We start from the raw sequence: 112,766 nt of genomic DNA on the forward strand, positions 1-112,766 counted from the left end.
CGCACCTCGTACCCGGTCATGGGTCCTCTTCCCTCGCGGCGACGTCTCCCTGCGAGTCTGGCACCCACCGGCGCGGGCGGCCACACGTCAGCCGGCCGCCCCACCGAGCAGGCCGTCGACGAGGTCGCGGGGCAGCCCGTGGGTGTCGTGCAACCAGTGGTAGTCGCGTTCGGTCAGCGGGCCCCGCGCGCGCACCCGGTCGACCAGCGGCCGGCCCCGTCGCAGCAGCCCCCGGAAGCGGTGTTCCTCGTCCGCCAGCGCCTGCCGCAGCGGGCCGGGGTCGACGTGCTGACGGAACCGGCGCGACGTGTCCGCGTGCAGCGTCGCGGGCAGCTCGTCCAGGCTCCGCTCCGGGTCGTCGCGCCACAGCACGGTCAGCGCGCGGCGCAGCAGCCGACGCAGCACGTACCCCCGGCCGGTGTTGCTCGGCCGGACCCCGTCGCCGAGCACGACCACCGCGCAGCGCAGGTGGTCCGCGACCACCCGCAGGTCCGTGCCGCGCAGGTCCCACCGGTCGCGGACCGTCTCCACCCACGGGCGCAGCCCGTCGCCGGTGAACACCGACCGGTCGCCGCGCAGCACCATCTCCAGCCGCTCCAACCCCATGCCGGTGTCGATGCTGACCAGCGGCAGCGGGGTGAGCCGGCCGTCGGGGTGGCGGTGGTAGCGCATCTGGACGTGGTTCCACACCTCCACCCAGCGCTCGTCGCCGCTCGGGGTGCCGGTGGGCGGCCCGTCGCCGGTCCACACGAAGATCTCCGAGTCCGGTCCACAGGGGCCGGTCGGGCCGTTGGACCACCAGTTGTCCTCGCCGAGCGCCTCGACCGGCACGCCGAGCCCGCTCCAGGTGTCCCGCGCGGTCTCGTCCGGGCCGACGCCGTCCGTGGGGCTCCCCGCGTGGACGGTCGCGTGCAGCCGGCCCGCCGGGATGCCGTACCCGCCGGTGAGCAGCTCGTAGCCCCAGCGCAGGCTGGTCGCGATGTCGTAGTCGCCGAGCGACCACGAGCCGAGCATCTGGAACACGGTCAGGTGAGTGCGGTCACCCACCTCGTCCAGGTCCGTGGTGCGCAGGCACCGCTGCACGTCGACCAGGCGGCGTCCGCCCGGGTGCGGGCGCCCCAGCAGGTACGGCGTGAGCGGGTGCATGCCGGACGTGGTGAACAGCACCGGGTCGCCGGGCGGCGGGACCAGCGAACTCTCCGGCGCGTCCCGATGGCCGTGCCGGTGGTAGTGGTCGTGGAAGATCCGGGTGATCTCGTCGGGGGTCATGGCGGGTGCCTTCCGGGTACGGGCGTCCGGACGGTCCGCGCAACCATGGCGTGACACGACGACGCCGGCGGACCGTTTCCGGTCGCCGGCGATGAATGGGCAGGTCAGGCGGCGGCAACCGGCGAGCGGGAAGCTCGCGCGGCGGCGGCGGTGACAATGCGCCTGCTCTGCATCCGTCCACGCTATCCCGCCCACCCGTCCCCGCCCACCCCTTTTCCCCGCCCCTTCTCCCCGTCCCCTTCTCCCCGTCCCCCTACCCGTCCCCCTGCCCCTGCCCCTGCCCCTGCCTCTGCCTCTGCCTCTGCCTCTGCCCCTGCCCGTTGATCATGAGGTTGGCGGCACTCCTTGGGCGTTTTGTTCCGGTCAACCTCATGATCGACGTGGCCAGTGCCGGAAATGCGGGAAGTTGCGGTGCGCTGCGCACACGCCGAGATCCGGACCGGCCGTGGGTGGAACGCCATGGGTGTGAAATCGGGCCGGAGACACCCATGGTGTTCCACCCGGGTGGGCGGCGTTCGGTGGTGAGAGGTGCCGGCGCGCGGGGTGGGTCCACCACCGGGTGTGGCCGGTCCAGCGCCGGGCACCGAGCACCGGGCCAACGGGCACCGAGCAACGGGCACCGAGCAACGGGCACCGGGACAACGGGCACCGAGCAACGGGCATCGAGCACCGGACCAACGGGCACTGAGCACCGAGCACCGCAACCGCACAACCGGCCAACGGACCAGGCAGCCGGACAACCGGCCAGGCCCCGGCCAGCCACCAGCAGGCCCGTCAGCCGACGGCCTGGCGCCACTTCGGCGGGGTGGCGGGGTCGCGGGCGACCGGAGACCGCCACCTCGGCGAGGTTGCGCCGATCTTGGGGGTTCGGCGCGGCGACGCCAGGGGGACGGGACCGGACGGGATGTCAGGGGGTGGGGGCGGTCGCGGGGGTGAGTAGGCGGCGGTAGAGCGCGTCGAGGCGTTCGGCCTGCGCCTCCCAGGTCCATCCGGGCAGCGGTGAGTCCGGTCGGTCGTAGACGGCGCGGTAGCGCCCCGGGTCGGCGAGCACCGCCCGGACCGCGCGGGCCAGGTCGGCGGCGTCCCGGGCCCGGAACACCTCGCCCTGGCCGGTGGCCCGGACCGTGTCGGCCATGGTGCGTACGTCGCTGACCACGATCGGCAGCCGAGCGTGCGCGTACTCGAAGAACTTGGTGATCAGCGCGATCTCGTGGTTGGGCCAGTGGTGCAGCGGGATGAGCCCGACGTCGGCGGCGGCGAGGAACGCGACGAGCTGCCGGTGCGGCACGTACGGCAGCACGTGCACCCGGTCGTCGACGCCGTGCCGGGCGGCGCGGGCCACGACCTGGCGGACGTACCCGGCGGCGGGGTCGCCGACGACCAGCGCCAGGTGCACGCCGGGCAGCCGGGGCAGCGCCTCGACGACGGTGTCGACGCCCCGCTGCGGGGCCATCGCGCCGCTGTAGACCAGCAGCGGGGTGTCGGCGGCCAGGCCGCAGCGCGCCCTCAGGTCGGGTGCGCCCCCGGCGTCCACCGCGGCGGCGACCGGCCCAGCGCCGACCACGGATCCACCGACCGGCGCAGCGAGCACCACGGATCCGCCGACCGGCGTCGGTACGGCCGCCGGTTCGGCCGTCGCGACCGGGGCGTTGAGCACGACGGTCGGGCGCTGCGGCAGGTCGTGGTCGCGGACCAGCAGGTCGGCGAGGGTGTCGGAGACGGTGACGACGGCGTCGGCGTGGCCGACGTACTCGCGGACGTAGCCGAGGTGGGCGGGCAGCCAGCGGGCGTTGTCGCGGCGGGGCCGGGCGCCGGGCAGCCACTCGTGCGCGTCCCAGACCAGCTTGACGTCGCGTCCCTGCGCGCGGGCGCGCTCCACGGCGCGGGCGGCCACGCCGAGCATCCGGAAGTCGTGCGCGTGGATCAGGTCGGGGCGCACCGCGTCGACGACCGGGCCGGCGAGCCGCTCGTACCCCCAGAGCCCGGGCTCCAGCCGGCGCCAGGCCCGGTCGCCGAGCCGCGCCCGCCAGTAGCGGACCTGGGCGTGCTCGACGGGCCGGCGGGCCAGCCGGGCGGCCCGCAGCGGCAGCCCGCCCCGGGCCACCAGACGCCGCCGCAGCCCGGCCACGCCGCCTGGGGACCCGGACGCGCCGGGCGGGGCGGGACGGGGGGCGTCGAGCGGCAGGACACGCACCTCGGCGTCGCCGAGCCGCCAGCGGCGCTCGGCGTCGACGTGGGCGCAACCGAGCAGGGTCACGTCCCACCCGGCGTCGGCAGCGGACCGGGCGGCCTTCTGCACCCGCGAGTCACCCTCGACGGCGTTGTCGACCAGCATCACCACCCGGCGGCCGGCGCGCGGCGTCGCGGCGTCGCGGTCCATCGGCGACCACACCCCTTCAGCTCGTCGGCCGGACTGGGCGCGAGTGTACGGGGAGCGCGACGCCGCCAGGACCGCAGTGGAAGCGCCCTGAGCTGCGAAGACACCGAGTGTGCAGGTGCCGGCGGGCGAACGTTCACCCGCCGTGCACGGGTCGGTCAGACGGCGCCGGAGGCGACCAGCGGGCCCGGGGCGGCCGGCTGCCGACGGTCGCGCCGGTTGGGCAGCGACAGCCGGATGACCTTCCACCAGGCGGAGGCGACCTGCTTGGGCAGCGGGCCGGTGGTGTAGCGCAGGCCGTACCGGTCGAACAGCGCCCGCACCTGCGGGGCGATCTCCTGGTAGCGGTTGCTGGGCAGGTCGGGGAAGAGGTGGTGCTCGATCTGGAACGACAGGTTGCCGGTCATGAGGTGCAGCAGGCGGGGGCCGCTGATGTTGGCCGAGCCGAGCATCTGCCGCAGGTACCACTCGCCGCGCGTCTCGCCCTCGATGGAGGTCTTCTCGAACGTCTCCACGCCGTTCGGGAAGTGCCCGCACATGATCACCGAGTGGCTCCACACGTTGCGCAGCAGGTTCGCGGTGAACGTGGCGGCGAGCGTGGACAGGAACGAGGGGCCGGAGAGCAGCGGGTGCACCACGTAGTCCTTCAGCACCTGGCGGCGGATCTTGCGGCCGACCGCCCTGGCCTTGGCCCGGAACGCCGGGTCCTTGAGTCGCTTCTGCTTGAGGTGGTCGCCCAGCTCCATGTCGTACGCGGCGATGCCGTACTCGAAGAAGCACGCGTTGAGCAGGTTCCACACCGGCTGGCCCAGGTGCATCGGGTGCCAGGGCTGATCCTCGTCGACGCGCATGATGCCGTACCCGAGGTCGTTGTCCTTGCCGACCACGTTGGTGAAGCGGTGGTGCAGCTCGTTGTGCGACTGCTTCCACTGGTCGGCCGGGGAGACGTGGTCCCACTCCCAGGTGGTGGAGTGGATCTTCGGGTCACGCATCCAGTCCCACTGGCCGTGCAGGACGTTGTGCCCGATCTCCATGTTGTCGAGGATCTTGGCGACCGTGAGGCCGGCCGTGCCGACGATCCAGGCCGGCGGGAACAGCGAGAAGAGCAGCACCGCCCGACTGCTGATCTCCAGCGTCCGCTGGGTCTTGATCACCTTGCGGATGTAGCGGGCGTCCCGCTCCCCCCGGTCGGCGAGGACCCGGTCCCGGATCGCGTCCAGTTCCTTGCCGATGATCTCGATGTCCTCGGCGCTCAGGTGGGCGATCGGGTTGTCGGCCTTCTTCTGGATCACGGTCACGTCGGTGGCTCCTTCAGAGATCAATGTCGCAGGTACCGGCGGCCGCCGACACGCAGGTCTGGATGGCGACGCCGTCACCCGGCACAGCCGTGGTGACGTCGCCGTTGCGCAGGTCGCGTACGGCGCCCTGGCGCAACGGCACGACGCAGCCGAAGCAGATCCCCATCCGGCAGCCCGAGGGCATGAGCACCCCCGCGTTCTCCCCCGCGTCGAGCAGGGTGGTGGCGCCGTCGGCCTCGACGGTCACCCCCGCCCCGGTGAAGGTCACCGTGCCGCCCTCGCCCGGTGTGATCACCGTGGGACGGAACCGCTCGGTGTGCAACAGTTCTGCGGCGGCGCGCGCCGCCCAGTGCGTCTCGGCCGCGTCGAGCAGGCCGACCGGGCCGCAGGCCCAGGTGTGTCGCTGCGCGTGATCGGGTACGAGGTCGTCCAGCTCGGCCACGTCGAGCAGGCCGGAGGTGTCGGTGTGCCGCTCGACCAGCCGTACCGTACCGCGCTCGGCCAGCGCCCGCAGTTCGGCGCCGAAGATGACGTCGTCGCGGGTGGGTGCCGAGTGCACCAGCACCACGTCGGCCCGTTCCAGGAGCCCGGACCGGAGCATGCCCATGACCGGCGTGACGCCGCTGCCGGCGGTGAGGAACAGGACCCGCTCGGGCACGGCCGCGGGCAGCACGAAGTCGCCCTGGGCCTGGTCGAGCTGGACGATCGTGCCCGGCCGGATCCGGCGGACCAGGTGGTTGCTGACCTTGCCGTCGGGGATGGCCTTCACCGTGACGCTGATCCGGCCGTCGGCCGCGCCCGGCGCCGAGGTGACCGAGTACGCCCGCCACTGCCGGACCCCGTCGACGTCGACGCCGAGTCGCACGTACTGCCCGGGCTGGTGGCCCCGCCAGCCCCGACCAGGTTGGATCACCAGCGTGGCCGCGTCCCGCGTCTCCGGGCGGACGGCGACGACGCGCCCGCGCAGCGGCGCGCCCGCGCGCAGCGGCGCGACCATGTCGAGGTAGTCGTCCGGGAGCAGCGGCGTGGTGACCGTGCCGGCCAGCCGCAGCAGCCTGTCCCGGAAGGAGACCTTCTGGGGGCGGCGGTGGGCAGTTGTGGTCATATGACCAGCGTGGCCGCACAATCGCATAACATCTTGACCGGCAAAGGTGAAACGGTCCCAGGTTTTTGTTCGAGGAGAACAACATGACGCAGGAGGCCGGGACGGGCCAGCGGGCAGCCCATCTCGATCTCGACGCCGGCGTGGCGGCGACGCTGCGCGAACGGCTGCCCATGGTCGCCGAGCGGACGGTCACCGCGATCACCGCCGAGGTTCCGGACTACTCGGGCGCGCTGACCGGGGCCATGCGGGAGAAGATCGAGAACGCGGTACGCATCGCGCTCGGCACGTTCCTCCAGCTCATCGAGGGTACCCAGACGGCCGACCCGAGCACGCCCCTGGCCCCCGCGCTGGAGGCCGCCTACGCGCTGGGCAGCGGCGAGGCCCGCTCGGGGCGGAGCATGGACGCGTTGCTGGCCGCGTACCGGGTGGGGGCCCGGGTGGCCTGGCGGGAGGTCTCCACCACCACGGTCCGCAGCGGGTCGGCCGCCGAGACGGTGGCCGAGTTCGCCGAGCTGATGTTCGCGTACATCGACGAGCTGTCGGCGGCCAGCGTGGCCGGGCACGCCGACGAGCTGGCCAGCGCCGGCCGGGTGCGCCGCCGCAGCCTGGAACGGCTCACCCAGCAGCTGCTCGCCGGGGAGCCGGAGGAGTCGCTACGGGCCAGCGCCGAACGGGCCGACTGGCCGCTGCCGCAGACCCTGACCGTGGTGCTGCTGCCCCGCCGGCACCTGCGCGCGGTGCTCGCCCTGCTCAACCCGCACACGCTGGAGAGCGGCGAGGACCTGCCCGGGATGAGTCCGGCCGAGGAGCTGGCGGTGCTGCTGGTGCCGGACGCGCACGGCGGCCGGCGGCGTCAGCTCACCCGACTGCTGCACGGGCACCGGGCGGTGCTCGGCCCGGCCCGGCCGTGGCACCGGGTCGCCGCGTCGTACCAGCGGGCCACCCGGGCGCTCGCGCTCGGCCTCGGCGAGCCGGACGCCGGGCCGGTCGACACCGAACGGCACCTGGCCACCCTGCTGCTCAGCATGGACCCGGAGGCCCTGGCCGACCTGCGCGCGCAGGCCCTCGCCCCGCTGGCCGCGCTGCCGCCGGCCACCGCGCACCGGCTCGCCGAGACGCTGCGGTCCTGGCTGCTGCACCAGGGGCGACGCGACGACGTGGCGGCGGACCTCTTCGTCCACCCGCAGACGGTCCGCTACCGGATGGGCAAGCTCCGGGAGCTGTTCGGCGACCGGCTGCACGACCCGGCCACCGTCCTCGACCTCACCATCGCGCTCGCCGTACCGGCGGAGCAGGGCGGGGCCCCCGCCTGACGGTCCGCCGGCCCCGGGTCACCGGGCCCGAGCGGCCGGGTCCTCCGGCCCTGTCCCCCGCCCGCGGCGGCGGGCAGGGTCGGAAGGGGACGAGCAACAAGGAGGCGCCACCATGAACCGCTCATCGACAGGTGTCCGGCAGACCCCGACGGTACGGGTGCTGGAGGCGGCGGCCCGGCAGTCCCTGCACGCCCCCTCGGTCTTCAACACCCAGCCCTGGCGCTGGCGGGTCACCCCGGACGCGCTGGAGCTGCGCGCCGACCCGGACCGGCAGCTCGCCCACACCGACCCGGACGCCCGGCTGCTCACGCTGAGCTGCGGGGCGGCGCTGCACCACGCCCGCGTCTCGCTGACCGCCGCCGGGTGGGCGGTCACGGTGGAACGGATGCCCGACCCGGGTGACCCGACGCTGCTGGCCCGGCTGCGCGCCACCGGCCCGGCGAACCTGGACGTCCCGGCGGGACGGCTGGTCGACGCGATCCCGCGCCGGCGCACCGACCGCCGCGCGTACGGCGACCGCCCGGTGCCCGAACCGGTCCTGGCCCGCCTCACCGACGCGGTCGAGGCCGAGGGCGCGCACCTGCACGTGGTCCGGCCGGACCAGATGCCGATGCTGGCCGTCTCCACCGGACGGGCCGCCGACGCCGAGCTGGCCGACCCGGCGTACCGGGAGGAGCTGCGGCGCTGGACCAACCGGCCGGCGGACAGCGGCGACGGCGTGCCCGCCGCCACCGCCGTGCGACCCGCGCCGAGGCGGGTGCCGGTGCGCGACTACGCGCCCGGCGGAGCTGCCGGGCTGAGCCCGGGCGCGGACTTCGACCGCGGCGCGGCGTACCTGATCCTGTTCGGTGAGCGGGACGAGCCGGCGGCCTGGCTGCGCGGCGGCGAGGCGTTGTCGGCGCTGCTGCTCACCGCGACCGCCGAGGGGCTGGCCAGCGCGCCGCTCAGCGACGCGATCGAGCTGGCCTGGCCGCGCCGGATGATGCGTGACCTGCTCGCCGGAATCGGGGCACCCTACCTGGTGGTGCGGGTCGGCTGGGGGCCTGACACCGAGCTGCCGCCGGCGCCGCGCCGCACGCCGGCCGACGTCATCGAGGTGGTCGCGCCGCCGGAGTGACCACCTCGTCGTCCCCCTCCGCCGGACGACGGAAGGCGGTCCAGAGGTTGAAGCCGAGGATCGCGACCGCGAACGTCGCCCAGAGCGCGAGCAACGCAGGTGAGTGACCGTCCCGGGCGAACCGGGGCAGGGCCACGGCCAGCAGGACCGCACCGAACAGCGCCGAGGCGACGGCCATCACCCGTCCTGCCCGCCGGGCGGGCCGCGGGCCGGGCGGACGCCGCTCGGCGGTGCGCGCGGCGAGGGCCCGGCGCAGGGTGGTCCCGACCATCGTGACCGCCACCGCCAGCCAGAGGACGGAGAACCACGAGAACGGTTCCGTGACGAGGCGCAGCACACCGTAGCCGGCCAGGACCGCGCCGAGCGTCGCGATGAAGAGGTCCCGCTGCCGTGCGCTTCCGGACATGCGTGGACGTCTACCCGGTCCGGCACCGCCGCATGCCCACGTCGACCGGGGCTCGGACGGCCGGAGCGGGCGCTAGTCTCGACGGGTGTTCGCACCGGATCCGGCCGACGCGTTCGTGGTCTTCGGCGACCAGGACTCCGGCTGTCTGTCCTTCGGCGTGCGGGCGGCGGGCCGGCGCTGGTTCGTCAAGCAGGCCCGGACGCCGCAGGCGCGGGTCTCGCTCACCCGGGCCCTCGGGCTGCACGCCGCCGTCCGGCACCCGGGCATCGTCCGGCCGGAGCTGGTGCGCGACGGCACCGACGGGCCCACTCTGATCTACCCGTGGTGCGCCGGCACCGTGCTCAACCACGCCACCGTGCACGGCTCGGACCGCGCCGGCCTGGCCCGCTTCCAGCGCCTCCCGGTCACCGAGGCGCGTGCGGCCCTGGCGGTGATCCTCGACGCCCACCTGGCCGTCGGCGCCGCCGGCTACGTCGCGGTCGACCTGTACGACGGCTGTTTCCTCTACGACTTCGACGCACACCGGATGCGGCTGATCGACCTGGACGAGTACCGGCCGGGCCCGTTCGTCCTGGACTCCGAGCGGTTGCCCGGGTCCCGCCGCTACCTCTCGCCGGAGGAGTTGACCCGGGGCTCCCTGATCGACGAGCGCACGACCGTCCACGCGTTGGGCCGTACGCTGCACCACCTGCTCGACACGCCGTCGGGCTGGCGGGGCGACGACCGCGCCGCGGCGGTCGTGGAGCGGGCCACCCGGGCCGATCCGGATGCGCGGTACGCGTCCGTGCCGGACCTGGTCGAGGCCTGGCGGAACACCTGACCGCTGACCGCCATACCCCGCTCGCGGGCCGACCTCGGCACACCGGCCGGCCGTCGACGCCGGGATGAGCGTGCCGGGCGGCGTACCGGCGTCGAGGTGGACCTCGACGGCCGCAAGCTCGGCGCGTTCGGCAGCCGGGTCCATAATGGAGAGATGTCGCAGGTCGTCGCCGTGATCGAGGTGCTCGCGCTCCTCGGTCTGGCGCCCGGCTTCGTCGGTGCGTTGGCGGCGGCGGTCCTGCGCAGGCCCCTGGACAACCTGAGCCGCCCCTTGCAACGGCTGCCCGCCGAGCAGTTCCGCAACGCCATCATGCTTCCGCTGATCTCGGTCTACGCCGGCGCGGTCGCCGGCGTGGGGACGAACCTGTTGACCACCGAGCCGGATCGCTACCTCTACGCCTTCGCCTTCATGCTCGTCGCGGCGCTCGTGGTGGTGATGATCGGCGGCCGACTCGCCGTCAAGCCGATCCGGCGGGTCGCCGGCACCGCGGTCGCCTACCGTCGCGAACTCCTCGCCGAGATGCTGCACCGCGACTGGACGAGCGCGTCACGGGAGGACCGCGCGGCCGCGACGCGGCGGGCGGCCCGCCTCGCGGCCACCGGTCTCCGGCTGGACTCCTACGCCCGGACCCGGTCCTTCGGGCAGTGGCTCCGCCGCCGGCCCCGGCTCGAGCTGGCGTGGTTCGCCACGGCCACCGCCGTCACCACGGCGGTGCTGCTGTACGTGCTGGTCGTGCGGGTCGTGACCGGTGGCGGGACGATTGGGCCCGGGTTGCTGCTGATCGTGCTGTTGCCGACCCTGGGACCGGGACAGCTCTGGCTGCGCTACCGGGAGAACCGGGCGACACTGCGTGCCTTCGGGGCCGAGCTGCACTCCGAGGCGTCCGCGGTGCTCACGGCGATCGCCGCCGCGCCACCGCCACCGTTCCGGCTCCGCCTGTTGCGGTCGCTACGGACGCTCCTCGACCTGGACCCTCCGGGTCACCGCCGTCGTCCCGACGTCTGATCGGACGGCCTCCGCCGACAGATGGTCGGCGGCCCCTGATCCGCCCCTAGCCGCCGGCCAGGACCTCGCGGAGACGGGCGGCGAACTCCTCCGGCTTGCCGCCGTAACCGAACCGGCCGTCGAGGAAGCCGCCGTGGTGGCTCGGGAAGACCGTCGCCTGCTGCGCGAGCAGTGCGGCGGTGCCCGCCGCGGTGCGCGCGGTGTAGGTGCCGGCCGACTCCTCCCCGACGGCGACCACGATGCGGGTCGACGCCGCGCCGAGCCGGCCCGCGTCGGGCCGGTAGTCGGTGACCGCCCAGGAGTTCTGCGACAGCAGCGGATCGTCGCGGCTGCCGTCGTCCTCCGTCGACAGGCCGAACGCGGCCGGGTCGGGCGACGGCTGCGCGAAGTAGGCGTCGGTGAACTCGCCCTGCCAGGACGTCATCGCGATGAAGTCGGCCATGCCCGCGCCGTTGCCCCCGGCCCGGTACGCCTCGTGGAAGCGGGCGCGCGCCCGCTCGGCCCCTGCCGCGTCGGGGAGCACCGCGTTGATCGGCGGCTCGTGCGCCACCAGCGTGACGACGTCGTCGGGGTGGGTGGCGACCAGCTCGAGGGCGGTGACCGCGCCGCCGCTGCTGGCGAAGATCTCGACCGGCCCGGCGCCGAGCGCCTCGACCAACAGGTGCAGGTCGGCGGCCTGCTGCTGCGGGGTGTGGTCGGACCGGCCGTCGGTGCGCACGCTGCGACCCAGGCCACGCGGGTCGTAGGTGACCACGGTGCGGTCGGTGAAGTGCCCGGCGAGCGCGTCGAAGCCCTCCGCCGTCATCGGCTGGCCGATCATGAGCAGCACCGGGCGGCCGTCGGCCGGCGGCAGCGGCCCACGGACGTCGTAGACCAGGTCGGCGCCGGGCACGGCGAGCGTGTGGGTCCCTGTCGTCATGGCGGTGACCCTACGACGCCGGTCCGACATCCGTCGCCGCACCGCGCCGGCCGGCGCGGGGTCAGGGCCCGGCTGCGTGCGGAGGAACGGGCCACCGAGGAGGCGGTGAGCGCGTGGCGGAACCGCCACCTGTGACCGCCCGGGCGGCGCAAACACCCGCCCGACCGGTCGGCCGGCGCATAGCGTGTGGGCAGGGAGGCGGCCTGGGCAGGAGGCGGCCTGAGCCGGAGGGGGACGCCGTGACGGAGCCGGAAGAGGAGCAGGAGAAGACCCGCAAGACCGACCAGGTGCTGTTCTCACCCGACGGCGATCCGCACCACACGTTGGCGGAGGCGCCCCAGCCGGACGAGCACCTCGACGTCACCGCCACGGTCGACGACCGGACCGAGGTCGTCGACGACGAACAGTGACGGTCGGGAGCGATACCGCCGGCGGGCCCGGGACGTTCGCCATCCCGATCGCGCGAACGAGGTCTTCGCGGTCGAGCCTCTCTCCGGCTCGGCCGCGCCCGCCCGGGCCGATGGCCTGACGGCGGGAGTCGCGCTCAGACCGGCGGGATGCCGGAGCGGCCGATCGCGGACATGTCGCCGCCACCGATCTCGGTGGTGTCGCCGGGCGGGCGCGGCGGGCCGGTGGCCTCGGTCCGGTCCTCGACGCAGGCGTCGCCCCCGCCGTGCATCAGCTCCCCGACGGCGGCCAGCGCCGACCCCTTGTCCGGGCAGGGCCGGCCGGTGGCGAGCACCTGCCCGTCGTCGCCCAGGACGGTGAACCCGACCGTGCCGTCGGGCTCGCTCTCGATGACGAACTTCACCGCGCCTCCCGTCTCGGGTCAGCTCACGCCCTGGGACTGCAACCACAGTTCCAGCAGGCCAAGTTGCCACAGCTTGTTGCTGCCGGCGGCGGCCTGGGCCCGGTCCGGCTCGGTGAGCAGCTCGTCGACGTACGCGCGGCGGAACAGGCCACGCCGGCGCGCCTCGGGCGCGTGCAGGGCCTCGACCACCAACTCTCGCACGGGACCGTCGACGTTGCGCAGCGCCGGCACCGGGAAGTAGCCCTTGGGCCGGTCGATCACCTCGGGCGGCAGCACCTCGCGGGCCACGTCCTTGAGCACCCCCTTGCCGCCCTGGGCCAGCTTGTGCTCGGGTGGACAGGCCGCGGCCAACGTCACCAGGTCCTGGTCGAGGAACGGGGTGCGCACCTCCAGCCCCCAGGCCATGCTCATGCTGTCCACCCGCTTCACCGGGTCGTCCGGAAGCATCAGGTGGGTGTCCAGGCGCAGCACCGCGTCCACCGCGGTCTGCGCGCCGGGCGCGGCCAGCTCCGCGGCGACCAGCTCGCCGCTGGCGTCCCGGTCGCAGGCGTACGCCGGGTCGACCACCCGGTTCAGCTCGGCGTGGTCCCGGTCGAAGAACGCGGCGGTGAACTCGGCGGCCGCGTCCGCCCGGGCCGCGTCGGCGAGCCGGTGGTGGTAGCCGTAGCCGGCGAAGACCTCGTCGGCGCCCTGCCCGGACTGTGCCACCTTCACGTGCCGGGCGACCTGCTCGGAGAGCAGGTGGAACGCCACCACGTCGTGGCTGCCCATCGGTTCGGTCATCGCCGTCACGGTGGCCCGTACGGCCGGGCCGAGGTCGCCGTCGGCGAGCCGGATGCGGTGGTGGTCGGTGTCGAACGTGCGGGCGACCAGGTCGGAGTAGTGGAACTCGTCGCCGGACTCGTCGCCCCGGCTGTCGAAGCCGATGCTGAACGTCTGGAGGTGGTGCTGCCCGGCCCCGTCGAGCAACGCGACGATCATGCTGGAGTCGAGCCCGCCGGAGAGGAGCACCCCGACCGGCACGTCGGCGACCAGCCGCCGGCGTACGGCGGTGCGCAGCGCGTCCCCGACCGCGGCCCGCCAGTCGCGGGCGTCCATGCCGGCGTGGGCCGGGTCGCGCCGGTACTCGGGCCGCCAGTAGACGTGCTCGCGGCTGCGCCCGTCGGACTCCACCACCCGGACGGTGGCCGGGGGCAGTTTGCGCACCCCGCGCAGGATCGTGCGCGGCGCCGGCACGATCGAGTGCCAGGACAGGTAGTGGTGCAGCGCGACCCGGTCGATGCCGGTGTCCACGTCGCCGGCGGCGAGCAGCGCCGGCAGCGTGGAGGCGAAACGCAGCCGGCCGGGTGACTCGGCGAGGTAGAGCGGCTTGATGCCCAGCCGGTCCCGGGCCAGCACCAGCCGGCGCCGCCGCCGGTCGACGAGCGCGACCGCGAACATCCCGACCAGGTGGTCGACGAACCGCTCACCCCACTGCGCGTACGCCACCAGGATCACCTCGGTGTCGCTGGTGCTGTGGAACGTGTGCCCGGCCGCCCGCAGCTCCTCGCGCAGTTCCGGGTAGTTGTAGACGCAGCCGTTGAAGACCAGGGCCAGGCCGAGGTCCTCCCGGACCATGGGTTGGCCGCCGGCCTCGGACAGGTCGATGACGGTCAGCCGGCGGTGCCCGAGGGTCACCCAGCCGTCGCTCCAGAGTCCTTCACCGTCCGGGCCGCGCGAGCGCATGGCCTCGGTCATCCGGGTCACCGCGGCCGCGTCGGGGGTGGCGCCGTCGAAGCGGGCCTCGCCGCTGATCCCGCACATCTCAGCGGCCGCCGGTCAGTCGCGGAGCACCCACCAGGCACACCTCCCGCCGCGCCGTCCCCCGGGCGGTTCGCCGGGTCCGCCGTCTACCCGGCCTGTGACGGAGGAAACCCGGGATGGGCGGTTGGCGAGCCGGAACGGGCGGACCGTCGTACGGTGGCGGTACGGGCCATGTCCCCGGGCGGTCCGGCCACGGGACGTGGCCATGATCAACAACGCCTGCCAGGAGGACGTGTGTTCGCCAATTCCGAGGAACTCCTGCGTTACCTCAGCGATGAGGACGTGAAGTTCGTCGACGTACGTTTCTGTGACCTGCCCGGCGTGATGCAGCACTTCAACCTGCCGGTCGAGTCCTTCGACGACAGCGTCTTCACCGACGGCCTCGCGTTCGACGGCTCGTCGATCCGCGGCTTCCAGTCGATCCACGAGTCGGACATGCTGCTGCTGCCGGACGTGTCGACCGCCTTCGTCGACCCGTTCCGGGCGCAGAAGACGGTCGCGTTGAACTTCTTCGTGCACGACCCGTTCACCCGGGAGGCCTACTCGCGGGACCCGCGCAACGTGGCGAAGAAGGCCGAGGCCTACCTGGCGGCCAGCGGCATCGCGGACACGGCCTACTTCGGCGCCGAGGCCGAGTTCTACATCTTCGACTCGATCCGCCACGAGACCTCCGCGCACCAGTCGTTCTACTACATCGACTCGATCGAGGGCGCCTGGAACACCGGCCGGGTCGAGGAGGGCGGCAACCGCGGCTACAAGACCGCCTACAAGGGCGGCTACTTCCCGGTCCCGCCCGTGGACCACTACGCCGACCTGCGCGACAGCATGGTCCGCCGGATGGTCGACGCCGGTTTCACGGTGGAGCGCTCGCACCACGAGGTCGGCACGGGTGGCCAGTCCGAGATCAACTACAAGTTCTCCACGCTGCTGCACTCGGCCGACCAGCTCCAACTCTTCAAGTACCTGATCAAGAACGAGGCGTGGGCGCACGGCAAGACGGCGACGTTCATGCCCAAGCCCTTGTTCGGTGACAACGGCTCCGGCATGCACACCCACCAGAGCCTCTGGCGCAACGGCGAACCGCTGTTCTACGACGAGACCGGCTACGCCGGCCTGTCCGACACCGCCCGCTGGTACATCGGCGGCCTGCTGCACCACGCGCCCTCGCTGCTGGCGTTCACCAACCCGACGATCAATTCGTACCGGCGACTGGTGCCCGGCTTCGAGGCCCCGGTCAACCTGGTCTACTCCCAGCGCAACCGCTCCGCCTGCACCCGCATCCCGGTCACCGGCAGCAACCCCAAGGCCAAGCGCGTCGAGTTCCGCGTCCCCGACCCGTCGGCCAACGTCTACCTCGCCTTCTCCGCGATGATGATGGCCGGCCTGGACGGCATCAAGAGCAAGATCGAGCCGCCGGCCCCGATCGACAAGGACCTCTACGACCTCCCGCCGGAGGAGTGGGGCGACGTCAAGCAGGTCCCCGGCTCCCTGCCGCACGCGCTGGAGGCGCTCGCCCAGGACCACGACTACCTGCTCGACGGTGGCGTGTTCACCGACGACCTGATCTCCACCTGGATCGACTGGAAGAACGCCAACGAGGTCGACCCGGTGCGCCTGCGGCCCACCCCGCACGAGTTCGCGCTCTACTTCGACTGCTGATCCCGGCCCGCCGCCCCCGCGTGTCGCACGTGGGGGCGGCGCTGCGGGGAAACCGCATCCGGCGGGCACCCGGACTCGTACCGTCGAGGCATGGCCCCGCCGCGCGACGACGCACCGACCGGACCCGCACTCCGGTGGAGCCGTCGATGAGGCGGCGGCCCGCCACCGCCACCTCCGCCCCGGCGATCCCCGCCACCCTCACCGTCGGGGTCGAGGAGGAGTTCCTGCTGCTGGACCCGGAGACCGGGGAGAGCATGCCGGTCGCCGACCGGGTCCGCGACGCGCTGTCCGGGACCGCCAGGCAGCAGAGCCGGCAGGAGTTCCGGCACAGCATGGTGGAGATGGTGACCCCGGTCAGCCCCGACCTGGCACGGCTGCGGGACCACCTGGTCGCGCTGCGCCGCGCCGCCGCCCGCGCGGCCGAGGCCGTCGGCGCGCGACTGGTCGCCGTCGGCGCCACCCCGGTCTGCGAGGCCCACCGCACCGTGCCGGACGAGCAGCGCTACCACGACATGTCCCGCCGGTTCGGTCCGGTCGCCCACGACCCGGCGGTCTGCGGCTGCCACGTCCACGTCGGCGTGCCCGACCGGGAACTCGCCGTGCAGGTCTGCAACCACCTGCGGCCGTGGCTGCCGGTGGTGCAGGCGCTCACCACGAACTCCCCGCTGCACGACGGGCGCGACACCGGACACGCGAGCTGGCGGTCGATGCAGCTGGAACGCTGGCCGAGCATCGGGCCCACGCCGCACTTCGACTCCGCCGCCGACTACGACGCCACCGTGCGGGACCTGATCACCGCCGGGATCATGCTCGACGCCGCGATGGTTTACTGGTACGCCCGGCCGTCCGCCTCCTACCCGACGGTGGAGGTCCGCGTCGGCGACGTCTGCCCGACGGTCGACGACACCGTCCTGGTCGCCGGACTGGTCCGGGCCCTGGTCGCCACGATGATCGACGAGGTGGGCGCCGGCGTGCCGGCCCCCCGCATCCGCGACTGCCTGGTCGCCGCCGCGCACTGGCGGGCCGCCCACGACGGCGTCGACGGTGAGCTGGTCGACCTGCGCACCGGCCGCCCCCGGCCGGCCTGGGACCTCGTCGACGACCTGCTCGTCGTCGTCGCGCCCGCGCTCACCCGGCACGGGGACCGGGACCTGATCCTGCGCGAGGTGGACCGGGTCCGCCGCGACGGCACCGGGGCCACCCGGCAACGACGGATCATGGCCGACACCGGCGGGGACGTCCGTGTGGTGCTCGACCACCTGGCCGCGCAGACCACCGCGGACTGACGGCGGTGGCCCGCACCGCGTCGTCAGCGCAGGCCGGCGAAGAGGTCGTCCTCCGGGGTGGACGCGCCGGTGCGGTCACGGACCCGGACGAACGTCTCCATCCCCATCAGCTCGGTGAACCGCTCCTGCCCCAGGCGCAGGAAGAAGATGTTCTCCGCCTGGCTGGCGTGCGCGGCCAGCGAGGCGAACTTCTGCCCGCCGTGGGCGCGGGTGTCCACCCAGGTGGTGATCTCGTCATCCGGCAGGCCCAGCGCCGGCATCTCGTCGGTGGCGTCCGGCTCGGGGAACTCGACCCCGATCTCCTGCATCACCTTGCCGAACTCCCGGAACGCGCTGCGCGGCACGGTGGTCCAGTAGACCTTGGCCGGGATGTCGGTGCGCTCGACCGCGGCCATCGTGATCCGGTGGGCCTGGATGTGGTCGGGGTGGCCGTAGAAGCCGTTCTCGTCGTAGGTGACCACGACGTCGGGGCGGTAGCGCCGGATCAGCTCGGCCAGCCGGTCGGCCGCCTCGTCCACCGGCGTGTTCCAGAACGCGCCGGGCGCCTCGTTCGTCGCCCAGCCCATCATCCCCGAGTCGGCGTAGTCGAGCGTCTCCAGGTGGGTCACCTTCAACGCCTCGCAACTGGCCGCCAGCTCGGCGCGGCGCATCGCCACCACGGACTGCGGGTCGTGTCCGTCCTCGCCCGGCTTGACGCCGTCGGGTCCGTCGCCGCACCGCCCGTCGGTGCACGTCACGAGCACCGTCGTGACGCCCTCCGCCGCGTAGCGGGCGAGGACGCCGCCGGTGCTGGTCGCCTCGTCGTCGGGGTGCGCGTGCACCGCCATCAGGGTCAAAGATCGCTCAGCCACCCCGTCACCATACGAGCAGGAACCGACGAACTAGCATTGCCCGGTCCGCAGACGGCGACGGAAGCGAGGCGCGATGGGTTGGCTCCGGCGGTTGCTCGGTGGCGATCGGGTCGACCTGGACCCCGGGCGTCAGCAGGCCTTGCTGCGGGACGTCCGGCACTCCTACGGCGCGCACGCGCGGGTCCGGTTCCCCGACCAGGTCGACGCGATCACCCGGTTGCTGTCCGACGACGACGGTCTGGTGGTGGCCGCAGGGATCGTGTGCGAGGCCGCCGAGGAGGCCCACGCCGACCTCCAGTTCCAGGCGCAGGAGGTGTTCCGGCGCACCGGCCGGCGGCTGCTGGTGCACCGACGCAACTACCGGCCCCTGTGGAAGGAGGCCGGTCCGGCGCTGCGCTGGCCGCTGGGCGCCCTGCCGAGCGGGCTGCACCCGTACGCGCAGGTGTCCGCCGCCGTCACGGTGGTCGGCGCCCGGGCGGACCGCCTCGACCGGGTGACCGACCCGCAGCCGTTCGTGGTGCGCCTGTTCGAGGTGCTCGACCTCACCACGGCCGGGTGGGAGTTCGGCCGGGTGCGGGTGGACACCGACAGCGTCGCCCTGGTGGAACGGCTGACGGGCACCGCCGCGCGGGTCCTCGCCGCGATGGACGACCCGCCCCGACTGCCGCCGGCGGTGCGGGAGATGATGCGCCGCAACCACACCGTCGACGTCCACGACCCGGCCGGGCCGCACGTCGTGGGCCGGATCAACCCGGGCGCGCGACTGCGCGAGACGCTGCTGGCCTGACCGCCGTCCGCCGGAGGGACGGGACGCGCCGGCCGCTGCGGTCGGCGCGTCCCGCCCCGGTCAGGTGGTGGTGACGGTCAGGGACGTCGGCGGGTCGTTGGCCCCGTTCGCCGACCCGATGAAGCCGAAGGTGGTGGACGCGCCGGCCGCCAACGCGCCGTTGTAGTCGACGTTGCGCACCGTCACGTTCGCGCCGCTCTGGCTGTGCGTGCCGCCCCAGATCTGGTTGACGACCTGGCCGTTCCGGAACGTCCAGGAGACCGTCCAGCCGCGGATCGCGGTCGCGCCGGCGGTGACGGTGACCTCGCCCTGGAAGCCACCCGACCACGAGCCGGTCACCGCGTACGTCGCCCGGGCGCCCGAGGGCGCCGGCGAACTGGTGGTCGGCGTCGGCGTCGGCGGCGTACTCGGCGTGGGGGTGAGGGTGGGCGACGGCGTCACGCCGGGACGGGTCGCGCGGTAGGTGTGGCCGGCGCGGACGGTGAGCTGGACGACGTCCGCCTCCGGCCGGGTGGTGGCCGGCGAGCTGCCGTCGGCGGCGTCGACGAGCACGAAGCTGCCGGTGAACAGCCGGGACCGCAGTCGCAGCGTCCCGTCCCGGTCGGCGCGGACGCCGATCTCGTCGGCCTGGCCGTTGCTCCAGGCGAGCCCGACGGTGTAGCCGCCCCGGCCGCGCAGGCCGGTCACCCGTCCGATGGGCCAGGCGCTCGGCAGCGCGGGCAGCAGGTGCAGCTCGCCGGTGTGGCTGTGCAGCAGCATCTCGGCGATGCCGGAGGTGGCGCCGAAGTTGCCGTCGATCTGGAACGGCGGGTGCAGGTCGAACATGTTCGGCGCCAGCCGGTCGGTGCGGACCAGGTCGCGCAGGAGCTTGTGGGCGCGGGCGCCGTCCTCCAGCCGCGCCCAAAAGTTGATCTTCCAGGCGAGGGACCAGCCCGTGCCGTCGTCACCCCTCAGTTCCAGGGTCTTCCGGGCGGCCTCGTACAACGCCGGGGTGCCCCGCCGGGTGATCTGGTTGCCGGGGTGCAGGCCGTACAGGTGGGACACGTGCCGGTGGGTCCGCTCGGTCTCCACCCAGTCGGCCAGCCATTCCTGGATGTTGCCGCGGGAGCCGACGCGGCTCGGCGGCAGCCGGTCCCGGGCGGTCCGCACCTGGGACCGGAAGGTGGCGTCGACGCCGAGGACCTCACCGGCCCGGGCCGCGGCGTCGAACAGGTCACGCAGGATCTGGTTGTCCATCGTGGGTCCCGCGCAGACGCTGGCGTTCGCGTGGTGCGGCAGCTCCGGGGAGTTCGACGGGTTCGTCACCAGGTAACTGAGCGTCGGATGGGCGACCAGGGTGTCGAGGAAGAACTGGGCGGCGCCCTTCAGGGCCGGATAGTTGGCCGAAAGGAAGCCGAGGTCGCCGGTGAACAGGTAGTGGTCCCAGATGAGGGTGCTCAGCCAGGCGCCGCCGGTCTGCCACATGCCCCACAGCGCGCCGTCGACGACGGAGGCGCCCCGCCAGGCGTCGGTGTTGTGGTGGGTGACCCAACCGCCGGCCCCGTACTGCGCCTGCGCGACCCGGGCCCCGGTGACCGCCAGGTCCCTGACCATGTCGAAGACGGGCAGGAAGCACTCGGACAGGTTCGTGGTGTCGGCCGGCCAGTAGTTCATCGGCAGGTTGGCGTTGATCGTGTATTTCGAGTCCCAGGCCGGGGCCAGCGAGTCGTTCCAGATGCCCTGGAGGTTGGCCGGCTGGGTGCCCGGGCGGGAGCAGGAGATCAGCAGATAGCGTCCGTACTGGAACAGCAGCGCGGCGAACTGCGGATCGTCGCTGGTCGCGTGCTGGGCGATCCGTACGTCGGTCGGTTGGTCGGCCGCGGCGGTGCGTCCCAGGTCGATGCTGACGCGGCGGAACAGCGCCTGGTAGTCGGCGAGGTGGCGGCTGCGCAGCTGGTCGACGGCGACGGTCCGGGCGGCGGCGAGCCGGTTGCGGGCGATGCCCTGGTAGTCCCCGTTGACGGTGCGGTAGTTGACGTAGCTGGAGCCGATCGAGATCAGCATGGTCACGCTGGTGGCGCCGGAGACCCGCAGCGTGCCGCCGGAGCTGCTGACCGTGCCACCGGTCGCGGCGGCGTGGGCCAGGGCGAGGAAACGCACCGAGCCGGTGACGCCCTCCATGGAGCCGGAGACGCCGTCGAGTCCGATGGTCGTGCCGTCCGGGCTCGACACGGTGGTCCGCTGCGGACTGTCGAACGTGGCGGAGAACGTGATCGCGTCGGCCCGGTCGGCGGTCAGCCGGACCACGATCACCTGGTCGGCCGCGCTGGCGAAGACCTCCCGCTGGTGCCGTACGCCGCCCCGCACATAGGTGGTGGTCACCGTGGCGGTGGCGAGGTCGAGGGTCCGCCGGTACTGGGTCGCCCCGTCGGCCGAGCCGAAGGCGAGCCGGAGGTTGCCCACGGTCTGGTAGGCGAGCTGGCCACCCGGGCTGCCCATCATGGTCTGGTTGATCAGGTCCTGCGCCGAGGTCCACTGGTCGGCGAAGACCCGCCGCCGGATCTCGGCCAGGTTGGCCGCGCCCCGGGTGTTGGCCGAGTCGTAGGGGCCGCCGGCCCAGACGGTGTCCTCGTTGAGCTGCAGCCGTTCGGTGTCGATGTTGCCGAACACCATCGCGCCGAGACGCCCGTTGCCGATCGGCAGCGCGCGGAGCCAGTCGGTGCCGGCCGGCTCGTCGTACCAGAGGGCCAGGTCGTCGGCGGCCAGCGCCTCCGGTGGCGCGGCCGAGCCGGCGCGGGCGGCGGCGGTCCAGGCCGCCGGCAGCAGCGCGGCGCCGCTCCCGGCCGCCGCGGCCTTGATGACGTTCCTTCGGGTCACTTCGGACATGGTCTCTCCAGGTCACGCGGATCAGAGACGGGTGGGGTCGCTGTTAGCGCTAACAGGCGTTGCCCACGCGCCCCTCACGCTCACCTGCCCGATGTCTGCGCCCGAGCTCCCGTACGCGCGCCACATCTGCTGATATGGACTGTCGTGGATGAGAACACCGGTCGTCAAGGAGCGGGAACGGGTTCTGCGAACGTTGCCGCCCCTGCCCCCGGGTCGACCCGGCGGGCCGACCGCGGCGCCGGACCGACCGGCCGGCCCACCCGGGTCACGTGCAGGATGCGCCCGGGCTCGACGTCCAGCAGCGCGCCGAGCGCGTCGCGGCTGCCGGCGACGTCGACGAGCTGGCTCAGCGGATGCGCCGCCAGCCCGGCCGCCTGCACCGTCAGCCACACCCGCAGCAGCACCCGTCCGAACTCGACCTGCCCGGCCGGGTCCAGGTCGGCCGGCGCGACCAGCGCCAGCAACGCTCCCCCACGCGCCAGCGGGTCACCGCCGGCGGCGGCGAGCGCCCGCGGCAGTCCCAGCGGCCGCAGCACCGGGTACGCGGCCAGTGCCGCCCGCAGCCCGACGGCCGCCGGCCGGGACAACCCGAGACACCTGTCGGTCAGCCCGTCCGCCCGGTAGTCCCGACGAGCCGGATCGAGGCGCAGCCACCGCCGCAGCTCCGCCACGACCGCCGGGTCCCCGTACACGTGACGGTCGGCGGCGCGCAGCAACGCGCCGACCCGCCCCCCGTCCGGGACCACGTGGACCGCGCCGCCGGACCGACGGGCGACGGCGTCCACGGCCGCGATCACGTCGGCGTCCGGCCCGTCGGTGAACCGGCCCCGGTCGGTCCGCCGGTCCCACACCTCCGGGGTGCGGAACGGCGTCCGGTACGGGTGCCGCGCCGGGCGCAGCCGGCCCACCCGCCGGTCGGCGGCGTCGAGGTCGGCGACCCAGTCCAGCCGCAGCCCCGCGTCGGCGGCGACGATCAGGCAGGTCTCCACGAACGCGCCCAGCGACAGCCGCAGGTCCCGCCCGGTCGGGTCGCCGGCCGGCAGCGCGTCGGTCGGGTCCCAGCCCACGGTAACCGCCCACCGCTCGTAGCGCAGCCGCCAGGGTTGGGTGTTGTGCGCGCTGGGGGCCCGCCAGCACAGCGGCTCCAGCGCGCGGAACACGGCGAGGTCCATGTCAGCGCTCCCGGGCGTAGAAGGTGTAACCGTGCAGCGGCCGGCCGCCGAGCCGCCGGAACTGGGCCGCCGACGCCGGGTTGTCCCGCCCGACGTAGGTGCTGCGCAGCGCCGTGTAGCCGCCGGCACGCAGGTGGTGGTGCAGATGCGCGGAGAGCAGCCGCTGGTAACCGCGCCCCTGGAACTCCGGCAGCACACCCTTGACGATCAGCACCGCCTCCCGGCGGTACCGGCGACGGGTGGCCAGCAGCCGCAGCTGGTTGACCGGGTGCAGGTCGCCGCGCACCGCGACCAGGAACTCGCTGATGTCGGGCAGGCAGAGCACGAACGCCACCGGCCGCCCGTCCCGGGTCAGGTAGAGCAACAGCGACTCGTCCAGCAGGTGGGCCAGTCCGTCGGTCTGCCGGCGCAACTGCGCCGCCGAGATCGGCGTGTAGTAGCCGAGCTGGGCGAACGAGTCGTTCAGCATCCCGCGCAGCAGGTCGAGCTGCGCGTCCAACCGCCGCACGTCCCCCCGGTGCAGGTCCAGCCGCGCGCCGTCGGGCTGCACGCCCGGCTCGGGCGGCGGCCCGTCCGGCGCCGGGACCGGACAGATCCAGGTGTCGGAGACGAACCGACGGGTGAACCCGTACGCCTCGTAGGCGGCCGGGTAGCCCGGCGGGTTCCAGGCGCTGTCCACGAACCCCCGGTCGTCGAACCCGGAGGTGATCACCCCACCGGCCTGGTTGGGCAGCAGCGCCACCGGCCCGAACAGCAGGTCCCGGTCGGCGGCGGCGTGCCCGGCGATCGCGTCGAACAGCGGCTCGGCGGCCGGCCCGGCGAACTCGGTCAGCCCGAACAGCTGGCACCGCCGGCCGAGCTTCGCGTCCAGGTCCGCGTCGGTGTGCAGGGTGGTGCGGGCGACCACCGTGCCGGTGGCGTCGCGCAACACGTACATCGGCACGCCGTCGCGCCACCAGCGGCGGATCTGCTGGCGCGGGGTCGGCACGTAGCGGGGCTCGCCCGCGTACAGCCGGTCGGTCAGGGCGACGAAGTCCCGCAGGCCACGCCGGTCGGTGACCCGCGCGAACCGGTGGCCGCTCACCGGCGTACCGCCGGCCCGGTCGTCTCCGCGCCCAGCGGCGTGAAGGTGTCGATGTGGCCCATCGCGCCGTCCTCGGCCCGCCACGCCCCGTTGGAGTAGCCGTCCGGGGAGGCGGTGTAGAGCCGGATGAACCCGGCGGTCGCGTTGCGGGTGCCGTCGGTCAGCCACGTCATCAGCCGCCGGTGGTGGCGGGTGCGGGCGAAGCGCAGCATCGCGTCCCGGTCGGTGAAGAACGCGATCGTGCCGAGCGTGAGCGGGAACTGCCAGTAGACGGTGTGCCAGCAGTAGCCGGACATCCGGCGCATGTCCCTAACCATCCGGAACCAGTCGGGGGCCAGCCGCAGCAGCACCAGCGGGTTCGCGTAGCGGGTGCCGCCGATGAACATCGCGCCGGCGCGGGCCTGCGCCGGGGCGCGGGAGAAGTCACGGGTACGCACGGGTCACCTCACCAGGTAGGCGTTCTTGAGCTTCTGCTGGCCGGCGAACGGGCCGTGGTCCGCCTCGTGCAACTCCACCCGCAGGTCCCCGGCGGCCGGATCCTCCACCAGGGACTGGGCGAAGTCCCGCGACACCGAGGCCAGGTGTCGGCGTACCCCGTCGCGGCACGCGTCGGCGAGCGCGGCGCGCTGCGCGGCGGCCAGCGGGCGGCGCAGCTCGACGTGGATCACCGGCCGGGTCTCCAGCGCCGCGTCCTCGTGCAACGCCAGGCAGAACCGGCTGATCTGGGCGGCGTGCGGGTTGCCGGTGTACAGGCCGTACTCGACGTCCTGCGGGTAGAGGTTCGCGCCCAGGTAGGACACCGTGGAGTCGGCGCGGCCGAACAGCAGCAGCACCGGCAGCGTCATCCGTTCCTCGGCCACCGCGGTGCGGAACTCGGCCCGGCGCACCGGGTCGGCCGCCGCCAGCTCGACGATCCGCCGGTACGGCACCAGCAGCGCCTCGTCGCCCACGTTGTAGCGCAGCCGGGGCTGGAGCACGTGCGGGCCGGTCACGGTGCAGACCAGCTCCCGCCGCTCGTTGGTCTCCAGCCAGGTGGCGAACGGGTTGTACTGGAACACCATCGGCAGCCGCTGCTCCCCGGGGCCGAGCAACTCCGCGCGCAGCGCGGCGTCGGTGCGCAGGCGCCGTCGCAGCCAGACCGTGAACCGGGTCTCCGCGCCGATGCCGATGGTCAGGTCCGACGCGCCGTACGCCGAGCGCACCCGCACGAACCGCTGCTCCAGGTAGTCGCGCAGCGCCTCGGTCATCCCCTCCCCGCCGCAGCTGCCGAAGATCCGGTACCGCGACCAGGGGAAGTCCTCGGCGTCCAGCCGGTCCCGCAGGTGCTTGAGGAACGGCGGGTACGCGGTGACCAGGTAGTCGAAGTCCGGGCCGAACTCCCGCAGCGTGTCGACGATCTTCCCGAGGTCCGGGCCGGTGTTCTTCACCACCGCGATCCGGGCCATCGCCGCGCCGGTCGTGGTCCCGGTCGCCCAGGCCCCCATCGAGTACGCGTTGATCACGAACGGTCGGCGCATCGGGAACGCCAGCCCGGTGTAGCCGGCGATGTCCCGGTGCACCGCCCGCAGCTCCCGCTCGCCGCGCGGCCAGTTGAACGGCCGCCCCGACGACCCGGCCGACTCGTCGACCACCACCCCCTGTCGCGGCAGTCGCCCCCGCCAGCACCGCGCGGCGGCGGCGTGCGCCACCACGTACCCGAGCTTGTCGGTCTCCGGGAAATCCCGCAGCCGGCGGCGGACGCCGGCCGGGCGGGCCCGCAGGAACGCCCGGTAGGCCGGCACCCGCCGGGCCGCCCGCACACAGGTCGCCCGCGCGTTCGCCTCGGCGAGCCCGTCGAGCAGCGGGTGGTGGTGCCGGGCCAGCCACCGCCAGCCCGCCGGACGGCGGCCGACGAGCCGGACCAGCGCCGCGACCACCCGGGCCACGAGCGACAGCGCGGCCACGGCGGGCATCGGCGTCTCGACGGTACGCAGGACGGCGGGTCGGTGCAGCGTCTCGGCCATGCCCAGCATCCTGTCGACGCCGCGTCGCCGGCGCCTGAGCCGTGCGACGGTGATCGTGCTGAGTACCCGTACCCAGCCGCCGGTCAGGTCGTCGGCGCGCCGTCGCGCCGCACCGGCGCGCCGAGCAGCTCATGCAGGTCGGCCTCGACGAGCGCGAGCAGATCCGCGCCGAAGGCGGTGTCGGGCGTCGCCGGCATCCGGCGCGCCACCCCGGCCAGGAGGTCGGCCACCTGCACCCGCGGGTCGTCCCGGGAGTCGGTCGTCACCAGGCCCGCCAGCGGCGACTCCTCGACCGGTCGTCCGGTGCCGTCGGCGAGGGCCCGCTGGAGGCGGCGCAGGCGGTCGGCGGTGAGCGCGCTCTGCTCGTCGTGGACCACCAGCACCCGCCGGCCGCCGCCGCTCCAGGACAGCACGGTCTCGGCCAGCGCCGGCAGCAGCGGTTCCAGCGGTGGCGGGATCGACCGGTCGTCGTCGTAGAGGCGGGCCTGGACGGCGGCCACCCGGGCCCGGTCGAGCCCGGTGAGGACGGCGTCGGCGGGCGCGTGCCGGGCCAGCGCGTCCCGCGCCCGCAGGAACCGGTCCACGCTGCCGTCGCCGGCCCGGTCCCGCCGCTTGGTCCGGAGCATGTCGACGAACGCGGCGAGGAAGGCGGTCCAGTCGGCGCCGGCCGCGTGTCCGGCGCGGTGCAGGGCGAGGGCGGCTTCCCGGCCCGCCGGGGCGAGGCGGGTGCCGGCCGCGTAGGACGGCTCGGCCAGCAGCAGGTCGACGACCCGGGTCGCCAGGAAGACCTGCTTGTCGACCAGGTGCACGTGCGCCCGCCCGCGCAGCGCCGCCAGGAACCAGTCCCGCGCCTCGACGGACTCCGGACGGCGGAGGAACTGCCGGGACTTGACCTCGTGCGGGGAGAACCGGAACCCGGCACGCAGGGACGTGAGCAGTGCGGTCGCCTCGACGGCGGTCAGGTCGACGCTCGCGTGGGCGATCACCGGGGTGGCGGGGTCGAGCAGGTTGGTGCCGGAGAACCCGGACTCGTCGCAGGCGATCTCCACCACGGGACCGGCGGGGGCGTCGGCCGGCGGCAGCCCACCCTGCAGCGGCAGCCTCGTCCCGGGTCCCACCCGCCCATGCTCGCCCACGCGCCCCGGATCGGTCCAGGGGATTGCCGCCCGTCCCGGGACACGACGGCCGGAACCGGGCGACGCGTTCGTGATCACACTCACCGCGTCGCGGACGTGGCCGCAACCGTTGAACGGGTACGACAGGTAACCATGACGTCGTCTACCGAGGTGCTCATGACCCACGTGCCCGGCCCCGTCGACCCGGCCCGCCTCCGGGAGGTGCTGGACGGGCCGTGGGCGGCGGTCCGCGACGCGCACCGGACGCAGCTCGACGAGCGCTTCCTCCCGGTGTACGGGGAGACCGGCGACGAGGCACGCGCGCGGATCACCCGGTTGCTCGCCGAGCTGCCGACCGGGATGGGCATGCCGTCGGCCTTCCCCGCCGAGTACGGCGGCCGGTCCGACATCGGCGGCTCGATCGTGGCCAGCGAGATGCTGGCACAGGTCGACCTGTCGCTGATGGTCAAGGCGGGCGTGCAGTGGGGGCTGTTCGGCGGCGCGGTGATGGCCCTGGGCACCGAGCGGCACCACGACGCCTATCTGCGCGACATCGTCGCCGCCCGGCTGCTGGGCTGCTTCGCGATGACCGAGACCGGTCACGGCTCCGACGTCCAGCAACTGCGCACCACCTGCGTGTACGACCCGCGGACGCAGACCTTCGACCTGCACACCCCGCACGAGGCGGCCCGCAAGGACTACATCGGCAACGCGGCCCGGGACGGCCGGATGGCGGTGGTCTTCGCCCAACTGGTCATCGAGGGGCGGCGGCACGGCGTACACGCGTGGCTGCTGCCGATCCGCGATGAGCGGGGACGGCCGCTGCCCGGCGTGACCATCGAGGACGCCGGGCCCAAGGCCGGTCTGCTCGGCGTGGACAACGGGCGGCTCAGCTTCGACCACGTCCGGGTGCCGCGGGACATGCTGCTGGACCGGTACGCCCAGGTGGCCGAGGACGGCACCTACTCCAGCCCGATCGAGAACGACTCCCGGCGCTTCTTCACCATGCTCGGCACCCTGGTCCGGGGCCGGGTCAGCGTGGGCGGCGCCGCGTCCGCGGCCACCCGCGCGGCGTTGACCATCGCGATCCGCTACGGCGACGTGCGCCGTCAGTTCGGCACCCCCGACGCCGACCGTGAGGTGCTGCTCAACGACTACCTGGCCCACCAGCGCAAGCTGCTGCCCGCGCTGGCCACCACGTACGCCCTGCACTTCGCCCAGAACGAGCTGGTCACGACGCTCACCGAGGTGCAGGGCGGCGGCGAGCCGGTCGACGAGCACCGGCAGCGGGAGCTGGAGTCCCGGGCCGCCGACCTGAAGGCCCGACAGACCTGGCACGCCACCCGGACCATCCAGATGTGCCGCGAGGCGTGCGGCGGCGCGGGCTACCTGGCCGAGAACCGGCTGCCCGGACTCAAGGCCGACACCGACGTGTTCACCACGTTCGAGGGCGACAACACGGTGCTGCTGCAACTGGTGGCCAAGGGGTTGCTCACCGGCTACCGGGACGAGTTCGGCTCCCTGGACGGGTGGGGGCGGGCCTCCTTCGTCGCCGACCAGGTCCGCGAGATGGTGCTCGAACGCACCGCCGCCCGTTCGCTCATCGAGCGACTGGTCGGTTCCGTGCCCGGCCGGGACGAGGAAGTCGCCGTCACCGACCGCGGCTGGCAGCTCAAGCTCTTCGAGGACCGTGAGAGGCACCTGCTCGACGGCGCGGTGCGGCGCCTGCGCAACGGCGCGACGACGAAGAAGGACCGGCCCTTCGACATCTTCAACGACGTCCAGGACCACGTCCTCGCGGTCGCCGCGGCGCACGTCGACCGGATCGCCCTGGAGGCGTTCGTCGCCGGCATCGAACGCACCGCGGACCCGGCCGCGCAGGCGTTGCTCTCCCGCGTCTGCGACCTGTACGTGCTCGGCGTCATCGAGGCCGACAGGGGATGGTTCCTGGAGCACGGCCGCCTCACCCCCGCGCGCTCGAAGGCGATCACCGCGGTGGTGAACGGGCTGCTCAAGGAACTGCGGCCGCACATGCGCACGCTCGTGGACGGGTTCGGGATCCCGGAGCTGTGGTTGCACTGCGCCGTGCTGCGCGAGGAGGCCGGTCGGCAGGAGGTCATGGCGGCCCGGGACGCCCGGTCCGTGTCCGACGCCGGCGACATGGGCCCGCGGCTCTGACCGGCGCGCGGTTCGCCGGAGAAGACGGGCCCGGGCGCGGCGACAGCTAGGCTCGTCCGCGTGGGCGCCCCGACCGGGGCGGTGACCCCGGAGGGGATCGGGTTGGTGGACGAGGACGTCTCGGGCGGGGCAGCCGCCGCCGGCCGGTGAACCCGTTCCACGCCCTCACCGGACTGGTCGGCCATTACGGCTATCCGGGACTCGCCCTCCTCGTCGGCGCGGAGGGCTTCGGCGTACCCACGCCAGGTCAGACCGCGATCGTCCTCGGCGCCGGATACGCGACGCACGGCCGGCTGACCGTCGTCGGGGTGGCGGTCACCGCGTTCCTGGCCGCGGTGGCCGGCGACAGCGTGGGCTACCTGATCGGTCGCTACGGCGGGCGTCGGTTGATCCTGCGCCACGGCCGCCGCGTGCGGCTCACCCCCGAGCGGTACGCGCGGATGGAGGCGGTAATGAACCGCCACGGCCCGAAACTCGTCGCGGCGGCTCGCTTCGTCGACGGCCTGCGGCAGTTCAACGGCCTCGTCGCCGGCGCCACCGGCATGCCCTGGCCCCGCTTCGTGCTCTGGAACGCGATCGGCGCCGCCGCCTGGGTCGGGCTGTGGACGACCGTCGGGTACACGGCCGGCGACCACCTGCGCGCCCTCGTCGTGGAGCTGCACCGGTTCCAGTGGTATCTGCTCGCCACCGCGGTCGTCCTCACGCTCGCGTACGTCGCGTGGTGGCTGACCCGCCGGTCGGCGCGCGACCGGCGATCGTCCTGAGGTCGAGCCCGCCGGCCCGCGGCTCCCCGACCTGCGAGGAGTGCGGCGCCCGCGGAGGGATCTGCCGGTCGCGGTCTCCGGCGGCTGCGAACCCGCCTAGCGGCGCGGCAGGTCCCGAGAAGGGTCCCGGTCGTCGGCCACGCCCGACGCCAGGCGGGAACGGTAGGCGCTGACCGCGGCGCGGTTGCCGCATCGGCCCTCGCAGTATCTCCTGGACCGGTTCTTGGACAGGTCCACCATGACGTTGTGGCACGTGGGACGGGCACACGAACGGAGCCGCCGGAACTCGCCCCGGCGGAGCAGGTCGGCGACGGCGATCGAGGTGCTGATCGCGAAGCGGGTCGCGAGCGGCGCGTCCACCGGGACGACCTCCAGGCGGTAGCCCCACGGGCCCCGGTTCACCAGCCGGGGCCGGGCGTCGAATTCGTCGAGCAGGTCGTTGACCGCGCACGCCGCGCCGTCCTCGGTCGTCTGCCAGAGTGCCCGCACCCGTGGGCGGAGGCCACGCAGTGTCCGCAGGTCGTCCGCGCCGCAGACCGGCCCCTCCCCGGTGTCCAGGAGAGGGGCCATCCGGTCGAGCGCGGCGTCGTCGGGTCGGGCGTCGTCCGCCGTGGTCGTGTTCGCCAGCGCCGCGGCGGCGACCAGAGCCACGGCCGTCTCGTCCGGGAGGACGGATCCGGTTCGCTCCGGGCGCCGGCGTGACCCGACCGGTGAGGCCGACCCGACACCCGGGGACGCCACGGCGCCGGCGAGCCCGGGGGTCACCGCGCGGTGGAGACCGGGGCCACCGGCCAGTCGATGTCCGAGGCCGACGCGCTGCTGGTGGTGCCCAGCACGGAGACGAGGACGGCAACGGCGATAACCAGGCACCTGCGCATTGTCAACTCCAGATCAGAGGGATGGGGATGTGGACAGAACCGGCGGTTGTGTCGCTCGGGTTGTCCGCCCCGCTACGCGATAACCTATCGACACCGGCCGGCTCTTGGCAAGGTGTTGCCTGACTTTGGCACGAATCAATTCACCGTTGGCAACTCGCGCACGGACGCGAGAAATCCTCGCTCGGACGTGACGTTGACCCGTCGCCCCCGGGAGCCCGCTCGGGCCACCGCCACGCACCTCCGTCGGCACCGCACCAGGGGCCGACGACTCGGGACGACCCGCTCCGACGTGCCGATTAAGCAGGGCAATTAGCCAGGTACCCGCAGAATTCGGCTTCTCCTCCGCCGCAGATCCCAGGACGAATGTGAAGCACCACGCAGATCCGACAAGGACGACAGAACCCGGGAGTCCCGCCTTGATCCGGGTCGTCGACCCGTTGCCAGGCGGTGGCAGCCGCAGGGCGGCGCTCCACGTATTCGGCACCGGTCACGCGTACCAGGAAGCGCGCTTTTGCCTACTTCATGCCAACAGTTTGCCTCGAATTTCTGCGGATCCCCTCCGCGCGCGGAACCGGGCCCCCGCCTCACGGCGACGACCCGGCTCCGGACGATTGTTGATCCGACTCGGTCAGCCCAGCACGCGCGTCAGCCAGCCGACGCGCGCCTGGTGGGCACTTCGGGACACGGTGGCGGCGGGCACCCACTCGTCGAAGCTGTGGAACGCGCCGGACCAGACGTGCAACTCCGCCTGCCCACCGGACTGCCAGATCCGGCTCGCGTACGCGATGCCCTCGTCCCGCAGCGCCTCGACCGAACCCACCTCGAGGTATGCCGGCGGCAGGCCGGACAGGTCGGCGGCCCGGGCCGGGGCGGCGTAGCAGGACACCGAGGCCGTCCCCCGGCGCGCACCGAGCAGCGCGGTCCATCCCGCCCGGTTGGACAGCCCGTCCCACAGGCCGACCCGGCCCAGCTGCCGGCAGGAGTCCGAGAGGCACCGGTCGTCCAGCATCGGGAACTGCAACAGCTGCCCCCGCGGTCGCGGGCCACCGCGGTCCCGGGAGAGCAGCGCCAGCCCGGCCGCCAGCGCGCCACCGGCGCTGTTGCCGCTCAGCACGATGCGGTCCGGGTCGAGACCGAGCGGGCCGGCGTGGTCGGCGAGCCACCGCAGCCCCGCGTAACAGTCCTCCACCGGGGCCGGATCCGGGTGCTCGGGAGCCAGCCGGTAGTCGACCGAGACCACGGCCAGGCCCAGCGCCTGCGCCCGGTCGAGCTCCCCGGCCAGCTCCGTGCTGCGGTGGCTGCCGGCCACCATCCCGCCGCCGTGCGTGTGGTAGACCACGGGAACCGGCGCCGGGACGTTCGCCGGACGACAGATCAGCAGGGGGACGTCGGGAGCGCCGGCCGGGCCGGGAACGGTCCGCTCCTCGATCTCGAACGCCCCGTCGCGGCGGATCTGCGCGTCGGTCAGCCGGCCGGCGCGGGACCGGCGCCGCCGGTCGGCGACGAGGTCCGCGGTCAGCGGCATCGGCAGCTCCGACAGGATCTCCGCCAGCGGACCGGCCAGTTCGGGGTCGAACGGCGGTGGGGCGGCGGCCACCGGGCGGGTCACGGTCCCGGTCATCAGGCCTCCTCCAGCACGGCCAGGGCGTCCACCTCGAGCAACAGGTCGGGGCGGTAGAGCGCGACCACCTGGACCACGGTGCTGGCCGGCGGCCGGGCGGTGTCGATGAACTCGTCCCGGACCGCCAGCACGGTCGGCAGGAACGCGACGTCGGTGACGAACCAGGTGAGCTTGACGACGTCGTCGAAGCCGCCGCCGGCCGCGGCCAGGCACCGGCCCATGTTGGTGAAGACCTGCCGCGCCTGCGCCTCGGGGTCGCCGGCCCCGACCAGCTCCCCCTCGGCGTCGAACGCCATCTGCCCGGCGATCGCGGCGAGCCGGCCCCGCCCGACGACGACGTGGGTGTAGCCGGAACTCGGCTGCACGCCGGCCGGCTCGCTCAGGTGTGTGATCCGTGGTGCTGGCACAGGTGTCCTCCCGAGGATGCGGTGATGGGTGGGTGTGACGGCGGCCGGTCAGCGCGCGCGCAGCCGGACCGGCAGGCTCTGCGGGCCGTTCACCGCGATCGAGGCGACCCGGCGGCCCGGACCGTCCAGCTCGATCGCGTACGCCCCGTCCAGCAGCTCGGAGAAGAGCACCCGCATCTGGGCCCGGGCCAGCGTGGCGCCGATGCAGAAGTGCTCACCGACGGCGAGGGCGATGTGCCGGTTCGGGGTCCGCGAGATGTCGAACCGGTACGGGTCGGTGAACATGTCCTCGTCCCGGTTGGCCGAGGGGAGCCAGAGCACGACCTTGTCACCGGCGGCGATGGACCGACCGTGCAGCTCGGAGGGGCGGGTGGCGGTCCGCACGCTGTGGGTGGCGCTCGACGTCCACCGCATGATCTCCTCGATCGCGCCGGGCAGCAGGCTCCGGTCCCGCGCCAGGCGACGCCACTCCCCCGGGTGTTCGAGGAGCGCCTGCACGCCGCCGATGAGGGCGAGCCGGCCGTTCTCGGTGGCCCCGATGAGGTTCTCGCAGTTGAGCACGACCTCGATCTCGGTGAGCAGCTCACCGCCCACGGTGCCGTGCAGCAGGGCGCTGACCAGGTCCCCGGTCGGTTCCTCCATCCGCCGGTACAGCAGGTCCAGGAAGTACTCGACGATGTCGGGGTGGGAGACGAGCGAGCTGTGGGCCGCGAACGCCTCGTCGGTCCACCGGTACAGCCGGTCGTGGTCGGCCTCGGGCACCCCGAGGATGTGCGCGATCACCGCCAGGGACAGCCGGCCCGCGATGTCGGTGGCGAAGTCGCAGGTCTCGCGTGCCGCCGCGTCGTCGAGGACCCGGCGGACAGCGGCCTCCACGTAGCCCTCCAGCGCGCGTACCGCGCGGGTGTTGAACCAGCCGGCCATCAGCGACCGCAACTGCTTGTGGCGGGGAGCGTCGGTGAGCGCGAGCGTCAGACCGCCGCCGGGGTCGGGGCCGACCACGGCCGGCCGCAGCAGCACCCCCTGCGCCGAGCTGAACGTGGTGCTGTCCTGGTAGACCGCGCGGATGTCGGCGTACCTGGTCAGGGACCAGAACGCCGGCAGCTCGCCCGCGTGCTGCCGGTGCACCGGGGCGTGGGCGCGCATCCACGCCCACAGCGGGTGCGGGTCGCCCTCGGCGTACAGCTCCGGGTCGGTGAGCCGGGACAGCGACGGCGCGTGCGGCCCGGCCGGATCGAAGGTGGTGGCCGGTACGGCGCTGATGGTCATGCCCGGGCTCCCGTCGCCTGGCTGTACACGTGCTCGGTGAAGTACTTGGCGAGGTCGTGCGCGGTCTTCGCGGTGACCGCGGTGGGGTGGTAGGCGATCTCCAGCCGCAGTCCGTCGCCGTCGGGCCACAGCTCGGCGTGCAGGTCCAGGGGCAGATCGAGATACGGCTGCCGGGCGAAGGTGACGCGGGCGCCGGGCAGCCGCAGCTCGGGCACGGCGTTGTCCTGGCAGGCGAACAGGGTCTGGTAGGCCGGTGGCCGTCCGGCCGGGCCGAGCAGGTGGGTTCCGGACAGGCTCTGGGCCGCGAGCCCCTGCCGGACGGCGGCGGCCACCGACCGCACGGCCGCGCCGTCGCCCGCGCACGCGGCGTCACGCAGCCGCAGGCAGAGCATGCTGATGTGGCAACCGATCGCGCGTCGCAGCGCGGGGTCGTCGCGGCGGGCCACCGGCACCCCGAAGGCGAGGTCCCGCTGACCGGTGACGTCGGCGACGCTCGCCGCCCACAGGGAGAGCAGCACGACGAAGCGGGTGACGCCGGCCGTGGTGGCGGTGGCGTCGACGGCCGCGAGCGCGTCCGCGTCCAGCCTGGCCTCCACCCGCTCGGGCGGCCGGCGGCCCCCGGCCCGCACGATCGCGCCGGTCGGCGCCGCCCCGGCGTCGGGGCCGACGCCCGGGTCGTCGCCGTCGAGGGACGGCCACCGCAGCGGCGGCACGCCGGCCAGGTCGACCCGGGTCTCGGCGAGGCGGCGTTCGGGCTCGGCCAGGCGGTCGCGGGCACGCGCGGCGCGGGCCAGGTCGGCCAGGGCCGGGCCGGTGCCGAGCGCGGCCGCGACCCGGTCGGGGCCGGCGCCGGCCAGGGCGGCCCGGTACGCCGTGCCGAGGTCCTCGGCGAGCACGGCCTCGGACCAGCCGTCGAAGGCGACGTGGTGCACCGCGCATCCGAACACGGCCGTGGCCGGCGCGGGCGCCGGCCGGTCGACGGGAACCAGGACGGTGTGCCAGATCCGGGCGTCCTGCGGCGCCAACGGCGCGGCGAGCGCCGCGCGGGCGGCGGCCCGGGCCGCGTCGACGCGGTCGTGCGACGGCAGCACGGTCAACGCGGGCGCGGGCACGTCGTCGGGGTACGCCGCCGGCTCCGGGTCGAGCAGGTACGCCGCGCGCAGCGACTCGTGCCGCAGGTGCACCGCCTCGATCGCCCGGGCCAGGGCCGCACGGTCGAGGTCGCCCTCGACGACCCAGCTGAGCAGGCAGTGCCCGGTGCGGTCGGCGGGGTTCAGCAGCTCCCGGGTGAGCTGCATGACCTGGACGGTGGTCAGCGGGGCGGCGTCGTCGTCGGAGGCCGGCGCGGCGGGCTCCGGTGCCGGGTCCGGGACGGCGATCGCGTCGGACAGCCGGCGCGCGAGACCCGCGACGGTCGGGTACTCGTAGAGCCAGGACACCGGTACGGGGGTGCCGGTGCGGGCGGTGAGACGGGCACACACCCGGCCGGCGTCGAGCGAGGTCAGGCCCAGTTCGGGGAAGGGGGTGCCCAGCCGGACCGTGCCGGCGCCGAGGACGGCGGCGACGCACTCCGCGACGTCGCGCAGCACCGGGTCGTCGAGGGTGGCCGGGTCGGCGCCGACGACCGGATCCGGGTGGGCGACCGGCGGCGCCAGCGCCAGCAGCGCCCGCTCGTCGAGCTTGCCCTGGGCGGTGAGCGGGAACGCGGCGACACCGACCACCGCGGCCGGGCGGTGGTGGGCGACGAGCGCGTCGCGGAGCCGGGGCAGGGCGTCGGTCAGCGGAGCGTCGGCGCGGTCGGGGACGCAGAACGCGATCAGCTCCCGGTCACCGCGCCCGTCGGTGCGGGCGACCACCCGGCACTGCCGCACCTGCGGAAGCAACTCCTCGATCTGGCGCTCGACCTCGGCCGGCTCCACCCGGTTGCCACGGATCTTCAGCTGCCGGTCGGTCCGGCCGGTCAGGTGCAGCAGGCCGTCGTCGGCCCAGTTGCCGAGGTCCCCGGTGCGGTAGACCCGGACGTCACGACCGTCGAGGCGGACCCGGGTGAACTTGGCGGCGGTGAGGGCGGGGTCACCGAGGTACCCGATCGCCAGCCCGTCGCCGGCCAGGCAGATCTCCCCGGTCTCGCCGACCGCGCACGGGCGCTGCCCGTCCAGCACGTACACCTGCGTGCCGGGCACCGGCCGCCCGAGCGGGATGCCGCCGGGTCGGTCGCAGTCGTCCGGGCGGATCCGGTGGGTGGTGGCGAAGATGGTGCACTCGACCGGGCCGTAGCCGTTGAGCAGGACGACGTCGGGGTGGCGCGCCAGGAAGCGGCGGACGTGCGGCACGGACAGCCGCTCCCCGCCGATCATCACCTGGCGCAGCCCCCGGAACGCGTCCGGGTCCTCGTCCACCAGCAGGTTGAACAGGCTCGCGGTGCACCACACGGTGTTCGCGCCGTGCCGGGCCGATCCCTGGCGCAGGGCCGAGGCGGAGAGGTAGGGATCGGCGACGATCAGGGAGGTGCCGCCGTTGAGCAGGGCGGACCACAGTTCGAGGGAGAAGGCGTCCCAGGCGGTGGCGGCGGCGAGGGGGGTCACCGTCGTGTGGTCGAAGCGGGCGAAGCCGCCGGGTTGCAGCAGGCGGGCGGTGGCGCCGTGCGGGCTGACCACCCCCTTGGGCCGGCCCGTGGTGCCCGAGGTGAAGAAGACGCAGCAGGCCGCGGTGGGGTCGACGGCCACCGGTCGGAAGCCGGGGGGCGCGGCGACCGGCGCGGCCGCGACCGGCCACGCCGGCGCCGGGAGGTCTCCGGCCGGCTCGTCGCCGGTGACCACGAGCGGCGGTCGCAGGTCCGCGAGCACGGCGTCGCGCCGGGGCGCGGGCCACTCCGGCGGCAGCAGGCAGTAGGCGGCGCCGGCCTTCAGCACCGCCAGCAGCGCGACGACCAGGTCGAGGCCGCGGGGCAGCAGGATCGGCACCCGGTCGCCGGGGCGTACCCCGGCGGCGACCAGCCCGGCGGCCCAGGCGTCCGCGGTGGCGTCGAGCCGTGCGTACGTGAGGGCGCGGGCGCCCTCGACGACGGCGACGCCGGCGGGCCGCGACCGTGCCTGCCGGGCCACGGTCTGGTGCAGCCCTTCGGCCGGCGCGGTGTTGGGCGCGCCGACCGTCCATCGTGGGTCTGGTTGCACGCTGCCTCTCCCCTCGTCGGTGCCCTCTCGTGGTGACCGGACGATGCGCGTCACCATGTTCGACAAGAACGTTGCCATGACCTTGCCTCGTCTGGCAACCTACTGGCAAGTCCGGGCATCGAGGCCGCATCTTCCACGCCGGACGGTGCGCCTGGTGACTGATCAAAGGTGGGTGCATGGCGCGCGACCGTTCCCTCGACATCGCCGTATCCGGCATGGCCGGGAGGTTCCCCGGCTCACCCGAGCTGACCCGGTGGTGGTCCGCTCTCACCGATGGACAGGTTCTGACCCGCCGCTACCAGCGGCACGAGCTGGCTGCCGAGGGCGTGCCCCGGCACCTGCTCGACGACCCGGACTACGTGCCGGTGCACGGACACCTCGCCGACGCCGACCGGTTCGACAACGCGCTGTTCCGGATGAGTCCCCGCGAGGCCGAGATGCTCGACCCGCAGCACCGGCTGATGCTGGAGTGCGCCTGGTCGGCCCTGGAGGACGCCGGAGTCAACCCGCTCGACACCGGGCTGACCACCGGCGTGTACGCCAGCGCCAGCAGCAGCGACTACCTCCGGCGGATGGTGGCCGGCGGTCGGCTCACGCCGCTGACGCTGGAGGACGCGCTGCACGGCACCCAGCCCGACTTCCTGGCCAGCCTCCTGTCGTACCGGTTGAACCTGAACGGCCCGGCGCTGGCGGTGCAGACCGCCTGCTCGTCGTCGCTGGTGGCGGTGCACCTCGCCGTGCAGGCGCTGCTCAACGGCGACTGCGACCAGGCACTCGTGGTCGCGGCCGGGATGGCCTTCCCGCAGGCCGGTCACCTGCACGTGCCCGGTGGCATCCACTCCCCCACCGGGCACTGCCGCCCGTTCGACGCCCGCGCCGACGGCATCGTCGCCGGGTCCGGCGTCGCCTGCGTGGTGCTGCGGCGCCTCGCCGACGCGCTCGACGACGGCCCGGCGCCGCACGGCGTCATCCTGGGCACCGCCGTCAACAACGACGGGTCGGCGAAGGTCGGCTACTACGCCCCCTCGGTCGAGGGCCAGCAGGCGGTGATCCGCGCCGCCCTGCGGACCGCCGACGTCGGCGGCGAGACCATCGGATACCTGGAGAGCCACGGCACCGGCACCCGCATCGGCGACCCGATCGAGTGGGCCGCGGCGTCCGCGGCGCTGCGTGCCAGCGGCGCGCGCCCGGCGCAGGTGGCGGTGGGCGCGCTGAAGGCGAACACCGGGCACCTCGACAACGCCGCGGGCGTGGCCGGGCTGATCAAGGCGATCCTCGTGGTCCGGGACGGGGTGATCCCGCCGGTCGCCGGCCACGGCGCGCTCAACCCGCTGCTGGACCACGAGGAGTCGCCGCTGTACGTGCCGGACCAGGCCCGTCCGTGGCCCGGCGACGGGCCCCGGCGTGCCGGGGTCAGCTCGTTCGGCGTGGGCGGCACCAACGCCCACGTGGTGGTGGAACAACCGCCGGTCGCGAGCCCGCAGTCCCAGGCCGACCCGGGCCACCGCCTGGTGGTGCTGTCCGCCGCCGACGGGGCCGCGCTCGACCGGGCCGCCACCCGCCTCGCCGCCCACCTGGGCGCCCACCGCACCGAGCCCGGGGACGTGGCGCGCACCCTGGCCACCGGCCGGGCCCACCTGACCGAGCGCCTCGCCGTCGTCGCCGCCGACACCGACCAGCTCGCCCGGCGGCTGACGTCCGGCGACGCCCTGCGCGCGGGCGTGCCCGCGTCCGGCCCGGCCCCGATCGTGCTCGCCTTCCCCGGCCAGGGCGCCCAGCACCCCGGGATGGCCCGGCCACTGGCCACCGGCCTGCCCGGCTTCGCCCCGGCGCTGGCGACCGTGCTCGACGCGTACGACCCGACCACCGCCGAGCTGGTCGGCCGCGCCCTGCACGACCCCCGGTTCCCCGCCGACGAACTGGCCGAGACCGCCCTGGCCCAGCCCGCCCTGTTCGCGGTGGAGCACGCCGCCGCCGCGGCCCTGCGCGCGCTCGGCCTGCGCCCGGCGGCCGTGATCGGACACAGCCTCGGCGAGATCACCGCCGCGTGCGTGGCCGGTGTGCTCGACCTGGCCGACGCGGCCCGGCTGGTGACCGTCCGGGGGCAGGCCATGCAGCAGTGCCCGCCCGGCGCCATGCTGGCGCTGACGTGCGGCCGCGCCGAGGCCGACGACCTGATTCGCGCCTCCGGCCTGGCGCTGGAGGTCGCCGCCGTCAACTCCCCCGACCACACCGTCGTGGCCGGGCCGCCGCACGTGGTGGACGCCTTCGAGGCCGGGCTTCCTCCCGGCCGGGTCCGCGCCCGGCGGCTGCGGAGCCGCCGCGCGTTCCACACCGCGCTCGTCGACGCCGCGGACGCGCCACTGCGGGAGGCACTGGGCGCGACGCGGCTCCGACCCCCGACGCTGCCGTGGGCCGCGAACAACGGCGACGTGCTCGTCCCGGGCACACCGGTCGAGGCGACCCGGTTCACCGCGCAGGCACGCCACACCGTTCAATTCGGACCGGCGCTGGAGAAGCTGGCCGGCCGGTTCCCCGGCGCGGTCGTGGTCGAGGTGGGACCGGGTCACGCCCTGTCCACCCTGGCGGAGAGCGGCGGTCTCACCGCCGTGCCGCTGTGCGGCGGTCGGACCGACGACGACGAGGCGGTGCTGGGCGCCCTGGGCCGGTTGTGGACCATGGGCCAACCGGTGGCGATCGAGGCGACGTGCCCCACCGGGCGTCGCGTCCACCTGCCCGGCTACGCCTTCCACGGGCCGCGCCACCTCGCCGCCGAGGCCGCTCCGGTGGCCGACGGGCCCACCCCGCCGGCCGGTGTCCCGCCGCTCGTGGCCGCCACGACGACCCCCGTTCCGGACCACCCGGCCGGTCCCACCGGACACGACGTGCCGGCGTTGGTCGGCCGGCTCTGGCGCGATCTGCTCGGCCGGGACCAGCTGTCCGACGACGCCGACTTCTTCGACCTGGGCGGCGACTCGCTGAGCGTCACCCACCTGGCGCGCCGGCTCCGCACGGACCTCGGCGTCCGGGTACCGATCCGCGACCTCATGACCCGCCCGACGCTCGGCGACCACACGTCGCTGTGCCGCGCCCTGCTCGACGACGACACCCGCGCCCGGGTCACGGTCGGCTGACCGCCGGCCGCCGCCACACCCCTGTCACCAGCGAAAGAAGGAGCTAGTCCATGACGACGCTGTCGATGGCCCCCCGGTCGGGCACCCCGGCCGACCTGCCGGGTCCGGCGCACCTCGGCCACCCCCTGCCGGACCGTCCGCTGACGCCGGTGCCGGACCTGGTGACCGCGGTCGCCGCACGCGCACCGTCCCGCCCGGCGGTACGCTGCGGCGCCGACGAGATGACCTACGCCGAACTCGTCGCCGCAAGCTCGCGGATCGCCGCCACGCTGACGCGCGCCGGGGTACGCCGCGGGGACCGGGTGGCGGTCCTCGCCGACGCCTCCACGGCCACGGTCGCCGCTGTCCTCGCCGTGCTGCGCTGCGGTGCCGCCTACGTGCCGCTCGACCCGGGGCAGCCCGACCAGCGGCTGGCCGAGATCCTCGCCGACGCCCAGGTCACCGCGGCCCTGGTCGACGAGGACACCCGGGCGCGCCTGACCGGCACGGGCCTGCCGCTGGTGTCGACCGCGCTGCCCGAGGGCGCCACCGACGGCGCCGAGACGCCGGTCGACGTCCCGGTGCTGCTCACCGACCCGGCGTACCTGATCTACACCTCGGGCAGCACCGGCGAGCCGAAGGGCGTGGTGGTCGAGCACGGGCAGCTGGCCGCATCCACCCGGGCCCGGCGGCTGGTCTACCCGGGCGAGCCGACGTTCCTCCTGGTGTCGCCGCTCAGCTTCGACTCCTCGGTGGCCGGGCTGTGGGGCACGCTCACCGCGGGCGGTTGCCTGATCGTGGCCACGGGCGCGCAGGTGCGCGACCCGGAGCAGCTGGTGACGCTGATCGACGACCACCGGGCCACCCACCTGTTGTGCATCCCGTCGCTGTACAGCTATCTGCTCGACGCCGCCGCGCGTGCCGGCGCGGACCGCCTCGGCTCGCTGCGGACCGCGATCGTGGCCGGTGAGGCCCTGCCGCAGGAACTGGTCGAGCGGCACTTCGCCGCGACCGCGGGCCGCTGCGAGCTGGTGAACGAGTACGGCCCGACGGAGGCGACCGTGTGGTCCACCTACCACCGGTTCACCGCGCCGGCCCCGGTGACGATCGGCCGACCGATCCCGGGCGCGCGGGCGTACGTGCTGGACGAGCGGCTGCGCCCGGTGCCGGTCGGCGAGCCCGGCGAGCTGTACGTGGCCGGCGCCGGCGTGGCCCGCGGCTACCACGGGCGGCCCGACGCGACCGCCCGGGCGTTCCGCGACGATCCGTTCGTGACCACCCCGGGCGAGCGCATGTACCGCACCGGTGACCTGTGCCGGTGGACCCGTGCGGGCACCCTGGAGTTCCTCGGTCGCCGGGACCACCAGGTCAAGGTGCGCGGTCACCGGATCGAGCTTGCGGCCGTCGAGGCGAAGCTGTGCGCGCTGCCCGGCGTGCGGGAGGCCGTGGCGGTGCCCACCGCCGGTGACACCGAGCTGGTCGGCTTCGTCCTCGCCCCCTGCGAGCCCGCTCCGGACGCGCTGCGACGGCAGTTGGCCGACCGGGTGCCCGCGGTCATGGTGCCGAGCCGCATCGTGGTCCTGGACCGCTTCCCGCGTACCCCCAACGGCAAGACCGATCGGGACGCCCTGCGCGGCCTGGCCGACGCCGGTCCGCCGGCCGACGACGCGGTGGCGTCGGCCGGGCCGGGCACGACGGACCCGGCCGGTCTGGCCGCCCAGGTCAGCGCGGCGTGGACGGAGGTTCTGCAGCGTGACGACGTCCCCGACGACGTGAACTTCTTCGACCTGGGCGGTCATTCGCTGGCGATGTTCCGGCTCCGGGAGACGCTGGAGCGGCGCACCGGGCGTCGGCTGTCGGTGGTCGCCCTGTTCCAGCACACCACCGTGGCAGCGCAGGTGGCGCTGCTGCGCGACGGCGGTGACCCGGACGCCGCCGACGCGGACGACGGGGACGGCCGCGCCGCCCGCGCCCAGCGGGCACGGGCCCTGCGTGCCCGTCGTGCCGGGCTCACCCCCCAGGAGGCGCTGTGACGACGACCCCCGACACCGCCCGCTGGCTGCGGTGCCCGCTGACGCTCGACGGTCCCGAGGCGCGCCTGGTGTGTTTCCCGCACGCCGGCGGCTCCGCCGCCATGTTCCATCCCTGGGGCGGGCGTCTGCCCGGCGTCGAGGTGCACGCGGTCTGCTATCCCGGGCGCGCGCACCGGATCGCCGAACCGCCCCCCGCCGATCTGCGCCACCTCGCGGCGCAGATCACCGACGCCCTGATGCCGCTGGCGGACCGCCCGCTGATCCTGTTCGGCCACAGCATGGGCGCGGCCGTCGCCCTGGAGACCGCGGTCGCGCTGCGGGAGCGCGGGGTCGAGCCGCTGCACCTGTTCGCGTCGGGGTCGCGCGACGCGCCCTACCCGGAGCCGGAGGAGCTGTCGGACCCGGACGAGCTGAACGACGCGGCGGTGGTGGAGCGCCTGCTGACGCTCGGTGGCACCGACCCGGAGCTGGCCGCCGACCCCGAATTCCAGGAACTGGTCCTGCCGTACGTCCGCGCCGACGGCCGGATGTTCCACGCGTACACGCCGGGCCCGGGACCGATGCTGCGGTGCCCGGTGACGACGATCGTGGGCGACGTCGACGACGACGCCGACCGCCGCCCGTGGTCGACGCTGACCAGCGGGCCGGTGCGGGAGCACGGCGTCCGCGGCGACCACTTCTACCTGGTGGACGAGCCGCCGCTGGCGCTGCTCGGCGACTGCCTGCCGGTGCCGGTGCGGAGCGGGCCGTGACGTCCGTGACCGCCACGCCGACGCCGCTGGCCGCCGGCCCCGACGGCGACTCCGGGGGAGCCCTCCCCGGCTCCGCCGGCGAACCGCCGCGACGGTCGACTCCGGCCCGCGCGGCGGACGTCCTGGAACTGGTCGAACGGCACGACGTGGAGATCGTCCGCTTCCTGTGGGTGGACCACAACGGAATCGTCCGCGGCAAGGGCGTCTCCCGGGAGTCGCTGCCCGGGCGGCTGCGGTCCGGGGTGCCGCTGTCCGTCGGCCGGCAGGCGGCCAGCCTGCTGGACCAGGCCCAACCGGTGCCCGGCTTCGCGGTCATGGACGAGGTGCGCATCGCCGGCGACCCGGGCACCCTGGCGCTGCTGCCGCACGCGCCGGGCTCGGCGGCGCTTCTCGGTGACCTGCTCACCAGGGACGGAACGCCATGGGGCGCGTGTCCGCGGGCGTTCCTCCGCGACGCCGTGGCGGACGCCGCCCGGGAGGGGTACGCCGTCGTGGCCGCGTTCGAACCGGAGTTCACGCTCCTGCGCGACGGGGCGCCGCTGGACGACGGGCTCACCCTGGACAACGAGGCGTTCGACGTCACCAACGACTACGTGATCGCGCTGGTCCGGGCGCTGCGCTCGGCCGGGGTGGCGGTGGAGCAGTACCACCCGGAGACCTCACCGGGCCAGCACGAGGTCACGGTCCGGCCCGCGCCGGCGCTGCGGGCCGCCGACAACCACGTGTGGCAGCGGATGATCACCCGCGGGCTGGCCCGGCGGCGGGGTCTGCACGCCACCTTCGCCCCGGTGCCGCTGGCCGGCCTGCGCGGCAACGGCAACCACCTGCACGTGTCGCTCTGGCGTGACGGCAACGCGTTCGCCGCGCCCGGTGGCGGGCTGTCGGACGTCGCGCACCACTTCATCGCCGGGGTGCTGGCGCACCTACCCGGACTCAGCGCCCTGCTGTGCGCCGGCGTGAACAGCTACACCCGGCTGATGCGGGGCAAGTGGGCCGGCGCCTACGGGTGCTACGGCTTCGACAACCGCGAGGCCGCGGTGCGGGTCCCGTCGGTGCTGGGCGGTGACGAGTCCGGCACCACCAACGTCGAGATCAAGCCGTGCGACGGCACCGCCAACCCGTACCTGGCGCTGGGCGCCGTCATCCACGCCGGCCTGGACGGCGTGCGACGGCGGCTCGATCCGGGCCCACCGCTGACCGTCGACCCGAACACCCTGTCCGACGCGGAGTTGCGCCGCCGGGGGGTCACCACCCTGCCCGGCAGCCTGGCCGAGGCGGTCGACGCGCTGGAACGTGACGACCTGCTGATGTCCGTGCTGGGCTCGCCCCGCCGGGAGCTCTACACCGCGATCAAGCGGGCCGACGTCCGGGACCTGGCGGCGCTGCCCGAGTCGGAGGCCTACGCCGTCTACCACACCCGCTTCTGATCCCGGGAGGGTTGCCGACGCGGCAAGGGCGTCGGCAACCCTCTTCCACGGTCCCACCGTCCGGCGGGACCGTGGGAGCCGGCAACCCGCTGGCAATGACTGTGCCGACACCCTTACCCGGTGCCCGGTCAGGGTGGCTATACTCCTTTACAGCCATAAACCGGCGATGGCAATGCCGAGCCGACCATCACCGGCGGCCACACCTCGCGGAGTTCCGTGGCGGTTGTCGGTGATCTTGGCCTTGGGAGTGGGAATGCTGCAGCAGTCCGAGTTCGGATCCCGGCTTCGCGCGCTGCGCGAGAAGCGTGGCCTGTCCCAGGCGGCGCTGGCCGAGGGCGCCATCTCCACCGGCTATCTGTCCCGGCTCGAGTCCGGCGCCCGACGGCCGACCCCCCGGGTGGTGGCCTATCTCGCGCAACGCCTCGGCGTGCCGGTCTCGGTCCTGGAAGATCCGAACGCCGACCCGGTGGACGCCGTCGAGGCGTCCCCGTTCACCCAGGTCCTGGCCGCGGTGATCTCCGCCAGCAGCCACGACCGCGCCGCCGAACCGCTGGCCGAGGCGCTGCGGGCCGACGGCCAACACGACCCGGCCCAGCGGTGGCAGGCGCTCTGGCTGCTCGCCGAGATCCGCGGCGACGAGGGCGAGCGCGACGAACAGCGCCACCTGCTCGAGGAACTGGTCGAGCTGAGCGGGCAGCTCGGCGTCGCGCCGCTCCTGGCCCGCGCGCAGACCCAGCTGTCCCGCTGCCTGCGGACCCTCGGTGACACCGCCGGTGCCCGGGAGTACGCGCAACGGGCGTACGACGTCGCCGGCGAGTTGTCCCTCACCGACCGCGCGGCGACGCTGCAGGCCCTGGTCTCGGCGCTGGCCGAGGCGGGCCGGCTCGACGAGGCCCGGACCCACGCCGACGAGTTGTGCCGCCTCACCGAGCCGGCCGGCGGGACGCTGCACGTGGAGGCGCTGTGGGCGGCGGCAACGGTCCGCACCCGCCAGGGTGACCACGCCGGCGCCATCGCCCGGCTGGAGGAGGCGCTCTCCGGCGCGAACAGCCGGCAGGACCTGCACCTGTGGATCCGCCTGCACCTGGCCGCCGCCTCGCTCTACCTGCAGACCACCCCGGCGCAGCCGGAGCAGGCCCGGGCCGCGCTGGACACGGTGGAGCCGGTGCTGCGGCTGATCGGCACCGAGCGCCATCACCAGGAGCACCAGAGCCTGCGGGCGCACCTGGCGTTCGCCGAGGGACGGCTCGACGACGCACGCGCGATCTGCGACGCGGCAGCCGACCGGCGCTCCCTGCTGTCGTTCCGCGACCGGCTCAAGCTCGCCGCCCTGCAGGCCCGGCTGGCCATCCTGGGCGGTGACGCCGACGGCGGCATCCGGGCGCTGCAGGACGTCGCCCGCCAGGCCGAGCAGGCCCACAACGTCGAACTCGCCGCGGAGCTGTGGCGCAGTCTCGCGGAGACCCTCGCCCGGCCGTACGGTGGGGATCCGGCCCTCGCCGGCCGGGCCCCCACCGGCTGAGCCCCGCCCCGACGGCGGCTCGCACGACCGGTGCCGCACCGCGTCAGGCGGCGCAGACGCGCCGGAGCGAGCAACCGAGCGCCTCGATGTCGGCGACGCCGTTGTAGTGGTGCACCGACGTGCGCACGAACCGCTCGATCCCGGCCGCGGCCAGGTAGAGCGGGGTGTGCGCGCCGACGCCGACCCACGCGTTGAGCCCGTCCTCGGCCAAGGCGTCACGGATCCGCTCCGGCGGCAGCCGGTCGTGGGTGAACGACGCGATGCCGCCGTGCCGGCTGCCGGGCATCAGCAGCCGGGTTCCCGGCGTCTGTCCGATCGTGGCGGTGAGCGCCGGGTAGACCTCGGCCGTCGGCGCCGGTGCGGTGCGGGCGTACTCGGCAGCGGCGAGCAGACCGAGCACCGCGGCGTTGCCACGCTCGGCGGTCTCGAACCGGGCCGCCGTCTCCACGTCCAGCCGGTGCTCGTGCAGCGAGACCGCCTGCGCGACGTGCAGGTCGTAGAAGACCGGATCGATCCGGTCCCACAGGTCCGGGCGCAGGTAGGCGAACCCGGTGCCGCGCGGGCCGCGGAGGAACTTGCGTCCGGCCGCCGTCAGGGCGTGGCAGCCGATCGCGCCGACGTCGACGGGGATCTGACCGATCGTCTGGCACGCGTCCACCAGGTACACCGCCGACGAGCCGGCGAGCAGCGTGCCGATCCGCTCCACCGGTTGGATCAGGCCGACCGCCGACGGCATGTGAACCACCGAGACCAGCGCCACCCGGTCGTCGAGACGCGCGCGCATCCACTCCAGGTCGACGTCCCCGGCGTCGCCCACCGGGATCACCTCGAGCGTGCATCCGCGCCGGGCGGCGAGCCGCTGCAGGGCGATGAGGTTGCCGGCGTACTCGTACGGGGTGGTCCAGATCCGGCTGCCCTCGGCGACGTCGAGGTGGCACGCGATCCGGCACCAGGCGTCGGTGGCGCTGGCGAACAGGGCGATGTGCTCCGGGCGGGCGCCGACGAGGGCGGCGAGCGCGGCGTACACCCGGTCGGTGAGGTCGGCGGAGCGTGCCTGTTCGGCCTCGTACGGCCCGACGGCGGCCTCCGCGTCGAGGTAGCCGGTCATCGCGGCGGTGACGCCGGGGGCCGGCAGGCCCGCTCCGGCGGTGTTGAGGTGGATCGCGCCCGCCGTCATCGCCGCGCCCGGGCCGGTGTCGGCGTGTCCGCCGGCTGTCGCGGTGGGGTGGGTCGCGTCGCGGTGGACGACGCGAGGACGGAGGCCAGCTCCGCCTGCGGCGGATCGGTCCGGTACGGCGCGGTCCGCGCCTCCGGCGCCGTCCGGCCGAGGGCGACGATCTCGGCGAAGCTGCGCTGTCCCGGATCGCCGGGCACGCCGCCGTCCCGACGCCACTGCCGGTACTTGGCCGCGTAACTGATCAGGGTCTCCTTGTCCCGGCGGCCGGGCGGGCGGGTCAGGATGCCGGCCCACAGCCCGTCCCACTGCGCGTAGGCCGGGTCGCCGAGCAGGATGCGGTGCGCCTTCTTCATGTTCCAGAAGGGCACCCCGGTGTTGAGGTGGTGGACCAGGTGGTAGTTGTCGTTGTGCCGCCCCAGCAGGAACCGTTCGACGGCCCAGCCGTGCCGGTTGCGGGTCATCAGGATCTGCCGGCTCTCGCTCTCCGGCAACGGGAAGTGCTCGGCCAGTTCGGACAGCCAGCCGATGGCGACCGCGGTCGTGAACAGCGGCACGATCCAGAACAGGAAGAACTCGAGCAGATAGCCGCCGGACACGATCGGGGTGAGCAGCGCCGTCCAGACGCCGAGCAGCAGCCAGCGTTCGGCCCGCAGGCTCATCGGCATCGAGACGGCCACCTGGTCCTCGCGGAACAGCAGCCGGTCCTCCACCACGTACCGGACGTACTCGAGCGTGCGCAGGCCGAGCACCGCGAACAGGATGTTGCGCAGGAAGAAGGCCCGGTTGGAACCGCGCGGATCGTAGATGCCGCACTCCACGTGGAAGCTGTAGTCCGGGTCCTTCTCCCGGTCCCCGAGGTAGCGGTGGTGCAGCCCGATGTGCGAGCTGCGGTAGGGGTTGTGCATGTGGAACACCAGGTGCCCGGTGAAGACGGTGCTGAGCACGAGGTTGAGGGTCGGGTTGCGTGCCAGCACCTTGTGCGACGCCTCGTGCAGCAGGTTGACCAGAGCGCGTTGGGTGGAGCCGATGAGCACCAGGGAGACCGGGTAGAACCAGTACGACACGCCCAGGCTCAGGTAGACGGCGAACGCGATGACCGCGTAGTCGAAGAGGACGCCGAGTATCCCGTGGTGGTTGTCCAGCCGGCACAGCCGGCGCAGTTCGCGTCGGATCTCCGGGGACAACTTGCTGAAGTCGAGATCGGTGGGCGGGCTGAGGTGGTTCGCCGAGGCCATTCGAGACTCCTCGCAGAGGGCACGCGCCGAGTGCGCACGTGGCAAAAAGCCGCCAGCGGTGGTCAGCCCAGCTCGCGCCGGCGGCTTGGCCGAGGGACCCGCAGTCGGCGGGCGGAAAGGGTGGCGAACTGGGGGGCGGGATGGTGCCCAGCGACGACGGTAGAGGATGGCAACGTCTTTGACAATGCTGTTGCCTGACATTGACAACACTGCTGTGCCATTACTACGATCAAGCGGCCAAAGAGGCGCGGGGGGCGCATTTGTCGACACCGCAACCCGTCCGCATTCTGCCGTGATTCCGCGTCTCGGCAGAGGGGAGACGATGCCGAGGGCACCGTCTCCCACACCTCAGGGATGAGACATTGGAACAGCCGCAGTTCGGTCAACGCTTGAGGGCCCTCCGACTGGGGCGTGGGCTGTCGCAGGCTGCGCTCGCCGGGAACTACATCTCCACCGGCTATCTGTCCCGACTGGAGTCGGGCGCCCGGCAACCCACACCACGCGTGGTGGCATACCTGGCGGAGCGGCTCGGCGTCGAGGAGTCGGCGTTCCTCGCCCAGGCGAGGCCCACGTCCCTGGCGATCGTGCTCGCCTCGGTCACGTCGGGCACCCCGCGTGACAGCGCCGACCGGGTGGCCGAGGCGCTCCGGCTCGACGACGGACGCGCGCCGGAGCTGCGCTGGCAGGCCCTGTGGCTGCTGGCCGGGCTGCGCAGCGACGAGGGCGCGCACGAGACGGCGTACGCGCTGCTCACCGAACTGCTCGGGCTCGCCGAGGAACTGGACGTGCCCGAGCTGCTGGTGCGCACCTGCACCCGGATGTCGCGCTGCCTGCGCGTGCTGGGCGACAACGTGCAGGCCCACGAGTACGCCCAGCGGGCCGTCACGCTCTCCACCGAGCTCGCGCTGCCGGACCGGACGGCCGCGCTGCACGTGCTGATCTCCACCGAGGCCGAGGCGGGCCGACTGGGCGAGGCACGCCGGCACGCCGACCTGCTGTGCGCCCTCACCGAGGGCACGCCGGGGACGGCGTACGTGGAGGCGTTGTGGGCGTCGGCGACGGTCAGCATGCGCCAGGGTGACCACCGCGCCTCGCAGGAGGTGCTGGAACGGGCGTTGCGGCTGCTGGACAGCCACGAGGATCTCAAGCTCTGGATGCGCCTGCGGTTCGCCGCCGCCTCCCTCTACCTGCAGAGCACGCCGGCCCAGGCCGCCGCGGCGCGGGCGCGCCTGGACGAGGTCGCCCCCGTGGTGGAGATGATCGGGTCCGAGCTGCACCACCAGGAGCTGCTCTCCCTGCGGGCCCACCTGGCGTTCGAGGAGGGGCGCTTCGCCGAGGCCCGGGAACTGGCCGGCCGGATCGACGACTCGGGCGGGCGCCTGTCGTTCCGGGACCAGTTGCGGATCGAGGTGCTGCGTGGCCGCCTGCGGATCGTCGAGGGCGACACCGAGGCCGGCATCGAGCACCTGCAACGGCTGGCGCAGAGCGCGACCGCCGCGCACAACCTGGAGCTGGCCGCGGAGACCTGGCGCAGCCTGGCCGAGACGCTGTCCGCTCCGGCCCGGCTGCGGGAGATGACGACGCGACCGCCGGCGAGCGCCGGCTAGGAGGGACGCAACCGTGCCGCAGCCGTGGGTCAGGCCGATGCGGGTCGAGGACGTGCCGGCCGCCGAGCGCGCCTCGGCGGTGACCTTCCTGGAGGGCGACCGGCTCAGCCGCCGGGTGAGCGAACCGGAGGTCCGGCCCCGGTCCGCCGCGGTGGGCGGGCAGTGGATCGACCGGATGTCGTACCTGGTGGAAACCGATCCGGGTGGCTGTTGGGTGGCCGTGGACGGCGAGGACCTCGTCGGCTTCGCGATCTCCCAGAACCGGGGTCGGTTCTGGTACCTGGCCACCTACGGCGTGCTGCCCGGACAGCAGGGACGCGGGCTGGGCCGGCGGCTGATGGACGCCGTCCTCGCCCACGCCGACGGCCGACCGGGTCTGTTCTCCTCCACCGTGCACCCCGGGGCCACCCGCCGCTACCGGTTGGCGGGCTTCCTGCTGTATCCGCAGATGCGGATGGTGGGCACGGTGGACCGGTCCACGCTCCCGGCGGTCCCCGGACTGAGCGAGGGGGACGGCAACGACATCGGATGGATGGATCGGCTGGACGAGAGCCGCCGCGGCGCCGGGCACGGCCCCGACCACGAGTACATGCTCCGACGGTTGCGGCTGGTGGTGTCGCGGCGGTCGGGCCGACTCGGGTACGTCTACCTCGACGAGGAGACCGGGCAGCCGAAGCTGCTGGCGGCGCAGGACCCGCGGACGGCGTCCGCGCTGCTGTGGGAGGCGCTGGCCGCGTCGCGCGGGCCCACGCTCGTCAACTGCATCACGACCGCCAACCACTGGGCGGTCGACGTCGGGCTCGCCGCCCGGCTCGACCTCGGGCAGGAGGGCTACCTGGCGCTGCGCGGCCTGCCGGAGCCCGCGCCGTACCTGGCCAGCGGCCACTTCCTGTAGGAGGCCCGGCGGGGCGGCGACGCGTCGACACCGCCCCGCACCGGCCGGGTGGTCAGAAGTAGGTCCGGACGAAGTCGACCACGGTCTCCCCCCGTACCACCGGGATCAGCTGCCACTTGTCGAAGGCCGTGCACGGGTAGGACAGACCGAGCCGGACCCAGTCCCCCACCGCGAGCCCGTGCCCGGCGGCCAACGTGATGAAGGCGTGCTGGTCGTTGACCGCGCTGACGGTGCAGTCGGTCAGCTCCCGGATCTCGCCGTCGGCACCGCGGACCAGCTGCGGCTCCGGCGGCCAGGCGTCGAACGACAGGTCCCGCTTGCCGGCGGTCAGCAGCGCCAGCCCGGGCTCCGGCAGCGAGGTCACCCGCGCCCACAGCTTCAGCGCGGGTCGCAGCGAACCGTTGCCGGCCTCTCCCCGGGAGAACGGGGACATCCACCGGTAGAAGCCGTCGTCGTGCGTGACGTAGCACCCGCTGCGCAGGACGGTGGTCACCGACATGCCCGGCCACGGGCCGGCGAACACGTCGGCGACCTGGTCGAAGAAGCAGCTCCCCCCGGCCGTGAGCAGGATCTCGTCGGTCTCGAACAGCCCCTCCCGGTGCAGCGCGACGGTCAGCTCCCGCATGCGGCGCAGGAACTCGTCGACGACCGAGACGCTGTGCGGGGACGGATCGTTGACCAGCACGCCCTCGTAGCCGCCCACCCCGACCAGGCGGAGCAGCGGGCTGGCCGCCGCCGCGCGGGCCACCGCCGTCGCCTCGGCCGTCGAGCGCGCCCCGGCTCGGCCCGCCGTGCGGCCGACCTCCACCACGACGTCCACCGGCGCGGCGCCCACCTGCCGCAGCGAGTCCTCCATCCGGGCCACCCCCTCGACGGAGTCGACGAAGCAGGTGAACTCGAACCCGGGGTCGGCGGACCGTTCCTCGTCGACCCAGCGCAGCCCGGCCGGGTCCACCAACTCGTTGGCGAAGATGACCCGGGACACCCCGAACGCGCGGTACACCCGCAGCTGGGCCGTGTTGGCCGCGGTCAGGCCGTAGGCACCCGCCTCGATCTGGCGCGCCCAGAGCTGCGGCGCCATCGTCGTCTTCGCGTGCGGGGCCAGCTGCACGCCCCGGTCGGCGCACCACTTCGCCATCGTGGTCAGGTTGTGGCTCAGGGCGGCCTCGTCGAGCACCAGCACCGGCCCGAGGAATCCGTCCTCGAACAGGTTGAGCCCGCGCTCCGCCGCCTGCGCGACCGTGCACCCGTCCAGCGCCACCGGCAGTCCCTTGTATCTCCAGGTGATCGGCTCCTGCCGGATCGCCGCCACGGCCTCGGTATCGATCATCTCCAGCCCTCCCACGACACGGTTGCCTTTGCCAGAGCTTGCCAGATGTGGCAAGTGCTCGCCAACACCGTGGCCGGCTCAGGATACGCCGGCCCGAGACATCGTGCGCCTGCTGCGGATTCCGGCATTGCCAGCGATGGCAATAGTTGGCAATATGGGTCCCACGGCCGGCGGCATCGGGCGTGCGTCTCCCCACCCGCGGCGCGCCACGTACCGTCCCCAGCCCCGCACGGGCAGGCGCCGGCCCCGACGAGGAAGGGCAGGAACAGTGACTCAGACCATCGAGAACCCCACCGCGACCCGGGTCCGGATCCGGCAGGTGGCGGGCAACATCGGCGCCGAGATCCTCGACGTCGACGCCGGGGCGCAGCTCAGCGACGAGGTGATCGGCGAGCTGCGGCAGGCCCTCCTGACCCACAAGGTCATCTTCCTTCGCGGGCAGGACCTGGGCTACGACCAGCTGGTGGCGTTCGGCAAGCGGTTCGGCACCCTCACCCTGGGCCACCCGATCTACGGGGGCCCCGAGGGCAAGCCGCTGCTGCGGGAGATGGACTCCCGCGGCGAGGGCACCCGCGCGAACTACTGGCACGCCGACTTCACCTACATGGACAACCCGCCGGCCTTCGCCTTCCTGCACAACGTGGTCTGCCCCGAGGTGGGCGGCGACACGATCTGGGCCAACACCGGGGCGGCGTACCGGGACCTGCCGGAGGGACTGCGCACGCTGGCCGACGGGCTGCGGGTCATCCACTCCAACGACTCGGACTTCACCGACGCCACCTACGACGGCGACGTGCGGACCAAGTACCTCAAGAACCGGTTCGCGGCCGAACACCCGGCCGTCCGGGTGCACCCGGAGACCGGCGAGCGCTGCCTGCTGCTGGGCGGATTCGCCCGGGCGGTCAACGGCTACACCCCGCAGGCCGGTCGCGACCTGCTCCGGATCCTCACCGAGTACGCCACCAAGCCCGAGTACACGGTGCGGTGGAAGTGGCAGAAGGGCGACCTGGTGATCTGGGACAACCAGGCCACCCTGCACTACGCGATCAGGGACTACACCGAGCACCGCCGCGGTGAGCGGGTCACCGTCGCCGGCCCCACCACGGTGGGTGTCGACGGCGCTCCCGCCGTCACCCTGCAGGGCAACACCTCCGAGTTCGTGGCGGGCACGGGCATGTAGCCCCCGTCGGCGCGGGCGATCCCGTTCCCCGGTCGCACACCGGTCCACCGGTGCGCGACCGGGGAACGCCCGCGTTGCGCCCCGGTTCCGCCGCGGGCCCGCGGTGGGGCGGCCACGATGGACGGTCGACGCACAACGGCGACGGCTCCCGGCGGAAACCGGGAGCCGTCGCGTCGTGGGGTGGGGCCGCGGCCGTGCGGGAGCGGCGCCGCTCAGGCCGGCGGGACCGAGGCGACCCGCTCACCGGGCGGCACCACAGTCACCCCGTCCAGGAACGGCGCCGCCATCGGCTTCACGTCCACCGGCTCGGCGCTGATCACGTATCCGGTCAGCTGCCGCTCGTGCCGCCGGCCGTGGGCGTACCCGAGCATCAGCCCGGGCCCGCTCAGGTGCGCGTCGGTCAGGATCAGGTCGGCGAGGTCACGGCCCTCCGGGTCGTGGTTGTCCTGCGACGGCACCGGGTGGAAGCCCATCGCGACCTTGAACGGGAACAGGCCCGCCTTGGTCAGGTGGCCGTACAGGTTGGGCTCGTCGCCCAACGTCACCCACTTGAACCCCTTGTCGCGGGCGACCCGCATGGCCGCGAAGTAGAGGGTGCGGGCCAGGCTGGCCCGACGCCACTCCTCGGTCACGGCGGAGAACCGGATACGGGCCATGTCCTCGTCCGGGCACTCGCGGACCAGGCATCCGCCGGCGATCTCCTCGCCGTCCATCGCGAACACGCCGTAGTACTTGTCCGGGCCGTGCAGCATCGCGTCCCGGTACCGGCACGCGATGGTGATCCCGTACGTCATCTGCTCCACCCGGGAGCGGTAGAGGTCCAGGAACCGGTCGAGCAGCGACGCCGGCAACGTGTCGTGGACGGTCAGGGTGAGCGCCGCCTCGGCCCGGTGCCGCGCGCGCCGGATGTCCTGACGCGGTTTGGTGGCCAGCCCGGCGAGGAACTCCTCCTCGCCCGGGCCGAGCTCGGCGCGCCACGACAGCAGCTCCGGTTTGTGGACGAAGCCGAGCCCGGTGAGTTCGGGCAGGAGGTCGGCGGGCGGTTCCGGCAGGCGCACCACGTCGATGTGCCGGTCGTCGCCGCGCCACGGCCGCCGCGCCAGCTCGTCCGGCTCCATCTCGGCGACGGCCAGCCCGTGGTGGTCACTGATGCGCACCGTCTCACCCCCTCGCCTCGGCCGGGACGGCCAGGTCGGCCTGCCCGGCCGACGTGGCGGCCACCTCGATGCGGTACCGGCGCGCCACCTCGGCGCACCGCTCGGACACCTGCGCCTCGGTCGCGGCCCGGATCAGCACGATCCCGGCGTAGATCGAGGAGTCCAACGGGCCGGCCAGGTGGTCGCCGACCTTCGTGGTGATCTCCGCGTACTCCACCCCGGGCGCGGCCCGCAGCTCGGCGGCGGTGCTGATCGCGGTGACGGTGCCGACCGGCCGGGGCAGCATGTACTGGATCATGTGGTCGGACCGGGCCGGCACGTCCAGGTCGACCGGGTCGCCGATGGACGTGGCGATGAGGGCGTCGGTGGTGTCCACGCCGTACTGGTGCTCCAGTTGCAGGGGGATCCCGCCGCCGGCGGTCCGGCAGGCGACCTCGCCGACCAGGTAGCCCCGCGCCGACTTGAGGATCTCCAGGTGGGTGACGCCGTCGGGCAGCCCCAGCGCGGCGACCACCCGGTCGTGCAGGTCGCGGATGAGGCGGCCCTCGGGGTCGTCGTCCGGCAGGGTGTACGAGCCGATCACGCCGCCGAGGCTGTCGAGGACCGGGGCGAAGTACCGGGAGGCCGCGGCGAACACGGCCGTCCCGTCGACCACGACGCCGTCGCAGTGGAACTCGGTCTCGATGTCGACGAACTCCTCGGCCAGCATCGGGCTGTCCAGCTCGCCGAGCCGGGCCAGGACCTCGCCGTCGATGATCGACCGGGCGTGCGCGGCGTCCCGGACCACGAACACGTTCTCCGAGCCGCCGCCGAAGGCGGACTTGAGCACGTACGGCCAGCCCAGCTCGTCGCCGACGGCGACGAGCTGGCCGACCGCGTTCACCCGGCGGAACGTCGCCACCGGCAGCCCGGCCGCGGCGACCTTCTGCTTCATCACGAACTTGTTGGAGAACGCGTTCGCCACGTCGAAGCTCGGCCCGGGAATGCCGAAGTAGGAGCGGACGAACCCGCCGGCCGGGACGCTCCACTCGGACGGGGCGACCACGTGGTCGAAGGGGTTGCGTTCCCGGATCCGCAGGGCGGCCTGACGGACCAGGTTCAGGTTCTCGATGGTGTCGACGACCTCCAGGTCGGTGCCCGCGTCGTACCAGTCGAGGTAGCCGGGCATGGAGATGACCGACAGCCGGATGTCGTCCCGCTCCTGCAGGGCGCGGGCGACGGCTTTGCGACCCGAGTTGATCAGTAGCACGTTCTTCATGTCGCAGCCTCTTCCTTCGCAGCGGACGTGGGCCCCGGCGTCAGCGCAGTCCGGCGCTGTACGCGGAGGTGTCGCCGGCGAGGGTGACGCTGGGCCGCCCGTCGACCCCGACCGGCGTCCGGCCGATGGTCGTCAGTCGCTCACCGCGTCGGCGCTCCCGGCCGTAGTCGTAGATCGCGTAGTGCATGGTCGCCTGGTTGTCCCAGATCACCAGGTCACCGACGCGCCACTGCCAGCGGACGGTCTGCTCGGGCCGGGTCACGTACTCCTGCAGCACCCGGATCAGGTCGCGGCCGGCGGCCGGGGCCATTCCCACGACGCTGCGGGCGAAGCCGCCGAGCAGCAGCGCGCGCTCACCGGTCTCCGGGTGCACCCGGACGGCCGGGTGCTCCGCGACGTAGGGGGTGGCCACGTAGTCGTCCCGGTGGTCGACGGTGTCGTCGGTGAAGTCGGAGTCGTTGCTGTGCACGACGCGCAGCTGGTCGGCGAGGACGCGCAGCGGCTCCGGCAGGGACTGGTACGCGGTGACGCAGTTCGCCCACATCGTGTCCCCACCGACCGGCGGAATGATCTTGGCGTGCAGGAGGCAGAAGGCGGGCGGTCGCTCGATGAACGTCAGGTCGGTGTGCCAGTGGTTGGCCTTGGTCCCGTGGGCCGAGTCCATCTCCCGCAGCGCGGGACGACGCTCCGGCGCCGCGTAGATGGGGTGGCTCAGGGTCAGCTCGCCGAGCCGCTCGGCGAACGCCCGCTGGGTGTCGTAGTCGAGCTTCTGGTCCCGCAGGAAGACCACCTTGTGCGCGAGCAGGGCGGCGCGGACCGCGGCGACGGCCTCGTCGCTGAGCGGTCCGCTGGTGTCGACGCCACCGATCTCGGCGCCGATGTTGCCCGCGAGCCGGGTGACGGTGACGGCCGGTGGGGCCACGAGGGTCTGCGCCACGGTACTGCCTCTCTCTCGGATGATCGTGCGCGTGGACGACCTCCCGACGCGCCGGCGTTGCCAGGGCCGGCAGCGCGGGAAACATTCCATCGCGTCATCATCGTGACCTCATTGCCAAGATTTGGCAAGGCGTGGCAACATGGCAGCGATCGGACAGCGCGCCGCCCCGAACCGACGAAGCTCGTCACCCCCGACCCGGCCCTGCCCGACACAGCGAGAGCCGCACCCCGGCCGCGACGGCGATGGGAAGATCATGAGAAAATTCTGGTTGTACACCGGAGCGACGGCCATCTCCATGGCCGGAAACACGTTCCTGTACCTGGCCGTGCCGTGGGCACTGCTCGAACACACCGGATCCGGCCTGCTCGCGGTCACGAGCATGGCCGCTCAGACCGCACCGTTCCTGCTCGCCCCGCTCCTCGGCGCGTTCATCGACCGGCACGACCGGCGCACCCTGTTCATCGCCGGCGAGATCGTCCAGTGCGCCGCCGTCGCGATGATCCCGCTGCTGCTCATGCTCCACCAGGTCGCCCTGGTCTTCGTCATGCTCGCCGTCATGGGCCTGGCCAAGGTCGTCTCCGACGTCGCCGGCGACTACGGCCTGATCCCCGCCCTCGTTCCTCGCGAGCGGCTCGACCAGGCCGCCAGCTGGTTCAACTCCGCGCAGCTCGTCGCCCGGTTCGCCGGCCCGGCACTGGCCGGCCTGACGATCGCCGCCGCCGGTGTCACCTGGGCCCTCATCATCGACGCCGGCAGCTTCCTCGTCACCGCCGTCGCCGCCCTGTTCCTGCCCAGGGTGCGCACCGCCATCGAACAACACGGCCCCACCATGCGCGAACAGATCCGCGCCGGGATCGCCTACTTCCGGGCCCGCCCCGACCTGCGCCGGCTCACCGCCGCGGTGGCGCTCTACAACCTCGGCGCCGGCGCCGTCGAGCCCACCATCCTCACCATCGGCACCGACCACTGGAACTGGTCCCCCGGCGCCCTCGGCATCGCCGTCTCCTTCGGCGCCGTCGCCGCCGCCGTCGGCTCCTGGGTCAGCCCCCTCGCACCCCACGGCCCGCACCGCCGCCACCTGCGCGTGGGCGTGTGGCTCGGCGTCGCGGCCCTCGGCTCACTCGGCCTGCTGTTCGTCGCGCCCATCCTCGTCATCATCGCGTTCTGCCTGCTCTGCTTCGGTGAGGGCGGCGTCAACGCGACGACCATGGCCTACCGTCAGGCCGAGATCCCCGCCGAACTCTCCGGCCGGGTCAACGCCGTCATCCGCACGTTCATCACCGGCACCGTGCCGCTGTCGTCGCTCCTGCTCGGTCTCACCGTCGGCTTCACCGGCTCCTTCCTCGTCTTCCTCCCCGCTGCCGTCACCGCCGTGCTCGCCGTCGTCATCTGGACCACGTCGCCCACCCGCGCCAGCAGCGCGCCGGATCCGGCGCCCACACCCGGGCCCGTCCCCACCGAGACCCCGGCCATGGCGCACGCCGTGCCGCAGGAAGCGGCGCGGTGACCATGGCCGGCGTGCTGCTCGTCAACTCCAACTGCCGCACCGGGGCCCGGCTCCTGCAGGACCGCCCCGACGTCCGGCTCTCCGTCATCACCATCGAGAAGTACCGGCACTTCTACGACCCCGGCACCGACGTCGAACTCGTCGACTCGGTCGCCGACCTCACCGGCGTGCGGCTCGCCGCGCTGCGGATCCGCGAGCGGCACCCGTTCGACTGGGTGGTCGCGCCCTCCGAGTGGAGCGTCCAGGCCGGCGGCTACCTCCGCTCGTACCTGGGCCTGCCCGGCCCCGGATACGAAGTCGCCAACGCGTTCTCGAACAAGTTCGTGATGAAGCAGAAACTGGCGGCGGCCGGCCTGCCCGTCACCGCCTTCCGACGCCTGGAGGCCCTCGGCGACACGGTCGAGGCCGCCCGCCACCTCGGCTGGCCCGTCGTCGTCAAACGGGTCTGCGGCGGCGGCGCCGGATACGTCGTCGTCGTCCGCGACGCCGACCACCTGCGGGAGGTCTTCGCCGAGGACAGCCGCGCCGCCATGCGCACCGCGCCGTTCCCGCTCATGGCCGAGCGCATGGTCGACATCGAAGCCGAATACCACTGCGACGGTGTCGTCGTCGACGGACAGGTCAGGTTCGCGGCGGTGTCCCGCTACTTCGCCCCCGTCCTCGACAGCGTCGGCGGCGTCATCGGCTCGTACACGCTGCCCGACCGCGACCCCGAGGCGCGCCTCATCGCCGACCTGCACACCCAGGTCGTCGACGCCCTCGGGCTGCACGACGGCGTCACCCACCTCGAGGTCCTCAAGAGCCCGAGCGAGTACCTCATCGGCGAGATCGCCTGCCGTCCCGGCGGCGGCGGCATCACCGCCCAGATCCGCCACCAGTACGGCGTGGACCTATGGGACACCTTCCTCGACCTCGCCACCGGCATCGGTGTCGACGTGGCCCGGGCGCCCCGCGACGATCACATGATCCAGTACATGCTGCCCCGGCCCGCCGGGACGGTCACCGCCATCACCAGCCGCGACGAACTCCTTCGCCTCGACTGCGTCGTCGACGCCAGCATCACCACCCACGTCGGCGACACCGTCCGCGGCCCGGTCGACTCCTCCACCTACGCCGGCGTCGTCGTCATGCGTGCCGCCACCGCCGGGGACATCGACCGCAGCATCGCCGCCGTCGACGCCGCCTTCCACATCGACGTCACCGACCCCGCCCGCACCACCGTCCCGGCCGGCGGCGGGCCCACGACCTGACCGGCGGACGCCGGTCCGGGCACCCGCCGCCGCCGGAGCGACCTACCGCGGTACGGCGCGGAACCACGCCTCCCGGTCGCCCGGATCGGGTCCGCGCCGGGGCGCCGTCGGTGACTCCTCGGCCGTGACCGGCGCGTAGTGGTCGAAGGTGGTGCTCAGGACGGCCTCGCCACCGGTGAGGTCGGGCAGCGCGGCGACGACCTGTGGCACCCGCGCGGACGGCAGGGTGCCGCTCACCTCCAGGTACCCGCCGGCCAGTGTGGTGTCGTGGACGACCGCGCCCAACCGGCCCAGCAGCGCCATCACCGTCTCCACGGCACGCTGCGGAAGGTTGACGTCGAACCGCTCGACCGGCTGGCACACCCGGGTACCCGCCCGTCGCAACGCCGCGGCGACCACGACCGGGGCGAGGTTGCGGAAGTCCGCCGCCACGCTCGACATGGACTTGGCGAACTTCTGGTGCGAACTGCTCTGTCGCGGCCAGTACCGGGAGGCGGTCATGGTGACCGTGCAGTCGGTGACCGGCCAGCCGTACCGGCCCTGCCGGAGGGCGGCCCGCACGCCCTCCTCGGTGGCGGCGACGAACGCCGGTGGCAGTCGGCCGGGCTCGACACCCGGCCGGAACTCGATGCCGTGCCCGACCGGGGCCGCCTCGATCCGCAGACCCAACCCGGCCAGGTAGGGATTGCCGCGCTCGTTCGCCCGTTCCTCGGCGGTTCCGGTGCCGGCGACCCGTTCGATGCAGGCCGTCGACGTGCCGGAGAACCGCACCCGGACGCCGTAGCGGTCCGCCATGAGGGCGGCCAGCACCTCCTTCTGCACCTCGCCGTGCAGGCGGATTACCGCCTCCGCCTCCCGCTCGTCCAGCCGCAGGTCGACCAGCGGGTCCTCGTCGGCCAGCTCGGCCAGACCGGCGAACATCGCCAGGCGCTGCTCCGGGTCGACCGGCTCGACGACGGCCTGTCTGGTCGGGGGTGGGAACCGGTAGACGTGTCGCCGCGGCGGGTCCCCGATGTGCTGGCCGATCCGGGCCGACACGCCGCGCACCGCGGCGATCTGTCCGGCGGAGACCGAGGGACGCACCAGGACGCCGTCGGGCTCGATGACGGCGATCTGGGTCACCGTCTGCGGGCGGCTTCCGGCCAGCTGCACCCGATCCCGCACCTGCAGCCGCCCGGACCACAACCGCAGCCAGGCCCGCCGGCCGTGCCCGTCCCGATCCACGGCGAAGACGGTGCCCGCCAGCGGGCCGTCCCGCTCGGCGCCGCGCGGCAGCAGGTCGGCGAGGAGGTGACACAGCTGCCGTACGCCGGCTCCGGTGATCGCCGAGCCGCACGCCACCGGGGTGAGCTCGGCGCGGCGGACCCCGCTCCGGATCGCCCGCCGGACGTCGCGGACGCGCACCGGCTCGTTCGCCAGCCACCGCGCCGCCACCGGGTCGTCGACCTCCGCCACCGCCTCGACCACCGGCTCGGCGTCGAGGCCCACGGCCCGCACCCGGGCCTCGGCACCACCCTGGCCGGCGACCGCGGTGAGCAGGACCGGACGTGCCCCGAGCCGCTGGCGCACCTGGCCCACCACCCGGTCGACGTCGGCGCCGCGGCGGTCCACCTTGTTGAGGAACACCACCGTCGGCACACCGATGCGGCGCAGCGCCCGCCAGATGGCGACGGTCTGCGGCTGGACACCCTCCACACTCGACACCACGAGCACGGCGGCGTCCAGCACGGCCAGCGAACGCTCGACCTCCGCGATGAAGTCGGGGTGACCGGGGGTGTCCAGCAGGTTGATACGCAGATCACCGATCGTGATGGACGTGACGGCCGCCCGGATGGTGATGCCGCGCCGGCGCTCCAACTCCATCGAGTCGGTCCGCGTCGTGCCGGCGTCGACGCTGCCCGGCCGGGACACGGCGCCGGCCTCGTAGAGCAGGCGTTCGGTCAGGCTGGTCTTGCCGGCGTCAACATGGGCGACGATTCCGAGGTTCACCAGGGCCAAGGCAGGACTCCACGGTCAGACGGTCAGGGGTCCGGAGCGTGGAAGCTGCTCGCACTGTCACTCCTCGTCGTGGTCGTCGTGGCCGAACTCGCGGCCCGCCCGGTACGGCGGCGAGCAGTCTCCAGGTTGGCACGACCGGCCCGCCGCCGCCACCGGAATCGGTCCCCGGGTCCACCCCAGCCGGCCCGACCCCGGATCATCGCGCGGCGGCCACCCGGAGCGTGCGCCGCGCCGTCCTGAGCTCCCCCGCGCTGGGCCAGGGGTAGATGGTGACGCGGTTGCCGAGCGCCGCCAGTCGGGCGGCGGCGCCGGGCCGGTCACCGGCGAGCCGCAGGACGTACGAGAAGCTGCACTCCGCCTGGACCCAACCGTGCACCGGCCGGTAGTCCGGGTGCCCGACCGAACGGGCCACGGCGCCGCGGATCTCGTGGAGCACGGCCGGCGACCGCAGGTGCGCGATGCCCGACTCGTACGCGAACTCCAGGTGGGCGTCGGCGACGGCCGCCGCGTTGAGCGATCCGGGCGGCGCCGTCTTGGCGCAGTGCCGGGCGAAGCCGAGCAACCGGTCCAGCGAGCCGCCCCACTTCGGACACAGCTGCTGGACGTGGGTGAGCTGGGCGAAGAACGGATCCGGCCGGGCCTTCGCGGCGCGCTCGTACCGACGGTTCGCCTCCGCCTGCCCCATCTCGAGACCCCGGGCGGTGCGCAGCCGCGCCGTCCACGCGGCGATGTTGCCCGGCTCTTCCGCGGTCACCTCGCCGAGCACCCGCTCGGCCTCGTGCAGGATCTGGTGGAAGGACGCGAACTGGCCGCGGCTGGTGTAGCGGGCGCGCGCCGACCCCCGGGCCTGCCACGCCATCCACACCAGCCGGGCGCCGAGCAGCGTTCCGGCCAGGGTGGACTCGGCCGGTCCGCCTCCCGCCACGCGCAGGAACGTCTCCACGCCCCTCGTCTCGGCGACCATCGCGGTGGCGACCGTCGGGTCGTCGTGCTCCGGCAACCGGTCGAAGAAGGCGACGACGGCCGGCCAGTCCCTGGCGCGCAGCGCCCGCCGCAGCGGCGCCAGATCGGCGTAGTGGTCGACGAGGTCGTAGCTCGGCACCCCGAGCAGGGAGGGGATCTTGGGGAGACGCACGCTGGAGAGCATAGGAGCAGGAGGCCCACTGTCGGCTACCCCGATCGGGCCGAGACGGCAACCGCAGCCGGTTCGCCGATCCGCCACAGGACGTTCGTGGACGGTGGAGCGGCGGGTCGCGGCCGGCCGTACCGTCGCCGTCGGCCCGTTCCGGCGGGCACGTGGTAGGTCACACCGCTGACGTAGACCCCGGCGCTACCGGCAGAACAGGATTCCGGTGGCCACGCCGACGCCCAGCGGTGCGATCAGGGCGGCGGAGGCGAGCACGACGCGGGCGAGCAGGTTGCGACGGTGCGGGTGGCGTCCCTGGAGGCGTTGCAGGCGGACGGCCACGTCGGCCCCGGCCATCGACAGCGTGGACAACGGGTGCGGCGCGCCGGCGAAGGTCAGCAGCGCGTCGCGTACCGCGGTTTCGCCGCATTCTCGGACCGCTGCGGCGTCGGCGCGCAGTTCGACGAGCAGACGCACGGCCGAGGGCGCCTGCCGGGTCAGCGGCAGCCACGGTACGGCTGCCGCGAGCCCTTCCACGGCGGCGACGAGGAGATGATGGCGCTCGCGCAGGTGGGCGCGTTCGTGACTGAGCACCGCGGCGAGCTGGTCCGCCGGGAGGTCACCGGCGGCACTGGCCAGGACAGTCAGCCCGCGGGTTCCGCCGATGCTGTAGGCCATCGGGGTCGGGTGCGGAATCCACAGTACCGCCGCCGCACCGGACTCCGCCGGCCCGCCGGCGAGCGTGAGCAGGTCCGCGTGGGCCCGCCGCGCGTGGTGGGCGCGGCGGGCCCGGCGGGCGCACGTCGCCGTGAACCGGGTGAGCACGGCCAGCAGGATCAGGGCTCCGACCGCTCCGGCGATCTCGTCGGCGGCGGGTCGCCGGTCGGGTCGCGCCCAGTGCCAGCACAGGCGGGCGAGGTCGTGCAGCGCCCACTGCCGGGCACTGTCCGGTGCGAGGAGCATCGCGATGGTCAAAACGAAGGTGGCGATCACGGCGGCGAGCAGACCGAACCAGCCGAGCAGCATCGCGAACGGGTCGGCGACGTGGCGGAAGCACAGCCGCAACGCGGCCGGGCCCCACCAGGCGACGACCGTCGCCCCGGTGGCGAGGGCGAGCGCGAGGCTCACGCGTCGGACTCCCGCTCGTCGATGACCCGACGCAGGATGTGCAGCTCGTGGTCGGAGGCGGACCGGGCGAAGTGCAGGAGCACCAGGTCGGGGTGGGCGCTCGTCTCGATGACCCGACGCACGGTGCGCGCGGTGATCTCCTCGCGGGTGCCGGCGGCACGGTAGCGGTAGGCCTTGCCGTCCTTGTCCCGTACGACCCAGCCCTTGCGGTGCAGGTTGTCCAGCACGGTGAGCACGGTGGTGTAGGCCAGGGCCCGGTCGGCGGTCACCGCGTCGAGGACGTCGCGCACGAGCAGGGGGTTGGCGGCACGCCAGAGGACGTCCATCACGGCCGATTCGAGTTTGCCCAGTTCCGCCACGTGATCCCCTTCCGTGTGCGTCAGGGTACGTGAGCGACAGGGCGGCTTCCCACCCGCAGACGGCCGGTCCCGACAACGGACGCCGGGACCGGCCGGGCCTGCCGTCTACAGCCGGTCGAGGATCCTCTGCAGGATCTGCACCTCGCTGGCCTGATCCGCGGCGATCCTCGCGGCGAGCGCCTTGGCCTCGGGATTGCTGCCCTCGGCCTGCTCGGTCCTGGCCATGTCGATGGCGCCGTTGTGGTGGGCGATCATCATCTGGGCGAACATCCTGTCGAACGCGGCGCCCTTGGCGGCGGCGAGGTCCGTCATCTGCTGCTCGGACATCATGCCGGGCATGCCCGCGTCCATACCGGGCATGTCGCGCCCGGGGCTGGCGGACATGCCGGGCATGTCATGGCCGGGCGTGGCGCTCATGCCGGGCATGCTGTGGTCGCTCGGCAGGTCCGTGGGCCTGCCCCAGGCCGTGAGCCACCCCTTCATGGTCGTGATCTCCGGGTCCTGCGCCGCCTTGATCTTGGCAGCCAGGTCCTTCAGTTCGGGGTCGCTCGCGCGGGTCGGAGCCAGATCGGCCACGGCGACCGCCTGCTGGTGGTGCGGAATCATCATCTGGGCGAACATCACGTCCGCGTCGTTCGCGCTGGCGTCGGCCGAGGACGACGCGCTCGGCGTCGAGCCGCCGGTGCCGTGGGCCATGCCGCCGGTGTCGTCCGCGCCGCCGCATGCGGCGGTGGCGAGCAGGGCGGTCAGAGCGACGCCCGCGAGGGCGGCGCGGCGCAGGATGGTGGGCTTCATCAGGTACGTGGTCCTTGTCGTGAGGTGTGCCGGAACAGGGCCGTCGGGTCCGGGTGAGGTCCCGGACCGGGGTCTGCTCACGTGCGCAGGACCGTTCCGGCTCGCAGTCGCAGCCCGATGGGCCGGCGGGGCGGACCCCGGTCCGGGCGAATGTCCCGGGAGCGGAGGCCAAGCGGCGCGCCGGAGATCCGGCGGCGGTGCCGCAGCAGGGACAGGGCGCCGAGCACCATGGCGCCACCCAGCACCGCGAGGCACACGGTGAACGCGTGCATCCCGTCGTGGTGCCCGGGCGAGCCGTCGGCGGCGGGTGCGGTGACGCTCGCGTGAACGGTGCTCGCGTGCCCGGCGTGGAGGGCCCCGGCCCCGGCCTCGGCCGGGTGGCCGAGGGTGTGCATGCCGAACACGCCGAGCGTCACGGCGACGAGCAGCGCCAGCCGCAGCAGCGGATGGGGCCCACGCGCCGGCCGACGCGTCAGTCGACGCGTCGACGAAGCGAAGGGTCGTGGCGGGCCTGGGCGGTCCACCCGCGGCTGTCGCATGTCACCCCCGCACGTTCGGCCGACCGTGTGGCGTCTGGCGGCAGAGGTCGTCCGCACCGACTCGCACTTCTACTACAGGTCTATAGTAGATGAGATATCACGGCTGACAGACGTGGGTACGACGAACGCCCGGATCTGGCCGCGGTGCGCTCCGTCAGTCGGACGAGGGGGTGAGGCGTACGCGGCGCAGCAGTTGCGCGTTGAGCGCCACGACGATGGTGGAGGCGGACATCAGCACCGCGCCGACGGCGGGGCTCAGGGTGAGGCCCGCCCAGGCCAGCACACCGGCGGCCAGCGGGATGGCCACGACGTTGTAGCCGGCGGCCCAGGCGAGGTTCTGCACCATCTTGCGGTAGGAGGCACGGGAGAGCCGGATCACGCCGGTGACCCCGCGCGGGTCGGACGAGGCCAGGACCACCCCGGCGGACTCGATGGCCACGTCGGTGCCGGCGCCGATGGCGATGCCGACGTCGGCGCGGGCCAGGGCGGGGGCGTCGTTGACCCCGTCGCCGACCATGGCCACCCGCAACCCCTGTGCCCGTAGCTCGGCCACCGCACGGTCCTTGTCGGCGGGGAGAACCTCCGCGAACACCTCGTCCACGCCGGGCCGGAAGCCCAGGTCGGCGGCGACCGCCTCGGCGACCGGACGGGCGTCTCCGGTGATCATGGCGATCTTCCGGACGCCCTGCTCGCGCAGCTCCGTGATGGCCTGGCGGGCCTCCGGGCGCACCTCGTCCTCGAGCGCGAACGCGCCGACCGGTTCGGGGCGGCCGTCGGCGGGCAGCCGTACGAGGTGCAGGACCGCGGCGCCCCGCGCCGACCAGCGGGCGCTGGCGGCGTCGAGCTCGGCGGGCACGGTGGCGTCGAGTTCCCGCAGCAGGGCGGGGCCGCCGACGGCGTAGGGGGTGCCGTCGACGACGGCCCGCACGCCCCGACCGGTCAGGGACCGGAAGTCGCGGGCCGGGGGCGTCGGTCCGCGGTCGTGCGCGGCGGCGGTCAGGGCGCGCGCGAGGGGATGCTCGCTGTCGGCCTCGACGGCGCCGGCGATACGCAGGACGTCGTCCTCGGCGTGTCCGGCGGTGGCGGCGACGGCGGTGAGGGTGTGTGCGCCCCGGGTGAGGGTGCCGGTCTTGTCGAACAGCACCGCGTCCACGCCCCGCATGCGTTCGAGGGCGGTCCGGTCCTTGACCAGGATGCCGGCTCTGGCGGAGACGGCCGTCGACAGCGCGATCACCAGCGGGATGGCCAGCCCGAGGGCGTGCGGGCAGGCGATGACCAGGACGGTGACGGTCCGGACCACGGCCTGGTCGAGGTCGCCGAGCGCCCACCAGGTGCCGAAGGTGATCAGCGCCGCGGCGGTGGCGAGGTAGAACAGCCAGGCGGCGAAGCGGTCGGCGAGCACCTGCGCCCGGCCGGCGGAGCTCTGGGCCTCGGCGACGAGCCGGCCGATGCCCGCGAGGGCGGTGTCCTCGCCGACGGCGTCGACGCGTACCCGCAGGGTGGAGTCGGTGGCCACGGTGCCGGCGACCACCCGGTCCCCGGCGGCGCGGGGCACCGGCCGGGACTCCCCCGTGATCATCGACTCGTCCAGCACGGCGGCGCCGTCGACGATCCGCCCGTCGGCCGGCACCCGGCCACCGGAGCGCACCAGCACCACGTCGCCGACCCGCAGGTCGCCGACCGGGACCGGGTGGGCGCGACCGGAGTCGTCGAGGCGTTCGGCGTCGTCGGGCAGCAACGCGGCGAGCGCGGCCAGCGCGCCCTGGGCCTGACCGATGGCCTTCATCTCCTGCCAGTGGCCCAGCAACATGATGGTCACCAGCGCCGCCAGCTCCCACCAGAAGTCGAGGCTGAACCCACCGAGGCTGGTGGCCAGGGACGCGACGTAGGCGACGGTGATCGCCATCGAGATCAGCAGCATCATGCCGGGCGCCCGGTCGCGGACCTCGCGCACACCACCGACCAGGAACGGCCAGCCGCCGTAGCCGAACACCACCGTGCCGAGCACCGGCCCGACCCAGGTCACGCCGGGGAGGTCCAGCCGGTAGCCGAACCAGTCCATGACCATGTGGCTGGTGGCCACGATCGGCACGGTCAGCGCGAGGCTCAGCCAGAACCTGCGCCGGAACTGCTCCGGGTCGTGACCGGCGTGCTTGTCGTGCCCGCCGCCGTGGGCGGCGTGGCCGCCGTGCTGGTGCCGCCCGTGGTCGGCGTCGTGACGTGTCATCGGGTCCACCTCCGCACCGAACCTATACCCCTAGGGGGTATTACGGCAACCATCGACTCCGACCGGGGATGTTCGGCGGTCACGGATACCCCGCACCGGTACCGGCGTCGCCCGGCGCCCGGCCGCCGGAGCAGGACTACCCGGCACGAGGGACGAGACACGACGGACCAAGGGTCGAACTTTCCGTGCCCGGCGTCCCTGCACACGCGCCTCGGTCAGACGGGAAACCCCGGAGCTACGCGCCGACCCGGTCGGATCAGCGCCGGGCCGGGGGGCAGTTCGCGCTGGTGAGCCGCACCGTGTACGCGCGGTCGTCGGAGGTGATCCCGGACGGCACGCCGTCGAAGTGGGTCTCCACCTTCTCCCAGCCCCGACGCTGCTCGTAGTGCAGGTGCGGCGCGCCGGAGTTCCCGGTACTGCCGACCCGTCCGAGCTGGTCGCCCCGGGCCACCCGCTGGCCGGCCCGCACCGACGGCGGTTCGAGCAGGTGCAGGTACTGCGTCTCCCACCGTCCACCATGATCGATCTTGACCCAGTAACCGCCGCCCCGCCCCTTCGGCCCGTCCGGGTCCTGCGGGGTACGACCGCCCAGGGAGCCGTTGATCCCCGCCACGGTGACCGTGCCGGCGGCGGACGCCAGCACCGGGCGGCCCCACGCCTCACCCGTGGTCGGGAACAGGTCGACGTCGTAGTCGTCGTGCCCGGGATAGGTGGACAACCGCCACGTCTCGCCGCAGGCCACCGGAAGGTGGAAGGCCGGCCGTGGACCCGGCCGCAGCAGTGGCACCACGACCACCGCGGCGGCGACCAGCGCCGCGAGCACGCCGACGACCGACGCGACGCGGACCGCGCGGCGGCGCGGGCGGGAGTCGTACGGTCGCTCGGCGGTCATCACGGCGAGCATGTCACGCGCGGGCCCGGTCGTCGCCGCTCCCCCACCCGCCGTTGCGGCCGGCCGACCGATCTCGGGCCGGGCCGCCGTCCGACGCCGGCGTCACCGCGGCGGTGACGCCGGCGTCGTCCGCCCGGCTAGGGGGTGACCACCCGGCCGCCGAACGTCACGACCAGGCGGCCGTCGGCCGCGAAGGACCAGCCCAGGGCTCCGGTGTACGAGGAGCACCGGGATCCGTTGGTGCCGGACCAGAACTGGTTCGAGCTGTCGGAGTTGCCGACGATCCGGTCGTTCGAGCCGCCGTCGCAGGAGGTGTTGTTCCGGAACACCGAGGAGCCGCCGTCGAAGGTGAAGTTGCGCTCGGTGTTGTCGATGCTGGCGTTGTTCGACACCGTCATCGAGCCGAGGTTGCGGTTGTAGGTGAACCCGTGCTGGCCGTTGCGGTAGGCGATGTTGCCCCGGACGGTGTGGTTCACCCCGATGTCCTCGCCGCCGAGCTTGAAGCCGTTGCGGTCGCCGTTGCCGGCCTGGCCGCCGTTGCTCAGGGTGCCGTTGTCGTAGGCGAGGGAGGACTCGATGGTCACCGGGCCGATCGCCCCGGTGTCGTTCTTGGTGTAGAGGTCGTAGCCGTCGTCGATGTTGTGGTGGGACACGGTGTAGCGGAAGACGTTCCCCGGGCCGACGGTGAGCTTCGGGGCGAACCCGTCGGCGTCCTCACCGTCGGAGTCGACGTTGTCGTGCGACTCGGTGCTGACGACGAGGTTGTTCGAGGGCCACTGGTCGCGGGGGGCATTGGCCACCAGTCGGGACAGTTGCAGCCCCGAGTCCCGGTTGTGGCGGGTCACCACCCGCTCGATGATGTTGTTGTTTCCGGCGAGCAGGATGCCGTTGTCCCCGGCCCGTTCGACGACGAGGCCGCGGATGTGCCAGTACGACCCGCCGATCTGCAGGCCGCGGTTCGCCGGGTCCTCGCTCTGGGCCGAGAAGTTCAGGACCGGGGTCTCACCGGGGTAGGCGAAGATGTTCTTGCGCGCGCTCGACGTGCCGTTGTTGCCCTGGCCGATGGTGACGGTCTGCGCGTAGCGGTAGGTGCCCCCGCGCAGCCAGATCGTGCCGCCGGCGGTGATCCGGCCGATCGCGGAGGTGAGCGTCGTCGGGTTCGCCTGCGTGCCGGCCGCGCCGTCGGTGCCGGTCGGCGCCACGTACAGCACGCCGCCCGACGGTGGCGGCGTGCTCGGCGGCGGGGTGGTCGGCCCGCCGGTGGGCGGCGGGGTGCTCGGCGGCGGGGTGGTCGCCCCGGGGGCGTACGTCTCGAACTCGGCGACCCTCGGCGTCCCCGTCGCGCTGGTGATCTCGAAGTTGATCTTTCGGAGCGAGGTGGCGGCGAACGTGACGACCCCCGCTCCGGCGCCACTGGCCAGGACGGCCCCGGTGTCGTTGTTGACGATCCGCCACGAGCCGATCACCCCGACCGCGCCGGCCGCCTCCCGGACGGCGACCGAGGCCACCGTGGTGGCGGAGCCCCACTTGACCGAGATGCGCCCGGTCGTGCCGACCGGCGACCAGTAGGTGCCCAGGTCGCCGTCCACCACATTGCCGTAACTGGTGCCGGCAGCCTTGCTGGAGCCGTCGGCGCCGGCTCCGATACTGAGATTCGCAGCATTGGCGATGATCGATGTTGAATTCGCCGCGTCGAGCGCGCCCGACGCGTACGTCATCGGCAGCACCGCGGCGACCGCGGCGGTGGCCGCGGCGGCGGTGAAGCCGGCAAGAAATCTGTGTCGCACTACGCTTCTCACTACGTCTCCTCGGGAGTCGACACGGCCCGGACCTGCGCACAGTCCGGCGCCGCGCATGGCTTCGCGCGCGCACCCTCGGCCCTGGTCGAGAACCGAAACATCGATGAAACACAGGCTAAGAAAGCGCTTACCGTCAAGGCAACAGTTGAGATGTGCAGGTTTGTTGCACCGCAATCCACCCGTGGTTCGACTTCCGCCGCTCGGCGAGCTTTCCGGAGCAGCAGGCCGGCGTTAGCGCCGCCACCAGGCGGGTAGGCGACGACCCCGCAGAGTGGCAGCGAGGAGGCACGGGTGACGTCGATCGACGCCTTCTTCGACCGTCTGCGCCGCGACGGCGCGGACGACCGTCTCGTCCGGGTCAGCGGCAGCGTGCGGTTCGACATCAGGGGAGAGCGGGGCCTGCGCCACTGGCGGCTCGACATCGACCGCGGGCGGCTGCGGGTCACCGAGGACGACGGCCCCGCCTCGGCAGTGATCAGGATGTCCGAGCAGACGGCCGAGGCGCTGGTGGCAGGCGAGATGAACGGACTGGCGGCGATCAACCGGGGGGAGATCATGGTCGACGGGGATCTCGCGCTGGCGCTGCGGCTCGGGCGACTGCTACCCGCGCCGGCGGCGAACGGCCGGCACGGTGGAGGCGGCGCGTGAGGGACGTGCCCGGCACGGTGTCGTGCATCGACGGCAACACCTTCGTCGTGTCCGACAGCAGTGGGGACATCGAGGCGTCGTCGGCCGCGCCGGTGGGATTGTTCGCCGCCGACACGCGGTACCTGTCGCGCTGGGTGCTCACCGTCGACGGCGAGCGGATGACCGCCCTCTCCGTGGACGACAGCCAGTACTTCGAGGTGGCGTTCTTCCTCGTACCCGGCGGCCGGATGGACTACGTCGAGGCCGACGTGTCCGCGATCCGACGACGCCGCATCGGCGCCGACCTCGTGGAGGTCGTCACCGTCTTCAACTACGGCGAGTCTGATCTGGACCTGTCCGTACGTCTCGAGGTGGACGCCGACTTCGCCGACATCTTCGAGATCAAGTTCGACGTCGGCACGAAGGTGGGCGAGCGCTACGCCCACGCCGCGCCGGACGAGCTGCGGCTGGGCTACCGTCGGGGCACCTTCCAGCGGGAGATCGTCCTCACGGCCAGTGAACCGGCGACCTTCACACCGGAACACCTCCACTTCCCGATCCGGCTGGCCGCCGGATCCAGTTGGACCGTCGAGATACGGGCCGAGATGAGGGCGCTGCGGCCCGACGGCGTCGACCTGCGGTCCGGGCCCCGGGCCCTCCGGCCCGACGCGTCCACCCTGCCGGACAGCGCACGGGCCTGGGTGTCGGCGGCGCCGACGCTGGACACCGACAGCCCGGTGCTGCGACAGGTCTACGAGCGCAGCCTGGTGGACCTGGCCGCGTTGCGGTTCGCGCCGCTCTCGCTCGGCGGCGCCACCGTGCCCGCCGCCGGGCTGCCCTGGTTCATGACCCTCTTCGGCCGGGACAGTCTGCTGACCTGCCTCCAGACGCTACCGTTCACGCCGTCCCTGGCACCGACGACCCTGCGGATCCTCGCCTCGCTGCAAGGGGCGCGCACCGACGACGTGCTGGAGGAGGATCCCGGTCGGATCCTGCACGAACTGCGGTACGGCGAGTCCGCGGCCTTCGAGGAACAACCGCACTCGCCGTACTACGGGACCGTGGACGCCACCCCGCTCTTCCTGGTCCTGCTCGACGAGTACGAGCGGTGGAGCGGTGACGCGGCCCTGGTGTGCGAGCTGGAACAGGAGGCGCGCGCCGCCCTCGACTGGCTCGACCACCACGCCGACCTGACCGGCACCGGCTACGTCTCGTACGAACGCCGCAACCGGTCCACCGGCCTGGACAACCAGTGCTGGAAGGACTCCTGGGACAGCATCTCCTACGCCGACGGCCGGCTGCCGGGCTTCCCCAGAGCGACCTGTGAGACCCAGGGCTACGCCTACGACGCCAAGATCCGCACAGCCCGGCTGGCGCGCACCTTCTGGGGCGACCCGGCCCTGGCCGAGCGCCTGGAGGGCGAGGCGGCGGAGTTGTACGACCGGTTCAACCGGGACTTCTGGTTGGCCGATCGCGGCTACTACGCGCTCGCGCTCGACGGCGACGGCACTCCGGTGGACAGCCTGTCCTCCAACATCGGGCACCTCCTGTGGAGCGGCATCGTCCCACCGGAGCGCGCCGGACGCGTCGCCGAACACCTGATGAGTCCGGCGCTGTTCTCCGGCTGGGGCGTCCGTACGCTGGCCGAGGGGCAGCGCCGCTACAACCCGCTCGGCTACCACACCGGCACCGTCTGGCCCTTCGACAACTCCTTCATCGCCTGGGGCCTGCGCCGCTACGGCCTGACCGACGAGGCGGGGCGCATCGCCGAGGGCATCATCCAGGCGGCGGGCTACTTCGAGGGCCGGCTGCCCGAGGCGTTCGGCGGTTTCGACCGCCGGACCACCCGGTACCCGGTCCGCTACCCGACCGCCGGCAGTCCGCAGGCCTGGTCCAGCGGCGCGTCGCTGCTCCTCATCCGGACGATGCTCGGTCTGGAGCCGCACGAGGATCACCTCGCCACCACTCCGGCGCTCCCGCCCGCCTTCGAACGGATCACCCTGCTCGACATTCCCGGCCGCTGGGGCCGGCTCGACGCGTTCGCGCGCCACCGGCCGGATCGTGCCGAGTCGTGACCGGGCAGCGCCGGCCCGGAACCTTCAGACGTCGCGTCGCGTTCTAGCCCAGACTCAGGTTGTGCTGCTCGAGCGCGTGCTGGATGGTCCGTAGCGCCTTCGGGCCCATGCCGTGCAGCGTGGCCAACTCCGCGCGCGGCACCCCGGCGAGCTCACGCAGGGCCGTGTAGCCGGCGTCGTGCAACGCGCGCGTCGCCGGCGCACCGATCTTCGGCAGCGTGTCCAGGGGAGAACTCACGCTCTCCATCATGGCCGACGAGGAGGTCACGTACGCGTTCCTGATTCAGTCGTCCGGCGAACCCGGGCTGACCAGGCCCGTCTCGTAGGCGACCACGACGGCCTGGACCCGGTCGCGCAGACCGAGCTTGGCGAGGATCCGGGCGACGTGGGTCTTCACGGTCGCCTCGGACAGGTGCAGCGCGCCCGCGAGTTCGGCGTTGCTCAGACCACCGGCGAGCAGGCGCAGGACCTCCGTCTCGCGGGGGGTCAGCGTGGCCAGATCACGGTGCACGGTCACCGTGTGCGGATCCGGGCGGGCGAAGCGGCGCACCAGGCGGCGGGTGATGGCGGGCGCGAGCAGCGCGTCACCGTCCTGCACCATCCGTACGGCCGCGACCAGGTGCTCCGGCGTCACGTCCTTGAGCAGGAATCCGCTGGCGCCGGCCGCGAGCGCGGCGTAGACGTACTGGTCCAGGTCGAAGGTGGTGAGGATGATGATCCTCGGCGCCGCGGCGGCCCCGGTGAGGATGCGGCGGGTGGCCTCCAGACCGTCGACCTCCGGCATGCGCACGTCCATCAGCACGACGTCGGGCCGGGTCCGCCGGACCGCGTCCACCGCCTCCGCGCCGGTTGCCGCCTCGGCCACCACGTCCACCCCGCCGGCGGCGAGGATCATCCGGAACCCGGTGCGCACCAGCGCCTGGTCGTCGGCGACCACCACCCGCACCGTCATGTCGCCTCCCACGGGATCAGGGCCTCGACGTGGTAACCGGCGCCCGGCCGGGCCCCGGAGCGCAGCGTCCCGCCGTAGACGGCGAGCCGCTCCCGCAGCCCGATCAGGCCACGCCCACCCGTCGGGCCGGTCACGGCCGGGATGTCGGGCTCGGTGTTGCCGACCTCGATCCGCAGGGTCTGCGGCGCGTACTCGACGACGACCGTGCCGGCGGCGCCGGGCGCGTGCCGGACCATGTTGGTCAACGCCTCCTGCACCACCCGGTAGGCCGTCAACCCGACGCCGGAGGTGACCGGTCGTCGCTGGCCGGAAATGGTCAGGCGCACCGGCACACCGGCGTCACGCACGCGTTCGATCAGTTCGGGCAGCCCTTCGATCCCGGGCTGGGGGTCCTCCGGATCGCCCGGTTCGGGCTGGGCCAGCAGGCCCATCACGTGCCGCAGCTCGGTCAGCGCGGACCGGCCGGTCGACTCGACGGCGAGCAGCGCCTCCCGCGCCTGATCCGGTGCGGCGGCGAGCACCGTCCGGGCTGCGCCGGCCTGGATGACCATCACGCTCACATGATGGGTCACGACGTCGTGCAGTTCGCGGGCGATGCGGGCCCGCTCACCGGCCACCGCGTCGCGCAACGCCTCCTCGTGGGCGCGGGCCTCGGCGGTGAGCCGCTGCTGGTCCTCACCCGCGCGGCGTCGCCACACGTGGTGACCACCGGCGGCGGCCACCAGCGGGGCCAGCAGGACGAACGGCAGACGGTCCGCCGGCACCGGGACGAGCATCAGCTCCCGCAGGCCCATGGCGAGCAGCGCGGCCACCGGGACCGACGCCAACGCCGGCAGCCGGTACGGGCTGTGCGCCGCCGCGCTGTAGACGGCGACAAGGCAGGTCAGCACCACACACGGGAACAGGTTCGGCTGCCGGGTCCCGTCCGTCGCCAGCACCAGTGACGCGGCGGCCATCGTCGCCCAGAGCACCGCGAGCGGATACCGGCGACGCAGCACCAGCGGCGCACACATGACGAAGACCAGCAGCAGCGCCCCGAGACTCGATCCGGGCTCCGCCGGCCGCACCTCCGGCAGCGTCCCCAGCGGCGGCAACGGCGGCGGCAGCGGCGGCGGAACGCCGGCGTCGTCCGTGGCGGCCTGGAAGCACACGAGCCCGAGCACCGCCGCCAGCGCGGCGTCGAGCAGCAGCGCCCGCCAACCCGGCCTCGGCAGCGGTCCCGTCGCCACGATGCCCCTCACACGCGACATTCTCGCCGCCGCGTGCCGTTTCCGGCATCAGCCACGGTGTGCAGGGCGACTACATCGCAGGGATGACCCGGGGCGAAGATCCCACCCCGACGGTACGGCCGATGCGTCGCCGGACCGATGCCCGAGCCTCGGACCCGCCCCTAACGTCACGACGTCCGTACGACCGGCCTGACCCGAGGGGCGACACATGAGCGAACCGGTGATCCAGCTGCGCGGGGTGACCCGCCGCTACGGCGAGGGCCCGCCGGCGCTGCGGGACGTGTCGCTGACCGTCCACCCCGGCGAGTCCGTCGCCGTGCTCGGACCGTCCGGCAGCGGGAAGTCGACGCTGCTCAACCTGCTCGCCGGGCTGGACCGGCCGGACGCGGGCACGGTGGCCGTCGCCGGCACGCGACTGGAGAGCCTCGGCGAGGCCGCCACGGCCCGTTTCCGGCGCGCACACGTGGGCCTGGTCTTCCAGTTCTTCAACCTGCTCGACGACCTGACCGTCCTGGACAACGTGCTGCTGCCCGCCCAGCTGGCCGGCGCCCCGGCCCGCGCGTCCCGCGACCACGCGGCCCGCCTGCTGGACTCGCTCGGCATCACCCGGCACGCGCACACGTATCCGGGACGGCTCTCCGGCGGCGAGCGCCAGCGCGTCGCCGTCGCCCGCGCCCTGATCAACCGTCCCGCGCTCCTGCTGGCCGACGAGCCGACCGGCGCGTTGGACACCGCCTCCGGCGAGGACGTGCGGCGCCTGCTCGACGAGCTGCACCACAGCGGCCAGACGATCGTGCTCGTCACCCATGACCTGCGGCTGGCGCAGGCGTGCGCCAGCCGCACCGTCCGGCTGCGCGACGGCCGGGTCGAGGGGGACGCGTGACCGGCCTCGGTCGGGTCGTCCGGTCCGGCCTCCGGCGTCGCCGGGTGCAGACCGCCGTCATCGGGCTCGTCACGGCGGCCGCGGTCACCGCGACGGTGCTCGGCGCCGGGCTGCTGGTCGCGTCGACGGCGCCCTTCGACGACGCGTTCGCGACCCAGCGGGGAGCCCACCTGACCGTGCGGACGAATCCCGGCGCGGTGACGAAGACGCAGCTCGCCGCCTCGGCCTCGGCGCCCGGCGTGGTCGCCGCCGCCGGACCGTACCGGGTGCTGGTGGTCACCTTCACCGATCGCGGCGGGATAGGGCTGCCCCCGCTGACCGTCGTCGCCCGCGCCGACCCGGCCGGCCCGGTCGACCGCGTCGAGCTGGCCGACGGGCGGTGGCCGGCCCGCCCGGACGAGATCGTACTGGCCGGCGGCGCCGTCCGCCTTCCGCCCGGCTCCCGCCTGGCCACGCCCGACGGCGCCGACTTCACCGTGGTCGGTACGGCGCGGTCGGTCAGCGACACCGCCGGCGCCTGGGTCCTGCCGTCCGCCGTCGGCGTGCTCGACGGGCCGGGGACGGCCGGCGGCTACCAGATGCTCTACCGGTTCACCGACGCGCGCACCGCGGCGGAGGTCGGGACCGGCCGCGACGCCGTAGTCGCGACGTTGCCGTCCGACGCGGTCGCCGGCGCCCGGTCCTGGTTGGACGTGCGACAGCAGGCCGTCGAGGACGCGGCCGTCTTCGTGCCGTTCCTCGTCGCGTTCGCGCTGCTCGGCATCGTGATGGCCACGCTGGTGGTCGGCACGGTGGTCGCCGGGACGGTGGGCGCGGCCACCCGCCGCATCGGCATCCTCAAGGCGCTCGGCTGCACGCCCGCCGGCGTCGTCCGCGCCTATGTCGCCCAGGCGCTGGTGCCGGCCACCGTCGGCGCCGTCGCCGGAACCGTCACCGGCAACCTGATCGCGCTGCCGGTGCTGGCCGAGACCGAGCAGCTCTACGGCTCGGCCGACGCCACGATCGCCTGGTGGGTGACCGCCCTGGCCGCCGCCGGGGTGCTGACCGTGGTGGCGGTGACCGCGTGGGCGGGTGCGTTGCGGGCCGGCCGGCTGCGCACCGTCGACGCCATCGCGGTCGGACGGGCGTCCGGCCCCGCACGGGGCCGGTGGGCCTCACGTGTGGCGGCGCGGCTGCCGGTGGCCAGGCCGGTGGGGCTCGGCCTGGCCCGCCCGTTCACCCGACCGGTGGCCACGGTCGCGATCCTGCTGGCCGTCGCGACGGGCACGGCGGCGGTGACGTTCGCGACCGGGCTCGGCGCGTCGCTGCTGCGCATCCAGACCGCCCTCGACCAGAACGTCGCGGACGTCACGGTGGGCGGCGACCGCGCCGCCGGACCCGGCGCCCCGCTCACCGCCGATCCCGCCGCGGTGCTGGCGGCGATCGACGCCCAGCGGGGCACCCGGGCGAGGTACGGCCTCGTCCAGACACCGGGCACGGTGGTGGGCGTCTCCGAGCCGGTCTCCGTCACCGCGATCACCGGGGACGCGACGTGGGACGGCTTCGAGATGGTGTCGGGACGCTGGTTCACCGCGCCCGGCGAGGCCGTCGCCGGCGGTCCCCTGCTGAGGGCGACCGGAGCCCGGATCGGCGACACCGTCACGGTCCACGTCGACGGCGCCCCGGCGCGCCTGCGCATCGTCGGCGAGGTCTTCGAGTCCACCATGGCCGTGATCGCCGACACCGCCGCGATCGCCGGCCGGAAGCCGGCCGAGTACCGGATCGCCCTCACCCCGGGCGCCGACGCCGGCGACTACGCGCAGCGGCTGACCGGCGCACTCGCCGCCCAGGCCCTGACCGCCCAGCCGACCGGCCCGGAGACCGACCCGCTCCTGGTGGTCGTGGAGGGGCTGACCGCGACGCTGACCCTGCTGCTCCTCGCGGTGGCCGCGCTCGGTGTGCTCAACATGCTCGTCCTCGACCTGCGCGACCGGGTCCACGACCTCGGCGTCCACAAGGCACTCGGCATGACGCCGGGCCAGACGATCGCGATGGTGGTCGCGTCCGTCGCCGGGGTGGGGCTGCTCGGCGGGCTGCTCGGCGTACCCGCCGGCATGGCGATGCAACGGCTCGTCGTCCCCGCCATGGCCGCCAGCGGCGGACTGCGCCTGCCGGAGACGCTGCTCGACGTGTACGGGCCGGTCCTCCTGACGGCGTTGGCGTTGGGCGGGCCGGTGACGGCCCTGCTCGGAGCGCTGCTGCCGGCCGGATGGGCGGCCCGGACCCGGACGGCGACGGCGCTGCGCAGCGAGTAGCGGGACCGCCCAGGATCGGGTGGCGCCGCGACGCGGATCAGCCGAGGCCGGGCCAGGCGGCGAGGTAGCCGCCGCCGGCGCCGAGGGACGGACCGGGCCCGCGCCAGAAGCCGGCCCGGTCCACCTGCGCCGCCGCCGCCGCGACGCCGCCGGCCACGGCCACCCCGCGCACGACGCCGGCACCGCCGTCGGTGAACACCACCCAGGTCAGCCGCCGCCGCAGGTCGGCGGAGAGCACCAGCACCCAGGCGTCACCACCGGCGTACGGGGCCAGCCGCCGGCCGCCGAGCGTCACCTGGGCGCGGCCGGCGATCTGGTACGCGGAAACCCCGCCGGCGTAGATCCGACCGGACTCGTCGGCGGTGACCGCGAGCGGCGTGATGGTGTTGCCCCGGTCGCCCTTGCTGTCGATGCGGCTGATCACCGCCTGACCGGCGAGCTGGCGTCCCGAGGCGGGATCGAAGCGCGCGAGGTAGGTGTAGTGCGCGTTCCCGGTGTTGCTGGCCCGGCTGAAGTCGTCGGTGACCACGTTCGGCGCGGGCCGCCCCAGGTCGGCGGCCGAACGCGCGAAGACCGTGTTCCCGCCGTCGGTCTCGCCGGCCACGTACAACCGCCCGTCCCGGCCCATCGCCACGCGGTCGGCGCGGCTGTCCGCGCACAGGTCACCCAGCCGGTCCACGGGATGGTCGTACGCACGCCAACGCAGCGCGCCCCGCCGGTCGTAGGCGTGCACGTACGCGATCTGCACCGGCACGCACCGCGCGCCGCCGGTCTGCCGGAAACCGCTGACGAAGACCAGGCCGCTGCGGTCGTCCACGGCGACGTCGCTGACCGTGCGGCCGCCCAGCGCCATCCGGGCCAGCGTCGCGCCGCCCAGGTCGTACACCGTGACCGTGGAACCACTCAGGGCCGCGACCGTGCCGGCGGATCCGACCGCGACCCGGCTGGTCGGCCCGCCGCGCTGCCAGCGCGCCCGCCCGGCGGCCGCGTCCAGCAGCACGGCGCCGCGGTCGGTCGCCACGGCGATCTCCCCGCCGCCGCGGCGTACCTCCAGGTCCTCGACCGCGCCGGCCAGCCGGACGGTACGCAGCAGCCGGCGACCGGTGCCGTCGAGCAGCAGCAGCGCGCCGGCGCCACCCCGACCGATCGTCGTCGTCGGTCCGCCCGGCAGGCCGGTGAACCGCCCACCGACCACGATCTGGCATGCCGGGGTCACGTCCACCGCGCTCGCCGTGCCGCCGGCGCGCCCCAGGTAGGACCCGGCGGTCGGGCTGAGCCGGTTCGACGACCGGGGCGCCGACCCGGGCCGCGGGCAGTCGACGGGCGCGGGTCCCAGCCCGGCCCGGCCGGCGGACGGGGTCGAGGGTGGGGCGACGCGGTCCGCGCTGACCGTCGTGGGCGCAGCCGCGCCGGGGCGGTCCGGCGGGCCCGCGCCGCACCCGGACGACAGCAGCACCAGGACGACGCCGACCGCCATCCGTCGACGGGACTGGGGGATCGCGCGCACGCCACTTCCTCCATCGGCCGCGGCACCACGTCGGACGCTCCGGCGGCGAGGCGCAGAGTAGCAATCCTCCCAACGGCGGGTCCGGGCCGGCATTCGGCGAGCCTCGTCGCGGTCCGTTCCGCCTCGGGCGAGGGCACCGGCGACGTCGCGAGCGCCTACGGCTTGCGGGCGAGCAGTCCGACGAAGGTGTGGTAGGTGTCGGTCTGCTTCGGCGCGGGCGTGCCCGGATCCGGACGCCACTCGGCCAACGGCACCAGCCCCGGCTCCAGCAGGGTCAACCCGTCGGCGAAGGAGAGGATCTCCTCGTCGGTCCGCCACCGGCCGGTGCCCAGCGACTCGTTGAAGACCCGCTCGACCTCGCGGGCCTTCCGGGAGCCCTCCGGGTCCCGCTCACCCGGATCACGGAAGTGCGAGATCGCCACGTAACTGCCCGACGGCAGCGCGTCGATCAACTCCGCCGACACGGCTCGCGGCTGCTCGTCGTCGCCGAGATGGTGCAGGATCGCGAAGAGCAACAACCCGATCGGCCGGTCGAAGTCGAGGAACCGGCGGACGTCGGGATCGCCGAGGATCTCCTGCGGGCGTCGGATGTCGGCCTGGATCACCGTCGTCGTGCCCTCCGCGGCGAGCAGCGCGCGCCCGTGCGCCAGGACGATCGGGTCGTTGTCCACGTAGACCACGCGGGCGCTCGGGTCGTGCGCGGTGGCGACCTCGTGCACGTTGCCCTGGGTGGGCAGCCCGGACCCGACGTCCAGGAACTGGTCGATGCCGGCCTCGCTGACGAGGAAGCGCACCACGCGGCGCAGGAAGGCCCGGTTGGCCTGACCGGCGGCCGGCCCGTCCGGCGTGATCCGCAGGGCGTGCTCGGCGACCTGCCGGTCGACCTCGAAGTTGTCCTTGCCGCCCAGGAAGTAGTCGTACACCCGGGCCACGCTGGGAACGGTGCGGTCGATTCCGGGGGGTGCGGCCTTGTCGCCGGTCAATGGCCTCTCCATCCGATTCTGGTCAGCGCGCGGGGTGCTGAGGGCGGCTCCGGACTTCGTCCCGGAGTCTAGCGACCGGACGATGTGGATTGTCGCCCCGTTGGTACCGCTCCCAGCGGATCGGCCGCCGCCAGCGGTAGCGGTCGCGCAGCAGGGCGATCTCGGCGCCGTAATGGATCAGCTCCCGGTTGACGTGCGGGACGATGCCCTCCATGGGAAACCGCGCGCCGAGTTCGGTGCGGCCGACGTGTCACGTGGGCGGACGCTCCAGCAGCCGCGCACCGGCTCCCAGAAGTACTCCGCATCGGCAAGACCGTGCAGCCGCGGCCGCAGGTACTTCTGCCAGTGCCGGTCCAACTGGTCCGCGAGCCGCTCGCTTCTCCCCATTTCCGCACACTGCATCGAGGAGCCCGGGCATGATCACGACCGCGGTCGCCTGACCTCCTGATCCCCCGCGCGCGGCACCGCTGCCGCGCCGTCGCCGGTGGGGCCCTGTTCGCCGGTCCGCTCGCCGTCCGCCTCGCTCGGCCCGGCCGCCGCCCGCTGGCCGGGAACGGCGCCCGTACGCGGGGCACGGCGGATCCGGCGCAGCACGCCGTGCCAGTTCGGGGTCTCGGCGCTGTCGTCGAACGCCCGGGCCACCACCACGTCGGTCGAGGAGTGGGCCAGGATGGAGATGACGATGGTCAACGCGACGAGGTGGAACACCTCGTCCGCGGCGCCGATGCCGGCCTCCAGCACGAGCAGCCCGTAGACCACCGAGGCGAAACCCTTCGGCCCGAACCACATCGCCGCGGCCTGCTCGCGCAGGCTCAGCCCGGAACGCAGGAACGACACCCACAGCGCGACCGGCCGGGCCACCACGATGGCCAGCAGCGCGAACACCCAGCCGGTCCAGGGAATCTCGCCGAGGAACCCGGGCGAGATCAGCGCCCCGAACACCAGCAGCGCGGCCAGCTTCAGCAGCTCCGCGACGTTCTCTCCGAAATGCTCGAACGCGGCCCGCTCCCGGGCCCCGAAGGTCGCCACCGTGATGCCGGCGGCGAACGCGGCCAGGAACAGGTTGCCGTGGGTGGCCTTGCCCAGCGCCAGCACCAGCAACCCGATCGCCACCCCGTTCAACGGCGCGTACGCCGCCGACGCGGCGAAGAACCGGGTCCGCTCCAACGCGATCGCGAGCAGCGGCACCAGCACCCCGATCGCCAGGCCGACGGCCAGCTCGGTCGCCAGCTCCCCGAGGTGCAGGTCGTCCGAGCCGGCCGCGACGGCCAGCAGCACCACCACGAACGGCAGCGCCAGCCCGTCGTTCACGCCCGACTCCACGTTGAGCAGGTGCCGCAACCGCGCCGGCACCTTGTCGTTGCCGACCAGCGCGGCGGCGAACACCGGATCGGTCGGCGCCAGGATCGCGCCGATCAGCAGCGCCTCGGGCCAGTCCAGGCCGGCCACGTAGTGCGCCAACACGGCGGTGACCAGCAGGGTCAGCGGAAGACCCCACCCCAGCGCCCGGCCCGGCAGCCGCCACGCGCTGCGCAGGTCCGCCCAGCCCACGCGCATCCCGTCGGTGAACAGCACCGCGAACAGCGCCAGCTCCGCCAGCTGCGCCACGATCGGCGAGTCCGCCCGCAGGTGCAGCACCCCGGTGGTGCCCTCGCCGAGGGCGAAGCCGGCGACCAGGAACAGCGCCGCGGTCGACAGGATCGTCCGCTTGGCCAACGCCGACACCAGCACGGCGGCGAGCAGGACGACAGCGAAGGAGAGCAGCAGCACGGGAACCTCCGGAGGGCACGGCGAAGCAGGGTGCCGACCAGACTTCCCGGCGCTCCACGGATCCGGCCGATCATATCCGTCCCGTGTCCGAGGCGCCCTGTAGGTGCACGGGGGCGGCTTCCGCACCCGCCGGATCGTGAGTACGGTTACCGCTGGTGTGCCGGGAAGCCTGGTCGGCGTTCGTGATCGTCGTCGACCGGAAGGCCCCTGATGACCGCACCTGCCATCCGCACGGACCAGCTCACCAAACGCTACGGACGGCTCCTCGCCCTGAACGGGCTGGACCTGACCGTCGACGCCGGCGAGGTGTTCGGGTTCCTCGGCCCCAACGGCGCCGGCAAGTCCACCACCATCCGGCTGCTGCTCGGCCTGGCCCGACCCACCGCCGGCCGGGCCCGGATCTTCGACGTCGACGCCGGCGACGTGGCCGCCGCGCACCGACTGCTGGCGTACGTGCCCGCCGACGTCTCGCTGTGGCCGCAGCTCACCGGCGCGGAACTGCTGGACCTGCTCGCCGCCACCGGCCCGGGCGTCGACGTCGCGTACCGCGCCGATCTGGTCGCCCGCTTCGACGTCGACCTGTCCCGGCCGGCCCGGACCTACTCCACCGGCAACCGGCAGAAGGTGGCGCTGGTGGCCGCGTTCGCGACCCGCGCTCCCCTGCTGGTGCTCGACGAACCCACCAGCGGCCTGGACCCTCTGATGGAACTGCAGTTCCGCCGCGCCGTCGCCGAGGCGCGCGACAACGGACAGACCGTGTTCCTCTGCTCCCACCAGCTCGCCGAGGTGGAGGCGGTCTGCGACCGGGTGGGGATCCTGCGGGCCGGCCGGCTCGTCGACGTCGCGACCGTGCCCGAGCTGCGGCGGCTGCACCGCAGCGAGGTCACCGCCCGGTTCACCGGCCCTGCGCCCGACCTGGCGGGCGTGCCCGGCGTCGACCTGCTCGACCAGTCGGACGGGACGCTGCGCTTCACCCTGGCCGGCCCGCCCGGCGCGGCGCTGCGCGTGCTCGCCGCCGCCGAGGTCACCGCCCTCGCCGTACGCGAACCCAGCCTGGAGGAGATCTTCCTGGACTACTACGGGCAGGCCGCCCGGTGAGCGCCGCCGCACCCACCGCGCCGGGCCGCGCGGTCACCCGCCTCGCGGCCCGTCAGGTACGCCGCCCGGCGTTGGTCGTCGCCACGGTGACCGTCGGCATGTCCGCCCTCGTCGTCGCCACCTACGCCCGCACAGTGGGCGATGCCGCGGCGGCGCAGGCGCTGGCCGCGCTCGCCGGAAACCCGGCCGTCCGCACCCTGTTCGGTGAACCCGTCGCCCTGGACACCGCCGGCGGGTTCGCCGTCTGGCGCACCGGCACCGTCCTCGCCGTCCTGCTCACCACCTGGGGTGCGCTGGCGACGACCCGGCTGACCCGGGGCGAGGAGGAGGCCGGCCGCTGGGACCTGCTGCTGGCCGGCCGGCTGACCCCGGCGGCCCTGTTGGGCCGGCACCTCGCCGTGCTCACCCAGGCGATGGCGTCGACCGGGCTCCTGCTCGCCGGCGCGCTCACGGCCCTCGGGACGCCGACGGACGGGGCGCTGCTGCACGCCACCGGACTCGCCCTGGCCGGGCTGACCGCGGTCGCGGCGGCGGCCTGCGCCGCGCAGATCTTTCCCACCCGCGCCGGCGCCACCGGCGCCACGCTGGCCTTCCTCGGCGTCGGGCTGCTGGCTCGCATGGTCGGCGACGGCGTGTCCGCACTGGCCTGGCTGCGGTGGCTGCCCCCGTACGGGCCGCTCGCCCTGAGCCGCCCCTACCATGACGACCGCTGGACTCCCCTGCTGACGCAGGCCGTCAGCGCGGTGGCGCTGGCCTGCATCGCGCTGGTCCTGGCCGGCAGACGCGACGTCCGGTCCGGGCTGCTGCGCCCGCCGGCGGGCCGCGCGCCCCGACGGTGGCTGCTCGGCTCCGTCGGCGCCTTCGCGGTCCGGCGCGCGGTACGCCCCCTCGCGGGTTGGTCGACGGGCATCGGCGCCTACTTCCTGCTGATCGGCCTGCTCGCCGAGTCGCTGACCGGCTTCCTCACCGACAATCCTCGGTTCGCCGACCTCGCCGCCCGGGCCGGCTTCGCCGGTCTCGGCACCGTCGAGGGATACACCGCCACCCTCTTCGCCCTGCTCGCCGTTCCGGTCGGCGCCTTCGCCACCGCCCGCCTGACCGCGTTCGCCGCCGCCGAGAACACGGGACGGTTGACCCTGCTGCACGCCGGACCGGTCAGCCGCGCCCGCCTGCTGACCGCCGAGGTTGTCGCCACCGTCGCCGGCACCGCCGTCCTCGTGGCCGTGGCCGCCGTCGCCACCTGGGCCGGTACGACGACTGTCGGCGCCGGACTACCGCTCACCGCCGCGCTGGCCGGAACCGTCAACGCCCTGCCGGTGGCGCTGCTGAGCGCCGCGGCCGCCACCCTCGCGGTCGGACTGGCGCCGCGGGCGGTGGCGACGATCGGCATGCTGCCCACCGCGGGTGGGTTCCTGCTCACGGCGACGGTCGACAGCGTCCACGCCCCGGCCTGGGTCGGCTCGCTGTCCCCGTACGCGCACCTCGCCGCCGTGCCGGCCACGGCACCGAACTGGACGGCAGCCGGCGTCATGGTCACCGGTGCCGTCGCCGTGATGTCAGCGGGAAGCTGGGCCTATGCCCGGCGGGACCTGCGGCTCTGACGGCCGGCACGACCTCAGCGACGCCGGCCGTCCCGCCACCGGTCGATCAGGACCGGCAGTTCCCGCCAGAGGTAGTCGTAGAAGTCGCGCATCTCGGCGAGGCGGGCGCCGGCGACGCTGTCCGCGCCGGTCGCGGTGATGCCTTCCTCGGCGGCTTCCCGCATGGTTCCGATCATCGCGTTCTGACCGGACATGAGCGTCGCCCACGCGCCCTCGCGGAGCCGGAAGTGCTCCCGGCGGCTGCCGGGGGCGGGCACCCGCTCGATCAGCCCGACGGTCGACAGCGACTTGAGCGCGGTGGACACGCTGCCGGAGCTGATGGTGAGGGTGTCGGCGATCTCGCCGGCGGTCATCGTCTCCCGCTCGGTGAACAACAACGCCGCGAGCACGCGGGCGGTCATCCGTTGCAGGCCACCCTCGGTGAGGGCCAGCGCCAGCCGCTCCGCCGGATCGCTGAGTGCCATCCGCGTCCTCCCTACTCGATCTGGCGGATCTTAACATCTCTTACTCTTCAGAATTCTTTGAAACTTCGATACTCTGCAAGACATGGGCGATGTGATCCAGCTGGAGAAGTTGACCAAGACGTACGGACGCCGCAGGGGCCTGGTGGACCTGGACCTCTCGGTGGCCGAGGGTGAGGTGTTCGGCTATCTGGGCCCGAACGGCGCCGGCAAGTCGACCACCATCCGCGTGCTGCTGGACCTGATCCGACCGACCAGCGGACGCGCGCTGCTGTTCGGAGACGACCCGCGCCGGCACGCCGTGGCGCTGCACCGGCGCGTCGGCTACCTGGCCGGCGACGTCGTCGTCAACCCGCGGCAACGGGTAGCCGAGTGCCTGACCTTCCTGGCCGGCCTCCGCGGTGACACACCGAGGGCCCGCATCGACGAGCTGGCCGGGCGGCTGGAGCTGGACCTGACGGCGCGCATCGGCGCCCTGTCGAAGGGAAACCGGCAGAAGGTCGGCCTGGTGCAGGCGTTCATGCACCGCCCGGCCCTGCTGATCCTGGACGAGCCGACGTCGGGGCTGGACCCCCTGGCGCAACAGACCTTCCTCGACCTGGTCCGCGAAGCCAGAGCCGCCGGGCAGACGGTGTTCATGTCGTCGCACATCATGAGCGAGGTCGAGGCGGTCGCCGACCGGGTCGGCATCATCCGGGAGGGCCGCCTCGTCGCGCTCGACACGGTGGCTCGACTCCGCGACCGCAGCGTGCACGAGTTCCACGTCACCTTCAGCGGCCCGATCGACAGATCCGCGCTCGCCGCCCTCCCGCAGGTGTCCGACCTGACCGTCGACGGACCGACCGCGAGATTCCAGCTCGCCGGCACCCCCGACGAACTCATCCGCGTCCTCGCGCGGCACCGGGTCGCCGCGCTGCGCGCCACCGAACCCGACCTGGAACAACTGTTCCTCACCTACTACCAGGCCGACGCCGCGAGCAAGGAGACCACCCATGCCTGACGTCCTGACCAAGACCCTGTGGGACGGCCGGCGCGGCCTTGCCGGTTTCGCCGCCGGCACCGCCCTGATCGGCGCCGCGTACGCCGGTTTCTACCCCCAGGTCGCCGACGGCGCGATGGGACAGACCGTCCAGGGCTTCTCCCCCGCGCTACGCGAGGCACTACGGATGGACGACCTCGCCTCCGCCGCCGGGTACCTCGGCTCCAGCGTCTTCGGCATCATCGTGCCCCTGGTCGCCGTCATCTTCGGCATCACCACCGGCACCCGCGCCATCGCCGGCGACGAGGAGGCCGGCTACCTCGACCTGCTCCTCGCCCACCCGGTCGGCCGAACCCGACTGCTGCTGCACCGCTTCGCCGCGCTCACCGTCGGCGCCACCCTCATCGCCGGAGTGGTCCTGCTGGCCATGCTCGCCGTCCGGCCCGGCGCCCGGCTCGACAGCATCAGCGCCGGCCAGTTCACCGCCCAGTGCCTCGCGCTGGCACTGCTGATCGTCGTCTTCGGAACGATCGCGATGACCATCGGCGCGGCCACCGGCAGCCGGCCCGCCGCACTCGCGGGCACCGCAGGCGTCGCCGTCCTCACCTACGCCGCCGGCACCGCAGCCACCCAGCTCGACGCCGACGCCCTCCGTTACGCCTCCCCCTTCCACTACTACATCGGCGGAGAGCCGCTCCGGAACGGATTCCAATGGACCGACCTCGGGGTCCTGACCGCCGTCGTGGCGGTGCTACTGAGCATCGCGGTGAGCACATTCAACCGGCGCGACCTGACCAGCTGAGACGGTCGAAGGACAAGTTCGTCGCTGTCGTGGAACCCGTCCGATGATGGACGCGCCTCGGGCGGCCGGCGCTAGCGGCAGCCTTAATGGGATGCGGCACCGCGGGGACGGCCGGCTCCGGCCGAAGCTGATGCCATCTCGCTGCGGCGATGTGCGTCGTACTTTCGCCTCCCGTCGCCGACCGGGACAGCCAGCCTGCCGGATCCGGTCGGCGTGACGTCTGCCGGTCCGGGGCTCCGGGCCGCGCTGATCCTCGCGCTCCGGAGCCCCACCGGGTCACGCCGTCGTCATGTGACGAACGCGTTCGCCCTTCGCGAACTCCTCGACCATCTTGGCGCAGAAGGCCGGAAGGTCGCTGGGGTTGCGGCTGGTGATCAGGCCGTTGTCGACCTGAACCTGTTGATCCACCCAGTTGCCGCCCGCGTTTCGGATGTCGGTGCGCAGGCTGGGGAACGAGGTCACCGTCCTGCCGTTGACCATCCCGGTCTCGACCAACGACCAGGGGCCGTGGCAGATCGCGGCCACCGGCTTCTGTTGCTCGAAGAACGCCCGGACGAAGTCCATCGCCTGCTGGTTCATCCGGAGCCGGTCGGGATTGACCGTCCCACCCGGCAGCAGCAGCCCGTCGTAGTCGGCCGCATCGGCCTCGTTCACGGTCCGGTCCACCCGGTAGCGGTTGGCCGGGTTGATGTCCTGGTTCATCGACTGGATCTCGCCGGAATTCAGTGAGACCAGGTGGACCTCGGCCCCCGCCTGCTCCGCGGCGGCCCTCGACTGGGTGTACTCCACGTCCTCCACCCCGTCTGCGGCGAGGCAAGCAACCCGCTTGCCGGTCAGTCGCTGCTGGCTCTGTGCCATTTTCTGCGGCCCCCTTCGTGGTGCCGCCCGGTCGGCGGCACATCGTTCGCTCGCGGCCGCCTTCCCGGTGTCGGGACCGCAAAACGGGCCACCGCACGGCGCCCAAGGGCGGACAATCCCCACATACGATCGCCGCTGCGCGGAGAGGGGTCCGGCCTGGAGAGTGCTTCCTGTCGCAGCGGGAAAGCATTCAACCCACTGGCATCCAGGCTCCGGAAAGGCACGACATGACCCTCGCCGCCGACGCGATCGAACTGCCGTCCGGCCAGACGATGCCCGTGCTCGGCCAGGGCACGTGGTACCTGGGTGAGCGCCCCGAGAGGCGACGGGACGAGCTGGCCGCCCTGCGCACCGGGCTCGACCTGGGCATGACCATGATCGACACTGCCGAGATGTACGGTGATGGCGCCTCCGAGGAACTCGTCGGCGAGGCGATCGTCGGACGACGCGCCGACGTGTTCCTGGTCGACAAGGTCCTGCCGTCCAATGCCAGCCGACGGGGTACGGTGCAGGCCTGCCGCCGCAGCCTGCGACGACTCGGCGTCGACCACATCGACCTCTACCTGCTGCACTGGCGCGGCAGCCATCCGCTCGCCGAGACGATCGAGGCGTTCGGCGAACTCGTCGAGGCCGGCGACATCGGCCAGTGGGGCGTGAGCAACTTCGATCTTTCCGATATGCAGGACCTCCTCGAGGCGGGCGGAAGCGCCTGCGCGACCAACCAGATCCTGTACAACCTCACCCGCCGCGGTCCGGAATTCGATCTGCTGCCGTGGCTGCGCGAGCACCAGATCCCGGTGATGGCCTACTCGCCGATCGAGCAGGGCAGGCTGCTCGGCCACCCCCAGGTCGCGGAGGTCGCCGCCCGGCACGAGGCCACGGCTGCTCAGGTCGCGCTGGCCTGGCTGCTGCGGCAGGGGCGCATAGCGGCCATCCCCCGGTCGTCCAACCCCGAACACACCCGGGAGAACGCGGAAGCGCGCGACCTGTATCTCGCTGAGGAGGATGTCGCGGCACTCGACACGGCGTTCCCCGCGCCGGCCGGCCCGCAACCGCTGGAGATGCTGTAACGGCCGGGAGATCCGGCGGTGGAGCGCGAGTTGTCGGTGGCGTCCGGTTCGGCCAGCCCGCGTCCGCCTCCGGGACATCGCGGCGCAGTGGCTGGCGAACCGAGTCCCAGCGCCCTCGCGGCCCCGACGGCGCTGGTGTGGGCTCAGGGGTGGAACTCCCCACGGGTGCGGGGCAGCCACTCGGGGTGGTGGTCACGCAGATAACCGATGAGCCCCTCACGCACGTCGCAGCGAAGGTCCCACGCGCTCGGTCCGTCGGCCGCCGATGCCTGGACCTGGACGACGACGGTCTGGGGCGTCGCATCCACCATCTGCAGCACCCACTGGTGCCGATCCCACAGTGGTGACGACTCGACGATCCGCCTGGTCTCGGCGCGGAGGTCGTCCAGAACGGCGGTGTGATCGACGTGGAGCCGGGTCTCGCCGACCACCCGCGTCTCGTGCCGGGTCCAGTTCTGGAAGGGGTGCTCGGTGAACCACGTGGTGGGCAGGATGAGCATCCGGTCGTCCCACAGGCGGATGACCACGTTGGTCAGCTTCACCTCCTCGACGCGCCCCCACTGCCCGTCGACCACGATCACGTCCCCCACGTGGAGTCCGTCGGCGAACGCGACCTGGATGCCGGCGAAGGCGTTGCCGAGCGCGGTGCGTGCGGACAGTCCGAGCAGCGCGCCGACGACACCCGCCGAGGTGAGCACGGACAGCCCGATCGTGCGCACCGGAGGGAACGTGGTGAGGACCAGGCCGATCGCCACGACCGTCACCACGACAGAGGTGAGGCGCCGTACCGGTCGGATCTGGGTGCGCGCCCGGCGGATCCGGCGATCGGCCCGCGTCTCGCCCGGCAGCCGGCTGAAAGCGGCCCTCTCGGCGATGTGCAGGGCGCGAAGCACCAGCCACGTCACGCTCGCGATCAACAGCACCACGACGACGCGTCGGACGAAGGAGGGTACCGCGCCGGGGTTAACGCGGGTTCCGACATACAGCGCCGCGAGAAGCAGCACGGCGACGGCGGGGCGGCGGGATGCGCGGTACAGCGGCGCGAGCAGCCAACGGTAGCTGCTGCGACCACCGGCGCGACGCTGGACCAGCACGCCGGCCAGCAGGCCCGCTGCGACCACCACAGCCACCGCGACCACCAGGACCGTCCTCGTGGTCACCAACCGACTTTCCCGCCACCGGCGACCGTCATCGGCACTCCCGTCCGGCACGTGCAGCACATGCCCCGTGGGTCACGACTGGCCCAGGTTGGTGACCAGGTTGACGGCGACGGCCAGGATGCCGGTCCCGAAGGTGTACGAGAGCAGCGCGTGTCCGAGTGCCATCCGGCGCATGCGGTTGCTGGTCGGCTCGTTCTCTCCCGGGGCGTAGGACATGCCGACCGTGAAGGCGACGTATGCGAAGTCGGCGTACGCGGGAGGATCGTCCCGCCCGAAGTCGATGCCACGGCCGTCGCCGCGGTAGTACATCCGGGCGTACTTGAGCGTGAACACCGTGTTCACCAGCATCCACGCCAGCACCACCGCGACGACGCTGAGGATCACCAACGTGACAGCAACCATGTCCTGCTGGTCCGAGGCGCGGACGAGCGCCTCGGCCACGGCGACGAGACTGACAACGGACGCGATCAGGATCGCCGAGTCGGTGGAACGGGAGCGCTGCTCCGCCTCGGCAAGCTGCTCGGTACGCTGCGGGCTCGCCGACCAGCAGGACCGCCACACCCACACGAGGATCGTGCCCGCCGCGATCGTCCAGATCACCAGTGGCGTCAGTTCCGGCGCCCCGACCAGGGCGGTGACCGTGCCGGCGACCACACCGACGACCAACGACCACACGGCACGCCTGACTGACAGCAGGCGCCCCAGGTCCCGTCCTGCCGATCGCTGCTCCATCCGTTCAGCGTTCCGGCCAGGCCGGGTGGGGCACGGGAAACCTGGAGCTATCACCGGATTGGGCGTGAGTTCCTGGGATCGCGACGGCGGCGCGGGCCGAGTGGTCGTCGCGACCGCCCCTGAACCTGTCCTCCGTAGCCGCCGCGTCCCGCTCGTCAGGCTTTGAGCACCACCTTTTCGCACTGGTCCTGTTTGTTCTTGAAGATCTCGAAGCCACGTTCCGCCTCTTCGAGCGGCAGGGTGTGAGTGATCACCCGGGTCGGATCGATCTCGCCGCGCTCGATGCGCCGCAGCAGCGGCTTCATGTAGCGCTGCACGTGGCACTGCCCCGTCCGCAGGGTCAGCGCCCGGTTCATCCACGCGCCGGCGGGGAACTTGTCGAGGAAGCCGCCGTACACGCCGATCACCGATACGATGCCGCCGCTGCGGCACGACATGATCGCCTGGCGTAGCGCGTGGGGGCGCTCGGTCTCGGAGCGGACCGCCTGTTTGACCCGGTCGTACGCGTGGATGTGCGCGGCACCGTGGGTGGCCTCCATGCCGACCGCGTCGATGCACTTGTCCGGTCCCCGCCCGCCGGTCAGTTCCAGCAGCCGGGACCGCACGTCGACCTCGTCGAAGTTGATCGTCGTGTGGCCCGCCCGTTCCGCCATCTGCAGCCGGTACGGCTCCTTGTCGATGGCGATGACCTTCGCGGCGCCGAGCACCCGGGCACTGTCCATGGCGAGCTGGCCGACCGGTCCGGCACCCCACACCGCCACCACGTCGGTCTTCTGAATGTCACATAGGTCGGCGCCCATGAAGCCGGTGGGCAGGATGTCGGAGAGGAACAGCACCTGCTCGTCGGTCAGGTCAGACTCGATCTTCAACGGACCGACGTCGGCGAACGGCACCCGCGCGTACTGCGCCTGACCGCCCGCGAACCCGCCCGTCAGGTGCGAATAGCCGAAGATCCCGGCTACCGGATGGCCGAACATCTTCTCGGCGATCCCGGCGTTGGGGTTGGAGTTCTCGCAACAGGAGTACAGCTCGGCGGCGCAGGCGCCACAGTTGCCGCAGGCGATCGGGAACGGCACGACGACCCGGTCGCCGACCCGGAGCTTGTTCAGGGGTACGCCCGAGCCGACCTCGACCACCTCGCCCATGAACTCGTGGCCCATGACGTCGCCGTCCTGCATGGTGGGCACGTATCCGTCCACCAGGTGCAGGTCGGAGCCGCAGATCGCGGTGGAGGTGATCTTGACGATCGCGTCGCGGTTGTTCAGGATCTTCGGGTCCGGTACGTCACGGACCTTGACGTTGTTGCGGCCCGCCCAGGTGTTCGCCCTCACGCCCCCGCCCCCTTCGCCAGCTCGGCGTCCGACAGCGGTTGCGCCGGACGCTGTGGGAACTCCCTGCGAGCCCGCTTGCCCCACGGTGCGCCGTCGGAGCGGACCACCTCGCCGGTCTCCAGCACCTGCTTGAGCCGGCGCAGATCGTCGTCGAGTTGCTGGTGCGGCTCCTCGCCGAAGTACTTGGCGACCGCCTTGCCGACCGCGCCGCCGGGGATGTCGTAGGTCAGGAGCACGTGCACCTCCGTGCTCACACCGTCCGGGGCGGGCACGAACCGCACCGTACCGGCGTTCGGCACGTCTGCCTTCCCGATCGACCGCCAGGCGATCTTCTCGCCGGCCACGTCGCCGATGATCTCGGCGTCCCACTCGACGTTCTTGCCGAACGGAGCGTTGGCGGACCAGTGGCTCGTCCGCTCACCGGTGGGCCGGACCTCTTCGAGATGAGCCATGAAACTCGGCAGCTTGTCCAGGTCGCGCCAGAACGCGTAGACCTCCGACGGGGGCTTGCGAACGGTTGTCGTGGCTGTCAGCTCCATGGGTCCTCCTCTGCGTGCGCCTCGTGTCGCCGACGCGGAGCCGGCCTCCTTCGCCCGGGTGGCGTGCACGGCGGTCAGGAGATCCAGCACCGTGATCCCGAGGACAGCGCCGGTGACACCGACGAGTCGCCGCCGGCGGCGACCGCCCCGATGAGCGAGGGCCAGTCCGAGCGAGGCCAGGTCCATCGCGTCGCCCACGACCCGGGTCCACGCCCAGAAGCCCTTCCGCCGGCTCGTCAGGAGCCCGGCGGCGTGTACCAGCTCCCGCGCTCCGACCAGCGGCACCATGACTCGAGATGTCGCAGAGTCGTCCACGCCGCTGATTCGGCGCACCGTGTCCGGTGCCGCCAACTGCGCCACGCCCAGACCGGCACTCATCCAGCCGAGCCCGCGCCCCCGCCGCCGCACCTCCTCCTGCCTGGCCTTCCCTACCTCTCTGACCGCAAGTCGTGTCACGGGTGGCCTCCCTGTCCGGTCGCGCCTGGCCGAGCATTTCGATCCCCTTGGGAACGGGGTGGCGGATTGGCGGGGCCGGCATACCCCCCGCCGAGCGCCTGAACCCTGCCGGATCGGCCGTTGCCCCGATCGCACAGCAGGCGCCGGCCGACGGTCCACGCGACCAGCGGCACCCGCGAAGGCAGCAGATCTCACCAACACCGCTGAGCCGTTTGACGCCTCGGCACACGGGTAGACCGCGACCCGGTCCGAGGAGGTGGACCGAGGATCGGAGCCACAGATGGTGGGCTCCGTCCGGTCCGCATGACGGGCGAGGACCGAGGAGTGCGGGATGGCCGAACCGGAGAGCCGGGACAGGGACGCACGGGAGTCGCCCGCGCAACCGCGCGACCACATCGATCCGCAGCGCGACGCCGAGGAGGGCGCTGACGTCTCCGATCGGGGCCGGAACCTCGGCGCCACCGGCGGGCCGACGGGTGCGAGGCCGGGGGGACACCCCGCCCCACAGCGTGGCGAGCGCGACCTGCCCCGGCCGACCGGCGGACGCAGCAGCAAGACGATGTCAGAACCGGATGTCGTCCTCCAGATCCCGCAGGCCAAGGTCGAACAGATCTACGTCGAGGTCGACAACCTGGACGCCTCCGTCTCACTCCGAGCCCGCCTGGGTAGCCTGCTCCAGCTCGACGTGGGCGTTCAGGCGCAGCTCGGCACGGTGAAGATCGACATCAAGGGCGTCGAGGCCGAGGCGATGCTCGAGGTTCGACTCGAGGAACTCCGCGGCATTCTCGACAGCGCCCTGCACACCATCGAACGCAATCCTCAGATCATCGAGTCGCTGGTCAAGACCGTGGACACCGCCGTGAACCAGGTTGGACAGACGGCTCAGCAGGCGCTCGGGCCGCAGGGGCCACTGGCGCGGACGCTCGACCACGTCGGGCAGACGGCGCAGGAGGCGCTGGGGCCTGAGGGACCACTGTCGCAGACGCTGCACCAGACCGTCGGTGGTGGCCCGGGCGGATCTCCGGCCCGAGCCGCCTGGCAACGGATGAAGAGGATGGTCAACAGCAGCCAGCCACTGAGGCACATCACGGCGCGCCTGGTAGGACCTCAGGGGCAACAGCAGCAGGGCTGATCGACATACCATCCGGATGGGCGGTGTCGTGCCAGGACAGATGGCGGTCGTCGTCCGGACCGGCCGCCGGCCGGCCGGCCGGCCAGGGAACGACGCTCGCCTGCCCGGCTTCTCCACCGGGCAACCGATCCCGATGCGCCTCCGTGAGCACCCGGGCGATCCGGCTCGAGAACCTCGTCGAACTCGAACAGGTCGGCATCCTTCACCGAAGCCGTCCCGCTCGAGAGCATGGGCGCCCAGCTACCGGGTATCCCCGGGCATGGGTAGCCAACAGCGCAACAAGCATGACAGCGGCGGCGAGTCGGCGCGGGGCCGCCGACACCCGGGCAGCGGAGCACGAGGCCGGCAGGGAGCCACGGTGGAGCACTCGCCGAATCAGCGGCACGAGCGCACCGCGACCGGACCAGCCGGCACCGAACGCGACCACGGCCGGGCGAAGGCGGCCGGGGAAGGGCGGGTCAACCGCCAGGGTACGGGCTGAAGGCCCCAACAACGCGATCTTCGCCCCCCGACGAGACACGTGCTCTCATTCGGTTGCCGTCGCTCGTCACCCACGCCTGCCGGCCAGCTCGGCTGCACCAATGGCCTACGGCCCAACGGACGTGCGGCCACGGGCAGCGGCCATCACCGGGATGCGGCGCTGACGTCCATCAGCTCAAGCACCTCGTCACCGAGTCCATGGATCGCGATGTCGTCACGCCCGCTCTCCCACCGTTGGCGGTCGAGCACCAGGTTGATCTGCTCCTGGCGGGCACCGTCGAAAGCCCGGATCGTGGTGCCGTTCGACTGATAGCCGAGCGACCACGAGACTCCCAGCGACGGTGCATTGGTGGACCAGGCGGCGGACTCGGCGCGATCCGCTCCCAGCCCGGCGAACGCCAGGTGCAGGATGGCGGCCCGCATCTGCTTGCCGTAGCCACGCCGCTGGAACCGCCGCGCGATCCACGACCCCGTCGAGACGGTCCTGGTGATCCCGAAGTCCTGCGCGCCGATCTCCTGCACCCCGACGCACGCGCCATCGACCTTCACGGCCATCACCAGGTTCCATCTGCTCGGCCGCCAGTCCGCCAGGGACGCCCAGTAGTACCGCAGGAACGACCACTCGGCCTGGGGAGACGGTCCCGACTCCCATCCCGCCACGGGCGAACGCGCCAGAAATCGGCTCTGCGGATCGTAGATGCCCGCTGCCGCATGCATCGCCAGCTCGGCAAGCTCGTCCTCGCCCGGCACAGCCAGCTCAAGCACGGACGTCGTCACCCGCAGACGGCGCACGGGCCAGACCTCGGCCAACGTCATCCGAGCATCATGCCCTGTCCTGCCGCCCGCCGTCGCCCGAAGGTGTCGGCGGATCTCTGAGGAGGGCCGGGGTTCGGGCAAAGCCCCGAGGTCTTCATGGTTCTGGTCGTCCGTCAGCGTGACCGGCCGGGCCGGCGCTTTGCGGGCCGCCTTGATCCACTCGCGCTTCACGGGATCATCGGCCGCCCGCCTCGGCAACCGGGTGCAGGAGACAAACCGTCCGCTCTGCGCCGCAGAAACCGACTTGATCAGCCTCTCGGACGTGACGCCATGACGAACATTCCCCGCAAGCCGCGGCGAGCAGCAGGCATTTGCCGTCACGATGCTGTGCGCCGCGCTGCCCCTGACCGCCGGGTGCGGCACCTCGGAACCCGAAGTGCCGCCGGCGCCGGCGGCTGCGGCACCGCTCACCCATCCTGCGGTCGAGCGAGTGGGTGGAGCAAGCCAGATGAGTTGCGGAATCAGGCGTAACAAGCTCTTCGATCATGAAGGCGGGGCGTGGGCGCCGGGCTCGCCTGGCGGGGCGTCGAGGGCCAGCCTCAGCGCCGCCTCGACCGGATAGACCGGGCAGTACAGCGGAGTGTCTGTGGCCGGCGGGGCCGCGTCCTTCACCTCGAACGCCTTGCGGGCCCGGCCGAGGTCCGCGAGCAGGTCGGCCACTGACGGTTCCTTCTTCGGCTCCGGGGGCGCCGCCTCGACGGGTGCCTCCGTCTTCGGCGCCGTGATCGAGACGCCGAGCGCCGCCGCGGCGGCGTTGAGCCCGTCCTTCGGCATCGCGGCGGCCAGGGCCGAGAGGCGGCCGACGGCCTGGTCGGCGTACGTGGCGTCGACCGACACCGCCGGCAGCTCGAACCGGGTTCCGGTCTGAGCGCCGAACGGGGCGTCGCGGAACACCCGGTCGCGGTTCTCGGCGTCGACGAGCACGTGGCGGCCGTCGTGGAGGTCGGCGTACAGGTTGGCGGCGAGCACGTTCCCGTCGAGCAGCAGGTTCTGGTCGGGCACGGTCGCGCGGACGGCGATGCTGTCGGCGAAGGCGAGCACGTTGGCCTCGACCCGCATGACACCCCGGCCGGAGATGTCCAGCAGGCAGCCGGTCGTGGACTGCCCGGTCGAGGCCCGGCCGGTGGGGTCGGCGGCGAACAGGACCGTGTTGCCGCGGATCGTCCAGGGGCCCGCGCCGGGTGCCTGGATACGGACGGCGGTGCCGCTCGTGTTGACGACCACGTTGTTCTCGAACGTCCCGTACGCCGCACTGAGCTGCACGGCGCAGAACGCCGCGTTGGCGAAGACGCAGTTGCGCACGGTGATGCCACCGCTGCTGCCGCGCAGGTCGAGCAGCGCCGCCGACTGGGAATGGCCCGCGTCGAGGGCGCCGCTGTCGGCGTACGCGTTGTAGGTCGCCCCGTCGAACATGAACCCGTCAAGGATGAGGCCCTCCACCGAGTCCTCGCCGGTGAGCACCGGATCGCCGAAGATGCCCTTCGCCTTGGTCTCCGGAGTGAGCACGAAGCGCACGGGGTGTCGCCAGGGGTCGCGTGCGGCGAACTCGGCGTCCCACCCGCCCAGCAGCGTCAGGTTGCGTACGGGGATGCGCCACGTGCCCGACCGCAGGCGGCCCGTGTACTCACCTGCGGCGACGAGGATGCGGTCGCCCTCGGCGGCCTTTTCGAGGGCCTGGAACGGGTCGCGGAACGGCGCCTCGCGGCTGCCGTCCCCGCCAGAGGATCCGGCCCGCACGAACCAGTCGCGGCCGGCCGGCCGGGGCGGCTCGGGGGCCGTGACGTCGAGCACGGGCGCGAGGGAGTCGAGGACGATGGTGGCGCTCTGACGCCCGCCGGGCGGCGTGAGGCGATACGTGCCGCGGAGCAGGTACGTGGACTCGACGTCGAGGCCGCGCGAATACCGTACGGCCTCCTCAGTCTGGTGATGGACGAGGCCGTAGCGCGGGGCGAGCGCCCACCACGGGCTGTTGTCGGTGCCGGGCTCGTAGATGGCGACGCCGATGTGCGTCTCCGCGAGCTCAGGGAGGATCTGCGTGTTCTGGTCGAAGCCGACCCCGGCCCGCACCTGCACCGGGGCTCCGGCGAGCGCCGGGTCGGCCTCGTAGAGCCGCGCCCAGTCGACGGCCTGGTACGCCGGACCGGCCGCGAGCTCGGTGAACGGCTCCGGCGCGGCCAGGTCGGCGGGGTGCGCGCCCGGCGCCGCGCCGACCGCGAGGGCGAGCACCTCGGCCGGGGCGAGCCGGCGCATGACGGGCCGCTGAACATCACGGTCCGATGTGGGCGACAGCTCGCCGAGGCCGGCCGATTTCCGCAGCGCGTTGAGGGCGGCGATCGGCGGGCGCTCGTACGTGACGGCGACGTCCACCGTGTACGTGTCGAGCCACGCCGCCGGGAGCCCGGTCAGCTGTGGGTCGCCGACGGTGTTGCCGGCCGCCGAGCGCAGGCCGACGTCTTCGAGCTCCGCGGCGTACTCCTCGGTGAGCTCGGCCTCCGCGCCCGACACCCGGCTGCGCACGATGTCGCGCGGTGTGGCGAAGAACAGGTTGCGGTCGATGGCGATCTGCCCGACGTCGCACAGGCAGGCGACGGCCGCGTTGCCGCAGCCGACGAACACGTTGTCGGCGATCGCGGCAGCGCCGTTGACCCGTACGCCGACTGCCCGGTCGGCGCCGGAGCCGCGCGGCGGGTCGGAGTCGTCGTGGGCGAAGGCGAAGGTGTTGCGGCTGACCGCGGCCGGGGTCTCGGGGGCGCCGTCGCGGACGGTGAGCAGGCTGAGGCCGACGCAGTTGACGACGATGTTGTTCTCGAAGACCACGGAGTCGCCGCCGAGCTCGACGGCGCCGGAGCTGCCGTTGGCGAAGCAGCAGTCGCGGACGGTGATGCGCTTGCCGCGCAGGCTCACCAGCGGGCCGTCCCCGTAGGAGGCGCGCTGCAGGCCGCCCTGCTCGTCGTAGTCGTCGCGCCCGGCCCCGTCGAAGAACAGCCCGTCCAGGACGAGGCCGTCGTGGCCGCCGATGCCCTGGAGCATGTTCGGCTCGTTCGGGACGCGCAGGCCGGTCTTTGCCGCGAAGACCGTCGGTGTCTGCCAGGGGGTACGGCGGGCGAAGTCGGGGCTGTATCCGCCGAGCAGGGCCAGCTCGGGGGTGTCGACGACCCACGAGGAGCGCTCGCCACGCCCGGTATAGGTGCCCGCCGCGATGTGGATGCGGTCGCCGGGCGCAGCCTGCCGCAGCGCGAGCCACGGGTCGTGGAACGGCCGGGCCCGGGTGCCGTCGCCGACCGGGCCGCCCGCCGCGACGAAGAGGTCGGTCATGACTTCTTCACCTCGTCGTCGGCTTCCTCCGTCTTGTCCGCGAGCAGCTTGAAGCCCACCTTGACCGCGTCTCTGACCTGTGCGAACGCGGCGAGGCCCGTCTGCTTGTAGGGTCCCTCGGCCAGGTCCTTGACGTATTCCTCCTCGGTCGCCAGCAGCGACTCCAGGGATTCCGAGGCCTTCTTCAGCTCCTCGTTGAACTTCGCCAGCGTGCCCGGATCATCGGTCAGCTGGGCGAAGGCGTTGGTGCTCTCCTCCACGAGCGTGGGGAAGAGCTCGTCGTAGAGCTTGCTGGACTGCTCCTTGGCCGCCTCGGCCCGCGTGTCGAGCCCTCGGTCGAGGACGTTCTCCTTCATCCAGTCCCAGTCGGTGGCCCGGTAGTCGCCGGACGCGCCGATGCCGCGCCAGTTCCCCGCCGCCTCGGCGCCGCGGGCGAAGAGCTTGTCGATCCAGTCCTCGTCGAGCTGTTCGCGGGCCGCGGTCAGCAGCTTGATGTTGTCGACCACCGTCTGCTTCGCGGCACGCTTCTGCTTGGCCGCCATGAGGTTCTCCGCGGTGAGCTTCTCGAAGTTCTTGATCGCCTCATTGGCGGCTTCCTTGGACGACGGGTCCTTCATGAAGAGGACGATCAGGCGGGCGCCCGAGGTCGGGAGGTATTTGACGAGCAGGCTCTTGACGGTGTCCTGGATGGAGCCGAAGTTCTTGAGGAGCAGCTGCTCGACGATCGCGTCGTTGCTGCGCGCGTTCTTGAGGTCCTCCTCGCACTTCTTGATGAGCGCGAGGTCGGCCTCCAGGACCTTGCTCATCAGCGTGGCGACCTCGGGGACGTCGAGCCGGGCGACCTGCGCCCAGATCTTGCGCTCCCCGGCGAGGAAGTCACGCGGGCCGACCGCGGTCCACCGTTCGTCGACGGACATCGCGTTGGCCTGGCTGTCCTCCAGCACCGACCGGATGTCCGATTCGAGGCGCTCCATCAGCGCCTCGGCCTGCTCGCAGTTGGTTTCCCACCGGTCGGTCAGGCCGTCATAGCCCGGTTGCTCCAGCTTGGAGAGCATCTCCTCGAACAGCTTCTCCCGATCGGTGTCGAAGCGTTCCAGCAGATCCAAGACCTTGTCGAGGATGTCCTCCTCGAACCCCGTGGCGCGCATCCGCTGCTCAACGAGCTGCCGAGCGTCATCGACATCTTCCACAAATCTCAGCGTAGGAGCCCTCGGTCACCCGGGGCAGTCGTGAACCCGATCCCTGCCAGATCAAGGATCCGACCTGTGCCGCCGCTCGGTGAAGACTGACTCCGGAAGTCGTGGAGGTTCCCCGGTTCGCCGGAGTGATGAATTGTGAGACGGAACAGCAAGAAGGCCTCGACCCACCGAAGTGAATCAAGGCCCTGACCTGCTGTTTTAATGTCGGGACGGCCGGATTCGAACCGACGACCCCTTGACCCCCAGGACGTCGCGGTAGGCGTCTGCGCACGTCAGCAACGATCCGCCGGGTGGCATGCCGTCGGCGAGTGCACTGTCCGTATCAGTCCGAGCTGGACGTGTGGTCCCCTGCTGGTCCCCGGCCGGATTCAATGGACCGCCCTCGTAGCCTGCTTCGGAGCCGACCCGGCATCCCGTCGCGCAGGCCCCGCCCTGCCGGGCCGCGCCGACCTGGTCCAGGTGGAGCGCCCCGCCGGACGAACGACCTGGACCAGGTCGGCGCGGTCTGGTGGCCTCCGGTGCGCGACGGGTACCCGGTCGCGGCCGAGGCATCCCAGAGTCGCCGAGGGTCCGGGGCGAGTAGCCCCGGCCGCCGGAGGCTATCCCCGGGTCGTAGGGCCGGAGGCCCTACCCGCCGGAGGCGATCCACCTGGCCGCCGTCGGGCCGCGCCGCCCTCCATCCTCTTGACTCGCTCTTCTTTCTGCTTTATCTTCTTTGGCAAGCGGAACAAGGGGGGGCAGCATGGCGACAATCGAGGTCGATGAGGGAACCAAGCAGACGTTGGCGTTCGCAGCCAGGATGGCCAACGCCACAGAGGGCGAGATAGTCCGCCGGCTGATTGCTGCGAGTTCGCTGGGGCAGGCGCAAGAGGAGCCCAAGCAGGAGGCAGAAAGCGCCCAGCCCATCTACGCCGACTATGAGGGACACCGGACGCGGGGGCTGTACTACCCACCCGGGCGCGTCGAGATCATCGACGGGCCGCTAAGGGGCCAGTCGTTTAAGACACCCACAGGGGCAGCACGCGCGGTCGTCCGTCACTACAACCCGAGCGTGAACGACAACCGAAACGGCTGGGGCTTCTGGCAGATCGACAATGGCGGTGGGCCGCGAGTGTGGCTCCAAGCGATTCGGCCGAACGACCACTGATCTGACGAAGCGGCGTTAGCCCCGGAAGCGTCTCCGTGACGCTTCCGGGGCTTCCGCGTGTGCACTGTCACGGCGTGCGACGCCGGGGTCGCCGCGCCGGGAGCGCAGCGGCAAGGCGCGGCGTGCCCCGAGCGGCGCACTGCGGGCCGCTTGCGGCCCGCCTTGAAGACGTATAGAAAGTTCTCACAGATGCCCGCACCTGCCCGTGTCCGGTCTCGGGACCTGCGTGACACATCGGTGTCAGGACCTGGGTGACACTCCGCCGAGTGTTGGTGGAGATGAGCGTGATGGAACAGCGGTATCGAGCCGTCCAGGACGTGCTTGCCGGATCCACGGTCACGGACGTCGCCGAACGATTCGGGGTCTCCCGCCAGGCGGTGCACCGCTGGCTGGCCTGGTATCAGGACGAGGGCTTGGAAGGGCTGGCGGACCGGTCCAGCCGGCCGCGTTCCTCGCCTGGCCAGACTTCTCCTGAGGTGGAGGCGCTGATCTGTGAGCTGCGCCGGGATCACCCGCGATGGGGTGCCCGTCGCCTGCTCTATGAGCTTGGCCGTCGTGACTGCCCGGGTCCGATCCCGTCTCGGATCACCGTGCATCGGGTGCTGATCCGGCACGGCCTGGTCGATCCGACACCTCGCCGGCGTCGGCGTGAGGACTACCGGCGATGGGAACGTGGCCGGCCGATGGAACTGTGGCAGATGGACATCGTCGGCGGTATTCAGCTGGCCGATGGCGGTGAGGCGAAGGTCGTCACCGGCGTGGACGACCACTCCCGGTTCTGCGTCATCGCCGCCGTGGTCCGCCGGGCCACCGGTCGGGCGATCTGTCTCGCCTTCGCCGAAGCCCTGCACAGGTTCGGGATTCCCGAAGAGGTCCTCACGGACAATGGCAAGCAGTTCACTGCCCGGTTCGGCCGCGGCGGCGGTGAGGTGATGTTCGACCGGATCTGCCGAGAGAACGGCATCACTCACCGGCTGACCAAGCCCCGCTCACCGACCACCACCGGCAAGGTCGAACGGTTCCACCAGACCCTGCAACGCGAACTACTCGACGACGTCGAGGTCTGGGCCACCCCGGAAGAGGCCCAAGCAGCGATCGACGTGTTCCGGCACGAATACAACACCGAACGGCCGCACCAGTCCCTCGGGATGGCGTTCCCGGCCGACCGTTTCACCGCCCAGCCGGCTGAGGAACAGCTGCCGCTGCGGCTGCCGCCAGCGCTGGCCACCACCATCCCTGCACCCCGCCGGCCACTGCCAGCAACACCGGCACCGACGCCTCCAGCACCCGCCGGGCATGCCGTCGCCCCGCCAGTGCCGGTGGCCGCCAGCGGGGACGTTGGCCTGGCCGTAGAGGTCACCCGCCTCGTTCCCGCCTCGGGCAACCTCACCGTCTGCGGACAGCAGTTCTGGCTCAGCCCCACCCGCGCCGGACTTCCGGTGACCCTCTGGGCCGACACCACCGTCGTTCACCTGCTCGTCGACGGCGTCCGACTCAAGACCGTCCCGTCCCGACTTACCCCTGCGCACCTGCGCCAGATCCTCGCCGACGACGGCCAACCGGCCGGGCCACCACCGATCACCACCGGCACCATCCAGGCCGGCGCCCCGATCGAGGTCGAACGGCTCGTCAACGCCACCGGCCTGATCGGCCTCGCCGGCCGGCAACACCCCGTCGGCTACCACTTCGCCGGCAGGCGCGTCACCGTCCGCCTCGACCGCGGCCTCATGCAGATCACCGCCGACGGCGTCCTGCTGCGCAGCCTGCCCAACCCGCTGACACCGGCCGAAGTCGCCCGCATCCGCGACGCCCGCCCCGCCGGACCACCACCAACACCGGCACCCGAACCCCTGCGGGTCGAACGCCGCGTCAGCTGCCGAGGATCCCTGGTCATCGCTGGTCAACGCATCCACGTCGGCATCGCCCACGCCGGAACCACCCTCACCGTCGAAGCCGCCGACACCACCTTCCGCGTCCACGACGGCGACCAGCTCCTCAGCGAAGTGCCCCGCACCACCACCAAGCCCATCGCCCGGTTCAAGGTCCGCAAACCCGAACCACCCAGACAGAAGACGTCCACCCGGGAAGGGATGGCATGATCACCGGCGTGACCGAACCCCCCGAACTGGTCATCGGACTCCCCAACGACGACCATCTAACGGTCCGCGTCATGGGAAGAATGCACCCCGGCAGCACCGACTACTGGGACGGCAACTGGCTGATCAGCCCGATCTCGGCCCACGTGGGCGGCTTCTCAGCACAGCTCGCCGCCGGGCTACGTGTCGATGAACTACAGACCTTCCGACACGGGCTAGAGCTGATCAACCAACAACTACGCGGCGAAGCAGTGCTCACCTCACTTGAACAATGGATCTCACTGACCGTGACCTGCCGCCCGAACGGCTCGCTGTCCGTCACCGGAGAGCTTGCCGACAATCCCGGCATCGGGAACCGCCTGACGTTCGCCATCACCGGCCTCGACCAGACCAACATCCCAGCGATGCTCACAGCCCTGTCGGCACTCGAAAGTGCCTACCCACTCCTCGGGCAGCCCTGACCCCCCCGTCTGAAGAACCCGTCAGACGGCCAGTCGCAGGAAAACCTCCCTCAACTGATCGCCAGCTACCCTCACCAGAGTTAGCAGTCGTCTAGCCGGACGTGTCACCCACGTCCCGAGACTGACCTGTCACGCAGGTCCCGAGACTCGACAGCCCGCACCTGCCCGCACCTGCCCGTTGTCCCGTCACGGAAGATGCTTGACACTCGCGTCCCAACACATGCTTGACACCAGTGGCTGGCTGGTGTTCACAGGGCGCATTCGGCCACGTACGCGCCTACAGCGCATCAATCGTCGCTCGCGGAACGGCTTGCACCTGCGCTTGAGTCTGGCTGGGCTGTTCGGCCCACTGGTGAAGCGCCTTCCCGTGCTGGAGCCCCTCTACTATCCGACCCTGCCAGCGCCACCTCAATGAATTCCAGGTGCTTCTCCCGCAATGCCCTAATCTTTTGGCGACGATCGGCACTAGCGGATGCAAATTCAGAGACGCGACCCTCAATCGACTTCTTTTGCTCCGCTAGCGCGCTCAACCCGTGCTCAATCACTCTCAATCTTTGCTGATTCAGTTCCGATCCTGCATCCTCCGAAGAATCAATCAGGTGGCGGTGTGCGCGGTACTTGATTTCAAGAGCGCCTAACTCCGCAATACGTCTTTGCGTGCGACACTGCAGGATCTTTTTTTGCAGAATAATCCAACGAAGAGTCACGATCGGGATAGGCATAATCAAGAAGCGGATAATGTGAGCCAGCAAGCGGGCATTTGTCCGCACGAGCAGTTCCAGCGCGGGATTTAGCACTAGCGAGGATACGCCCAGCGCAATTCCCCACGAAATTACCTTGACCCAGTATGGGTGTACGGTGCCGCCAGCCAACGCCTCGAAGCATTTTGGTATCGCGAAGGCGTACACGGTGAGGGGCGCAGCCCACACTAGGCCTTGCAGGCTCTTCAGAATGCGTCGTTCACCCGGAACCCACTTCGACATGATAGAGCGAGCTTCCACGACGATCGCCAATGCCAAGACTGGCATCGTCTGAGCGCCGGTAGTCCAGAAGTCTGAATCGATCAACTTTCCTCCGAACCCGGGCAGCACGAGCCTTGCAGGCGAGGATTGTAGTAACCCGTTGCGACAACCCCCGCTGGTTGCTTCTGCTGCAGAGATGCGTTGATCGTCCAACACAGGCACAATGGCGTATGTGACGAGCCCTGATCCAGAGGCGGAGTGGTGGACGACGTCGGAGGTCGCCGAGTACCTCGGCGTCCAGGTCGGCACCGTGAGTTCCTACCGGAACCGCGGCCAGATGCCGGAGCCTGACAAGACGCTCGGCCGCACCCACCTGTGGCGCCCGCAGACGATCACGTCTTGGCACGAGGGTCGGCCTCGGCTCGGGAGTCGCGCCGCTGACGTGAGCAACGGTCAACCCTGGACCGTCCTGCAAGTCTCGACGGCGGTAGAGACCCGGGACGCCGCCGTCGAGCTGGCGCGCCTTGTCGTTGAGGCGAGGCTTGCGGCCGGTGCGCAGATCGTCGGGCCGGTCATCTCGGCCTTCTGGCACCAGGGCGAGTTCGGCACGGGCGAGGAGTGGCAGCTCCTCCTGAAGACGCACGCTCAGCGCTTCGAGGACCTACGAGCCTTCCTCCAGGACCATCACCCTTGGCAGAACCCCGAGATCGCGGCCGTGCCGGTCGTGATGAGTTCAGACGAGTACGCCGCCTGGGTCGGCAGGACGCTCCTGTTGGACGTTGAGCCGTAGCGGCTACGTCCTGGAGCGCTCCAAGACTTCCCGGACTCCCGGCACGGCGGCGTGAACCCGCAGCCGTTGCAGGACCGGGTCGAGGCGCTGACGCGGTCGCACGGAGGCGACGCCCTCGGAAAGGTCCAGCACGCGGCCGGCGACCCGGGCAGCCTCCTCCGGCTCCCCCGCCGTGGCGTAGGCGTCCGCCAGCCAGCACGAGTACAGGGCCTTGTCTCGGGCGTGGGCGTCATCGAAGCCTGCTAGTACGTCCTCCAGGAGCGGAACCGCGCGCAGCGGCCGGCCAAGCTCTGCCCAGCATCGGCCGGTCATGATGGTCACCTCCTGGTCGTCAACCCACGCCGACCAGTCGGGTTCCTCGGTCGCGTTGCGACGCGCCAAGGCGGCGCGCGCCGTTGCCAGTGCCGCGTCAGTCTCACGGGCGTTGCCGACGACAGCGTGCGCCCAGGCTCGACGCTCGTGCAGCAGAGCAGTGACGGTGGCCGGGGAGTCGTCGCCGGCAGCGGCGCAAGAAGCCTCTGCGATCGCAACCGCTTCGCGGGGGTCGCCGCCAACTGTCTGATACGCCAGGAAAGCCAGCGCGTTGCCAGCGAGGTGAGGTGCTTGCGCTTGATTGGCTATCCCGTGACTTTCGCCGTATAGCCGCTTCGATAGGTCCAGGTTGCCCGCGTCGAACGCAGCCCAGCCAGCTTGTTGCGCCTGTTCCGCAAGAATTGCGAGCAGGCGCTGTTGGACCGTCTCGGTGTAGGTGCCGCCCGCCACGAGCTTCTTGGTCATCTCGTATTCGGACAGATACAGGCGAACGGTGTCGCCGCCTCCGAGGACGTCATCGAGGCGACGGAGCCTCGCCGTCCGTCGCGCAAGGACCTTCGGCAGCTCCTCGCCGAGCCGCCGCCCGGAGGAGAGGTCAGCGACGTCAACGGCACCGAGCAGGGTGCCGGCACCAACGGCAGACACGCGCAGGAAATCACGCCGATTCACGGTCTCACCTCGGGCATCTTGGGCCATCGCTTGGCTGGCCTCCCAGTCTCGGGGAGCCAAGCCCAGCATATGCCCCGGAATTCGCATGGCATCTGCGATAAGGCTGATCTTTTCGTATGTTGCGATACTGCCCTGTCCACGGGCGAGCGCACCTACTCTTTCGGCCTTGATAGAGCACGCATCCGCAATTCGCGAATAGCTGATGCCAGCCCATTTCCGAGCCAGCATGAACACTGTCCCAAAGTCATGCCGCGCGAGTGCGGCGCGCATGTCCTCGCGCTCCAGGACATGGCGCGGAATAGCTATCCCGCTGACTCGCTGCGACATGAACGCCTCCACCCCGTCGGTAGCTCCTCATCCACATCCGCCAGTGGCCTACCCATCATGGGTACCCCCGCCGGAGGGTCGAAAGAGCACTTCCCAGCCTCGCACTCTTACACCCAGGGATCAATACAGCGCGATGCGTCACCACCTTGACCTGTACTGAGTGAGTCAGTACGGTCAAGTCGGTACTGAGTCGCACCGCTGTCCCACGACAAGGGGAGGTTGGGCATGGCGAAGTCAGGGATGTTCGGTGAGCGCCCGGTGGGCGCGGTGACGCTGGTGGAGACGCCGGTGTCGCGGTCGTACGCGCAGAAGGCTCGGGTGGCGTTCCTCGTCGTGGCGGCGTCCGTCGCTCTGATGGTGGGCGCCACCGCTTCGGTGGCGCTGCCGCTGCCGCTGGCGGTCCTGGTTGGACTGCTGACCGGCGGGGTGTGCGGCTTGGTGGTCGCGTGTGTGGTCCGGGTGTGGCCGGCGCTGCGGGTGCTGTGGTGGTGGGCGGTCGAGATCGTCGCTGCGGTCACGGTGTTCGTAGGCATGGCGTACCTGTCTCGGGCGACGCATCCGGCGGTGCCGCTGGTGCTCCTGGCCGTGGTGCTGGGTGTGCTCTTCGGCGTCGGTCGGTTTCGTCGGCGGGTGTCGGCGTGGGTGTGGTGCGTGGTGGTGCGTCACCGGCTGCGGCTCTGCTTCACGGAGTTCATCCGGTCGGCGTCGCGGCTGCACCCGGGTCGACTGCCGCTGATCCTGTGGGCGCGGCCGACACCGGCCGGGGAGCGGGTGTGGGTGTGGCTGCGGCCGGGCCTGGACCTGACGGACCTGGACGGCAAGGCGGACAAGCTCGCGGTGGCCTGCTGGGCGGGTGAGGCGCGGATGGTCCGCGCGTCAGCCCGGCATGCCGCGTTGGTGCGGGTCGACATCACCCGTCGTGACCCGTTGACCGGCCTGGTGGCGTCGCCGCTGTCGGCCTGGGTGGCGTGGATGCGCGACGAGGACGCCCCGGTGTCGCCGGCTGTGCCGCCGGTGGACTTGGACCTGCTGGACGTTCCGGAGCCCGCGCCGCCGCAGCAGCGCAGCCCGCGCCGCTGACCTCGAAAACTCGCACACGTTGTGCGACGTGTGCCAGGTGGTGCCGCGCTCGGCGGCGCACCTCGGGAAACCGATCCAGGGAGGATCTGCAATGGCAAACGACACGACCGTGACGGTGGTGGGCAACCTGACCGCCGACCCGGAACTGCGGTTCACCCCGGCTGGGGTGGCGCTGGTGAAGTTCACCGTGGCGTCGACGCCTCGGGTGTTCGACCGGAACGCGGGTGAGTACCGCGACGGTGACCCGCTGTTCCTGACCTGCACCGCGTGGCGGGACCTGGCCGAGCACATCGCCGAGTCCCTGGCCAAGGGCACCCGCGTGGTGGTGGCCGGGCGGCTGCGGCTGTCGCGGTGGGAGAACGAGCAGGGCGAGAAGCGCTCCGCGTACGGCCTGGACGTCGACGAGGTCGGCCCGTCGCTGCGGTTCGCCACGGCGACGGTGAAGAAGATGGCCCGCACCCGCAACGGGGACGGGTTCACTCCGGAGACGCCGGCGGATGACCCGTGGTCGACCGCCGCGCCGGCGTCGGCGGCCTGAGCGGAGATGCGCTGATGTCGACGCTGACCGTTCCCGCCGTACCGGGTGGCATGCCCGCCGATGCGCCCGTGTCGATCTTCGACCCGGTGCATGTCGGGGTGGACGAGTTCGGCCACCCGGTGCGGGTCCCGCTGATCTACCGCAACTTGTTGATCGGTGGGGAACCGGGCGGCGGCAAGTCGACCCTGCTGAACCTGATCGTGGCTCACGCCGCCCTGTCGCTGGACTGCCGGCTGTGCCTGCTCGACGGCAAGCAGGTCGAGTTGGGCCAGTGGAAGAGCTGCGCCGACGTGTTCGTCGGCCCGGACATCACGCATGCCCTGGCCACGCTTCGGCGGATGCAGATCGTGATGGACAACCGGTACGCCTACCTGGAAGTGGCGGGCCGCCGGAAGACCCAGCGCGATGACGTGTTCAGCCCGATCCTCGTCGCCGTCGATGAGATCGCCTACTTCTCGGCCACCGTCGGGGACAAGAAGACCCGGGAGGACTTCGCGGGTCTGCTGCGGGACCTGGTGGCTCGGGGCCGGGCGGTCGGGATCATCGTCGTCGCGGCGACGCAACGACCCTCGTCCGACATCATCCCGACGAGCCTGCGGGACCTGTTCGCCTGGCGGTGCGCATTCCGGTGCACCACCAACGTGTCCTCCGACATCGTCCTGGGGCACGGGTGGGCCGACCGCGGCTGGTCGGCCAACACGATCAGCCCGACCAACCCCGGCGTGGGTCTGCTCATCGCCGAGGGCGGCACCCCGCAACTGATCAAAGCCGCGTACCTCGATGACGCGGCCTGCGCCCGCATCGCCATCCACGCTGCCCGCATGCGGGCTGACCGCAAGGAGCGTGCGGCATGAGTATCCGTATCCGACCCCGGCCGGCCACGTCGCCAACCTGGCCCGCCGCCGATGACCACCTGCCGCACCCGGACTGGTGCGCCCGAGGGCACGCCTGCGGCCTGGGCGAGCATCGGGCACAGCCGGTCACGCTCCGGGTTCCCGGTCGCGGTGTGGTGGTCCTGACCCGCGTGCTGGCCGCCGACGGCAGCCAGCACGCCGAGATCCGCACCCGCATCAGCCTCGCGCCCGGCGACAACAACGCCCGGGCGCACCTGATGCGGATCGTCACCGAGTTCGACGCGGCCCTGCGGCGGATGGTCCGCCCCCAGCGCCGAACCCCATAGAAACGGGCCGGCAGCACCGGGATTCGCCCTGAGAAAGCACCCCGAAGCCGCCGACCCGCCCCATCAACAGCCCGGAAGGAGCTGCCGTCATGCACGCTACCCAAAACACGGTCGCCGAGCAGGTGACCACCCCGGCCCGCACGCTGCGGGACGCCGCCCTGTACCTGTCCCGCCACGGCTGGACGCAGGGCGCCTACTACGACGCCACCTCAGGGTCGTTCACTCCCCCGGCCTGCTTGGTCGGCGCGGTCGGCATGGTCTGCTACGGCGGACCAGTCGACGCCCCGGCCCAGATGTTCGATGCCCCAGAGTTCGCTGACTTCAACGCCGCGTTGACCTACCTCGACTGGTACTTGGCCCTCCGGTTCGCCGACAGCCAGTACTACGAGCGGCTCGACACCGCCTACGACTTCAACGACGCCAAGGGTCAGACCGTCGACGCTGTCATCGCCGTTCTCAACGCGGCGGCCGACGCGTGGGACCGCACCAACGGCGGTGCGGCATGAACAAGAACACCGTCAAGCCCGGCTTGACGCGCACCCGCACCAAGCGCGCCAAGCGGTCGGTGGAGACCACCGAGTTCGACGCGTTCGTGCGGCGCATCCTGCGGGCGTACGCCCGTCGGGTCGCGGCCGGCGACATCGAGGCGCTGCGGTCGCTCGCGGCGCTGTCCACCGACGTGGACGCCATGACCCGGCTCGCTGTCACCGGTTTGCGCCAGCCTCCGTACCGGTACTCCTGGGCGGAGATCGCCGACCGGCTGGGCGTGTCCCGGCAGGCGGTGCAGATGCGCTACGCCGACCGCGCCGACCGTATCGCCCTGGACGAGCGGCTCATCCGCGCCGGCCTGGGCGTCACGGTGGCGACCCTCGCTCAGGTGTTCGCCGATCACCACTCCGGTAGCCCGGCCGCTTCGGTATGCCCGGGCTGCGGCTTCCGCTACCCCGACGGGGTGACGGACTGCCCGACCAACGCCACGGTTCGTCCGCTGCTGTACCGCCGACGTGGCGAGGACAAGCAGGCGCTCAGCGTGCTGACGCCTGACCAGCTTGCCGACCTGCACAACCTCAAGACCGCCCGGTCCAACCGGACGGCCACCCGTAGGGCGGCCCAACCCACGCCGCCGGCCTCCCGTCAGGAACCGACCCTGTTCGGCCCCGCTGACGGGAGGGCCACGGCATGACCATCAATCCGACCAACCTCCGGCCGGCGGCCGGTGAGCCCCGGTTGGCGTCGATCGCCTCGTGGGCGGTGCTGGCCGCGTCGTTCGGCCTGTCCGCCTCCACCTGGATCGCGCTGGCCGAACTCGCCGGCTTCACCGCTCACATCACGATCCCCGGCACCTCGGTCAGCCTCGCCCTGGCCTGGCTGATGCCCATCGCGGTCGACGGCTACGTGGTCGTCGCCCTGGTGCTGTGGATGGCTCCCGTGCCCGCACGGGTCGCCGCGTTCGCCAAGAAGAACACCTACGGTGCGGCCGGCATCGGCATCGCTGCCCAGTCGGCGTACCACCTGCTCCAGACCAACGCCAACACCGATGAAACCTGGCGCGTGGCCATGGCCGCGATCGTCGGCGCACTGCCGCCCGCCGTCGCCGGCCTGGCCGTGCACATGCGCGCCCTGATCCGCCGGGAAAGCGGCCGAACCCTGAACGCCGCCACCGGCACCGCACCGACGTTCCCGGCACCCGCCGAGACGCCAACCCCGACCATGACCGTTCCCGCCGTCCCGGCACCGACGCCCGGCCGGCCGGAGCTGCCCATCATCCCGACCATCGACACGGCCGAACCGGCACCGACGCCGGCTCAGCCCGAGATCCCGACCCCGGCCCAGCTCGCCACCCGGATCACCGCACCGCGACCGGCCCCGGCACCGGAGCCGGCGACGCCCCGGCCCGATGCGGCTGCCCGCCCCGCCCGTCCCCGTCCGAGCAAGCCTGATGTCACCCCGGCACCGACGTTGGCACCGTCCCACCACCGACATTCCTGTCACCGAGTCTGACGCTGCCCAACTTCCGCTGCCGATCGTGGCCCCGGACCTGCTCGCCCGAGCGACCCGCGTCGCGAAGCAGTACCGCATCGAGCACGGCACGCCGATCACCCCGGGCCAACTGGCCGTCCGCCTCAAGGTGACCTCCGAGGAGGCCACGCAAGCCCTCGCGGTCCTGGACCTCGACCCCAACACCGACAACCGACCCGTCCGACCCGCCAATGGACGCCCCGTGAGGGCGACCCGTTGACCGTCTCGACGCTGACCG

General features: G+C 72.8%; 96 protein-coding genes (1 of these 96 only partly in view). 42 read left to right on the forward strand and 54 right to left on the reverse strand.

The genetic code is table 11. From position 1 onward, the window contains the following. From GA0070622_RS20950 to GA0070622_RS20970, 5 genes are all read right to left on the reverse strand, one after another. Positions 1–20: the 5' end (the start) of an ATP-binding protein gene (locus GA0070622_RS20950; protein WP_091576489.1), read on the reverse strand. The gene continues 1,450 nt to the left of window position 1, outside the view; only the first 20 of its 1,470 coding nucleotides appear in the window; the start codon lies at positions 18–20; its stop codon lies beyond the left edge, outside the window. 67 nt (positions 21–87) lie between these two features. Further along, a complete protein-coding gene (locus GA0070622_RS20955) occupies positions 88–1,269 on the reverse strand; it encodes an alanine--tRNA ligase-related protein (protein WP_091576492.1) in 1,182 nt (393 codons plus the stop codon). Positions 1,270–2,176: 907 nt separating this feature from the next. Next, a complete protein-coding gene (locus GA0070622_RS20960) occupies positions 2,177–3,649 on the reverse strand; it encodes a glycosyltransferase family 4 protein (protein WP_091576495.1) in 1,473 nt (490 codons plus the stop codon). 155 nt (positions 3,650–3,804) lie between these two features. Further along, positions 3,805–4,944, reverse strand: coding sequence for a fatty acid desaturase family protein (locus GA0070622_RS20965; RefSeq protein WP_091576498.1), 1,140 nt, complete (start codon positions 4,942–4,944; stop codon positions 3,805–3,807). Positions 4,945–4,957: 13 nt separating this feature from the next. Further along, on the reverse strand, positions 4,958–6,049 hold the full coding sequence (locus GA0070622_RS20970; RefSeq protein WP_091576501.1) for a ferredoxin reductase: 1,092 nt from the start codon (positions 6,047–6,049) through the stop codon (positions 4,958–4,960). 83 nt (positions 6,050–6,132) lie between these two features. Between GA0070622_RS20970 and GA0070622_RS20975 the strand changes: the two genes are divergently transcribed. Together GA0070622_RS20975 and GA0070622_RS20980 are read left to right on the forward strand one after the other, a co-directional pair. Next, complete coding sequence (locus GA0070622_RS20975; protein ID WP_091576504.1) at positions 6,133–7,362, forward strand: PucR family transcriptional regulator; 1,230 nt, start codon at positions 6,133–6,135, stop codon at positions 7,360–7,362. A 112-nt stretch (positions 7,363–7,474) separates the two neighbouring features. After that, positions 7,475–8,479, forward strand: coding sequence for an Acg family FMN-binding oxidoreductase (locus GA0070622_RS20980; protein ID WP_091576507.1), 1,005 nt, complete (start codon positions 7,475–7,477; stop codon positions 8,477–8,479). On the opposite strand, the gene GA0070622_RS20985 is transcribed toward GA0070622_RS20980, so the two are convergent. Next, positions 8,451–8,885 carry a hypothetical protein gene (locus GA0070622_RS20985; RefSeq protein ID WP_091576510.1) on the reverse strand — a complete coding sequence of 145 codons (435 nt, stop codon included), beginning with the start codon at positions 8,883–8,885 and terminating at the stop codon, positions 8,451–8,453. The two genes, GA0070622_RS20980 and GA0070622_RS20985, sit on opposite strands and share 29 nt — an antisense overlap. An 85-nt stretch (positions 8,886–8,970) precedes the next feature. On the opposite strand from GA0070622_RS20985, the gene GA0070622_RS20990 reads away from it, so the two are divergent. Then, positions 8,971–9,705: a protein kinase family protein gene (locus GA0070622_RS20990; protein WP_091576512.1), complete on the forward strand. Its 735-nt coding sequence runs from the start codon at positions 8,971–8,973 to the stop codon at positions 9,703–9,705. A 96-nt stretch (positions 9,706–9,801) separates the two neighbouring features. Then, positions 9,802–10,710, forward strand: coding sequence for a hypothetical protein (locus tag GA0070622_RS20995; RefSeq protein ID WP_091576514.1), 909 nt, complete (start codon positions 9,802–9,804; stop codon positions 10,708–10,710). Between the two features lie 46 nt (positions 10,711–10,756). Here the strand turns inward: GA0070622_RS20995 and GA0070622_RS21000 are convergent, their stop codons facing one another. Then, a complete protein-coding gene (locus GA0070622_RS21000; RefSeq protein ID WP_091576516.1) occupies positions 10,757–11,629 on the reverse strand; it encodes an alpha/beta fold hydrolase in 873 nt (290 codons plus the stop codon). A gap of 239 nt (positions 11,630–11,868) precedes the next feature. Here GA0070622_RS21000 and GA0070622_RS32645 point away from each other — a divergent pair, with 239 nt between their 5' ends. Then, positions 11,869–12,039 (forward strand): hypothetical protein, encoded by a 171-nt coding sequence (locus GA0070622_RS32645; RefSeq protein ID WP_174529122.1) that lies wholly within the window; start codon positions 11,869–11,871, stop codon positions 12,037–12,039. Positions 12,040–12,173: 134 nt separating this feature from the next. Here GA0070622_RS32645 and GA0070622_RS21005 read toward each other — a convergent pair whose 3' ends face one another. Further along, the gene (locus GA0070622_RS21005; protein WP_091576519.1) at positions 12,174–12,440 is read right to left on the reverse strand and encodes a YegP family protein; all 267 of its coding nucleotides are present in this window, start codon (positions 12,438–12,440) and stop codon (positions 12,174–12,176) included. An 18-nt stretch (positions 12,441–12,458) separates the two neighbouring features. Further along, positions 12,459–14,243 carry an N-acetylglutaminylglutamine amidotransferase gene (locus tag GA0070622_RS21010; protein ID WP_091576521.1) on the reverse strand — a complete coding sequence of 595 codons (1,785 nt, stop codon included), beginning with the start codon at positions 14,241–14,243 and terminating at the stop codon, positions 12,459–12,461. A gap of 234 nt (positions 14,244–14,477) precedes the next feature. On the opposite strand from GA0070622_RS21010, the gene glnA reads away from it, so the two are divergent. Together glnA and GA0070622_RS21020 are read left to right on the forward strand one after the other, a co-directional pair. After that, positions 14,478–15,902, forward strand: coding sequence for a type I glutamate--ammonia ligase (gene glnA, locus GA0070622_RS21015; protein WP_091576523.1), 1,425 nt, complete (start codon positions 14,478–14,480; stop codon positions 15,900–15,902). A 146-nt stretch (positions 15,903–16,048) separates the two neighbouring features. Beyond that, complete coding sequence (locus GA0070622_RS21020; RefSeq protein WP_091577753.1) at positions 16,049–17,188, forward strand: carboxylate-amine ligase; 1,140 nt, start codon at positions 16,049–16,051, stop codon at positions 17,186–17,188. 23 nt (positions 17,189–17,211) lie between these two features. On the opposite strand, the gene GA0070622_RS21025 is transcribed toward GA0070622_RS21020, so the two are convergent. Beyond that, positions 17,212–18,039 carry a PIG-L family deacetylase gene (locus tag GA0070622_RS21025; protein ID WP_091576526.1) on the reverse strand — a complete coding sequence of 276 codons (828 nt, stop codon included), beginning with the start codon at positions 18,037–18,039 and terminating at the stop codon, positions 17,212–17,214. A gap of 73 nt (positions 18,040–18,112) precedes the next feature. Here GA0070622_RS21025 and GA0070622_RS21030 point away from each other — a divergent pair, with 73 nt between their 5' ends. After that, positions 18,113–18,826 (forward strand): hypothetical protein, encoded by a 714-nt coding sequence (locus GA0070622_RS21030; protein ID WP_091576528.1) that lies wholly within the window; start codon positions 18,113–18,115, stop codon positions 18,824–18,826. A 60-nt stretch (positions 18,827–18,886) separates the two neighbouring features. On the opposite strand, the gene GA0070622_RS21035 is transcribed toward GA0070622_RS21030, so the two are convergent. From GA0070622_RS21035 to GA0070622_RS21060, 6 genes are all read right to left on the reverse strand, one after another. Further along, positions 18,887–21,691, reverse strand: a complete 2,805-nt coding sequence (locus tag GA0070622_RS21035; protein WP_091576531.1) for a glycosyl hydrolase family 95 catalytic domain-containing protein — start codon at positions 21,689–21,691, stop codon at positions 18,887–18,889. A 164-nt stretch (positions 21,692–21,855) separates the two neighbouring features. Further along, positions 21,856–22,863, reverse strand: coding sequence for a nitroreductase family protein (locus GA0070622_RS21040; protein WP_091576534.1), 1,008 nt, complete (start codon positions 22,861–22,863; stop codon positions 21,856–21,858). 1 nt (position 22,864) lies between these two features. Then, on the reverse strand, positions 22,865–23,947 hold the full coding sequence (locus tag GA0070622_RS21045; RefSeq protein ID WP_091576537.1) for a GNAT family N-acetyltransferase: 1,083 nt from the start codon (positions 23,945–23,947) through the stop codon (positions 22,865–22,867). After that, a complete protein-coding gene (locus GA0070622_RS21050) occupies positions 23,944–24,384 on the reverse strand; it encodes a DUF4188 domain-containing protein (protein WP_091576540.1) in 441 nt (146 codons plus the stop codon). Before GA0070622_RS21050 ends, GA0070622_RS21045 begins: the two co-directional genes overlap by 4 nt. A gap of 3 nt (positions 24,385–24,387) precedes the next feature. Next, positions 24,388–25,950 carry a phenylacetate--CoA ligase family protein gene (locus tag GA0070622_RS21055; protein ID WP_091577756.1) on the reverse strand — a complete coding sequence of 521 codons (1,563 nt, stop codon included), beginning with the start codon at positions 25,948–25,950 and terminating at the stop codon, positions 24,388–24,390. A gap of 83 nt (positions 25,951–26,033) precedes the next feature. Further along, the gene (locus GA0070622_RS21060; protein WP_245666468.1) at positions 26,034–27,068 is read right to left on the reverse strand and encodes a hypothetical protein; all 1,035 of its coding nucleotides are present in this window, start codon (positions 27,066–27,068) and stop codon (positions 26,034–26,036) included. A 150-nt stretch (positions 27,069–27,218) separates the two neighbouring features. Here GA0070622_RS21060 and GA0070622_RS21065 point away from each other — a divergent pair, with 150 nt between their 5' ends. Together GA0070622_RS21065 and GA0070622_RS21070 are read left to right on the forward strand one after the other, a co-directional pair. Beyond that, positions 27,219–29,243 carry an acyl-CoA dehydrogenase family protein gene (locus tag GA0070622_RS21065; protein ID WP_245666470.1) on the forward strand — a complete coding sequence of 675 codons (2,025 nt, stop codon included), beginning with the start codon at positions 27,219–27,221 and terminating at the stop codon, positions 29,241–29,243. Between the two features lie 146 nt (positions 29,244–29,389). After that, positions 29,390–30,007, forward strand: coding sequence for a DedA family protein (locus tag GA0070622_RS21070; RefSeq protein WP_176710519.1), 618 nt, complete (start codon positions 29,390–29,392; stop codon positions 30,005–30,007). A 96-nt stretch (positions 30,008–30,103) separates the two neighbouring features. Here the strand turns inward: GA0070622_RS21070 and GA0070622_RS21075 are convergent, their stop codons facing one another. The 6 genes from GA0070622_RS21075 to GA0070622_RS21095 all read right to left on the reverse strand — a co-directional run bounded on the left by GA0070622_RS21075 (position 30,104) and on the right by GA0070622_RS21095 (position 37,355). Further along, positions 30,104–30,658 (reverse strand): CGNR zinc finger domain-containing protein, encoded by a 555-nt coding sequence (locus GA0070622_RS21075; RefSeq protein ID WP_245666472.1) that lies wholly within the window; start codon positions 30,656–30,658, stop codon positions 30,104–30,106. A 110-nt stretch (positions 30,659–30,768) separates the two neighbouring features. After that, positions 30,769–30,891, reverse strand: a complete 123-nt coding sequence (locus GA0070622_RS33495; RefSeq protein WP_255292609.1) for a hypothetical protein — start codon at positions 30,889–30,891, stop codon at positions 30,769–30,771. Between the two features lie 622 nt (positions 30,892–31,513). Next, positions 31,514–32,506, reverse strand: coding sequence for an alpha/beta hydrolase (locus GA0070622_RS21080; protein ID WP_091576546.1), 993 nt, complete (start codon positions 32,504–32,506; stop codon positions 31,514–31,516). Continuing rightward, complete coding sequence (locus tag GA0070622_RS21085) at positions 32,506–32,913, reverse strand: RidA family protein (RefSeq protein WP_091576548.1); 408 nt, start codon at positions 32,911–32,913, stop codon at positions 32,506–32,508. Before GA0070622_RS21085 ends, GA0070622_RS21080 begins: the two co-directional genes overlap by 1 nt. A 48-nt stretch (positions 32,914–32,961) precedes the next feature. Continuing rightward, a complete protein-coding gene (locus tag GA0070622_RS21090) occupies positions 32,962–34,182 on the reverse strand; it encodes a cytochrome P450 (protein WP_091576551.1) in 1,221 nt (406 codons plus the stop codon). Then, a complete protein-coding gene (locus GA0070622_RS21095) occupies positions 34,179–37,355 on the reverse strand; it encodes a non-ribosomal peptide synthetase (RefSeq protein ID WP_218060608.1) in 3,177 nt (1,058 codons plus the stop codon). The genes GA0070622_RS21090 and GA0070622_RS21095 overlap by 4 nt, the downstream gene beginning before the upstream one ends. Positions 37,356–37,531: 176 nt before the next feature. Here GA0070622_RS21095 and GA0070622_RS21100 point away from each other — a divergent pair, with 176 nt between their 5' ends. From GA0070622_RS21100 to GA0070622_RS21120, 5 genes are all read left to right on the forward strand, one after another. Next, a complete protein-coding gene (locus GA0070622_RS21100) occupies positions 37,532–40,489 on the forward strand; it encodes a type I polyketide synthase (protein WP_091576556.1) in 2,958 nt (985 codons plus the stop codon). Positions 40,490–40,539: 50 nt separating this feature from the next. Continuing rightward, a complete protein-coding gene (locus tag GA0070622_RS21105) occupies positions 40,540–42,501 on the forward strand; it encodes a non-ribosomal peptide synthetase (protein WP_091576558.1) in 1,962 nt (653 codons plus the stop codon). Next, the gene (locus GA0070622_RS21110) at positions 42,498–43,253 is read left to right on the forward strand and encodes a thioesterase II family protein (RefSeq protein WP_245666474.1); all 756 of its coding nucleotides are present in this window, start codon (positions 42,498–42,500) and stop codon (positions 43,251–43,253) included. Before GA0070622_RS21105 ends, GA0070622_RS21110 begins: the two co-directional genes overlap by 4 nt. Beyond that, the gene (locus GA0070622_RS21115; RefSeq protein WP_176710520.1) at positions 43,250–44,680 is read left to right on the forward strand and encodes a glutamine synthetase family protein; all 1,431 of its coding nucleotides are present in this window, start codon (positions 43,250–43,252) and stop codon (positions 44,678–44,680) included. Before GA0070622_RS21110 ends, GA0070622_RS21115 begins: the two co-directional genes overlap by 4 nt. A gap of 253 nt (positions 44,681–44,933) precedes the next feature. Next, on the forward strand, positions 44,934–46,202 hold the full coding sequence (locus GA0070622_RS21120; RefSeq protein ID WP_091576563.1) for a helix-turn-helix domain-containing protein: 1,269 nt from the start codon (positions 44,934–44,936) through the stop codon (positions 46,200–46,202). Positions 46,203–46,245: 43 nt separating this feature from the next. Here GA0070622_RS21120 and GA0070622_RS21125 read toward each other — a convergent pair whose 3' ends face one another. Continuing rightward, on the reverse strand, positions 46,246–47,379 hold the full coding sequence (locus tag GA0070622_RS21125) for an aminotransferase class V-fold PLP-dependent enzyme (RefSeq protein WP_091576566.1): 1,134 nt from the start codon (positions 47,377–47,379) through the stop codon (positions 46,246–46,248). After that, a complete protein-coding gene (locus GA0070622_RS21130; RefSeq protein ID WP_091576569.1) occupies positions 47,376–48,614 on the reverse strand; it encodes a fatty acid desaturase family protein in 1,239 nt (412 codons plus the stop codon). Before GA0070622_RS21130 ends, GA0070622_RS21125 begins: the two co-directional genes overlap by 4 nt. A 362-nt stretch (positions 48,615–48,976) precedes the next feature. Here GA0070622_RS21130 and GA0070622_RS21135 point away from each other — a divergent pair, with 362 nt between their 5' ends. Both GA0070622_RS21135 and GA0070622_RS21140 read left to right on the forward strand, forming a co-directional pair. Next, entirely contained in the window at positions 48,977–50,221 is a 1,245-nt protein-coding gene (locus GA0070622_RS21135) for a helix-turn-helix domain-containing protein (RefSeq protein WP_091576571.1), read from the forward strand. A 13-nt stretch (positions 50,222–50,234) separates the two neighbouring features. After that, entirely contained in the window at positions 50,235–51,116 is an 882-nt protein-coding gene (locus GA0070622_RS21140; protein WP_218060609.1) for a GNAT family N-acetyltransferase, read from the forward strand. 52 nt (positions 51,117–51,168) lie between these two features. Here GA0070622_RS21140 and GA0070622_RS21145 read toward each other — a convergent pair whose 3' ends face one another. Then, a complete protein-coding gene (locus tag GA0070622_RS21145) occupies positions 51,169–52,446 on the reverse strand; it encodes an amino acid deaminase (RefSeq protein WP_091576575.1) in 1,278 nt (425 codons plus the stop codon). Positions 52,447–52,714: 268 nt separating this feature from the next. On the opposite strand from GA0070622_RS21145, the gene GA0070622_RS21150 reads away from it, so the two are divergent. After that, positions 52,715–53,626 (forward strand): TauD/TfdA dioxygenase family protein, encoded by a 912-nt coding sequence (locus tag GA0070622_RS21150; protein WP_091576577.1) that lies wholly within the window; start codon positions 52,715–52,717, stop codon positions 53,624–53,626. Positions 53,627–53,838: 212 nt separating this feature from the next. On the opposite strand, the gene GA0070622_RS21155 is transcribed toward GA0070622_RS21150, so the two are convergent. The 3 genes from GA0070622_RS21155 to GA0070622_RS21165 are packed head-to-tail and all read right to left on the reverse strand — an operon-like array spanning position 53,839 to position 56,978. Next, positions 53,839–54,783, reverse strand: coding sequence for a GNAT family N-acetyltransferase (locus tag GA0070622_RS21155; RefSeq protein WP_091576579.1), 945 nt, complete (start codon positions 54,781–54,783; stop codon positions 53,839–53,841). Positions 54,784–54,787: 4 nt separating this feature from the next. After that, entirely contained in the window at positions 54,788–56,041 is a 1,254-nt protein-coding gene (locus tag GA0070622_RS21160) for an ATP-grasp domain-containing protein (protein ID WP_091576581.1), read from the reverse strand. 40 nt (positions 56,042–56,081) lie between these two features. Next, complete coding sequence (locus tag GA0070622_RS21165) at positions 56,082–56,978, reverse strand: TauD/TfdA dioxygenase family protein (protein ID WP_218060610.1); 897 nt, start codon at positions 56,976–56,978, stop codon at positions 56,082–56,084. A gap of 253 nt (positions 56,979–57,231) precedes the next feature. Between GA0070622_RS21165 and GA0070622_RS21170 the strand changes: the two genes are divergently transcribed. After that, the gene (locus GA0070622_RS21170) at positions 57,232–58,485 is read left to right on the forward strand and encodes an MFS transporter (protein WP_176558808.1); all 1,254 of its coding nucleotides are present in this window, start codon (positions 57,232–57,234) and stop codon (positions 58,483–58,485) included. A 2-nt stretch (positions 58,486–58,487) separates the two neighbouring features. Next, complete coding sequence (locus tag GA0070622_RS21175; protein ID WP_091576589.1) at positions 58,488–59,735, forward strand: ATP-grasp domain-containing protein; 1,248 nt, start codon at positions 58,488–58,490, stop codon at positions 59,733–59,735. Positions 59,736–59,777: 42 nt separating this feature from the next. On the opposite strand, the gene GA0070622_RS21180 is transcribed toward GA0070622_RS21175, so the two are convergent. The 9 genes from GA0070622_RS21180 to GA0070622_RS21220 all read right to left on the reverse strand — a co-directional run bounded on the left by GA0070622_RS21180 (position 59,778) and on the right by GA0070622_RS21220 (position 70,598). Continuing rightward, positions 59,778–61,724 carry an elongation factor G gene (locus GA0070622_RS21180; protein ID WP_245666476.1) on the reverse strand — a complete coding sequence of 649 codons (1,947 nt, stop codon included), beginning with the start codon at positions 61,722–61,724 and terminating at the stop codon, positions 59,778–59,780. Between the two features lie 205 nt (positions 61,725–61,929). After that, positions 61,930–62,868, reverse strand: coding sequence for a hypothetical protein (locus tag GA0070622_RS21185; protein ID WP_141684602.1), 939 nt, complete (start codon positions 62,866–62,868; stop codon positions 61,930–61,932). 195 nt (positions 62,869–63,063) lie between these two features. Next, the gene (locus GA0070622_RS21190; RefSeq protein WP_091576595.1) at positions 63,064–63,987 is read right to left on the reverse strand and encodes a M56 family metallopeptidase; all 924 of its coding nucleotides are present in this window, start codon (positions 63,985–63,987) and stop codon (positions 63,064–63,066) included. Next, positions 63,984–64,346, reverse strand: a complete 363-nt coding sequence (locus tag GA0070622_RS21195) for a BlaI/MecI/CopY family transcriptional regulator (RefSeq protein ID WP_091576597.1) — start codon at positions 64,344–64,346, stop codon at positions 63,984–63,986. Before GA0070622_RS21195 ends, GA0070622_RS21190 begins: the two co-directional genes overlap by 4 nt. Positions 64,347–64,451: 105 nt before the next feature. Beyond that, the gene (locus GA0070622_RS21200; protein ID WP_091576600.1) at positions 64,452–65,141 is read right to left on the reverse strand and encodes a DUF305 domain-containing protein; all 690 of its coding nucleotides are present in this window, start codon (positions 65,139–65,141) and stop codon (positions 64,452–64,454) included. Positions 65,142–65,218: 77 nt separating this feature from the next. Then, positions 65,219–65,557 (reverse strand): DUF6153 family protein, encoded by a 339-nt coding sequence (locus GA0070622_RS21205; RefSeq protein ID WP_245666478.1) that lies wholly within the window; start codon positions 65,555–65,557, stop codon positions 65,219–65,221. Positions 65,558–65,834: 277 nt separating this feature from the next. Continuing rightward, on the reverse strand, positions 65,835–67,907 hold the full coding sequence (locus GA0070622_RS21210; protein WP_091576602.1) for a heavy metal translocating P-type ATPase: 2,073 nt from the start codon (positions 67,905–67,907) through the stop codon (positions 65,835–65,837). A gap of 256 nt (positions 67,908–68,163) precedes the next feature. Then, on the reverse strand, positions 68,164–68,799 hold the full coding sequence (locus tag GA0070622_RS21215; protein ID WP_091577771.1) for a M23 family metallopeptidase: 636 nt from the start codon (positions 68,797–68,799) through the stop codon (positions 68,164–68,166). Between the two features lie 137 nt (positions 68,800–68,936). Continuing rightward, positions 68,937–70,598, reverse strand: a complete 1,662-nt coding sequence (locus tag GA0070622_RS21220; protein WP_245666480.1) for a cellulose-binding protein — start codon at positions 70,596–70,598, stop codon at positions 68,937–68,939. A gap of 291 nt (positions 70,599–70,889) precedes the next feature. On the opposite strand from GA0070622_RS21220, the gene GA0070622_RS21225 reads away from it, so the two are divergent. Together GA0070622_RS21225 and GA0070622_RS21230 are read left to right on the forward strand one after the other, a co-directional pair. Continuing rightward, positions 70,890–71,246: an SCP2 sterol-binding domain-containing protein gene (locus tag GA0070622_RS21225; RefSeq protein ID WP_091576605.1), complete on the forward strand. Its 357-nt coding sequence runs from the start codon at positions 70,890–70,892 to the stop codon at positions 71,244–71,246. A 5-nt stretch (positions 71,247–71,251) separates the two neighbouring features. Further along, positions 71,252–73,300 (forward strand): amylo-alpha-1,6-glucosidase, encoded by a 2,049-nt coding sequence (locus GA0070622_RS21230; protein WP_091576607.1) that lies wholly within the window; start codon positions 71,252–71,254, stop codon positions 73,298–73,300. Between the two features lie 43 nt (positions 73,301–73,343). Here the strand turns inward: GA0070622_RS21230 and GA0070622_RS21235 are convergent, their stop codons facing one another. Genes GA0070622_RS21235 through GA0070622_RS21245 form a run of 3 tightly spaced genes read right to left on the reverse strand, consistent with a single transcriptional unit; the run spans position 73,344 to position 75,502 of the window. Then, positions 73,344–73,547 (reverse strand): helix-hairpin-helix domain-containing protein, encoded by a 204-nt coding sequence (locus GA0070622_RS21235; protein ID WP_245666482.1) that lies wholly within the window; start codon positions 73,545–73,547, stop codon positions 73,344–73,346. 36 nt (positions 73,548–73,583) lie between these two features. Beyond that, positions 73,584–74,252 (reverse strand): response regulator, encoded by a 669-nt coding sequence (locus tag GA0070622_RS21240; RefSeq protein ID WP_091576609.1) that lies wholly within the window; start codon positions 74,250–74,252, stop codon positions 73,584–73,586. Then, positions 74,249–75,502 (reverse strand): sensor histidine kinase, encoded by a 1,254-nt coding sequence (locus tag GA0070622_RS21245; RefSeq protein ID WP_091576611.1) that lies wholly within the window; start codon positions 75,500–75,502, stop codon positions 74,249–74,251. The genes GA0070622_RS21240 and GA0070622_RS21245 overlap by 4 nt, the downstream gene beginning before the upstream one ends. Positions 75,503–75,689: 187 nt before the next feature. Here GA0070622_RS21245 and GA0070622_RS21250 point away from each other — a divergent pair, with 187 nt between their 5' ends. Then, complete coding sequence (locus GA0070622_RS21250; protein ID WP_091576614.1) at positions 75,690–76,364, forward strand: ABC transporter ATP-binding protein; 675 nt, start codon at positions 75,690–75,692, stop codon at positions 76,362–76,364. Then, positions 76,361–78,658, forward strand: coding sequence for an FtsX-like permease family protein (locus GA0070622_RS21255; RefSeq protein WP_091576617.1), 2,298 nt, complete (start codon positions 76,361–76,363; stop codon positions 78,656–78,658). Before GA0070622_RS21250 ends, GA0070622_RS21255 begins: the two co-directional genes overlap by 4 nt. Positions 78,659–78,695: 37 nt before the next feature. Here the strand turns inward: GA0070622_RS21255 and GA0070622_RS21260 are convergent, their stop codons facing one another. The 3 genes from GA0070622_RS21260 to GA0070622_RS21275 form a co-directional block, all read right to left on the reverse strand. Further along, positions 78,696–80,165: a hypothetical protein gene (locus tag GA0070622_RS21260; RefSeq protein ID WP_141684603.1), complete on the reverse strand. Its 1,470-nt coding sequence runs from the start codon at positions 80,163–80,165 to the stop codon at positions 78,696–78,698. 155 nt (positions 80,166–80,320) lie between these two features. Continuing rightward, on the reverse strand, positions 80,321–81,148 hold the full coding sequence (locus GA0070622_RS21265) for an SAM-dependent methyltransferase (protein ID WP_091576623.1): 828 nt from the start codon (positions 81,146–81,148) through the stop codon (positions 80,321–80,323). A gap of 420 nt (positions 81,149–81,568) precedes the next feature. Continuing rightward, positions 81,569–82,918 carry a cation:proton antiporter gene (locus tag GA0070622_RS21275; RefSeq protein ID WP_245666484.1) on the reverse strand — a complete coding sequence of 450 codons (1,350 nt, stop codon included), beginning with the start codon at positions 82,916–82,918 and terminating at the stop codon, positions 81,569–81,571. 210 nt (positions 82,919–83,128) lie between these two features. On the opposite strand from GA0070622_RS21275, the gene GA0070622_RS21280 reads away from it, so the two are divergent. Both GA0070622_RS21280 and GA0070622_RS21285 read left to right on the forward strand, forming a co-directional pair. After that, positions 83,129–84,016: an ABC transporter ATP-binding protein gene (locus tag GA0070622_RS21280; RefSeq protein ID WP_091576626.1), complete on the forward strand. Its 888-nt coding sequence runs from the start codon at positions 83,129–83,131 to the stop codon at positions 84,014–84,016. Further along, positions 84,013–85,617: a hypothetical protein gene (locus GA0070622_RS21285; RefSeq protein WP_091576629.1), complete on the forward strand. Its 1,605-nt coding sequence runs from the start codon at positions 84,013–84,015 to the stop codon at positions 85,615–85,617. Before GA0070622_RS21280 ends, GA0070622_RS21285 begins: the two co-directional genes overlap by 4 nt. Before the next feature lie 14 nt (positions 85,618–85,631). Here the strand turns inward: GA0070622_RS21285 and GA0070622_RS21290 are convergent, their stop codons facing one another. Continuing rightward, entirely contained in the window at positions 85,632–86,081 is a 450-nt protein-coding gene (locus tag GA0070622_RS21290; RefSeq protein WP_091576632.1) for a GbsR/MarR family transcriptional regulator, read from the reverse strand. Between the two features lie 82 nt (positions 86,082–86,163). Here GA0070622_RS21290 and GA0070622_RS21295 point away from each other — a divergent pair, with 82 nt between their 5' ends. Further along, on the forward strand, positions 86,164–87,078 hold the full coding sequence (locus GA0070622_RS21295) for an ABC transporter ATP-binding protein (RefSeq protein ID WP_091576635.1): 915 nt from the start codon (positions 86,164–86,166) through the stop codon (positions 87,076–87,078). Further along, complete coding sequence (locus GA0070622_RS21300) at positions 87,071–87,859, forward strand: ABC transporter permease subunit (protein ID WP_091576638.1); 789 nt, start codon at positions 87,071–87,073, stop codon at positions 87,857–87,859. The genes GA0070622_RS21295 and GA0070622_RS21300 overlap by 8 nt, the downstream gene beginning before the upstream one ends. A 276-nt stretch (positions 87,860–88,135) precedes the next feature. On the opposite strand, the gene GA0070622_RS21305 is transcribed toward GA0070622_RS21300, so the two are convergent. Continuing rightward, positions 88,136–88,717 carry a type 1 glutamine amidotransferase domain-containing protein gene (locus GA0070622_RS21305; RefSeq protein WP_091576640.1) on the reverse strand — a complete coding sequence of 194 codons (582 nt, stop codon included), beginning with the start codon at positions 88,715–88,717 and terminating at the stop codon, positions 88,136–88,138. Positions 88,718–88,944: 227 nt separating this feature from the next. Here GA0070622_RS21305 and GA0070622_RS21310 point away from each other — a divergent pair, with 227 nt between their 5' ends. Next, entirely contained in the window at positions 88,945–89,787 is an 843-nt protein-coding gene (locus GA0070622_RS21310) for an aldo/keto reductase (RefSeq protein ID WP_091576642.1), read from the forward strand. Between the two features lie 143 nt (positions 89,788–89,930). On the opposite strand, the gene GA0070622_RS21315 is transcribed toward GA0070622_RS21310, so the two are convergent. From GA0070622_RS21315 to GA0070622_RS32895, 4 genes are all read right to left on the reverse strand, one after another. Continuing rightward, positions 89,931–90,926 carry a mechanosensitive ion channel family protein gene (locus GA0070622_RS21315; RefSeq protein WP_245666487.1) on the reverse strand — a complete coding sequence of 332 codons (996 nt, stop codon included), beginning with the start codon at positions 90,924–90,926 and terminating at the stop codon, positions 89,931–89,933. 93 nt (positions 90,927–91,019) lie between these two features. Further along, on the reverse strand, positions 91,020–91,613 hold the full coding sequence (locus tag GA0070622_RS21320) for a DUF1345 domain-containing protein (RefSeq protein WP_245666489.1): 594 nt from the start codon (positions 91,611–91,613) through the stop codon (positions 91,020–91,022). A gap of 221 nt (positions 91,614–91,834) precedes the next feature. Beyond that, complete coding sequence (locus GA0070622_RS21325) at positions 91,835–93,010, reverse strand: zinc-dependent alcohol dehydrogenase (RefSeq protein ID WP_091576644.1); 1,176 nt, start codon at positions 93,008–93,010, stop codon at positions 91,835–91,837. Further along, a complete protein-coding gene (locus GA0070622_RS32895) occupies positions 93,007–93,549 on the reverse strand; it encodes an SRPBCC family protein (RefSeq protein ID WP_218060611.1) in 543 nt (180 codons plus the stop codon). Before GA0070622_RS32895 ends, GA0070622_RS21325 begins: the two co-directional genes overlap by 4 nt. 787 nt (positions 93,550–94,336) lie before the next feature. Here GA0070622_RS32895 and GA0070622_RS21335 point away from each other — a divergent pair. Continuing rightward, positions 94,337–95,137 (forward strand): hypothetical protein, encoded by an 801-nt coding sequence (locus tag GA0070622_RS21335; RefSeq protein WP_091576649.1) that lies wholly within the window; start codon positions 94,337–94,339, stop codon positions 95,135–95,137. 624 nt (positions 95,138–95,761) lie between these two features. Here GA0070622_RS21335 and GA0070622_RS32110 read toward each other — a convergent pair. The 3 genes from GA0070622_RS32110 to GA0070622_RS21350 all read right to left on the reverse strand — a co-directional run bounded on the left by GA0070622_RS32110 (position 95,762) and on the right by GA0070622_RS21350 (position 100,938). Continuing rightward, complete coding sequence (locus GA0070622_RS32110) at positions 95,762–96,844, reverse strand: GNAT family N-acetyltransferase (RefSeq protein ID WP_141684604.1); 1,083 nt, start codon at positions 96,842–96,844, stop codon at positions 95,762–95,764. A gap of 72 nt (positions 96,845–96,916) precedes the next feature. Then, positions 96,917–99,748: a right-handed parallel beta-helix repeat-containing protein gene (locus GA0070622_RS21345; protein ID WP_091576654.1), complete on the reverse strand. Its 2,832-nt coding sequence runs from the start codon at positions 99,746–99,748 to the stop codon at positions 96,917–96,919. Beyond that, positions 99,745–100,938: a hypothetical protein gene (locus tag GA0070622_RS21350; protein WP_141684605.1), complete on the reverse strand. Its 1,194-nt coding sequence runs from the start codon at positions 100,936–100,938 to the stop codon at positions 99,745–99,747. The genes GA0070622_RS21345 and GA0070622_RS21350 overlap by 4 nt, the downstream gene beginning before the upstream one ends. 751 nt (positions 100,939–101,689) lie before the next feature. Here GA0070622_RS21350 and GA0070622_RS21355 point away from each other — a divergent pair. The 3 genes from GA0070622_RS21355 to GA0070622_RS21365 all read left to right on the forward strand — a co-directional run bounded on the left by GA0070622_RS21355 (position 101,690) and on the right by GA0070622_RS21365 (position 104,651). Next, positions 101,690–102,094, forward strand: a complete 405-nt coding sequence (locus GA0070622_RS21355) for a hypothetical protein (RefSeq protein ID WP_091576659.1) — start codon at positions 101,690–101,692, stop codon at positions 102,092–102,094. Positions 102,095–102,372: 278 nt separating this feature from the next. Further along, entirely contained in the window at positions 102,373–104,193 is a 1,821-nt protein-coding gene (locus tag GA0070622_RS21360; protein WP_245666118.1) for an IS481 family transposase, read from the forward strand. Further along, the gene (locus tag GA0070622_RS21365) at positions 104,190–104,651 is read left to right on the forward strand and encodes a WapI family immunity protein (protein WP_091568513.1); all 462 of its coding nucleotides are present in this window, start codon (positions 104,190–104,192) and stop codon (positions 104,649–104,651) included. Before GA0070622_RS21360 ends, GA0070622_RS21365 begins: the two co-directional genes overlap by 4 nt. 287 nt (positions 104,652–104,938) lie before the next feature. On the opposite strand, the gene GA0070622_RS32115 is transcribed toward GA0070622_RS21365, so the two are convergent. Beyond that, positions 104,939–105,826, reverse strand: coding sequence for a hypothetical protein (locus GA0070622_RS32115; RefSeq protein ID WP_141684606.1), 888 nt, complete (start codon positions 105,824–105,826; stop codon positions 104,939–104,941). A 229-nt stretch (positions 105,827–106,055) separates the two neighbouring features. Between GA0070622_RS32115 and cutA the strand changes: the two genes are divergently transcribed. Further along, complete coding sequence (gene cutA, locus GA0070622_RS33580; protein WP_342672783.1) at positions 106,056–106,403, forward strand: divalent-cation tolerance protein CutA; 348 nt, start codon at positions 106,056–106,058, stop codon at positions 106,401–106,403. Between the two features lie 3 nt (positions 106,404–106,406). Here the strand turns inward: cutA and GA0070622_RS21375 are convergent, their stop codons facing one another. Then, positions 106,407–107,723 carry an NsdA family TPR-like regulatory protein gene (locus tag GA0070622_RS21375; RefSeq protein ID WP_218060612.1) on the reverse strand — a complete coding sequence of 439 codons (1,317 nt, stop codon included), beginning with the start codon at positions 107,721–107,723 and terminating at the stop codon, positions 106,407–106,409. Positions 107,724–107,936: 213 nt separating this feature from the next. Here GA0070622_RS21375 and GA0070622_RS21380 point away from each other — a divergent pair, with 213 nt between their 5' ends. The 8 genes from GA0070622_RS21380 (at position 107,937) to GA0070622_RS21410 (ending at position 112,748) form a co-directional block, all read left to right on the forward strand. Continuing rightward, on the forward strand, positions 107,937–108,791 hold the full coding sequence (locus GA0070622_RS21380) for a hypothetical protein (protein WP_091576662.1): 855 nt from the start codon (positions 107,937–107,939) through the stop codon (positions 108,789–108,791). Positions 108,792–108,882: 91 nt separating this feature from the next. Next, the gene (locus GA0070622_RS21385; protein WP_091576665.1) at positions 108,883–109,329 is read left to right on the forward strand and encodes a single-stranded DNA-binding protein; all 447 of its coding nucleotides are present in this window, start codon (positions 108,883–108,885) and stop codon (positions 109,327–109,329) included. Between the two features lie 14 nt (positions 109,330–109,343). After that, entirely contained in the window at positions 109,344–110,183 is an 840-nt protein-coding gene (locus GA0070622_RS21390) for an FtsK/SpoIIIE domain-containing protein (protein WP_091577791.1), read from the forward strand. Continuing rightward, complete coding sequence (locus GA0070622_RS32120) at positions 110,180–110,509, forward strand: hypothetical protein (protein WP_141684607.1); 330 nt, start codon at positions 110,180–110,182, stop codon at positions 110,507–110,509. The genes GA0070622_RS21390 and GA0070622_RS32120 overlap by 4 nt, the downstream gene beginning before the upstream one ends. A gap of 89 nt (positions 110,510–110,598) precedes the next feature. Continuing rightward, positions 110,599–111,015, forward strand: a complete 417-nt coding sequence (locus GA0070622_RS21395; RefSeq protein WP_091576668.1) for a DUF6197 family protein — start codon at positions 110,599–110,601, stop codon at positions 111,013–111,015. Further along, the gene (locus tag GA0070622_RS33585) at positions 111,012–111,692 is read left to right on the forward strand and encodes a hypothetical protein (protein WP_342672779.1); all 681 of its coding nucleotides are present in this window, start codon (positions 111,012–111,014) and stop codon (positions 111,690–111,692) included. The genes GA0070622_RS21395 and GA0070622_RS33585 overlap by 4 nt, the downstream gene beginning before the upstream one ends. Beyond that, a complete protein-coding gene (locus GA0070622_RS21405) occupies positions 111,689–112,510 on the forward strand; it encodes a hypothetical protein (RefSeq protein ID WP_091576671.1) in 822 nt (273 codons plus the stop codon). Before GA0070622_RS33585 ends, GA0070622_RS21405 begins: the two co-directional genes overlap by 4 nt. A gap of 25 nt (positions 112,511–112,535) precedes the next feature. Beyond that, entirely contained in the window at positions 112,536–112,748 is a 213-nt protein-coding gene (locus GA0070622_RS21410; protein ID WP_091576673.1) for a hypothetical protein, read from the forward strand. Positions 112,749–112,766 lie beyond the last annotated feature (18 nt).

Source organism: Micromonospora sediminicola, from assembly GCF_900089585.1.
In the GTDB taxonomy this organism is placed as follows: Bacteria; Actinomycetota; Actinomycetes; order Mycobacteriales; family Micromonosporaceae; genus Micromonospora; species Micromonospora sediminicola.

Bases quoted from the DNA above. Each gene is read 5' to 3' on its own strand.
- GA0070622_RS20955 (WP_091576492.1), bottom strand. From the start codon at position 1,269: ATGACCCCCGACGAGATCACCCGGATCTTCCACGACCACTACCACCGG.
- GA0070622_RS20960 (WP_091576495.1), bottom strand. From the start codon at position 3,649: ATGGACCGCGACGCCGCGACGCCGCGCGCCGGCCGCCGGGTGGTGATG.
- GA0070622_RS20970 (WP_091576501.1), bottom strand. From the start codon at position 6,049: ATGACCACAACTGCCCACCGCCGCCCCCAGAAGGTCTCCTTCCGGGAC.
- GA0070622_RS20975 (WP_091576504.1), top strand. From the start codon at position 6,133: ATGACGCAGGAGGCCGGGACGGGCCAGCGGGCAGCCCATCTCGATCTC.
- GA0070622_RS20980 (WP_091576507.1), top strand. From the start codon at position 7,475: ATGAACCGCTCATCGACAGGTGTCCGGCAGACCCCGACGGTACGGGTG.
- GA0070622_RS20985 (WP_091576510.1), bottom strand. From the start codon at position 8,885: ATGTCCGGAAGCGCACGGCAGCGGGACCTCTTCATCGCGACGCTCGGC.
- GA0070622_RS21000 (WP_091576516.1), bottom strand. From the start codon at position 11,629: ATGACGACAGGGACCCACACGCTCGCCGTGCCCGGCGCCGACCTGGTC.
- GA0070622_RS21010 (WP_091576521.1), bottom strand. From the start codon at position 14,243: ATGTGCGGGATCAGCGGCGAGGCCCGCTTCGACGGCGCCACCCCCGAC.
- GA0070622_RS21020 (WP_091577753.1), top strand. From the start codon at position 16,049: ATGAGGCGGCGGCCCGCCACCGCCACCTCCGCCCCGGCGATCCCCGCC.
- GA0070622_RS21030 (WP_091576528.1), top strand. From the start codon at position 18,113: ATGGGTTGGCTCCGGCGGTTGCTCGGTGGCGATCGGGTCGACCTGGAC.
- GA0070622_RS21035 (WP_091576531.1), bottom strand. From the start codon at position 21,691: ATGTCCGAAGTGACCCGAAGGAACGTCATCAAGGCCGCGGCGGCCGGG.
- GA0070622_RS21040 (WP_091576534.1), bottom strand. From the start codon at position 22,863: ATGGACCTCGCCGTGTTCCGCGCGCTGGAGCCGCTGTGCTGGCGGGCC.
- GA0070622_RS21055 (WP_091577756.1), bottom strand. From the start codon at position 25,950: ATGGCCGAGACGCTGCACCGACCCGCCGTCCTGCGTACCGTCGAGACG.
- GA0070622_RS21065 (WP_245666470.1), top strand. From the start codon at position 27,219: ATGACGTCGTCTACCGAGGTGCTCATGACCCACGTGCCCGGCCCCGTC.
- GA0070622_RS21080 (WP_091576546.1), bottom strand. From the start codon at position 32,506: ATGACCGGGACCGTGACCCGCCCGGTGGCCGCCGCCCCACCGCCGTTC.
- GA0070622_RS21090 (WP_091576551.1), bottom strand. From the start codon at position 34,182: ATGACCATCAGCGCCGTACCGGCCACCACCTTCGATCCGGCCGGGCCG.
- GA0070622_RS21100 (WP_091576556.1), top strand. From the start codon at position 37,532: ATGGCGCGCGACCGTTCCCTCGACATCGCCGTATCCGGCATGGCCGGG.
- GA0070622_RS21105 (WP_091576558.1), top strand. From the start codon at position 40,540: ATGACGACGCTGTCGATGGCCCCCCGGTCGGGCACCCCGGCCGACCTG.
- GA0070622_RS21120 (WP_091576563.1), top strand. From the start codon at position 44,934: ATGCTGCAGCAGTCCGAGTTCGGATCCCGGCTTCGCGCGCTGCGCGAG.
- GA0070622_RS21125 (WP_091576566.1), bottom strand. From the start codon at position 47,379: ATGACGGCGGGCGCGATCCACCTCAACACCGCCGGAGCGGGCCTGCCG.
- GA0070622_RS21130 (WP_091576569.1), bottom strand. From the start codon at position 48,614: ATGGCCTCGGCGAACCACCTCAGCCCGCCCACCGATCTCGACTTCAGC.
- GA0070622_RS21145 (WP_091576575.1), bottom strand. From the start codon at position 52,446: ATGATCGATACCGAGGCCGTGGCGGCGATCCGGCAGGAGCCGATCACC.
- GA0070622_RS21160 (WP_091576581.1), bottom strand. From the start codon at position 56,041: ATGAAGAACGTGCTACTGATCAACTCGGGTCGCAAAGCCGTCGCCCGC.
- GA0070622_RS21170 (WP_176558808.1), top strand. From the start codon at position 57,232: ATGAGAAAATTCTGGTTGTACACCGGAGCGACGGCCATCTCCATGGCC.
- GA0070622_RS21175 (WP_091576589.1), top strand. From the start codon at position 58,488: ATGGCCGGCGTGCTGCTCGTCAACTCCAACTGCCGCACCGGGGCCCGG.
- GA0070622_RS21200 (WP_091576600.1), bottom strand. From the start codon at position 65,141: ATGAAGCCCACCATCCTGCGCCGCGCCGCCCTCGCGGGCGTCGCTCTG.
- GA0070622_RS21210 (WP_091576602.1), bottom strand. From the start codon at position 67,907: ATGACACGTCACGACGCCGACCACGGGCGGCACCAGCACGGCGGCCAC.
- GA0070622_RS21215 (WP_091577771.1), bottom strand. From the start codon at position 68,799: ATGACCGCCGAGCGACCGTACGACTCCCGCCCGCGCCGCCGCGCGGTC.
- GA0070622_RS21235 (WP_245666482.1), bottom strand. From the start codon at position 73,547: ATGGAGAGCGTGAGTTCTCCCCTGGACACGCTGCCGAAGATCGGTGCG.
- GA0070622_RS21240 (WP_091576609.1), bottom strand. From the start codon at position 74,252: ATGACGGTGCGGGTGGTGGTCGCCGACGACCAGGCGCTGGTGCGCACC.
- GA0070622_RS21245 (WP_091576611.1), bottom strand. From the start codon at position 75,502: ATGTCGCGTGTGAGGGGCATCGTGGCGACGGGACCGCTGCCGAGGCCG.
- GA0070622_RS21250 (WP_091576614.1), top strand. From the start codon at position 75,690: ATGAGCGAACCGGTGATCCAGCTGCGCGGGGTGACCCGCCGCTACGGC.
- GA0070622_RS21280 (WP_091576626.1), top strand. From the start codon at position 83,129: ATGACCGCACCTGCCATCCGCACGGACCAGCTCACCAAACGCTACGGA.
- GA0070622_RS21290 (WP_091576632.1), bottom strand. From the start codon at position 86,081: ATGGCACTCAGCGATCCGGCGGAGCGGCTGGCGCTGGCCCTCACCGAG.
- GA0070622_RS21295 (WP_091576635.1), top strand. From the start codon at position 86,164: ATGGGCGATGTGATCCAGCTGGAGAAGTTGACCAAGACGTACGGACGC.
- GA0070622_RS21300 (WP_091576638.1), top strand. From the start codon at position 87,071: ATGCCTGACGTCCTGACCAAGACCCTGTGGGACGGCCGGCGCGGCCTT.
- GA0070622_RS21305 (WP_091576640.1), bottom strand. From the start codon at position 88,717: ATGGCACAGAGCCAGCAGCGACTGACCGGCAAGCGGGTTGCTTGCCTC.
- GA0070622_RS21310 (WP_091576642.1), top strand. From the start codon at position 88,945: ATGACCCTCGCCGCCGACGCGATCGAACTGCCGTCCGGCCAGACGATG.
- GA0070622_RS32895 (WP_218060611.1), bottom strand. From the start codon at position 93,549: ATGGAGCTGACAGCCACGACAACCGTTCGCAAGCCCCCGTCGGAGGTC.
- GA0070622_RS21335 (WP_091576649.1), top strand. From the start codon at position 94,337: ATGGCCGAACCGGAGAGCCGGGACAGGGACGCACGGGAGTCGCCCGCG.
- GA0070622_RS21345 (WP_091576654.1), bottom strand. From the start codon at position 99,748: ATGACCGACCTCTTCGTCGCGGCGGGCGGCCCGGTCGGCGACGGCACC.
- GA0070622_RS21355 (WP_091576659.1), top strand. From the start codon at position 101,690: ATGGCGACAATCGAGGTCGATGAGGGAACCAAGCAGACGTTGGCGTTC.
- GA0070622_RS21360 (WP_245666118.1), top strand. From the start codon at position 102,373: ATGAGCGTGATGGAACAGCGGTATCGAGCCGTCCAGGACGTGCTTGCC.
- GA0070622_RS21365 (WP_091568513.1), top strand. From the start codon at position 104,190: ATGATCACCGGCGTGACCGAACCCCCCGAACTGGTCATCGGACTCCCC.
- GA0070622_RS21380 (WP_091576662.1), top strand. From the start codon at position 107,937: ATGGCGAAGTCAGGGATGTTCGGTGAGCGCCCGGTGGGCGCGGTGACG.
- GA0070622_RS21385 (WP_091576665.1), top strand. From the start codon at position 108,883: ATGGCAAACGACACGACCGTGACGGTGGTGGGCAACCTGACCGCCGAC.
- GA0070622_RS21390 (WP_091577791.1), top strand. From the start codon at position 109,344: ATGTCGACGCTGACCGTTCCCGCCGTACCGGGTGGCATGCCCGCCGAT.
- GA0070622_RS32120 (WP_141684607.1), top strand. From the start codon at position 110,180: ATGAGTATCCGTATCCGACCCCGGCCGGCCACGTCGCCAACCTGGCCC.
- GA0070622_RS21395 (WP_091576668.1), top strand. From the start codon at position 110,599: ATGCACGCTACCCAAAACACGGTCGCCGAGCAGGTGACCACCCCGGCC.
- GA0070622_RS33585 (WP_342672779.1), top strand. From the start codon at position 111,012: ATGAACAAGAACACCGTCAAGCCCGGCTTGACGCGCACCCGCACCAAG.
- GA0070622_RS21405 (WP_091576671.1), top strand. From the start codon at position 111,689: ATGACCATCAATCCGACCAACCTCCGGCCGGCGGCCGGTGAGCCCCGG.